Raw genomic sequence first — 115343 nt, 5'->3', positions numbered from 1 at the left:
GCCAGTTCCTGACCCTGATCAACGCTCAGGGCCGCCTGCGCAGCGAGCAGGAGTTCGGCGACATCGTGCTCAAGGCCGGTGTCGACGGTGAAGTGGTGCGCCTGTCCGACGTGGCCCGCGTGGAACTGGGTGCGGGCGACTACACCCTGCGTTCGCAGCTGGATGGCAAGAACGCGGTGGGTATCGGCATCTTCCAGGCCCCGGGTGCCAACGCGCTGGAGATCCGCGATGCGGTGATCGGCACGATGGACGAAATGCAGAAGACCTTCCCGGACGACGTCAAGTACGAAGCGGTGTACGACACCACCATCTTCGTGCGCGATTCGATCAAGGCCGTGGTCTCCACGCTGCTGGAAGCCATCGCGCTGGTGGTGCTGGTGGTGATCCTGTTCCTGCAGACCTGGCGCGCCTCGATCATTCCGCTGATCGCCGTGCCGGTGTCCATCGTGGGTACCTTCGCCGCCCTGTACGTGTTGGGCTTCTCGATCAACACGCTGAGCCTGTTCGGGCTGGTGCTGGCGATCGGCATCGTGGTCGATGATGCGATCGTGGTGGTGGAAAACGTCGAGCGCAACATCGAAGAAGGCTTGACCCCGCTCGCAGCAGCGCACCAGGCCATGAAGGAAGTCTCCGGGCCGATCATCGCGATCGCGCTGGTGCTGTGCGCGGTGTTCGTGCCGATGGCGTTCCTGTCCGGTGTCACCGGCCAGTTCTACAAGCAGTTCGCCGTCACCATCGCCATCTCCACGGTGATCTCGGCGATCAACTCGCTGACCCTGTCGCCGGCCCTGGCCGCGCGCCTGCTCAAGCCGCACGATGCGCCCAAGGATGCGCCGACCCGGATCATCGACCGCCTGTTCGGCTGGGTGTTCCGTCCGTTCAACCGCTTTTTCAAGTCCAGCTCGGAGAAGTACGAGCGCAGCGTGTCGAAGATCCTCGGCCGTCGCGGCGCGGTGTTCATCGTATATGCGGTGCTGCTGGTCGCCACCGGTTTCATTTTCAAGGTGGTGCCGCCGGGCTTCATCCCGACCCAGGACAAGCTGTACCTGATCGCCGGTGTGAAGCTGCCGGAAGGCTCCTCGATTGCCCGTACCGATGAAATGCTGCGCAAGGTGGCCAAGATCGCCCAGGAAACCGAGGGCGTGGCACACACCATTTCGTTCCCGGGCCTGAACGCGCTGCAGTTCACCAACACGCCCAACACCGGCGTGGCGTTCGTTCCGCTCAAGCCGTTCAACGAGCGCCATGGCCGTACCGCGGCGCAGATCAATGCCGAGATCAACGAGAAGATCGCCGGGCTGCAGGAAGGTTTCGCCTTCGCGTTGATGCCGCCGCCGATCCTGGGCCTGGGCAACGGCAACGGCTACCAGATGTTCATCGAAGACCGCGGCAACCTGGGTTACGGCGCATTGCAGGCGGCGGTGAGCCAGATGCAGGGCGCAGTGGCGCAGACCCCGGGCATGGCCTTCCCGATCACCAGCTACCAGGCCAACGTGCCGCAGCTGGATGCCGAAGTGGACCGGGTCAAGGCCAAGGCGCAGGGCGTGCAGCTGACCGAGCTGTTCGACACCCTGCAGACCTACCTGGGTTCGTCCTACGTCAACGACTTCAACGAGTTCGGGCGTACCTGGCAGGTGATCGCCCAGGCCGATGGCCAGTTCCGCAACAGCGTCGAAGACATCGGCAAGCTGCGTACCCGCAACGACCGTGGCGAGATGGTGCCGATCGGTTCGATGGTGACCGTCAAGGAAACCTACGGCCCGGACCCGGTGCTGCGTTTCAACGGCTACCCGGCCGCGGACCTGGCCGGCGAAGCCGACCCGCGCCTGCTGTCGTCGGCCGAAGCGATGAACAATCTGACCGAAATCGCCGCCAAGGTGCTGCCGGTGGGCATGACCACCGAATGGACCGACCTGAGCTACCAGCAGGCCACCCAGGGCAAGGCTGCCTTCATCGTGTTCCCGGTGGCGATCCTGCTGGCGTTCCTGGTGCTGGCCGCGCTGTATGAAAGCTGGTCGCTGCCGCTGGCGGTGATCCTGATCGTGCCGATGACGCTGCTGTCGGCCCTGTTCGGCGTATGGTTGACCGGCGGTGACAACAACGTGTTCGTGCAGGTCGGCCTGGTGGTGCTGATGGGCCTGGCGTGCAAGAACGCGATCCTGATCGTCGAATTCGCCCGCGAGCTGGAAATGGGCGGCAAGGGGATCGTGGAAGCCGCACTGGAAGCCTGCCGCCTGCGTCTGCGCCCGATCGTGATGACCTCCATCGCGTTCATCGCCGGCACCATCCCGCTGGTGCTCTCGCACGGCGCCGGTGCGGAGGTGCGCTCGGTGACCGGTATCACCGTCTTCGCCGGCATGCTGGGTGTGACCCTGTTCGGCCTGTTCCTGACCCCGGTGTTCTACGTGGCCCTGCGCAAGTTCGTCAGCCGCAATGGCGGCGGCAAGCTGGTCGCCCACGGCGAATCCACCCTGCATCACTGATCCTGACCCCTACGAGGAATCACGCATGAATACCGCTACTTCCAAGATCGCCCTGGTTACCGGTGCCACCCGTGGCATCGGCCTGGAAACCGTCCGCCAGCTGGCCCAGGCCGGCGTGCACACGCTGCTGGCCGGCCGCAAGCGCGACACCGCCGTGGCCGAAGCGCTGAAGCTGCAGGCCGAAGGCCTGCCGGTGGAGGCGATCCAGCTCGATGTGGTCGACGCTGCCAGCATCGCCGCAGCGGTGCAGGAAATCAGCGACCGCCACGGTCGCCTCGACATCCTGGTCAACAATGCCGGCATCCTGCTCGACAATCCCGCGCTGGCCCCGTCGGCGCAGACCCTGGACACCTGGCGCAACACGTTCGACACCAACCTGTTCGCGGTGATCGCCGTGACCCAGGCGTTCCTGCCGCTGCTCAACCAGTCGCCGGCCGGTCGCATCGTCAATGTGTCCAGCATCCTGGGCTCGCTGACCCTGCACAGCCAGCCGGGTTCGCCGATCTACGGCTTCGCGGTGCCGGCCTACAACGCCTCCAAGAGCGCGGTGAATGCCTGGACCGTGCAGCTGGCGTACGAGCTGCGCGAGAGCACCACCAAGGTCAACACCGTGCACCCCGGTTACGTGAAGACCGACATGAACAGTGGCGAAGGCGAGCTGGAAATCGCCGACGGCGCGCGCTCCAGCGTGGGCATGGCACTGATCGGTGCCGACGGCCCCAACGGCAGCTTCACCTACCTCGGTGAGGTGCTGCCATGGTGATCCGTGTGTTGACCGCCGCCGTCGCCAGCGCGCTGCTGGCCGGCTGCGTCAGCGTCGGCCCCAACTACCAGGCACCGCCGGCACAGCCGGTGGTCCTGCAGGGCGCGGCCGCGCCGGTGTTCAGCACCACCTCGCCGGTGGCCAGCTGGTGGGCGCAGTTCGATGACCCCGTGCTGGAACAGCTGGTGCACGACGCGCTGGGCGACAACCTGGACCTGCGCATCGCCATGGCCCGTGTGCGTGAAGCGCGTGCGGTGTTCGTCGAACAGCGGCTGGACCAGTTGCCGCACGTGACCAGCGGCGGCAGTTACGACCGCCGCAAGCAGCCGGACCTCACCGCCGGTGGCGAACGCGTCTTCAGCGAAACCTACCAGCTTGGCTTCGATGCCGGTTGGGAGCTGGATCTGTTCGGTCGCCAGCGCCGTGCCGCCGAAGCGGCACGGGCCGACCTGGGCGCCGAGCAGGACAGCCTCGCCGATGCGCAGGTGACGGTGGCCGCCGAAGTGGCGCGCAACTACTTCGAACTGCGTGGCACGCAGAAGCGTATCGAGGTCGCCAAGCGCACGCTGGTGAACCTGCGCGATACCCAGAAGCTGACTGAAACCCGCTGGGACCTGGGTGCGGGCAGCGAGCTGGACGTGCAGAGCAGCCGCGCGCGCTTGAAGGCGATCGAGGCCGACATTCCGCTGCTGGAAGTGGCCGAAGTGCAGTCGCGGCACCGCCTGGCGGTGCTGCTGGGCCAGCGCCCGGACGCGCTGGATGCACTGCTGGTACCGCGTGATGCCGCGCCGTATGCCAAGGCGTTGCCGCTGGGCGACACCACCGACCTGCTGCGCCAGCGGGCCGACGTGCGCGTGGCCGAACGTCGCCTGGCGGCCGCCACGGCGCGGGTCGGCGTGGCCACGGCTGACCTGTTCCCGCGGATCAGCCTGAGCGGTTTCGTCGGCTTCCTGTCCGGCGATGCCAGCGGGCTGGTCAACGGCAACAACAAGGCGTGGTCGGTGACCCCGTCGATCAGCTGGGCCGCATTCGATTTCGGCACCGTGAAGGCGCGCCTGCGCGCGAGCAAGGCCCAGGCCGATGGGGCAGCCGCCGAGTATGAAAAGGCGGTGCTGCTGGCGCTGGAAGACACCGAAAACGCGTTGACCCGCTATGCCAAGCAACAGGCCCGCCTGGCGATCGTCGCCGATCAGGCCCTGGCCGCGCGGCGTGCCGAACAGCTGGCGCAGATACGCTATCGCGAAGGGTCGGAAGATTTCCTGACCCTGCTCGATGCACAGCGTACCCAGTTGGCGGCCGACGATGCATTGGCCGCGGCCGAATCCACGGTCAACGTCAGCGTGGTTGGTGTTTACAAGGCACTGGGCGGTTGGGGCCAGCAGCAGGATGCAACCCCGCCTGCAGTGGCCGGCACGATGCGGTGAAGGAACGCAGAGGGCGACAAGGGTCGCCCTCTGCACACTTTGTAATGGTTCGCCGCGATGGCGTACCGGAGAACCCCGCGCTGACGGCTTTGCCTCTGCCGGCTCGGACAGGCACGGTGCTAAAAACACCGCCTGCCCGGGAGATGCGTGATGCAACGGAATTGCTGGAGACCGCTACGTGCGGGAAAGGATGAGCACGCGGTGACGCCCTGCGGCCTGTCAGCCGGGGTGATCGTGCTGCTGGTGGTGGCTGCACTCACCGTGAGCCTGGGGTTCGCGCGGTTGCCCGACAGCCTGCTCGGGATTGGCGTGGTTGGGGTCGGGGTGTTCCTGGCCATCAGTGCGCGGATCTGCCAGGCGCGCGAACAGCACCAGGCCTTGTGCAAGGCACTGGAAGACCTGCGGGGGGTGCCGCGGCATTGAATCGCGACCATGGGCGGGCCACCTCCGCCCGCGTAGGCGAGCCCATCCCATTACCGTCGCGTGTCCGCGACGGAATGTCGATTGCCCATCCCGCAGGTCAGTGCGATGGCCTGGTCGGGAACACCAGCTCCGCCAGTACCGGGTAGTGGTCCGAGGGCACCACGCCGCCGGGCGTCTGGTCCAGCGTGCTGAAGCGGTTCACGTCGAAACCGCGTACCAGGATCCAGTCGATCTCGGCCGTGGGCGTATCGCTGAAGTTCTGGAACGTCAGGCGCGGGCCTTCGACCTTGCGTGCCAGCTTGCGCGCATCGGCCAGGCCGGTGGTGAACGCCGCATACGTGGCGCTGCCCGGTTCGCTGTTGAAATCGCCGGTGACCACCACGGGAATGTCCTTCGGCAGCGCGGCCAGCCGCTGGCTGATCAGCTTGGCGCCCAGCACGCGGCGCGGCTCGTCTTCGTCGCGATAGGGCAGGTGGGTGTTGTACAGGTAGAAGCGCTTGCCGTCCGCAGTACGCTGGAACAGCGCCCACGTCACCATGCGCGGCATCAGGTTGCCCCAGGTGATGCTGCCGGCCACCTCTGGCGTGTCAGACAGCCAGAAATTGCCCGACTCGACCACCTTCAGCGCGGCGCTGTCGTAGAACACGCCCATATGCTCTTCGTTGTCGCCAGGGCCACGCGGCTCACCGAACCAGCGGTAGCCGGGCAGGTGCTGCACCAGGTAATCGGCCTGGTTGGTCTTGAGCTCCTGGGTACCGAACACCACCGGGCGCTGCTCGCGCAGCAGTGCCACCATCGCATCGCGACGGTCTTCCCAGCGCTTGTTGGGTTCGGTGTCCACCGGAGTGCGGACGTTGAACGACATGACCCGCAACGGCTCGGGGGCCTTGGCCAGGGCGGAGCCGAGCGGCAACGCCAGCGCGATCAGGGCCAGCAGGGCCGGACGACGAAAACAAGACAACATGGGAATCCCTCCATTCCGTGAAATCGTTTGCAGAGGGTCGCATGGATTCGCCGGGCGTGGATATGCAGACGTTGGCGGCACGCGGTTGGCCGGTCAGCTGCCCAGCAGCACGACCCCGATCGTCATGTTGATCGCCGCGCCCAGCGCGAACACCCACAGCGTGGACAGGATCGTGCTGAGCCACGAGCGCTGCAGCGCTATCTTCAGCCAGCCGGCCTGCACCACCACGAACCAGGCACCTGAAAGCAGGGCGGTGGCGATGCCGATGTGGGTGGACAGCTCGCCGGGCAGGCGCACGAACACCATGCTGGTGGACAATGCCACCGCGAAGGGTGCGGTCAGGTAGCACTGCATGAAGAACGGCCGACGCAGCGATTCGCGGGTCATCGGGATCCGCTTGCGGCGCAGCAGGTGCACGGTGGCCACCAGCGGCCAGATCGCAAAGGTGATGGAGCGGTACAGCAGCAGGCTTTCCTCGTTGCCCATCACCGTGCGTGACAGCTCGCTGGTACCCACCACCGTCTGGTGCATCAGCAGCTCCACCCCGTGCGCGACCAGCACGGCCAGCATCAGGAACATCGGCGGGCTGATCGCATCGTCGAACTGGCGCTCCAGCTTTTCCTTGAGCTCGTTGTTGACGTACTGTGCCATCCGCCGCGGATGCACCACCACCCGGTACAGCGTGCGTGGGAAGAACAGGAACCAGGTGCAGAGCTCGTACAGGAACTCTTCCAGCGAACGCAGCAGCTTGAGGAAATCCATCCAGACCTCCGGCGCGGGGCAGGGCGCGGTGCCGCAGGACGCGGCACCGCCGCTACCAGCATGGCCCAGCGGCGCCGTGGCGTACAGCGCCGCACGGAGCCTTACCTCATGCCACCGTCCCGCCGCCACTGGTCGAAGTAGGTGACCAGTCCAGGATCTGGTTGCATATCTGCGGCCACGGGCGGAGGGGGCTCCACCGCAGAGGCATCTGCACCGTAGTTCTGCAGGTAACGCACGGAGAACGGCGCGGCATCCGGGAACCGCGCGCGCAGCTGCGGCAACACCACCCCGCCGCAGGAGTCGCAGGTGTCCAGCAGCGAGAACAGGCGGAAGCAGGAGACACCGTTGTGTTGGCCCATGCTGCTGGCGATCAGACGCTCGGAATCGAGGTATCGGAGGTGATCGGCCGGATGCAGGTAGCGGCCCGACTCCGCCACACGGGTGCCATCACTGCCGAGTACCACGGGCAGGCTGGTGATGGTGGGCAGCGGTGCAACCCCCTGCATCGCCATGCGCGCGTCAACGAAACGAGTGCCGTCGCCAAGCGTGGGATCCGGCCGCAGGCGGACGTTGCGGGCCCGCTTGCCGCCGGACAGGGCGTAATAGATCGTGCGCTGCCCGCTGTCGTCGATCACCTCGACGAAGGCCAGGTTCGCGCCCTTGAGATGGTCCAGGATCGGCCTCCCGGCATCGGGTTCGGCCAAGGCCGCCGCACTGGTACCGCTCCAGCTGCCCTTGCCGCCGGTGGCCGGCAGCAGGGCGTTGAGGATGTCGGCAACCGCTGCGCGTTCGTCCATGCCCGACTGTCCAAGCGCCTGCCAGTCCGGAATGCGCTTGCGGGCCAACCCGACGAAAGTGCGTTGTTCGCGTTGCCCGGTCAGCACCTTGTCTGCGTAACCTGTCAGCACGTCCGGACGGCCTCGCGCGGCGAACGCGTCCACGTAGGCCTCGTAGGTGGGGAAGCGCTGTGCCAGATCCTGGCCCAGGCCGGGCTGTATGTAGCCGAATGCCAGCCGCGCGATGTTTTCCCGGTCCTGCTCAAGATAAGGGCGCAGCAGGGTGACCCGGTATTTTTCCGCAGCACGCAGGTAGGCGGTGATGGCGGCAGTGTCGCGCCCGGGCTGCAGGCGGGTGAAGTGCAGTTCGCCGATGGGCGCGTCCGCGCTGGGCAGGGCTGTCTGGTAGAACACCCCATCATCGGGCTCGATGCACAACGCACGCAGGAATGGCGATTCGACCCGGATCGCACGCAGGCGGCGTGCATCCTCGATGCCGGGCGCCAGCGCGCCGATGTCCACCACCGGCAGCGTGTGCCGCAGGCGGGCCAGATGCGCTTCCTGCGCCGACGTTCCCAGGCCGAAGTCGGGCGCATCCACCAGCGTGCCGCGCAGCGTGTCGGGATAGGTCACGCTGGCGGGGAGACCCAGCGCGTCGCGCTGCGCCGCCGGCAGCGGCGGCAACTGCGGCGGTGCACCGTTTGGCGATGGGCTCCAGGCACAGATCTCGCCCTTGTGCACCAGCAGGCGCAGCGTTTCACCGTTGTCGGGGGAGACGTGGCCCAGGTCCAGGGTGAAGTCGCGGGTGGCGGCAGCAATGGCGTCCAGGCGCTCGGGGGGCAGGGCGTCGGTGTCCAGGTCGCTGGCCGCATCGGGAACGAAGCGCAGTCGCGACTGCTGTGCGCATGGCAGCACGACCAGCGACCGACGCGGGCGGCAGCTCGCCGGTACCGGCTGCCAGTGACCGGGCTCGGCGGGCCAGCCGGGGTCTGGTTGCGCTTCCAGCGCGTTGCCATCGGCGTTGAGCCGGTAGCGTTGGCCGTGGAGCAGCACGTCCCACGCATCGTCGCCGTGTGCGAGGAACTGCACCGGTGTATCCCCCACCGATACCTGCAGGCCTTGTTCCGTGCGCCGTGCTGGAATCGTGGACGGCAGATCGTGTTCGAACGTGAACCCCTCCAGTGGCGGACCATAGGCACGCCCGGTGAACAGATCGAACCGGTGCCAGGCCGTGCCCTGGGCGACGATCAGCACCGCGCGGCCATCTTCCAGCCGCGCTTCGGCCAGCGAAGGTGTAGCGGCCTGCAGTCCGCGCAGGGCACCTGCGGGTGCCGCGCCGTGGGCCACGGCGCGTTCCAGCGCTTGCGCTGATCCATCCAGCGCGGTTCCGGTACGCAGCGCACGGCGCAGCCATCCTGCGCCCTGCAGGGCACTGTTCCAGGCGTGGCTGCCCACCCACAGCGCGCCCTTGCCGACGGTCTCAAGCGTGCCAATGCCACCCTGACGGACCAGATCGGTGCCCAGCTTGAGCACCGCACTGCCGGCCTCGGCCGCGATGGATCGGACACTGCGTTCGCCGGCGGTGCGCAGGATGAGTGCCGTGTCACGGACGAACGTTCCAACCGGCAAGACAATGGTCGCATCCATGGCGCATCCGACCAGGCTGCCTGCCGAGAAATCGCCGTCACGAAGGTGTTCGGCGCAGGTATAGCCGGGCACCGCGAATTCGGCCAGCTGGTTGAGCATGTGGCGCTCGCGTTGCCACAGCTGCTCCAACCCGGTCAGGTGGGCCAGTTCCTCGTCGCGGACGCGTTCCAGTACGGGCTGCCATAGATGCGTGGCAGCCATTTTGGCGATGCCCGGCAGCTTCTGCGCATCGCTGCCGCGGATTGCCACGCCGGAAGACGCCAGGGTAAGGCCCGGCAGCGGATTGAGGTCGTTGCCATCGCGGGTGCGGCGCACCGCGCCGCTGATCAGTCCTTCGAAATCGATCAGCGGGCCCAGCACCGGGTCCTGCCACGCGCGGCGTGCCATGCCGGCCTGCGGTACCACTTCGAAGTACACCGTGGCGTCGTCGCTGCCCGGTGGGTCGCAGCTCACCAGCAGGCCCTGGTCGGCCTGGCGGCCATCGCAGCTGACCCGCAGCGTGGTGCAGGTGCCCTCCTGCAGCAGTCGCCGGTCGTCCGCCGGCAGGCCATCCAACGCCGTGGCGATCAGGCCGGCCAGCCCGGCTTCCACGCGTCGCTGGTAGGCGTCGAATTCGGTGGCGTAGCGGTCCGCAGTGGTAGGTCCGGAGGTGGAGACATAGGCATCGGCCACCAGCAGCGCCTGCAGCGAATCATCATTGGTTACCAGGGCCTGCGCCCGGTCGTCATCGGCCGGATCGCCGCCCACGGCCGACGGCTTGCCCAGCGCAAGCGCGCCGGACTCGAAGGCGATGAGCCGCGACGGTACGATGCCGTGCCGTGCGAGGTAATCCTCACCGATGTCGGCCGGCCGCTTCGACCACAGCGAAGGCTCCAGCCCGGCTTCGTGCAGGGTTTGAGCGGCGACGTCCATGCGCCGCGGCGGCGGACTTCCCAGCTGTTCCACATGCAGGGCATGCTGGCCCTGCTGGCTGTGCACGAAGGCGAGTGCGTCACTGATCTGCTGCGCGCTTACTTCGTCCAGGCGGGTGGTGTTGCTGATCGCACCATGCGCGCTCGCATAGGCCACGGCCGCCGGCACCAGGGTACGCGCCCACGCATCGTGCAGTTCGTCGTGCTCGCCTGGTGCGTGCGCTGGCAACGCCAGCTGCGCGGGCAGGGCCGTGACGGTATCGAAGTCGACCCGGCCGCAGGCACCGGGCTGCATGGCGTCCAGGAAGGTCGTGGCATGCCGGAGCGCCATGCTCAGCGGCGAGCGTCCGTAGCTGAGGTACTCGGGAATGCCGCTGACCAGCAGGGCAGGCTGGTCCAGCTCACTGGCCAGCATCCAGTACACCATCTCCAGCGCAGCCGGTGATGCATCGAGGTTGGTCTGCAGCACCGCATCGCGCAGTTCGCTGGCGAGCACGGTAAAGGGCACATCGACCACGGCGGGCGAGGCGAACCGATCACGCAGCGCGGCGATCTGTTCACGGCCCACGTAGCGTTCCAGCATCAGCCGTGCCAGCAGCGACTGTGTGCCGCGTGCCGATGCCGCCTCCCCGCCACTACCGCCGTACCAGCCGGCTTCGGCCAGCAGCGGTCGGCAGAAGTCGGCGAACTGGCGGGTGCGGCTCATCAGGTCCCATGCGTCCGCGGCGGCCAGCGGCGCCGCATCGCTGTCGCGTTCGCTGCGTGGGTGCAGCAGCGAAAGACCGATGCGGTCGAGCAGGGCATCCAGCGCCGGCAGGCGGGCCGGGTCGGGGCCCGCTGCATCGGATTCCATCGTTGGCGTTGCGCGCAGCGCGTATTCCGGCAGCGCTGCGTCGTCGGCGCTGCGTGGTGCAGGGGTATCGCGGCGCGGCGCCAGCAGCGGAAACTGCAATGGCGCGCGCTGCCCGGTCGCTGCGCGCGCCATCGGCGGCAGCAGCGCGGTGCTGAAGGCGATGGCCTCGTCGGTCGTCAATGCCGGGTAACGTGCCTGCAGCGCGATTGCCAGCGACAGCACCGGTGCGCCATCGTCTGCAAGGGAGCGGTCGCTCCATCCGGCCAGTTCCCCGGGCAATGCGAGCTGGGCCTGCGCCGAGGCCGCCAGCAGGGCGGCGCAGGTGGCGGCCGTCAGCGGTGCTGCATGGTCCAGTCGCGACGGCGCGCTGCCGCCCGGCAGCGGGCGCAGCAGGTGGCGCCAGGCCGTGTGGCGTGCGTCGTCGCTGGCACACCACGCATCGAGCGCTGACGGCCCTTCCAGGATCCGTGTCCACAAGGCCGGCACGCCCTGCGTCTGGCGCGTATCCACGAGCGAGGCGCTGGCGCGGTTCACCACGTCCACCAGGCCTTGCCGGCTGTCGTATGCGTCCGGCGCGCGCCATAGCGCAGCCACGGCGCTGGCCGGTTGCAGCGTCAGCCATTCGGCCGGTGACAGATGCCAGGTCGAACCGCGCTCGAACGCCGCGCGCCATGCACCGAGCGCGTCGCCACCGGGCAACGCAGCCAGTGTGCGGAAGAAGCCGTGCGCAAGCTCCGGCGCGACCGCTTCGCTGGCAATGCCCACTGTCGCGGCGATCAGCTGGCGGCTGTCATCGCCGCGCATCAGCCGGAGCAGGGCGCGCTCCTGCTCCGGTGCCGTGGCCGGGTAGCGCTCGCTGCCCAGCAGATGGCGGATGACCGCGCCAGGCAGCGGCTGGGCGATGCTTACCGGTGGCAGCAGCCGGCGCAGCGGCATCGGGTTGCTCCCCAGGTCCATGCGTTCCAGCAGGTCCAGTGCCGGGGAGGATCGGGTTTCGCCCACCCAGGCGAAGAATGCCGCGCAGGTGGAATACGCCACCCCGTACCAGGGGTCGGCCCGATCCATCGGCATGTCCAGTCCGGCATAAAGCTGCACGACCGGTGCGATCAGATCGCGGGTCAGCACGCGCAGATCGCTGCGGCGCGGGTCGATGACCGACTGCAGCGCCGGTTCCAGGTCGTCGTAGCGCGCCAGCGACGCGGCAATGTGATGGAACAGCGCGCCCAACTCGGTTGCCCAGTGCGTGCCTGCCATCGCCGCGCGGCGTTCAAGATGATCGCGCCAGTCGGCCGCGGTCGGTGCGCTGCCGCGCCACTCCCAGCCTTCGCCGAACCGCAGCGGATCGACCGTGCCGCGCAGAGTGACCAGCAGGTCGGCCAGCAGCGCGTCGGCTGCATCCAGCACCTCGAATCCGGTCGCATCGAGCAGCGCCGGGGCGGTCTCGACCAGCCAGCGCCGGGTCTGCGTCGGGTCGTCGGCATGCGGGACCGGCCAGCCGTAAGCCTGGCGCATGCGTGCCCGGTGCGCGTCCAGCTGGGGGTCGGTCATCGGCACTGGCAGACGTCCGGCGACGGTATCGGTCTGCCAGGCCAGCGCATCGAAGTGCGCGTGTGCCCCTGCCAGGGGTACATCGGTCTGTCCCTGCAGATACTCGACGGCAGCGCTTCCGATGCGGGCCAGCCCATGCAGCGCGGCCGCGTCGGCGTCGGCGTGCGTGCCGTGAGTCAGCACATCCAGCATGCGGGTGAAGGCATAGGCGCGAGCGGCGTAGCTGTTGCCGTCTGCAAGCGTGCGCTTGGCGCCTTCGGGCAGCAGGGCGAACTCCTGCAGCGCTGCGTACCACGCGCGCGCGGGTGCGGCGTCGAAGAAGGCAGCCAGTGTCGCTGGCGTCGGCGTGCGCTGCTGCAGATCGAGCCCGGCCTGCGCGAAGGCATCGGTCACTGCGGCATGCAGGCCTGCCGGCGTGCGCGGTACCTGCCAGTCCAATGCGTTCCACCAGTCACGCGGCGGAATGCGGTCCATCAACGGGACCAGCACCGCCAGCGGCAGCGCCCCCTGCACCGGCACCATCGCCTGTGCCACTGCGCCGCCGATCAGCGGCGCAGTGGCGGGCGGGGCGAAAACCGGCACGCCCATGTCGGTCAGCGCACCGGCCAGTGCCTGTGGCGCCACGTCGGGGTGATGCCCCCGGCGGGACACGCGCAGCCCGTCCGCCATGGCACCTTCAGTGCCAGCTGCCGCGACGGGCATCGACGGTCGCTGCGAGGTCGCCGCAGGGTCTCCCTGGCGGGCCAGCAGGGCACCGATCGCCGCTGCCTGCGCGCGCAGCAACCCCGGCACGGTGCGCCGTTCTTCCCAGCACTGGCCCGGCTGCGCCAGCGCGGTCCCGGGGCGCTGCCGACCGAGCAGCGCATCGCTGCCCTGCACGGGTGCAGCGGCTCCGGCAGCCGGTGTACAGGCCACGGTCGTCAGCGGACCCATCCACGCCGCATCCAAGGCGTGCGGCTGCGCGATGTCGGCTACCGTCTCCGGTGCAGGCAGTGCGGTGTGGCCCAGCAGGCGCGCCCCCACTGCGCCGGCATAGACCAGATCGAAACCGGCCCCCACCATCTGCGGCAACTGCCACGGCGCGCTCAGCACGCTGACCAGTGCACGCGTGGCGCTGTCGTAGCGGCCCAGTGGTCGAATCGGTACCGGAACCTCCACGTTGGCCTGATGGGCGACCGCCAGCAGCTGCGCGGCCAATATGGGGAACGGAGCGCGCTCGGGCGTTGCGCGTCGGTCGTCGGGCGCACCGCCATGCAGGGCGGCCAGGCGTGCATGAATCGCGGCAATCGACGAGGGTTCAAGAGAATCGAATACCGCTGGCAGACCGGCACGCGGGTCGAGCAGGCCGGCATCGCGCTGCTCATGCTGGCGCACGCACCGCAGCGCCTGCTGCAGTGCGCGCTGCGACGCGTCGGGCGCCAGCTGCTGCAGCTGCGCGTGCACGGTGGCGTGGCGGGCGTCGGTGGTCAGGCCGGCATATTGCGCGCGCTGGTGCGCGAGCGCGAGGTGCCGCGCGTCGGTGTGTGCGTGGTGCCCGCGATGCGTGGCCAGCATCGCCTGCCATGCGGCCGGTGCAACGTCCGCCGGGCGGTACAGCGCATCGCGCAGCTGCTGCAGCAATGGTTCGGCATCGGCAATGACCGCGCTCAGTTGCGCTCGTTCGGTGATGCATTCGACCTGCCACTGCGCCGCAGGCAGGCGCAGCGCGTGCAGCAGCACGCACCGCCACGTCGCCGCTTCGGCTTCACTGCAGGCGGGCAGGATGCAGTTTGCGGCCAGCCAATCCGCCATCACCTGTCCCAGCGGCGTGCCGGGCAGCCCGCCATCCAGCAGTGCGTGCAGCAACGTGGTATCGATCGGGGCCTTGGCCAGCGCGTCGCCAAGCGCGCCCAGTTGCGCGCGGGGCACGCCGATCAGCGACAAGCTGGTCGGCGACGCTGCCTGCGGCCGGTTCTGCACGCGGTCCGGGCCGGGCAGGCGGTGCGCGCGCGGAGGCGGGGCCAATTGCGCGCGCGACAAGGTGCCGGAGGTGGTCTGGAGGGCGGGGCAGCGGGACATCGTCGGCACAGGCATCAGGTCGTGTCAGGCGCAGGGAGCGCGGAAGGGCGCCGATCCTACGCAAGGGGCCTGCAGCTGCAATCGACTACGTCAATGGAACCTGACTGAACGATTAGAGATGTGCTTGAAAGTCGTTGCGGCGCGAGGGATCCAGGCATGCGACCGTCTGCCGCCTGCCTTCGCCCGGCATTGTCGGGATCGGAATTGTTGTAGCTACGCAGTGGCGGCAAACATCGCATTCAACTGCGCATAGCCCGGTGCGTCGGCCGGCAGCGAGATCGTGTCACCCAGCAGCGCCTGCATGCCATCGGTCATCGCCTTCCAGGCGAGAGTGGAAAGCGCCGGTCCCGCGCTCAGGCGGCACACGCCGGCTTGCGCCAGCGCGTCATGCCCAGCCATGCCGGGCAGCCACATCACGTTGAGGGGCAGCAGCTGCCCACGTGCGATGCGCGCCATCTCGCCAAGGTCGACGATCCCGGGAACGAAGCCGCCGTCTGCACCCGCGCGGGCATATCCCTGCAGCCGCTCGATGCTCATGCCGACAGCGGCGTCGCCTTTCGCCAGACCGCGAAGGTAGACATCGGTACGGGCGTTGATGAACAGCGGTCGCGCGCCCAACTGGTGGCGGATCGCCTCCAGTTTCGATTCGAGCAGAGCAGGGCTGTCTGCGCCATCCTCGATGTTGATGCCGACCACGCCGAGCTCGACGAGTCTGGCCACGCGCGTTGCTACCTCCTGCGGATCGTCGCTGTAGCCATCTTCAATATCCACGGTCACCGGCAGGGAGGTGACGCGCACGATTTCCGCAACGCGCTGCAGCAGGGCCACCTCGGGCAGCGCACCGCCATCGGGATAGCCGCACGACCAGGCCATGGCCGCACTGGTGGTGCCCACCGCGCTGGCGCCCAGCTGTTGGGCAAGTGCGGCGCCACCGGCGTCCCAGACGTTGGGAAGCACGAACAGGGCAGGGGAGCGATGCAGTTGCTCGAAGCGCTGGTGAAGGGGGCTCATGGCGGTGGCTCCTTGGCTGAAACCCGGAGTCTGCGCCGGTTGCACGGCCCGCGCTCGCTGTTTTCGGACAGTAATACCCGGGAGCCGGAACAGGGGTACTCTGGGCAGTCCCCCATCGCCAACCCCGGGCCCGCCGCATGGATTACCAGCTTGTCATCAAGTTATGGAGAAAGTCGCTGGACGACGAAGCGTTCCTGGCCACGCTGGAGGCCGAGCTGGGCGCCGCCCTGGGCAGCGCGGCGAAGCTGGACGGCTACGACGTCAGCGCCAAGGAGATCAACCTCTTCATGTTCACCGCCGACCCGCGCCCGGCGTTCCGTCGTGCCAAGGACGTGCTGGAACGGCTGGGCGTGCTGCACAGCGTGTCGGCCGCCTATCGCCTGGTCGGCGGCGCGCAGTTCACCTCGGTGTGGCCGATGCGGATGGCGAGGAAGTTCACCTTGCCCTGAGGCGGCGGGCGCTTACCGAGCGTGCAGGCGCCCTTGCCCTTGAAGCATGGCAATGCATTTGCATTGACAAGGCAATGCAAATGCATTACCATACGGGAAATTCCGTTTCCTGCCCGGAGATGCGCCGTGTCCGCCACCCTCGAAGTCGAATCCACCTTGACCGACCGTTATCAGACCACGGTGCCGGAAACCGTGCGGCGCGCCCTCAAGCTCGGCAAGCGCGACAAGATCCACTACACGATCCGCCCCGGCGGCGAAGTTGTGCTGACGCGTGCCGATGAGGAAGTTGACGACCCGCTGCTCGGGCAATTCCTGGGCTTCCTGGCGCGCGACATCGCCCGCCATCCGGAGCGCCTGCAGGCCATCGACGCTGCCTTCGTTCAGCGCCTCCAATCCCTGACGGGCGGTATCGAAGTTGATCTCGACGCTCCCCTGTCGGCGGATGAGGAATGAGCAGCAGCAATCCTGCGCCCTTGCTCATCCACGGTTGGTCGGTTTTCGCGCACCCGCTGTTCCTTGCTCAGATTGAAGTGCTGACGCAGCAGGTCGAGGCCTTCAGACAGAAAGACCCGGTGGGGTATGTGAAGAAGAACGCCAGCAAGCGGCTGGCCGCGATCACCAAACTGGCGTTCGACGTCATCCCGCAAGACCCGACGCGGCCGGAATACCGCCAAGGCAGCACGCTCGGTGACGACTACAAGCACTGGTTCCGCGCCAAATTCTTTCAGCAGTACCGCTTGTTCTTTCGCTACCACGCGCCCAGCAAGGTGATCGTGTTGGCGTGGGTGAACGATGACGATACAAAGCGTGCCTATGAAAGCGGTGACGATGCATACAGGGTATTTCGGAAGATGCTGGAAAGTGGCCGTCCACCGGACGACTGGAGCGAGTTGCTGGCCGAGGCTTGCGCCGTGGGGTAATGCTTGCAGTGGTTCGCCGCTGGCGTAGCACAGTAAGGTTTGGCTTCGATGACAAACAGCGTTGTCATGGGGTATCAGCTTTGGAGAAGCCGATATCAAACGGCTTCACGACAACACCGTCAGGGACCTGTCCAAGCAGTACATGGCCGAGCAAGTGAGACGAGGTCGCCATCCACCAGGGCCATGACTACCGGGTGGCGGTCAGCGACCTGGACCGGGGCCGGCCGATCTGGTTCTGCGGCAGCGGATGTACTGAGGCGGGCATCGACCAGATCTTTGCCGAATTGGGGCCGAAGAAGAGTGCCCAGATCGAACTGGCGGTGATGGACATGTGGCGTTCGTTCCGCAACCGGAACCCCTGAGAGCCCACGACCCCCACCAATCAAGGAACCTGTCGGGCGCAGGCCCAATGTGCTTCATGTGCGCGGATTAGGTCGGCGGCGACATCAACAATTTGATTGATCGATGTCGGCGCGTTCCTCGCGCCATCTTTGAACGACGCGCCGGACTGAAATACGTCGCGGGTGTCGATGACCAGATGGCGGTCATGCAACGAACGATCGGGCATCGCGCGCAGCTCGACAGCGGTGCCGTGCTGTGCCTGAAATAGGTTCAGCGATTGATGAAGGGCGGCGGCCTGCCGCTCGGCTGTCAGAAGACGGGCCGTAACACCTTGCGGAATCTGCGGAAGGTAGCGCGTAACGAAAGTGGCATCGATGTAGGGATCGATGAACAGCACGTCACGCGTTGCACCGGCTAAGAGCTGCCGGATTTCCTCGAAGTAGTCGTGAACCGCTCCTACGCCAAGCTGGCGTGTGATGAACGTGTTGGTCGCTAGCTGAAGCTGCGTCAGAAGGCTTCGGGTCTGGGTGACGAATTGCCGTTGAGCATTCAGCGTGAGCATGCTGGAGGTCGGACTCATTATTCCCGACGCTGAAGCAGTCGCCTGACCGAGCAGGGCACCGAACCTTACCCCTTCGATTTTGCTGTAAGCGTTCACAATTCCGGCAACATCGGCGAACCAGCTTAAAGACTCATCGGACCAAGGATCGGTCGGCCGATTGCTAAGGGCGTCGCGCAGAAGGGCGGCGCATTGGTCGGCCGGAATTGTCATTAAAGTCCCCTGGATGATCCTTTGGACGATAGCCGATCCGGGCGCAACTTTGAGCATGGGGTGGGGCCGCTGACACCTCGCAACGTGCCTTGTGCGTGGGTTCGCGAATCGAACTCAAGATCAAGGTTCGCCGGGTCCCCCTCTCGCCCTGCAGGTCGCCGACACCGTAGGAATAACGGTGTGCGTGCCCTTCGAAATTGACTTTGTTGTTTTCTATCCCAGCCGGTATGGCAATCAGTTCTCAGCGCGTCATGGATGTTCTGAACAACTCTGCACGAAATATGATGGTAGTGCCGACCGCTGGCCGGTAAGTAGGAGGTCCATCAGGGAGACGTCGAAGGGACCCATGTACCTGCCTTATGCGGCCTTGCCCCAATGAGCACGCCGCGAAATCCTTACGCCGCCGCCTCCGGATCGTTCAATCGAAATGATCCCTTGCGGACGAACTACCGGAAGCATCATCAGATTCTTCATGTTTGCATCGGAAAAGAACCTTTTGACGGCGACCAGGGAGGTGTTCAAGCGATTGCATAGTGGCGCAAGGTCGCGTGTCGCTCGCTGCATGGATCGGGTAGCGTGCTGGTCGTCGTCCTTCGGCTGCCAAGTTAGGAGCGTGGCCACGAGTTGCTGAAGCTGATTGCGCAGCGCTTCGGGCCCGCCGCCTAAACGGAAACATTCCAAGCCTGACAACGTCGCAATCACCCGCGTTTCTGCATGCGGAACGTACGGAGCGGGCTCGCCTGGTGCCCTGCCGGCTTGAAGCGCCGCAAGCCGCATCGCTCGTTCATCGGCTGACAGCATGAAGTCGCATTCGATTGCCGGCTTGCCCTTTTCGGCCATCCTTTCGATGGCGGTCAGGAGCGGGCCTTTGGCCTCATCGCAGAATGACTTGTGGACCGCAATCGCTTGCGCAATCTCAGGCGTATTGTCCAGCCAGTACTGTTTCGCCTGTGCCTCAAGCCTGACCTGCACAAATGCTTCCTTGCGAATGCGTTCGGCCTCACGCACGCGATAGGCGCTCACTTTGGCACCCCATATGTCTGGCCCGCCGTTTGTGTATCTGGCAGCGCAGTCCTGGCCGATATTGATGTAGCGCCCGCCAACTAGCCCCACTATCCATCCGTGTGCATGTAGACGTTCACACTTCTTGCGTCCACAAGGCCGCATGTCCTTGCTGTCGAATTCGTATTCGTGAATCGGATGGCCTTGGACAATCTCTTCGATTGGAATATCCCGAAGACCTTCCGTGATCGCGTACAGCTCGTTCCAGTTCTTTGGTCTAGGAGGACGACGGCCGAACTCATCACCAATTGACATTACTGCACACTCCTTGCGTGAGGGGAGGACGCGCTTGCTTGCCACTATTAGTAGTAATACTACTAACCAAGGCGCGCGTCAAGTCACACTCGCGGACCGTAAGCCCTTGATGTCGCACGGGGTGAGGCGGCTCAACCGACGACGTGGCACGCCTGTGCATAAGTGGCGGGTCCTCCCTGACCCCATACCCCTGCAGGTCTTCGGACACCGCGCCATTCAGGTTGTGTGCGCCCCTTAGAAATCGGATTTGCTGTTGTCCTTCCGGCGAGGAAACCCTTTCGAAATCAGGGCTTCGGGCGCATCGTCGACATCAGCACCACTTAGCGGCATTGCCCTTCACGGGAGCGTTTCTGTTTCCCTATCATCCGATGTGGGGGGATGATTGATAGCTCGGGCTCCACGTCAAGGCCGGAGGTAATGCCCCGGCGTGAGACGGCGACCTCACTGTCTGTTGGATTCCAGGACAAGCCGAAGATGGACGTGCTGAATCCTCTCAGTCGTGCAGCAATCTCGCGGAACTTCATCGCCCCCTTGCCGAACTTTGTTGTGCACATCGGACTAGCCTTGGTGGCCTATCCGTACTGCTGTCCGTACTGCAGTTTTACCTTGAGCTAATAAATAAAAAACCCCGGATAAATCATGGGTTTGAATGGTGGAGGTGGGCTCTACCTTATTCGCTTAACCGAGCCTTACGCGGCAAGGGATGGGGCGCGGGTTCCATCCGCCGAACCGAGCTCCCCAAGGTGACGGGTTTGGGGAAGGGTCCGACCGAAATGCGCGAATAGAGGGTCGCTTTGGACAGGCTGACCCGGTTCTGCACTTCGCTTCTTCGGAGCAGGCGGCGAGGGGGGCGGTTGCAGGTTGCTGGTCATCTTGTCTCCTTCGCCGCAGTGGGCGGCTGATTCGTTGTAGGGGTACAGGAACGGCGGCCGGCCGGTCGGACAGCCTTCATGACCTTCAGCGCTTCTTCCATGTCGCCGGCGGCGAGGTGGTGCAGGTGGCCGGTCCTGCCTTGGCCATATCCACGCCCGACATGCCGGCTAGGTCGTGGGCCGTACGATGGATCGCGTCGCTGAAGGTCAGTAGAGAATCGTCAGCCACGGCCAGCCTCCGCGGCAGAATGCGGGTTAATCCAACGGGGGATGTGGCTATGACTGTCTCGGCGCAAGTCGGAAATGTAGCAACCGCAGGACTCGACTGGACCGCTGCGTCGACAGTTGTCGCGGCCATAGCAGCAGTCATCGCGCTGTTCGTTGGTGTTTGGCCGATTGTCACTGCGCGACGTACGGGGGAAGGTCAGGCGAGGTTCTGGGCGAAGGTGGCGGTGGATGATCTGGCAGTCCAAGAGCTCAATTTGCTTGCTGCGACCAAGTTGGTAACTCAACCCGAAGGATACGCAGACTCTTGGCAGTACGATCAAGTAGCCAAATGCACTGCGACCGTCAGCAGTGCAATCCTGGTTACCTTGGCTCAGTACAGAGAGCATCTTCCGAAGCCTGCTGAGGGCGCTTTGGTGGTCGCCATTTCTATACTGGCTGTTGCACAGCATCGTAGAACATTCCTTGCTCAGCTCGCGCCAAGTGAGGTTGTGAATCTGACGGGCGACATGGTTTGGTATGACGAGGTCCGCGAAGCGATTCACCCAGCGCGCGTGGAACTGGCGAAATGGGTGAAGGTAGAGCTGCAGCAACTTGACGAAGGCGCTGCGCAGCTTGCTAAAAACCTTCGACACGCTGCTTTGGTCGAACGACAACTCTGGCAGCAAGCGAATATCGCAGAGGCGAGGACTGCAGATGCCGGGCAGAGGGCGCCTAATCAATAGCTTTCAGCCCCGCGCCACGATGGGCGTCGATTAGTTCTTGGGCTTGCCCCTGCAGCCAGGCAGCCATGTCGTAGAAGTTCGGCAGCACGGTGGTGGCCATGACGTGCAGCTGGTTGCGGATGTCCAGCAGGTCCACCAGCGGGAACGGGGCCTGGCCGGCACGGATGGCGTCGACCACCTGCGCGCGACGTTGCGGCTCATCGTTCTGGGTGAAGCGGCGCGCCACGTGGAGGGCGATCTGGTCGATGTAGTCACGAAGCACCCCCGTGCCTCGCAGCGCGGTGCGCGTTTCTTCCCAGTTGCCCTCGTGCTTGATGGCCGCCCCGCCGGCGTCGGTCCAGGCAGCGCAGTTCTTGCCCCAATCGTCGATCAGGATGTCGCCGGGCTGGTGCATGAAGAATGGCTTGTTCCTGCCGCCCATCACTGGCAGGACCAGACACGTCTGCGAGAGGTGCTGCCGGACCCATGCACGCTTCTGCGAAGCCACATGCGCGTAGTTCGACTTCGGACAGGCGGTGACGCGGTCGCCGCCTTGCGGTGTTCGCTGGGGTCTACGCCGCTGGCGAGCAGGTGGCGCGCGTCCTCTTGTGCCTCTCTGGCTTTGGCCAGGCTGACCTCAGGATAGATGCCCATTCCCAGCAGTTTCTCCTTGCCGTTGACGCGGTACTTCCAGCGCCAGTAGCGGGGGCCATTCGGGTGGACCAACAGGAACAGGCCCCGCCACCGTCAGACAGCTTCTGCTGCTTCTCGGTGGCCGTTACGCGACGGATCGCGGCATCGACAGGGGTTGGGGGTACAAAGTTTTCAGGGCGGGCTTGTGCCCTTGGATATACCCCCAGCGTCTCATGGGTTGCAACGGAACAGGCTGGACAACCCCGGACAACAAAAAAGCCGGAACCCCTTGTTTGACGGGAGGTTCCGGCTTTCTGTGGTCCTTGTGGGACCGTCTAATGGTGGAGGTGGGCGGAATTGAACCGCCGTCCGAAGGCACTCCATCCCCGGTACTACATGCTTAGCTCACCGTTGAATCTCGCCCTGTGGCAGCACGGTGTGCAAAGCGCACCCCAGGACCAGCCTGCTTTAGTTAAGCCGTGACTGACAGGCAGCCATCACAGCCGGTTCCGTGATAATGACCCTACATCTACGAGCACGGGCACAAGTAGGTTCGGGGGTTCGCCTTAGGCGGCTGTAGAACTAAACGCTAAAGCTGTTTTTAGGCAGCGATTGCGAAGTCGTTCGAACCGTAGTTGTCGTCGTTGGCAACTAGAAGTTTGCTGCTGGATTAACGAGGAAAGCTGCCCCCTCGGCATGCACCAAGTAACTTCACAACCCCCGTCGAAACCAATGCACCCCCGGTTTCTTCAAGAACTGCAAGCCGTCTGCGACCAGACGCTACTTGACGGGGCCGATGCTACTCCAATTCAGCTGAACAGTCACCTGAAAGGCGCCCCCACGCCGGTTGGGCTACCTGCCTTCGCGCTGGCGCTTGCTGTCGGCCTGGTGCTTGGCCCGGACCTTGCGGTCGTGGTTCTGGGCGTTGCGCTGGGTCATGGCCTGCTTTCGGGCTTCGGGTTCGGCCCGGGCCATCAGGGCTTCGATCCGGGCAACCAGGCGACGGTGCTCGAGCGTGTCGTAGCTCTGGTTTTCCGAGGCTTCGCGCTTGGTGTTGCGCAGCACGTAGGTCAGCACCTTGAGCAGGGCGGCCGGGTCCATCGCCCGGGTCAGCTCGCCGAAGATGGCTTCATAGGCGGCGATGTCGGCCTGGAGCACGGCGATGGGGTCCGCGCTCGGGGCGGTCTCCTGGGGGATTTCTTCGGTCACGCAATGCTCCGGATGAGGTGGGCGGGTAGGGCAGCCGGGCAGCGCCCGGCTCTACGGATGGGTGTCATGATGCGGCAGATCATGGGCGCATGGCGATGCGTCAAGCGGAATGGCGCCCATGCGGTGCATCGGCACGGCAGGGCCTGGCTCTACGGATGGGTGTCATGATGCGGAAAGTCACGGGCGCATGGCGATGCGCCAGGCGGAACGGCGCCCGCCTGGGGCCTTGGCGCGGCGCTACGCGTCGCGGTTGTGGCGGCGCATGGTGCGCTGCTTTTCGCGGGCCCAGTCGCGGTCCTTTTCGGCGTCGCGCTTGTCGTGGGTCTGCTTGCCCTTGGCCAGCGCGACTTCCAGCTTGATCTTGTTCTTGCTCCAGTACATCGCGGTGGGCACGATGGTGTAGCCGTCGCGCTCGACCTTGCCGACCAGCTTGTCGATCTCGCTGCGGTGGAGCAGCAGCTTGCGCTCGCGGCGGTCGTTGGCCACCACATGGGTGGAGGCCTGGATCAACGGGGTGATCTGGGCGCCGATCAGGAAGATCTCGCCGCTTTTGACGTAGGCGTAGGCGTCGATGATGTTGCCGCGCCCGGCGCGGATCGACTTCACTTCCCAGCCCTGCAGGGCCAGGCCGGCCTCGAAACGGTCCTCGAGGGTGTATTCGTGGCGGGCACGCTTGTTGAGCGCGATGGTTTTGTTGGCCGTCGCGTTCTTTGCTTTATCCTTGCCGCTGTTCTTGCTCATTTCCGTATTGTCTCCGATTCGGGCCTCCGTGGTCGATTCGCCAGCCAAGCCTTCGCATGCCAACTATCCGACGTAGTGCCCTGGTTGAACATTCGGCTGCCCGCATGTTCGACCTGGTCAATGATATTGATGCCTACCCGCGCCGCTTCCGGTGGTGCTCGGCTGCGCAGATCCTGGAATCCGGTCCAGACCGGCTGGTGGCACGGCTGGACCTGGGGTTGGGGTCGTTTTCGACATGGTTCATGACCGAAAACACCCTGCAGCGCCCGCACCATATCGACATGCAGCTGCGCGATGGTCCGTTCAAGCGCCTGCACGGCCGCTGGGAATTCCATGTGCTGGCCGAGGACGCCTGCAAGGTCAGCCTCACCCTGGAGTTCGAACCGAACTCACGCCTGCTCGGGCCCGCCCTGGCGCTGGGCTTCCAGGGCCTGGCCGACCGCATGGTCAATGATTTCGTCCGCGTCGCCGACGAGCAGGACTGAGCCGTGATCCGGGTGGAGGTGGTGTTGGCCTGGCCCGACCGGGTCGAGTCGCGCCAACTGGAACTGGCCGAGGGGGCCACCGTGGCTGACGCCATTGCGGCTGCGGCGATCGACGGTGGCGGGAACTGCCCGGCGGTGGCCGTGCACGGCTTGCTGGCCAAGGGCAGCCAGGCGCTCAACGACGGGGACCGCGTGGAACTGCTGCGGCCCCTGCTGGCGGATCCTAAAGACAACCGACGCCGACGGGCTGGCGCGCGGTAGGGCGGCTGGGCAGGGCGGCTGGGCGGGCAGCCGGGCAGGGCCCGGCTCTACCCCCCCGTTTCCGGGTCAGCGGCCGCGCTGCTTCTTCCTGTCCTTGGCCAGGTTGCGGCCGAACTGGCGCACCTGGTCCTTGGCCAGCTGGGCATCGTTGTTCGGGAAGAAGTCGCCTTCCCAGCGGGTCACCTGGTCGCCCTCGAAGAACACCACGAAGTTCTTCACCTCGGTACGGCCCAAGCGGTCCGTACGCTCGCTGGCGGTGTAGTCCCAGCGCTGGGCGTGGAAGGGGTCGTCGATGGAGGGGGTGCCGAGCAGCGCGTTGACCTGCTGCTTGCTCTGGCCCACCTGCAGCTGACCGACGGCCTGCTCCCGGATCAGGTTGCCCTGATAGATGGGTTGCTTATAGATGATGCCGCAGCCCGTGGTGGACAGGGCAACGGCGGCGACCAGCAGGAGATTGCGCATCGGGGAATGGCGTTTTGGGAAATCCAGTCGATGATACACTCCGAACGTGTCGCCGCGACCCAATCCGAGGCAGCTGGCGCTAAATCGCCAATGAACGGAGACCTATGGAAACCCACGACCTGCGCAAAGTTGGCCTGAAGGTGACCCATCCGCGTATGCGGATCCTTGCCCTGCTCGAGCAGCGCGACGCCCAGAAGCACCAGCACCACATGACGGCCGAAGACATCTACCGCCAGCTCCTGGAGCACGGTGACGAGATCGGCCTGGCCACGGTGTACCGGGTGCTGACCCAGTTCGAGGCCGCCGGCCTGGTGCTGAAGCACAACTTCGAAGGCGGCCAGGCCGTTTACGAACTGGACCGGGGCGGCCACCACGACCACATGGTGGATGTGGACTCGGGCAAGATCATCGAGTTCGAAAGCCACGAGATCGAGGAGCTGCAGCGCAAGATCGCGTCCGACCACGGCTACGAGCTGGAAGAGCACTCGCTGGTGCTCTACGTGCGCAAGAAACGCAAGTAACGGCTTCGCCGTTACTTGCACGACAAAACCCCGGGCCGGCCCCGGGGTTTTTCATTTCCCCAGCACCGCCAGGTCCACCGCCTCGGCCATTGCACGGTTGCCGGCATCGCCGGGGTGCAGGTGGTCGCCGGAGTCGAAGGCGGCCGCCAGTCGCGCCGGCGATGCCGGGTCGCGCAGGGTCCGGTCAAGGTCGATCACTGCATCGAACGGGCTGCCCTCACGCAGCCAGGCATTGAGCTGGCTGCGCAGCACGTCCTTCTCCGGCTGGTAGTAGTCGTCCAGCGGGGTGCCGGGGAGGGCGCCTGCAAACGGGGTCAGGGTGGCGCCGACGATCCGCACCCCCCGGGCATGCGCACGCCTGGCCAGTTGGCGGTAGCCGGCCTGCAGCTCCGCCAGCGACGGCCGCGGCTCGGCGCGCGCGAACGCGGTACCGGGCCAGCTGATGTCGTTGATGCCGATCAGCACCACCACGCCGGTCACCCCGGGCTGGTCCAGTACGTCGCGCTGGAACCGCGCCAGCGCCGCCTCCCCCATGCCATCGCGCAGCAGGCGGCCGCCGGAGATGCCGGCGTTGACCACCGCTACCCCCTGCGGCGCGAGTCGAGCGGCCAGGTGGTCGGTCCAGCGCTGGTCGCGGTCGAGGCTGGCGGTGGCGCCATCGGTGATCGAATCGCCGATCACCACCACGCTGCGCGCATCGGCCGGGGCTTCCACGTCGATACCGGTCAGGAACAGTCGCGCGGTGATGGCGGTGCCGTCGCGCAAGGCCGTCAAGGCGGTCTGGTTGCCCGGGGCGATGGTGCTGGTCTGGCGCCCGTCCCAGTGGAAGGTCTGCAGCGGGGTCGGGCCGGGCACATGCAGGGAGATCTGCACCGCCTGAAGGTCAACCGTGGGCAGCGCCAGCGGATCGCTCAGGCGCTGCTGTCCGGGCGCGATCACGGTGCCTGGCTGGCCGTCGAAGGTCAGCGCCCGCGGGGTGGCCCCGGTGCTGCCGGCCACGCTGGCCGCGCCGATCCGCAACGGCGTGGTGCCGTAGGCATTGCTCAGGCGCACGCGCAGGCGCGGGCCGCCCAGGCTGATGCGGGCGGTCTGGCGGAACGTCTGGTCATCCAGCACCTGCGGGACGCCGGTCGGGAACAGGAACCCGGTGGACCAGACCGGTTGCGGGCTGGCCTGCCAGCTGGCAACCCAGTGCGTGGGTGCGGCGGCTGCCGGAAGGGCGGCGGAAAGCGCGAACAGCGCGCCGGTGGCAAGGCGGATCAGGGGATTCATGCGGGCCATTCCGGGGAAGAGGTGGCCATGGTGCGCGACGCCTGATCTGTGAACTAGACTGCCTGCGGACAATCATCTGTGAACTGGATTCATTCATGACCACGCCCGACGTCAACCGATCCGGCCAGCTGGAAATCTTCGTGCGGGTGATCGAGGCCGGCAGCTTCTCGGCGGCGGCGCGCGCGCTGGACATGAGCCCGTCGGCGGTCAGCAAGCTGGTGGCGCGGCTGGAACAGCGGCTGGGCACGCGCCTGCTGCAGCGCTCCACCCGCCAGCTGCAGCTGACCCCGGAAGGTTGCGCCTTCTACGAGCGCGGCCTGCGCGTGCTGGCCGACCTGGACGAGGCCGAACGCTGCGCCAGCGCCCATGCCGAACCGCGCGGGCGGCTGCGGGTGAACAGCAACGTGCCGTTCGGGCACCACTTCCTGCTGCCGTTGCTGCCAGCGTTCCTGGAGCGGTATCCACAGGTGGGGGTGGACCTGGTGTTGACCGATGAGGTGATCGACCTGCTCGAACAGCGCACCGATGTGGCGGTGCGCGCCGGGCCGTTGAAAAGCTCCAGCCTGGTGGCGCGGCGGCTGGGCGCGACCCGGATGATGATCGTGGCCGCGCCGGCGTATGCGGCCCAACACGGCCTGCCGGCAGACGCCGCCGCGCTGCTGGCGCATAACCGGTTGGATATTGGCCACGCGCGCGCACAAACCGGCTGGCCGGTGCTGGAACGGGGCCAGGTGCAGCGGGTGCCAACCGGCGGCAATGCGCGCGCCAGTGATGGCGAGGCGTTGCGGCGGCTGGTGCTGGGCGGAATCGGCATCGCCCGGCTGGCGGCATTCCAGGTGCAGGCCGATGTCGCCGCCGGGCGGCTGCTGCCGGTGCTGGAGTCGGCCAATCCCGGCGACCTGGAAGAGGTGCATGCGGTGTTCGTGGGGCAGGGCGGCTACCTGCCGTTGCGGGTGCGGGCGTTGCTGGATTTCCTGGTGGAGCAGGTGGACCTGGGCAGACCGTTGGCGTGATCCCTGCCGCCGTGGGGACGCTGTCAGGTGCAGCCACGCAGGGCGTGGCTCTACGTAGCCTGCAACAATCTGCGCGCGGCCGCGCGGGCTTCCTTGCTGACCTCGACGCCGCCGAGCATGCGCGCCAGTTCTTCCTCGCGGGCCTTGGCATCCAGCTTTTCCACCGCGCTCTGGGTCATGCCTTCCACCGGTGCCTTGCTGACCCGGTAGTGCGCGTGGCCCTTGGACGCAACCTGGGGCAGGTGGGTGACGCACAGCACCTGGCGCTTCTCGCCCAGCGCGCGGAGCTTTTGCCCGACGATATCGGCCACCGCGCCGCCGATGCCCGAATCGACTTCGTCGAACACCATGGTCGGCACCGCATCCAGGCCCAGCGCAGCGACTTCGATGGCCAGCGAAATGCGCGACAGTTCGCCGCCGGAGGCGACCTTGCGCAGGGCGCGTGGCGGCTGCCCGGCGTTGGCGGCGACCAGGAACTCGGCGCGCTCGGCACCGTTCGGGTCCGGCTTGGCCACCCCATGCGGCTCGAGTTCGATCAGGAACTGGCCACCGCCCATGCCCAGCTCGCCGATCAGCGTGGTGGTGGTCTCAGACAGGGTCTTGGCAGCAGTGGCGCGGCTGGCACTGAGCGTGGCGGCCACGGCCTGCCACTGTGCCGCCGCGCGGTCGATCTCACCGGCCAGCGCCTGCAGGCGGGTGTCGGCGCCGCGCAGCTGTTCCACTTCGGCTTCCATTGCATCGCGATGTTCGGCCAGGCCTTCCATCGGCACGCGGTGCTTGCGCGCCAGGTCGTGCAGGCGGCCCAGCCGGCGTTCGATGTCCTCGAACTGCTCCGGGTCGGCGTCGAGGTCGTCGTGGACCCGGTCGAGCAGGGCCAGTGCTTCGTGCAGCTGGATGACCGCGCTGTCCAGCAGCGCGTCCACCTCGCCCAGGCGGGCGTCGTGTTCGGCCACGCGGGCCAGGTCATGCCGGGTCTGCTGCAGCAGCTGCAGCACCGACACCTCATCGTCGCCATTGAGCCGGGCGGCGGCCACGTCGCAGGCGCTGACCAGCGCCCCGGCGTGGGCCTGGCGGCGGTGGCTGCTGCCCAGCGCGGCGATCGAGGCCGGCTCCAGGTCTTCGCGCTGCAGTTCGCCCAGCTGGTGTTCCAGGAAGCCGATGCGGTCGCTGACATCGCCCTGTCGCGACAGCGACTCGGCTTCGTCGACCAGGGCCTGCCAACGGCCAGCGGCCTGGCGCACCTGGACGCGCTCGGCCTCGTTGCGGGCGTAGGCGTCCAGCAGCGCCAGCTGCGAGGGCCGTGCCAGCAGCGCCTGCTGTTCGTGCTGGCCGTGGATTTCCACCAGCATGCCGGCCAGCTCGGTGAGCTGGGACAGGGTCACCGGGCGGCCGTTGATCCAGGCGCGCGAGCCGCCGTCGGCACGGATGATCCGGCGCAACTGGCACTGCTCCTCGTCATCCAGCTCGTTGTCGCGCAGCCATTGCCGGGCCGGGGCGTGTTCGCCCGGCGCGAACTCGGCCGACAGCTCGGCGCGCGCGGCGCCGTGGCGGACCACGCCGCTGTCGGCGCGCAGCCCGGACAGGAAGCCCAGCGCGTCGACCATCAGCGACTTGCCTGCGCCGGTCTCGCCCGAAACAACGGTCATGCCTGCGCCGAATTCCAGTTCGGTGGCGCGGACAACGGCAAAATCCTTGATCGATAGATGTCTGAGCATGGTATTGGGTTCTTGAGCCGCGCAACGCTAGCATGGGTGGGGCAGGCAGTGTTCCTGCCATTATCCAACGTCGCGTCTCACAGGTTGATTCCATGCACCCTTCCGCGCCCCATCTAGCGCCGCGCGCCCGCCATCTGCTGCGGACGCTGATCGCGCGCCACATCAAGGACGGTGAACCGGTTGGTTCGCAGACGCTGGCGCGGCTGGCCGGGCTGGACGTGAGCCCGGCCACCATCCGCAACATCCTGGGCGACCTGGAAGACCTGGGCCTGCTCAGTTCGGCGCATGTCTCGGCCGGACGGGTGCCCACCGCGCACGGCTACCGGGTGTTCGTCGACAGCCTGGTCAAGATGCAACCGCCCGGCGAAAACGAGCTGAACCGCCTGCGCAGCGAGCTGTCCAGCGGTGCCGGTACCCAGGCCCTGCTGGGCAGCGCGTCCGAGCTGCTGTCGGCGATGAGCCACTTCGTGGGCGTGGTGGGCGCGCCGCGGCGCGAACCGTTCGCCTTCCGCCACATCGATTTCGTGGCGCTGGATGCGCGCCGGGTGCTGGCCATCCTGGTGTTTGCCGACAACGAGGTGCAGAACCGGGTGATCGAGCCACGGCGCAGCTGGGAGCCGGCCGAGCTGGAGCAGGTCGCCAATTACCTCAATGCCCACTGCGCCGGCCGGCCGCTGGCCGAGATCCGCTCAACGCTGCTGGTCGAGCTGCGCCAGGCGCGTTCGGAAATGGAGCAGCTGCTGGCCCACAGCGTGGAGCTGGCCGAGCAGGCGATGGCGCCGCCGGCCGACGACATGGTGCTGGCCGGGCAGACCCGGCTGATGGGCGTGCAGGACCTGTCCGACCTGGACCGGCTGCGCGAGCTGTTCGACCTGTTCGCCAGCAAGCGCGAGATCCTGCAGCTGCTCGAGCGCACCATCCAGGCCCCCGGCGTGCGCATCTTCATCGGCGAGGAAACCGGGGTGATGCCACTGGAAAATGTGTCGCTGGTCACCGCGCCGTACTCGGCCGGCGGCCAGGTGCTGGGCGTGCTGGGGGTGATCGGGCCCAAGCGGATGGCCTACGACCGCATGATTCCACTGGTGGAAGCCACCGCCCAGGTGCTCGGGGCGGCACTGGATACGCCGCCGGGGGCGGATTGTCCCGGGATGGCGCCTAAACGGACGTCAAGGTCTTGAATCGGGTCCGGCCGCCCACATAGGGGTGGGTGGAGGCGGAGAGTCACCGCCAAGGATCCGGAAATGAACCAAGATCAGCCTGATATCGCATCCCAGACCCCGGCCGGCGACGCCGCCGCGGGTGAAACCCTGCAGCAGCAGTTGGACAGCCTGCACAACGAGCTGGCCCTGCTCCGGTCCGAGTCGCTGCGTGAGCGCGCCGACCTGGACAACCAGCGCAAGCGCGTGGCCCGTGACGTCGAACAGGCGCGCCGCTTCGCCAATGAAAAGCTGCTGGGCGAACTGCTGCCGGTGTTCGACAGCCTGGACGCCGGGCTCAACGCCGCCGGCGCCGAACCCAGCCCGCTGCGCGAAGGCCTGGAGCTGACCTACAAGCAGCTGCTCAAGGTCGCCGCCGACAACGGCCTGACCCTGCTGGATCCGACCGGCCAGACCTTCAACCCCGAACACCACCAGGCCATCAGCCAGGTCGACGCGCCCGGCGCGGCGCCGGGCAGCGTGGTCCAGGTGTTCCAGAAGGGCTACCTGCTCAACGACCGCCTGCTGCGGCCGGCGCTGGTCGTGGTCGCCCGCGACTGACCTGAACGCGTTTGGCCGCCATCGGACACAGCGTTCGATGGGTGGGTTGAAAGTGTCAGCAGCGTCCCACACATCCCATTCATAACCCGGCGGCTGCCGGATGTTCCCCAAATTTTCAGGAGTCTCCCTCATGGGCAAGATCATTGGTATCGACCTCGGCACCACCAACTCGTGTGTGGCGATCATGGACGGCGGCAAGGCCCGCGTCATCGAAAACTCGGAAGGCGACCGCACCACGCCGTCCATCGTCGCCTACACCAAGGATGGCGAAGTGCTGGTGGGCGCCTCGGCCAAGCGCCAGGCCGTCACCAACCCGAAGAACACCTTCTACGCCGTCAAGCGCCTGATCGGCCGCAAGTTCACCGACGCTGAAGTCCAGAAGGACATCGCGCACGTGCCTTACGGCATCCTGGCCCACGACAACGGCGACGCCTGGGTGCAGACCAGCGATGCCAGGAAGATGGCGCCGCAGGAAATCTCCGCGCGCGTGCTGGAAAAGATGAAGAAGACGGCCGAAGCCTTCCTGGGCGAGACCGTCACCGAAGCGGTCATCACCGTGCCGGCCTACTTCAACGACAGCCAGCGCCAGGCGACCAAGGACGCCGGCCGCATCGCGGGCCTGGAAGTCAAGCGCATCATCAACGAGCCGACCGCCGCGGCCCTGGCCTATGGCCTGGACAAGGGCGACGGCAAGGACCGCAAGATCGTGGTCTACGACCTGGGCGGCGGCACCTTCGACGTGTCGATCATCGAAATCGCCAACGTCGACGGTGAAAAGCAGTTCGAAGTGCTGGCCACCAACGGCGACACCTTCCTGGGCGGCGAAGACTTCGACAACCGCGTCATCGAATACCTGGTGGACGAGTTCAACAAGGACCAGGGCATCGACCTGCGCAAGGATCCGCTGGCCCTGCAGCGCCTGAAGGACGCCGCCGAACGCGCCAAGATCGAGCTGTCGACCAGCCAGCAGACCGAAGTGAACCTGCCGTACGTCACTGCCGATGCCTCCGGTCCGAAGCACCTGAACATCAAGCTGACCCGCGCCAAGCTGGAAGCGCTGGTGGAAGACCTGATCAAGAAGTCGATCGAGCCGTGCCGCATCGCGCTGAACGACGCCGGCCTGCGTTCGAGCGACATCAGCGAAGTGATCCTGGTCGGCGGCCAGACCCGCATGCCGAAGGTGCAGCAGGCCGTGACCGAGTTCTTCGGCAAGGAACCGCGCAAGGACGTCAACCCGGACGAAGCCGTGGCACTGGGTGCGGCGATCCAGGGCGGCGTGCTCGGCGGCGACGTCAAGGACGTGCTGCTGCTGGACGTGACCCCGCTGTCGCTGGGCATCGAAACCATGGGCGGTGTGTTCACCAAGATCATTGAAAAGAACACCACCATTCCGACCAAGGCCTCGCAGGTGTTCTCCACCGCCGAGGACAACCAGTCGGCCGTGACCGTGCACGTGCTGCAGGGCGAGCGCGAACAGGCCCGCTACAACAAGTCGCTGGCCAAGTTCGACCTCTCCGGCATCGAGCCGGCCCCGCGCGGCCTGCCGCAGGTGGAAGTGTCCTTCGACATCGACGCCAACGGCATCCTGCATGTGTCGGCCAAGGACAAGAAGACCAACAAGGAACAGAAGGTCGAGATCAAGGCCGGTTCGGGTCTGTCCGAGGACGAGATCGCGCGCATGGTCGCCGACGCGGAAGCCAACCGCGAAGAAGACAAGAAGTTCCACGAGCTGGTCCAGGCCCGCAACCAGGCTGACGCGCTGATCCACGGTACCCGTACCGCGATCAACGAACACGGCAGCAAGGTCGGTGGCGAAGTGATCGGCAAGGTCGAGTCGGCCCTGGCCGACCTGGAAACGGCGATGAAGGGCGACGACAAGGCGCAGATCGAAGCCAAGTCGAAGGTGCTGGAAGAGGCGGGCCAGTCGCTGTTCGCAGCGTCGGCCGCGGCCGAGCAGGGCGGCGGTGGCCCGGGTGCCGATGCTGGCGCCGGCACCAACGGCGGCGCGCACGACGATGTGGTCGACGCCGAGTTCACCGAAGTGAAGGACGACAAGAAGTCCTGATCCGGACACGACGCGGGACGTTGCGCAGGCAACGTCCCGTTGTCATTCCACTGGGTCCTGACCGCCGTACCCCGGTGTGCCGGGGCGCCCGACGAAAGAGCGGACCTGGTTCCGCTCTTCCGCTTTGACGAATCCCGACTTCCGGATACTGATTCACACCATGAGCAAGCGCGATTACTACGAAGTGCTGGGCGTGTCCCACACGGCCAGCGACGAAGAACTGAAGAAGGCCTATCGCCGTTGCGCGATGAAGCACCACCCTGACCGCAACCCCGGCGACAGCGCCGCCGAAGCGGCCTTCAAGGAGTGCAAGGAAGCCTACGAAACCCTGTCCGACGCCAACAAGCGCCGCATGTACGATGCGCATGGCCACGCGGCCTTCGAGCACGGCATGGGCGGTGGCGGTGGCCCCGGCGGCCCGGACATGGGCGACATCTTCGGCGACATCTTCGGCAACATCTTCGGTGGCGCCGGCGGTGGTCCGCGTCAGGCGCGTCGTGGCGCCGACATCGGTTATGTGATGGAGCTGGACCTGGAAGAAGCGGTGCGTGGCATCGAGCGCCGCATCGAGATTCCGACCCTGGCCGAGTGCGATGACTGCCACGGCAGCGGTTCGGACGACGGCAAAGTGGAAACCTGCAGCGTCTGCCGGGGGCAGGGCCAGGTGCGCATCCAACGCGGCATCTTCGCGATGCAGCAGGCCTGCCACAACTGCAACGGTCGCGGCAAGATCATCCAGAGCCCCTGCAAGACCTGCCACGGCAATGGCCGGGTGGAGGAAGACAAGGTGTTGTCGGTCAAGGTGCCTGCCGGCGTCGACACCGGCGACCGCATCCGCTTGGCCGGTGAAGGCGAGGCCGGTCCGGCCGGCACGCCGCCGGGCGACCTGTACGTGGAAGTGCGGGTGCGCGAGCACGCCATCTTCCAGCGCGATGGCGACGACCTGCACTGCGAAGTGCCGATCCGCATCTCGCAGGCCGCGCTGGGCGATACCGTGCGCGTGGCTACCCTGGGCGGTTATGCGGAAATCCGCATTCCGGCCGAAACCCAGACCGGCAAGCTGTTCCGCCTGCGCGGCAAGGGTGTGCGTTCGGTGCGCAGCCGCAGCGAAGGCGACCTGTACTGCCGCGTGGTGGTGGAAACCCCGGTCAACCTGACCACCGAACAGCGCAAGCTGCTGGAACAGTTCGAAACCACCTTCACCGGCGAAGAAGCGCGCAAGCATTCGCCGAAGTCGGCGACCTTCATCGATGGCGTCAAGGGTTTCTGGGACCGCATGACCTCGTAAGCATGGTGTTGCGGATGACGAAAATGCCGGGCCGACGCCCGGCGTTTTTTTGCGTGTCATCCGGGTAGGCGGGCGCGATCGGCATCGCGTGGGCCGGCCAACGGCCGGCGCTACCGGTGGCCGTGGAACCCCGGGTAGCGCCGGCCGCTGGCTGGACCTCGGGGTGCCCCCCGCGCCCGGCACCGCGTAAAATCGCGGCATGAACGATTCCCTCGAAAGCCACCTGGTCCATGGGCGCCGCCAGCGCCCGGACGGTCCGTCGCCGGTCGACGTCATTTCGGTTCAATCGCAGCTGGTGTACGGCCATGCCGGCAACAGCGCGGCGGTGCCGCCGCTGCGCGCGCTGGGCGTGCGCGTGGCCGAAGTGCCGACCACGCTGCTGAGCAACGCGCCGTTCTATGCCACCACGCGCGGCCGCGTGCTGCCGGCCGACTGGTTCGCCGACCTGCTGCAGGGCGCCAACGAACGTGGCCTGCCGGCGCGCGCGAAGATGCTGGTGTCCGGTTACTTCGGCAGCGTCGGCAATGGTGCCGCCTTCGCCGACTGGCTCGACACGGTGCTGCCGGCCTCGCCGCAGCTGCGCTACTGCCTGGACCCGGTGATCGGCGACACCCACACCGGCCCCTATGTGGAGCCCGGCCTGGAAACCATCTTCGCCGAGCGCCTGCTGCCGCATGCCTGGCTGGTCACGCCCAATGCGTTCGAACTGGGCCGGCTGACCGGCTTGCCCAGCCTGGCCGAAGCCGATGCCATCGCCGCCTCCCAGGCGCTGCTGGCACGCGGGCCGGAATGGGTGCTGGCGCACAGCGTGGGCGGCGACCCGGGCGAGCTGGTCACCCTGGCGGTCAGCCGCGATGCACTCTGGCGCTGGTCGTCGCCGCACCTGCCGGTGGACGTGGCCGGTACCGGTGATGTGTTGATGTCGCTGCTGGTGGCGTTCCTGCTGCGCGGTGAGCGCTTCGAGCAGGCGCTGTCGCGGTCGATCTCCGGCGTGCACGCCGCGCTGGAGGCCACCCTGGCCAACGATCACGAAGAGTTCGACGTGCTGGCCGCCGCACCGGCCGCGCTGGCGCAGCCGCATCGCTTCCGCGCCGAGCGCCTGGCGTGAGCCTGCGTCCGGTTGTCGGCATCGTCGGCAGTGCCGGCGCATACGGGCGCTGGTTGCGCACGTTCCTGGAGCAGCAGCTGGGGCTGGAGGTGATCGGGCATGATCCGGCCGATCCGCAGTCGGATGATCCGGAAACGCTGTTGTCGCGCGCCGAGGTGCTGGTGTTCTCCGCGCCGATCCGGCACACGCCTGCGTTGATTGCCGATTACGTGACCCGCTCGGCTGGCCGCGAAGCGGGTCGGCTGTGGCTGGATGTGACCTCGGTGAAGAGCGAGCCGGTGGCCGCGATGCTGCGCTCGCAGGCCGACGTGGTCGGCCTGCACCCGATGACCGCACCGCCCAAGGCGCCCACGCTGAAGGGCAGGGTGATGGTGGTGTGCGAAGCGCGCCTGTCGCAGTGGCAGCCATGGGTTACGCAGTTGTGCGCGGCGCTGGAAGCCGAATGCGTTCGTGCCACGCCCGAGCACCACGACCAGGTGATGGCGCTGGTGCAGGCGATGGTGCATGCCACCCATCTGGCCCAGGCCGGGGTGCTGCGCGAGTATGCGCCGCTGCTGGGCCCGCTGGCGGGCCTGATGCCGTACCGCTCCGCTTCGTTCGAGCTGGACACGGCGATCATCGCCCGCATCCTGTCGCTCAATCCAGCCATCTACGAGGACATCCAGTTCGGCAACCCGCACGTGGCGCCGATGCTGGACCGCCTGCTGGGGCAGCTGCAGGTCCTGCGCCACCAGGTGGCGCAGGGCGATGACGCCGCGCGGGCCGCGTTCCGCGAGCAGCTGCTGCTGGACAACCGGGAGCACCAGGGCAAGGCGCTGCTGGAGGCGGGCAACTACACCTTCGAACGCGTGGGTTACCTGCTGGCCGACCTGACCGAGCGCAACGCGATCAGCGTGCACCTGCCGGAGGATCGCCCGGGTTCACTGCGTGAGCTGTTGCATGTATTCGAGCGACACCGTGTCAGCCTGGCCTCGATCCACTCTTCGCGTACGCCCGGCGGTGACGTGCATTTCAGGATGGGCTTCGTGGCCGGTAGCGATCTGGATGCGCTGCAGCGGGCGGCGGTGGAAATCGACGCCACCGGCATCGGCCGGGTACTGCCACGCTGACATGCTGCCGCATTCATCCACAGAGGGTGTGGATGGAATGCGGACAAGCATGTGGATAACCGTGCGCAGCCCGCGTGGTAAAAGGCTGTCAAGATGCATGGCGATTAATTGACCATCCCGGTAGCGCCGGCCGTTGGCCGGCCCTCCGGGTGTCGATCGGCATCGCATGGGCCGGCCAACGGCCGGCGCTACACGGTCAGGGTGAGCTCGCCACCAACGGTGCGGAATTCACGACCGTCACGCACCAGATGGCGGCCATCGGCAAGCTCATAGCGCGGTTTTCCATCTGACGACGCGGATGCATCACCCTTCGCTTCAGGCTTGAACTCAATGACCACGTACGGTTCGCCATTGGGGTCGGTAGCGGGAAACTGACGGAACGACATACAACACCTCCTGCAACAGGTTCATTGTGCGCTGTCACCATGCAACCTGCCGCGTTAGCGGTGCGTCATCAATCGATGAACTGCAGCTTCGCCAGTTCAGCGTACAGCCCACCTTCTGCCAGCAGCTGCGCGTGGGTGCCCTGCGCGACGATCCGCCCGTGGTCCATCACCACGATGCGGTCGGCCTTGAGCACGGTCGCCAGGCGGTGCGCGATCACCAGCGTGGTGCGGCCGGCCATCAGCCGTTCCAGTGCCTGCTGCACCGCACGTTCGCTCTGCGCGTCCAGCGCGCTGGTGGCTTCATCCAGCAGCAGGATCGGCGCATCCTTGAGCAGGGCACGTGCGATCGCGATGCGCTGCTGTTGGCCGCCGGACAGGCGCGCGCCGCGTTCGCCCAGCTCACTCAGGTAGCCGTCTGGCAGGGCCTGCAGGAACTCGTCGGCCTCAGCGGCTTCGGCCGCGCGCTGCACCTCTTCGTTGCTGGCTTCCAGCCGCCCGTAGCGGATGTTGTCCAGCGCGCTGCTGGCAAACAGCGTGGGTTGCTGCGGCACCAGTGCCATCTGCGCGCGCAGCTGTGCCGGATCGACCCGGCGCACGTCGACGCCATCCACCTGTACGCTGCCGGCGGCGGGGTCATGAAAGCGCAGCAGCATCGACAGCACGGTGCTCTTGCCTGCGCCCGACGGCCCGACCAGGGCCACGGTCTCGCCGGGGCGTACATGCAGGTCGAAATGGTCCAGCGCCGCCGTGTCGGGGCGCTGCGGGTAGTGGAAGACCACGTCCTGGAAGCGGATCTCGCCGCGCAGCGGCTGCGGTAATGGCAGCGGATCGCTTGGCGCGGTGATTTCGATGTCTTCGTGCAGCAGCTCGGCGATCCGGCCCATGCCGCCGGATGCACGCTGCAGTTCATTCCACACTTCGGCCAGCGCGCCCACCGAGCCGCCGCCAATCAGCGCGTACAGCACGAACTGGCCCAACGTGCCGGCCGTCATGCGGCCGTCATTGACGTCATGCGCGCCCAGCCACAGCACGCCCACGATGGCGCCGAACACCAGCACGATGGCGGTGGCGGTGACCAGCGACTGCGCGCCGATGCGGCGCCGCGCGGCGCGGATCGATTCGGCCAGTGCCGCGTTGAAACGGCCGCGTTCGTACGGTTCGCGCGCATGGGCCTGGACCGTGCGCACCGCGCCCAGCGTTTCCGCGGCCAGGCTGTTGGCATCGGCGATGCGGTCCTGGCTGGCGCGCGAAATGCCGCGCACGCGCCGCGCACCGATGATGATCGGCAACACCGCCAGCGGAATGCCGACCAGCGACCACGCCGCCAGGCGCGGGCTGGTCACGAACAGCATCACCAGGCTGCCCACTACCGTGACGCTGCTGCGCAGGGCCACGGACATGGTCGAACCGATCACGCTGCGCAGCAGTTCGCTGTCGGCGGTCAGCCGCGAGACCAGCTCGCCGCTGCGGTTGCGGTCGTGGAAGCCGGCGCCCAGCGCGATCAGGTGTGCATACAGGCGGCTGCGCAGGTCGGCCACCACCTTCTCGCCCAGCAGCGAGACAAAGAAGAAGCGCGCCGCCGTGGCCAGCCCCAGCACCACCGCCACCAGGAACAGCAGGGCGAACGCGCGGTTGATCTGCCCGTTGCCGCTGAAGCCGTGGTCGATCATCTGCTTCACCGCCGGGGGCAGGCTCAGCGTGGCTGCCGAGGACACCGCCAGCGCCGCCAGCCAGGCCGAGAACAGGCCGGCATGCCGGCGCACGAACGGCCACAGCGTGCCCAGGCTGCCAAGGCGGCGCAGCGCGGGAGCTGGTGCGGAAGAGGGATCAGTCATGGGCAGGGCCTGGTTCGGTGCGCGAATGCACGCGGATACGATCACGGGTGGCGTCGCGCAGGCGGATTTTCAACGGGTCGGCCTGATCGGCGGGAAGGCGGACGTGCAGTTCCACGCCCGAGGCGGTGAACGATTCGCCCAGTTTTTCGGCCAGGTGCACCGTCAGGGCAGCATGCAGGGTGCCCAGGTCCTCGAAGGCGGCCTGTACGGTGAGTTCGGTCAGCGTCACCAGCGGCAGCCGTGGTGCGGTACGCAGGCACTCTGCCGCAGTGCCGCCATAGGCACGTACCAGCCCGCCCGCGCCCAGCTTGATGCCGCCATACCAGCGGATCACCACCACCATGACCCGATCGAAGCCCTGGCCATCGATGGCGGCCAGGATCGGGCGGCCGGCGGTGCCGGCCGGTTCGCCATCGTCGCTGGAGCGGTACTCGTTGCCATGCCGATAGGCCCAGCAGTTGTGCGTGGCATCGGGTACGGCAACCTGCTGCAGGAAGGCCAGCGCATCGCCGGCTGACTCGATCGGCGCGGCGTGAGCGACGAAACGGCTGTGTTTGATGTCCAGGCTGTGGCTGACGGCAGTGGCGAGCGTATCGGGCATCCGCGCCATTCTAGTGGGGGTCGAGCAGCTCGCGAAGATCCCTGGGAATACGCGCTTCCGGATACTGCTGCAGGTAGCGCTCCAGGCTGGCGCGCGCGGTATCCACATCGCCCTCGGCGCGTCGCTCGCGGATACGCTTGAGCCACTGCCGGCGGGGCAACGCTGCGTCGGCATCGACCGCCACGGTGATGGCATCCGCCGACAGCGCGCCGTAAGCCGTTGCCGGCGCCGGAGCGGCACGACGCATCACGCCTGGCGCACCCTTTGCCTGCGTGCGCTCGCGCGATTCGCTGATACGGCTGCCGGTTACCACCTTGTCGAGTGCGGCGGCCCCGTCGGCGTCCTCCATGGCATCGGACGGGCTGGGAGCTGCCATCGGCGCTGCCATGGGGGCTGGCGACGCGGGCGCCTCGGCCCGAAGGGCAACGGGCGGTGCAGGCGGCGGCAAGGGTACCGGCGCGGTCTTCGGCGCTGACACGGTGCGGGCTGCCTGCGGTTTCTCCGCAGCAGTCGGCGTTGCAGGCTCCGCGCTCGCCGGCGCGGCCACTTCGGCCGTGGCTGCAGCGGCATTGGCGTCGGCGCTGGGGGCGGGCGGGGCATCGGCGGCCGCCTCCGCAGCCGCTGGTACCGGCGCCGCCGGCGGGGGCGCCTCCGGCTTCAGTTGCCACGCGATGCCCACCGCGAACACCAGCGACGCCGCCAGGCCGAACACCGCTGGCAGGCGCGAGCGCGGGCGGGCCGTGCCGCGCACCGGGGGTGCGGCTGCCGCGTGGTCATCGGCGGCGCTGGGTTGTACGGCCGCACGTGCTGCCGCAAGCACCGCCTCGTCCACGGCCGCAGGCGGCGCGGCTGGCGCGGGGCGACCGAGCAGGCGGGCCAGCTCGCGTTCTTCCGGCGTCAGTGGATCAGGGCGGTTCATGGGCTCAACTCCGCGCGCAGCTTGTCCATCGCGTAGCGCAACCGCGATTTGACTGTTTCACGGCCCACGCCGGTGATCTGCGCGATCTCCTCCAGGCTCAGTTCCTGCTCCAGCCGCAACTGCAACACCGTACGCTGGTCATCGGGCAGCTGCTCCATGGCCAGCTGCAGGCGGCGGCGCTGTTCAAAGTCGGACAGCTGGCTCTCCGGGGTGCGGTGGTCGCTCATCCGCGCCACCCGCTCGTCGGCATCGCCCGGCGCCGCCGGTCGATGCCGTGACGCCCGCCAATGGTCGTTGAGCCGATTATGGGCAATGCGGAACAACCAGGTGGTGAAGGCCGCTTCGGGCTGCCAGCCGGCGCGCGCGGCGATCACCCGCTGCCACACGTCCTGGAACATCTCATCGGCCAGCGCCGCATCGCGCAGCTGGCGCAGCAGAAAACTGTACAGCCGGTTGCGGTGGCGCGCATACAAGGCCTCGAAGGCGCGCAGGTCGCCATCGGCCCAGGCCAGCATCAGCGACTCGTCGGTTGGCAGGGCAGCGGCATCCACGGCGCACAGAGTAAGCGCTGAATGGGCCTGCGCATAGTCAAGCGGGACCGGGGCGGCGGCGGTCATGCGGGGAGGGGCCGGCAGTGGAAGACACACCGAACAACGCTCCAGAGCGGTCAACGGGGTCGAGGGCTTCCATTGCCCCCCGGGGGGCGCGTTATGCTCGGGGCACAGGGGAGGTGCCGGTTCTCCGGCGCCAGAAGAGATGAACATGTTGTCCAGCCAGGCAGTGACGACCTCGGGGCATCCGGACCGTGGTGCGGTGACATCCACCGCGCTTGCGCGCACGCTGTGCGCGTTGCTGCCCGAGGGTGCGCAGGTGGCGCTGGGCTGGTCCGATGCCGCGTTGGGTGAAGGCTGCCTCAGCCATCCGCCTGCCACCGAGCCTGATGCGGTGCTGCTGGAGGCCCTGCTGGGCCCGCCGGTAACGCCTGATGCCGGCGCGCTGTACCGCTGGCAGCATCAGGGCGGCGACCTGGTCATCCGGGTGGCATTGGCCGACGGAGCAATGCCGGGTGACGCCTGGTGGGCCACGGCACGGACCGGCCTGCAGGACGCGCTCGCGTTGGCCCGGCAGCGTGAACAGATCCGTTCACTGGAAAACTCCAAACGGTTGCAGCAGGCGCTTTACGAGATCGCCGACCTGGCCGGTGCCGATCTGGAAATGACCGAGATGCTGCGGCACTTCCATCGCGTGCTCAATTCGCTGATGTACGCGCAGAACTGCTACATCGTCGAGTACGACGACGTGCGCCGGCGGATCCGGTTCCTGTATTTCGCCGACCAGCGCGACAGCTTCGTGGCCGATCCCGATCGCAGCTACGAGGAACACGAGATGCCGCGCAGCCTGACCTTCGCGTTGCTGCGCCACGGACAGCCGCTGAGTGGGCCGTCCAACGAGCTGCTGGCGGCGATGAACGACGAGTACGACCCGAGCCGTGGGCCGGAAAGCCTGGACTGGCTGGGCGTGCCGATGCTGCGCGAGGGCCGGGTGTGCGGTGCGATCGTGGTGCAGAGCTACGAGCACCGGGTGCGTTACAACGAGGCCGACCGCACGCTGCTGGGCTACGTGGCCCAGCACATCCTTACCGCGATGGACCGGCGCCAGGCGCAGGTGCAGCTCGAGCGCCAGGTGGAGCGGCGCACGCTCGAGCTGCAGCGGGCCAACCACAGCCTGCAGGACGAGGTGGTCGAACGCCGCCGCGCCGAGAAGCTGCAACTGGCGCTGTTCAATATCGCCGAAATGGCGATGAGCGCCGAAAGCCTGGCCCAGTTCTACGTGCAGGTGCATGGCGTGGTGGGCACGCTGCTGGATGCGCGCAATTTCTACATCGCCCTGGTCGATGAATCCGGCGAGGGACTGGAATTCGTCTACTCGGTGGACGAGTACAACCCGGCGCGCGCCGCGCGACCGTTCAGCAAGGGCCTTACCGAATACATCGTGCGCAACCGGCAGCCCTTGCTGGCCTCGCGCGAACACATCGATGCACTGCACGCCTCGGGCAGCGTGAACGAATTCGGCGCGCGTTCGCACTGCTGGCTTGGGGTGCCGTTGCTGAGTGATGACGACGTGGTCGGCGTGATCGTGGTGCAGAGCTATTCGCCGGATATCAGTTTCACCGCGCACGACCAGCGCCTGCTCACGTTCGTGGCCCAGAACATCGGCAACGGCCTGGCCCGCCAGCGCGACCAGGAGCGGCTGCGCAATGCGCATGCCGAGCTGGAAAAGCGCGTGGAGGAACGCACCCGCGAACTGGCCGAGGTCAACGGCAAACTGCTGGGTCAGATCGGTGAACGCCTGCGCGCCGAACAACGCCTGACCCACCAGGCACTGCATGACGCCCTGACCGGACTGCCCAACCGCGCCCACCTGCTGGACCGCCTGGAAGATGCCATCGCGCGGGCCCGCTCGCGCGATGGGCTGCGCTTTGCCGTGCTGTTCCTGGACCTGGACCGCTTCAAGCTGGTCAACGACAGCATCGGCCACGCCGCGGGCGACCAGATGCTGGTCGAAGTAGCCAAACGCATCGTCTCGATGGTGGGTGGCGACGACGTGGTGGCGCGGCTGGGGGGCGATGAATTCGCGATCCTGCTCGAGTGCGAGCAGGGCCTGGCCTCGGCGCGCGAGTTCTCCCAGCGCATGCTGGTGGCGCTGGAAGAATCGATGTGGGTGCAGGGCCGCGAGCTGTTCCCGTCGGGCAGCCTGGGCATCGCGATGTGGAGCCCGCGCTACCGCAATGGCGAGGAAATGGTGCGCGACGCCGACGCGGCGATGTACCGCGCCAAGGCCCAGGGCAAGGACCGTTGCGCGGTGTTCGACGAAGCCATGCGCGAGGAAGCGCTGCGCAGCCTGGACCTGGAAGCGGACCTGCGCCGGGCGATCAACAACCGCGATTTCCTGCCTTACTACCAGCCGATCGTGCGCCTGACCGACGGCCAGGTGGTGGGCTACGAGGCGCTGTTGCGTTGGCGCCACGAGCGCCGGGGGGTGCTGCTGCCCAGCGCGTTCCTGGACCTGGGCGAAGAAAGCGGCCTGATCGAGCAGGTGGACTGGCTGCTGTACGAGGACGTGATCGGCCAGCTGGCCCGCGGCGGTGAGGGGTACCTGTCGGTGAACGTGTCGCCGCGGCATTTCCGTTCGGCCGACTTCAGCACGCGTCTGTTCGGCCTGATCGAGGCCGCCGGTGCCGACCCGCGCCGGCTGCGGCTGGAAATCACCGAGGTGGCGCTGCTCGATGACGGCCCCCGCACGCTGCGGATCCTGCAGACGCTGCGCGAGCGCGGGGTGCTGGTGCAGCTGGATGACTTCGGCACGGGCTTCTCGGCGCTGTCCTACCTGCACCGCTTCCCGATCTCCACGCTCAAGATCGACCAGAGCTTCATCGCCGGGCTGCATGGCCAGGACCTGCAGAGCACCTACGCATTGGTGCAGGGCGTACTGTCGCTGGCACGCACGCTGGGCATCGAAACGGTGGGCGAGGGCATCGAAAGCATGGCCCAGCGGCAGACCCTGCTGCAGCTGGGCTGTGACTACGGCCAGGGCTACCTGCTTGGTCGCCCCGCACCGATGGATACCTTCGCGGCCGGGTGATACCGCGCAGCGGGGCAGAGCCCCGCTCTACACCGCCGCGTAGAGCCGGGCTCTGCCCGGCTGCGTTTCAGCGCAGCGCGGTGCGGCGCTTCTCGTCGATCCACTTGGATGCCTGCGCCGGCTCATAGGCGCGCATCCAGTCCAGCATGGCGTCGATGTCCGAGCCGTACCACAGGTCCGCGCGCTGGTCCGGGTGCAGGAAGCGCTCTTCGACCATGCGGTCGATCATGCCGATCAGAGGGGCATAGAAGCCGTCCACGTCGAGGAACGCGCACGGCTTGTTGCCGATGCCGAGCTGGCGCCAGGTGAGCATCTCGAAGATCTCTTCCATGGTGCCGAAGCCGCCGGGCAGGGCCACGAATGCATCGGAGAGGTCGAACATGCGCGACTTGCGCTCGTGCATGGAACCGACGATTTCCAGTTCTGTCAGGCCACGGTGGGCCACTTCCCAGTCCGCCAGCTGCTGCGGGATCACGCCGGTCACTTCGCCGCCGCCGGCCAGCACGGCATTGGCCACGGTGCCCATCAGGCCCACGTTGCCGCCGCCGTAGACCAGGCGCAGGCCGTCGCGGGCGATGCGGTCGCCCAGGGCGATGGCACGTTCGGTGTAGATGGGCTTGCTGCCGGCGTTGGAGCCGCAGTAAACGCAGATCGACTTCATGGGAGGTTCCCGCTGGAAACCTCCCATTCTCGCACGCCGGTCAGGCGGCCTGCGATTGTTCCCGGCGCGGACCTTCCTTCAGGGCGCGGCCGACCAGGCCCACCAGCAGGTCCAGTTCGTCGCTGTCCATCCCGAAATGCGGGGTGAAGCGCAGCGAATTTTCGCCGCCATGGATGACGTTGATGCCATGGCTGCGCAGCCATTCCTCGGTGGAGTTGGCGCCGTAGCACTTGAACTGCGGGGCCAGCTCGCAGGAGAACAGCAGGCCGGTGCCCTGCACCCTGGTGATCAGCCCGCCCAGCTCGCTCTTGAGCTGTTCCAGCTTGCGCACCGCTTCCTCGCCACGCACGCGGATGTTCTCGCGCACCTGCGGGGTCAACAACGACAGCGTCGCGCAGGCCACGTCCAGCGCCCGCGGGTTGCTGGTCATGGTGTTGCCGTAGATACCCTTGCGGTACAGCTGCGCGGCATGCTCGGTCACGGCCAGCACCGACAGCGGGTACTGCGCAGCGTTCAGGGCCTTGGAATAGGTCTCCATGTCCGGCACGTCCAGGCCCTCGAAGCCCGGGTAATCCACGATCGACAGCACGCCGTGCGCACGCAGCCCGGCCTGGATCGAATCGAGCAGCAGCAGGCTGCCGTGCTGGCGGGTCAGCTCACGGGCCAGCGCGTAGAACGACGGCGGCACGGCACGACCGGGGTCGCCTTCGCCCATCACCGGTTCCAGGAAGATCGCTTCGATGAACCAGTGGTTCTGCTCGGCCTCGGCGAAGACCCGCTTCAGCGCGTCCTCGTCGTAGGGCGCGATGGCGATGACCGTGTCCTCACCGCGATAGCTGGCCAGGTGCTGCAGGTAGGTCTTGCGGCTGGAATCGGAGTACAGGCCCGGGCGGTCGGTGCGGCCGTGGAAGCTGCCCTTGACCACCACCCGCTTGATCTTCGCACCGGCATGGCGTGCGCCCGGGTCGGTCTGCAGCTTGGCGTTGACGTCGGCGATGCGCGCGGCCAGGCCGACCGCTTCCGAGCCGGAATTCAGGCACATGAACCGCGCATACGGGCAGCCACCGCGGCGGTGGCCGATCTCGCGACGCAGCGCCTGGATGAAGCGCTGCTGCGACAGGCTGGGGGTCATCACATTGGCCATCACCTGCGGGGCCGACATCGCCTCCAGCACGGCGTCAGGGGTATGCCCGAAGCCGAGCATGCCGTAGCCGCCTGCGTCGTACAGCACCGCACCCTTCAGGGTCACCACCCAGGCGCCGCGGGCGGCCAGGGCAACGTACGGGGTCACCGCGTCATCGGCGTAGAAATTGACGAAGCCGTCCTGCATTGCGTCGATCTGGGCGCGTTCGTCCAGTGCCAGCACATCGGCCAGATCGGCGCGGACGCGCTCGAATTCGACGGCGGCGGCGTCCACGGCGGCCACCAGCTGCGGGTGGCTGGCAGCCAGGCGTTCAAGGGTCGCGTCATCCAGGCCGGCGGTGAGGCGGGTGCCCGGCTGGGCGCGAAGGGGGGCGAGGCGTTCGATGAAGCTCATTGCAGATCTCCTGAAACGATTGGCGGCACGGCGCAAATGCAAAACGCGCGACCGGGGGCGCGCGCCTGGGGCAATGCGGCTCGTGCATCAGACTTCCGGTTCGATGCTATCACGCGGTTTTTCGCGCGATAACCCCGCAAAAAACTGTTGCAAAGCAACATTTTGCGCGACGTTCAACGCATCCCGCGTTGCCACCGGAGGGCAGTCGTACAATGCGCGACATTGCCTACACGTTGCCGTGCGCTCCCTTGAAGAAGTCCGACTTCCATTACGACCTCCCCGCTGAACTGATTGCCCAGGTCCCGCTCGCCGAGCGCTCGGCCAGCCGCCTGATGGTGGTGCCGCAGGCCCCGGCCGCGTTCGAACACCGCCACGTGCGCGATCTGCCGGCGCTGCTGCAGGCTGGCGACCTGCTGGTGTTCAACGATACCCGGGTGATCCCGGCCCGCCTGTTCGGCCAGAAAGCCAGCGGCGGCCGCGTGGAGATCCTGATCGAGCGCCTGCTCGGCGGGCAGCAGGCGCGGGCCCAGGTGGGCGCCAGCAAGTCGCCCAAGCCGGGCAGCCGGATCGCGCTCGATACGGGCGGCGAGGCCGAGGTGCTGGGCCGTGACGGCGAGTTCTACGTGCTGCAGTTCCACGTGCCTGAGCCGCTGGAGCAGTGGCTGCTGCACGCCGGACGGTTGCCGCTGCCACCGTACATCCAGCGCGAGCCTGGGCTGGACGACCGCGAGCGCTACCAGACCGTGTTCGCCCGCGAAGTGGGCGCGGTGGCCGCGCCGACCGCCGGCCTGCATTTCGATGAGGCGCTGCTGGCCGCGCTGGCCGCGCAGGGCGTGGGCTTCGGCCACGTCACCCTGCACGTGGGCGCGGGCACCTTCCAGCCGGTGCGCGCCGACGACCTGAAGGACCACGTGATGCACCGCGAGTGGCTCAACGTGGGGCCGGAACTGGTCCAGCAGGTACGCCGTACCCGCGCCGCCGGGGGCCGGGTGATCGGCGTAGGCACCACGGTGGTGCGCGCGCTGGAAAGCGCCATGCGTGACGGCGAATTGTTGCCGTATGCCGGCGAGACCCAGATCTTCATCACGCCCGGCTACCGGATCCGCAGCGTGGATGCCATGGTGACCAATTTCCACCTGCCCGAAAGCACGCTGCTGATGATGATTTCAGCCTTCGCCGGGCGGGCGCGGGTGTTTGAGGCCTACCGTGCCGCGATCGAGGAAAAGTACCGCTTCTTCAGCTATGGCGATGCCATGTTGCTGTTCCCGCAGAAATAAAGCCGGATTGGCCGGCGTAGAGCCACGCCCTGCGTGGCTGGCACCTGGCGGGCGCTCCGCAGCCACGCAGGGCGTGGCTCTACGGCAGCCCGTTGTTTCGGCACGTTCAGCCGCGCCGGGGTCGGATTTAGGCGATAATCGAGGATTATTTGCCCCGATTCTGCCCCGATGTCCCGACTTCAGTTCCAGCTCCAGACCACCGATGGGCGCGCCCGCCGTGGCCGCCTGACGTTCCCGCGCGGGACGGTGGAAACCCCGGCCTTCATGCCGGTGGGCACCTATGGGTCGGTCAAGGGCATCCTGCCGGAGCAGATCCGCGCGCTCGGCGCGGAAATCATCCTGGGCAACACCTTCCACCTGTACCTGCGCCCGGGCCTGGACGTGATCGCCGACCATGGCGGCCTGCACGGCTTCGCGCGCTGGAGCGGGCCGATCCTGACCGATTCGGGCGGCTTCCAGGTGTTCTCGCTGGCCCACCGCCGCAAGATCACCGAGCAGGGCGTCACCTTCGCCTCGCCGACCGACGGCGCCCGGGTGTTCCTGGGCCCGGAAGAGAGCATGAAGATCCAGAAGGTGCTCGATTCGGACATCGTGATGATCTTCGACGAATGCACCCCGTACCCGGCCACCGAGCCGGTGGCGCGCACCTCGATGGAGCTGAGCCTGCGCTGGGCCCAGCGCAGCCGCAACGCACACGACGAACTGGGCAACGACGCGGCGCTGTTCGGCATCGTCCAGGGCGGGGTCCACCACGACCTGCGCAGCCGCTCGGCCGAGGGCCTGCAGCAGATCGGTTTCGACGGCTATGCGATCGGCGGCCTGGCCGTGGGCGAGCCCGAACACGAGCGCAATGCCATGCTCGACCACATGCATCCGATCCTGCCGGCCGACCGCCCGCGCTACCTGATGGGTGTGGGCCGGCCAGAAGACCTGGTCGAAGGCGTCGCCCGTGGCGTGGACATGTTCGACTGCGTCATGCCGACCCGCAATGCGCGCAACGGGCACTATTTCACCTCGTTCGGCACCGTGCGCATCCGCAACGCCCGTTATGAACGCGACATGGACACCATCGAGCCGGGCTGCGGCTGCCACGCCTGCACCAGCGGCTACACCCGCTCGTACCTGCGCCACCTGGACCGCTGCAACGAAATGCTGGCACCCATGCTGGGCACCATCCACAATCTGTACTACTACGAGAAGCTGATGGCCGACATGCGCGCGGCGATCGCGGCGGGAACCTTCGGGGCCTTCCGCGAGTCCTTCCATGCGGCCCGGGGCATGGCCACGCCACCGCTGTAGGCGGCCGGCCCGCTCCCGATCCGGCGCGCGGACCCTGCCAAACGGCCCAAAGACGAACTCCCGGGGCCATGGCATACTTCGCGGCTGACCCCTGTTTCGCGGCGACTCCCGACCCCATGAGGGGCAGGGCGCCTCCCAACCCAAGGACACACCATGAACCTGATCGCCTTCCTGATTCCCGCCGCCCACGCCCAAGCCGCCGGTGGCCAGCCGCAGGGCATGGGCCTGACCACGCTGCTGTTCCCGATCATCCTGATCGCGATCATGTACTTCCTGATGATCCGCCCGCAGATGAAGCGCCAGAAGGAACACAAGGCGATGCTGGAGAAGATCAAGATCGGCGACGAAGTGCTGACCAACGGCGGCATCGCCGGCACCGTCAAGGCCATTGGCGACAACTTCGTCACCCTCGAAGTGGCCGACAACGTGAACATCCGCGTGCAGAAGGGTGCCGTGGGCAACGTGCTGCCGACCGGCACCCTGAAGTCGGCCAACTAAGCCACTCCCTTTCCGAAGCACAACCGCGGCGCCGGGACTGGCGCCGCGCAGGAACCTGGCAATGCTTGAATTTCCACGCTGGAAGTACGTCGTCATCCTGATCGTACTGGCGCTCAGCGCGCTGTATGCGCTGCCCAACATCTACCAGAAGGACCCTGCCGTCCAGATCACCGCCAACCGTGGCGGGCAGGTCGATGACGCCCTTCGCGAACGCGTGCTGGCCGACCTGAAGCAGGCCGGGATCAACACCATCGGCGCGGAGAAGGAAGGCGACAGCCTGATCGTGCGCCTGCCGGACCTGCAGACCCAGGCCGCGGCGAGCGCCAGGCTGCGCGACAGCGTGGGTGAGAACTACACGGTGGCCCTGAACCTGGCCTCGACCGTGCCGGACTGGCTGCAGCGCCTGGGCGGTCGCCCGATGGTGCTGGGCCTGGATCTGCAAGGTGGCGTGCACTTCGTGCTGCAGGTGGACCAGAAGGCCGCCGTCGACAAGCGCATGGATGCCTACGCCGAAGACGTGCGCGGCACGCTGCGCGAATCGCGCGTGCCGTTCCAGTCGGTCGAACGCCGTCCGGACAATTCGATTGTCGCAACGCTGAGCCCGTCGGCCGACGAGGCCGTCGTGGAGCGTGCCCGCCTGGCGCTGGCCAAGGCGCAGCCCACCCTGGGCTATGACGTCGCAGGCAAGCGCATCACCGTGACCGTGCCCGAGGCCGAGCTGAGCCAGATCACCAACGGCGCGATCGAGCAGAACATCAACACGCTGCGCAACCGCGTCAACCAGCTGGGCGTGGCCGAGCCGATCATCCAGCGCCAGGGTGCCGACCGCGTGGTCGTGCAGCTGCCGGGCGTGCAGGACACCGCCGAAGCCAAGCGCATGATCGGTGCGACCGCGACGCTGGAATACCGCGCCGTGGTGGACGGAAACGCGCAGGACGCGATCAACAGCGGCCGCATCCCGCCGGAAGCCAAGGTCTACCAGCAGCGTGACGGCCGTGGTCCGATCCTGCTGAACAAGCGCGTGATCGTCACCGGCGACCAGATGGTGGCCGCCCAGGCCGTCACCGATGCCACCACCGGTACCCCGTCGGTCAGCGTCACGCTCAACAGCGTCGGTGGCCAGCGCATGTTCGACTTCACCAGCGCCAACGTGAACAAGCCGATGGCGGTGGTGTACACCGAACGCGTGCCGACCGTGACCATGGTCGATGGCAAGGAAGTACGCAGCTTCCGGGTCAACGAGGAAGTGATCTCGGTGGCCAACATCAACGGTGTGTTCGGCAAGAACTTCCAGACCACCGGCCTGGAGAAGAGGGAAGCGGACGACCTCGCCAAGCTGCTCAAGTCCGGCTCGCTGGCCGCGCCGATGGACTTCGTGGAAGAGCGCGTGGTCGGCCCGAGCCTGGGTGCGGAGAACGTGGAGCGCGGCATCACCGCGGTGATCTACGCCTTCATGTTCACGCTGGTCTTCTTCACCGTGTACTACCGCATGTTCGGCCTGATCACCTCGGCGGCGATGCTGTTCAACCTGCTGATCGTGGTGGCGGTGATGTCGCTGTTCGGCGCCACCATGACCCTGCCGGGATTTGCCGGCCTGGCGTTGTCGGTGGGCCTGTCGGTCGACGCCAACGTGCTGATCAACGAGCGCATCCGTGAAGAGCTGCGTGCCGGCGTGCCGGGCAAGAGCGCGATCGTGGCGGGTTATGAACGCGCCAGCGGCACCATCCTCGACGCCAACCTGACCGGCCTGATCGTCGGCGTGGCCCTGTTTGCCTTCGGCACGGGTCCGCTGAAGGGCTTTGCCCTGACGATGATCATCGGCATCTTCGCCTCGATGTTCACCGCGATCACCGTATCGCGCGCGCTGGCGACGCTGATCTACGGCCGCCGCAAGAAGCTCCAGAACGTGGCCATCTGACGGGACGACACGCACAATGAAACTGTTTCCGCTGCATATCCTCCCGAACGACACCAAGATCGACTTCATGCGTTGGCGCCATGTTGCAATGGCCGTCACCATCGCGTTGTTCCTGGCCTCCGTCGGCATCGTCGCCTTCAAGGGCTTCACCTTCGCCCTGGACTTCACCGGCGGCACCCTGATCGAAGCCCGCTTCGAACGCCAGGTTGACGTGGAAGAAGTCCGCGCCCGCCTGGAAGCCACCGGCTTCGAAGGCACCCAGGTGCAGAGCTTCGGTGGCAACACCGATGTGCTGATCCGCCTGGCTCCGCACGGCGAGCATGCCCCCGGCACCGGCGCAGCCAGTGCCGAGGACAAGGCGACCGGTGCGGCGGTGCTCAAGGCGATCACCACCAGCGACAACCCGGCCACGATCCTGCGCAACGAGTTCGTGGGCCCGCAGATCGGCAAGGACCTGGCGTTGAACGGCCTGTACGCCACGATCTTCATGCTGGCCGGCTTCCTGATCTACATCGGCTTCCGCTTCGAGTGGAAGTTCGCGGTAACCGCCAGCATCGTGGCGCTGTTCGACCTGCTGGTGACGCTGGCCTACATGTCGCTGATGGGCCGCGAGTTCGACCTGAACCTGCTGGCCGGCCTGCTGTCGGTGATGGGCTTTGCGATCAACGACATCATCGTGGTGTTCGACCGCGTCCGCGAAAACTTCCGCAGCCTGCGTGCCGACCCGCTGGAAGTGCTGAACCGCTCGATCAACCAGACGCTGTCGCGTACGGTGATCACTGCGGTGATGTTCTTCCTGTCGGCGCTGGCGTTGTACATGTATGGCGGTGCTTCGCTGGAAGGCCTGGCCGAGACCCACATGGTGGGTGCGGTGATCGTGGTGCTGTCCTCGATCCTGGTGGCCGTACCGATGCTGACGATCGGCTTCCTGCGCGTGAGCAAGCAGGACCTGCTGCCGAAGGCCAAGGACATCGAAGCCCTGGCTCGCCGGCCGTGACAGGTTGCCGGCCTGGCCGGCAACCCACCTGAAAAAACCGCGCAATGCGCGGTTTTTTCATGCCCACCGTACCGGGGCGTCGGTTGTGCTGTCTGGCCGTGCGCACTACGATTCCCAGGTTGCGTGCGGCCGTTCCCGAGGCCCACCATTCCCATCGAGGTGTTCATGGTCATCAAACCGCGTGTGCGCGGCTTCATCTGCGTCACCACCCACCCGGTCGGCTGCGACGCGGCCGTCAAGCAGCAGATCGATTACATCCAGGCCCAGCCCAAGGTGCCGAACGGTCCCAAGCGGGTGCTGGTGCTGGGCGCCTCCACCGGTTACGGCCTGGCCGCGCGCATCACCGCCGCCTTTGGCAGTGGCGCGGCCACGCTCGGCGTGTTCTTCGAGCGCCCCGGTACTGAAACCAAGCCGGGCACGGCCGGTTGGTACAACTCGGCCGCGTTCCAGAAGTACGCCGAGCAGGCAGGCCTGTACGCGCGCAGCGTGAACGGCGATGCATTCTCCGACGAGGTCAAGGCCAAGGTCATCGAGCTGATCAGGCAGGACCTGGGCCAGGTCGACCAGGTGGTGTACAGCCTGGCCGCGCCGCGCCGCAAGCACCCGAAGACGGGCGAGGTCATCAGCTCCACGCTCAAGCCGATCGGCGCGCCGATCACGCTGCGCGGGCTGGATACGGACAAGGAAGTGATCACCGAAACCACGATCGAGCCGGCCACGCCGGAAGAGATCGCCGGCACGGTGGCGGTGATGGGCGGCGAAGACTGGCAGATGTGGATCGACGCGCTGCTGGAAGCCGGTGTGCTGGCCGACGGTGCCACCACCACGGCCTTTACCTACGTGGGCGAAGAGATCACCCAGGCGATCTACTGGAACGGCTCGATTGGTGCGGCCAAGAAGGATCTGGACGAAAAGGTGGTGGGCATCCGCCAGAAGCTGGAGAAGATCGGCGGCGACGCCCGCGTTTCCGTGCTCAAGGCGGTGGTGACCCAGGCCAGTTCAGCCATCCCGACCATGCCGCTGTACCTGTCGCTGCTGTTCAAGGTAATGAAGGAGCGCGGCACGCACGAGGGCTGCATCGAGCAGCTCGACACGCTGTACGACATCATCTACGGCGGCAAGGAAAGCGGCGCGGCGGTCGAGCGCCTGCGCCACCAGCTGCTGGCCGATGGCCGCACCGTGGAGCTGGTCGACGAAGCCGGACGCCTGCGTGCGGACTACAAGGAAATGGCGCCGGACGTGCAGGCCGAAGTGGTGGCGCTGTGGCCGCAGGTCACCAACGAGAACCTGTACGAGATCAGCGACCTGGCCGGCTACAAGGCCGACTTCCTGCGCCTGTTCGGGTTTGGCGTGGACGGTGTGGATTACGAAGCGGACGTGCCCACCGATGTGGCCATTCCGAACCTGGTTGATATGACCTGAGTCTGGTCTGCTGAAAAGCTGAAAAGCTGAAAAGCGAAATGCCGCCCGGTCTGGGCGGCATTTTTGTTTGTGGCTTCCGCGTAGAGCAGCGTCTCGATCCCTGCGGGTGGGTCGGCTGGCGGGCAGCCCTCTACGGGACACGCCGTAAACCGCCCTCCGGGCGCCGGCCCAGCCGCCAGCGGCCGTGCGTTCAGTCGCACGCGAGGCAGTGCCTCGCAAGCAGTGCGCCTTCACCCATGGGGGCTTGGCAAAAACATCCATGTTTTTGACAGTCCCTACGAGGGTTGCCCGCCAACCGACCCCGACAGATGGCCACGTGCGGATGGAAGATCAAGATCAAGATCAGCAGCAGCGACGCAGGGCGTCGCTCTACATCATTGGCCACCAGCCAACCGTCAATGGGTCGGCGGGGGTGGGTTTGCGGGACTGTAGAAAACATGGATGTTTTCTACAAGCCCCCATGGATGGGTTCACGGCGTGTCCCGCAAACCCACACCCGCCGGCCCAACACAGTGAAACCGCAGGCCGCCGGTTTTTATTTACGGCACTACCTCACCCGAAATCAAAATTCATCGCAGGCGCAGCCGGCCCCACGAACTCACCCTGCACGTAGTCCACGCCTGCGCTGAACAGCAGGCTCATCGAGCCGTTGTCAGCCACGAACTCGGCAATCGTGCGGATGTTGGCTTCCTGCGCGCGGGCGGTGATCTCGCTGATCTTCTCGCTGTTCTCGCGGGTGCGGGCGAAATCGCTGGTGAAATCGCGGTCCAGCTTGAGGAACTGCGGCTGGAAGTGCGCCAGCAGCTGGAACGAATCCAGGCCCGAGCCGAACTGCTCCAGCCCGATCCGGCAGCCCAGCGGCGCCACCTCGGCCAGGAACTGCTGCGCGTTGCGCAGGTGGGTGAATACCTTCGCTTCCGGCGCGTGCAGCCACAGGCGCTCGCCCGGCACCCCGTGCGCCTGCAGTTCGCGGCGGATGGTGGCTATCATCAGTGGGTCGTTGAACGATTCCGGCGTGATCTTCACCATCATGTGCGTCGCATGGCCGGCGCGTTCGCGCTGGCCCAGCACGCTGATCGCGTGCGCCACCACCCAGCGGTTGATGTCGGCCAGCAGCCCGTGTTCCTCGGCAATGCCCAGGAACGCGGTCGGGCTGAGCAGCTCGCCGTTGTTGTCCAGGCGCAGGTACGCCTCATACAACTCCAGCGCTTCGCCACCCAGGTTGAGCACCGGCTGGTAGTGCAGCTGGAAACCTTCGCCGGCCAGCGCCTCGTTGATCCGGGCCACCCAGCGCTGGATGCGTTCCTCTTCCACGCGGTCGACCGCGGCTGGATCGAAGATCCGGCTGGTGTTGCCCAGCTCCGATGCGGCCTGCTGGCATTCGGTGGCACGCGCCAGCACCTGGCCGACGCTTGCGATCTTCTCGCCCACCTGCACGCCGCCGATGCTGACGGTGACCGTGGCCGAGCGCTCGCCGATGCTGAACACCTGCGCGGCAAACGCCTCGCGGATCCGGTCGGCCAGCGCTTCGGTCTGGGCGAACGCGCCTTCGGTCAGCACCGCCAGGCTGTGCTCGCCGAAGCGGGCCACGTGCGCCCCATCGCCCACCGTGTCAGCCAGCACCCGGGCCAGCGCAGCGATCAGCGCATCGGCCGAGTCCAGTCCGATATCCGGCAACAACCTTGCGTAGTGGTCCGGCTCGACCAGCAGCAGGCCGAACCGGCCTTCGCTGCGGCCGGCCTGGGCTACTGCGTTTTCCACGTGCAGCATGAACGTCTGGCGGTTGAGCAGGCCGGTGACCTGGTCACGCTGGCGCAGGTCCTCGACTTCGCGGGCAAGCTCCGGATCGAATTCCATGCGGCGGCGGAACACCACCTGCAGGCAGCTTTCGCCTTCGTAGGTGGCCGGGGTGAATTCCATCGTGGCGGCGAACACCGCCCCGTCCTGGTTGCGTGCGTCCACCTGATACTGCGGCGGCGGTGCTTCGCCCTTGCTGAGCGACTTGAGCAGCTGCTTGAAGCCGTCCACGTGCTGTGGCGCAACCATGTCCAGCAGCGAAATGCCTTCCACGTCGTCGAAGGATTCGTACCCGAACATCTCCAGGTAGGCCTCGTTGGCGCGGATGTGCATGCCTTCGTGGACGTAGGCGATGGGGTCGCGCGAGGACGAGATCAGCGCGTCGCAGCGGCGCTCGGTTTCGCGCATCTGCGCCTCGATGCGGCGCAGGCCACGGCGCGCGTGCAGGTCGGTCCACTCATTGCGCACCACCGCCAACAGGTGTTCGGGGCGGCTGCGCAGGGCCACCGCACGGATGCCATTGGCACTGGCTTCGACCCATTCGGTTTCGTTGATGGCCTCGGCCAGCAGGATCATCGGAATGTCCTTGCCGCTGGCGGCGATCTGCTGGGTCACCTGCAGCAGCGGGATGCTCTGCGCGGGCGCGGCCAGCACCAGGTCGATCGGCTGGCCGCCGACGATCTGGGCCAGCTCCTCGGCGTTCTGCGGGCGCGCCGGGCGCACGGCGATGCCGCTGTTGCGCAGCATGCTGACGATGGTTTCGGCGTTCTCACCGCTGTCATCCACGATCAGCAGGCGGACGGTGATGTCATTCGCGTTCTGCATTCACTACTCCCCGGACTGCAAACTTGATACACGATGCAGGTGACTTCGTCCATGCCGGCAGCGGGCGCCGATCACGGAATGAGAGGGCCGCTACACGACCTGACCGGCCGCATGGCCGCTGGCCCAGGCCCACTGGAAGTTGTATCCCCCCAGCCAGCCGGTGACGTCCAGCACCTCACCGACGAAATGCAGGCCCGGCACCAGTTGCGACTCGAACGTGCTGGACGATACCTTGCCGGTGTCCACGCCCCCCAGCGTGACCTCGGCGGTACGGTACCCTTCGGTGCCGCTGGCGACCAGTGGGAAATCCTGCAGCAGGGCTGCCGCCTGGCGCAGCTCGCGCTCGTCGATCTGGCGCACCGGACGGTCCGGCAGCCAGTGCTCGCATAGGCGCAGCGCCAACCGGCGCGGCAGGACGTCGGACAGTACCGTACGCAGCTCGGCCGCGCCCCGGTCGCGCTTCATCGCGCGCAGCCAGTCTTCTGCATCCTGGCCGGGCAGCAGGTCCAGGCGCAGGTCGTCGCCGGGCTGCCAGAACGAGGAGATCTGCAGGATCGCCGGGCCGCTGATGCCGCGGTGGGTGATCAGCAGCGAGTTGCGGAATTCCATGTCGTTGCAGCGCGCCGCCACCGGCAGCGCGACGCCGCTGAGGTCATGGAAGCGTTCCTGGTGCTTGCCGCTCAGCGTCAGCGGCACCAGGCCGGCACGGGTCGGCAGCACGTCATGGCCGAACTGGCGGGCCAGCTCGTAGCCGAAGCCGGTGGCGCCGAGGCTGGGAATGGACAGTCCGCCGGTTGCCACCACCAGTGAGGCGGCGTGGAAGCGGCCCTGCGCGGTCTGCACGTGGAAGCCATCGGCACCGCGCTCGACCTTTTCCACTGCGCAGTCGGTGCGGATCTGGGCGCCGGCCGCCGTGCATTCGTCGACCAGCATGCGCACGATCTGCTTGGACGAGATGTCGCAGAACAGCTGGCCCAGTTCCTTCTCGTGGTAAGCGATGCCATGGCGCTCGACCATGCCGATGAAATCCCACGGCGTATAACGGGCCAGCGCCGACTTGCAGAAGTGCGGATTGGCCGAGAGGAAGTTGGCGGGCGTGGTGCCGGTGTTGGTGAAGTTGCAGCGGCCACCACCGGACATCAGGATCTTCTTGCCGACCTTGTTGGCATGGTCGATCACCTGCACCATGCGCCCGCGCCGACCGGCCGTGAGCGCACACATCAGCCCGGCAGCGCCGGCACCGATCACCAGGACATCGCAGCGGATCGTACTCATTGGCGCGGGATCAGGCCTGCGGTTTCCGCTTGCGCCAGGTCGGGGTGACGGTCAGGTGCTCCTTCTCGGACATCAGCTGGACCTCGCCGTCCTGGATGATCACGTTCCAGTGCATGGTGCGCTCGATCTGCTTGCCCCATTCGGTGACGAAGTCGCCCGGCAGGTCCATGACCTCCAGCGACGACAGCTTGTTCAATGCGGCCCCGTTACGCTTCCACCAGGTGTCGGTGAGGTTGCTGCTGCCGTACATGACCAGCTGCACCGCGCGGGCACGGCCACTGGCCTTGCGCAGGCGCGACTCGTCGGGTTGGCCCAGCTCGATCCACAGTTCGATGTCGCCGGTGTAGTCGCGGCGCCACAGATCCGGCTCGTCGTCCACGCTCAGTCCGCGGCCGAATTCCAGGCGGTCGTCGGCGTTCAGGGCGAAGGCCAGCAGGCGCACCATCAGGCGCTCGTCGGTTTCCGACGGGTGCTGGGCAAGGGTCAGCGTGTGGGTGGCGTAGTAGCCGCGATCCATGTCGCTGATCTGCAGTTCGGCCTTGCGGATGGTGGCGGTGAGGGCCATGGGGGTACCGTAAACAAAGAGCACCATGATAATGCGTGGGGTATGCACCCGTCCGATCCGATTACCGGCCACGTTGCCGCCAGCCACCTGCAGCTGCCCCCGGGCCGCTGGGCCTGCCTGCTGGATGGGCTGTGCGCGCGTTTCCCGCGTATCGACCGCGCCCAGTGGTTGGACCGGTTTTCGCGTGGCCGGGTGCGCGATGCGCAGGGCAGGGCCCTCTCGGCCGATCACCCCTGGCAGGTCGGGCTGGAGATCCAGTACTTCCGTGAAGTGGCCGATGAGCCGGTGATCCCGTTCCAGGAGGCGATCCTGCACGCCGACGCGCACCTGCTGGTGGCCGACAAGCCGCACTTCCTGCCGGTGATCCCGGCCGGCGGGTACGTGCGGCAGACCCTGTTGGCCCGACTGGTGGCGCGCACCGGCAATCCTGATCTGGTGCCCCTGCATCGGCTGGACCGGTTGACCGCCGGCCTGGTGCTGTTCTCTGTGTGCCCTGAGACGCGGGATGCCTATCAGCGGCTGTTTCGTGAGGGACGCATTGCCAAAACCTATGAGGCGGTCGCGCCAGCGCTGCCCGGGCTGTCGTTTCCGCTGGAGCGGCGCAGCCGGGTGGTGCCGGGCGAGCCGTTCTTCCGCATGACCGAAGCGGTGGGCGAGCCGAACACCCGGACCCGGATCGAGGTGACCAACGCCGACGGTCCGTTCTGGCGCTATCGCCTTCACCCGGAGACGGGGCGCAAACACCAGCTGCGCGTTCATATGGCCGCGCTGGGGGCGCCCATCCGGGGTGATGACCTGTATCCGGAACTGAACATGGCACAGGGTAAAGCGGCGCCAGCGCTTCAGCTGCTGGCCAAGGCCCCTTATCTTCGAGGATCCGTTGACCGGCGAGGCGAGACGGTTCACCAGCCAATTGAAGCTGGGGCCGTAGAGCCACGCCTTGCGTGGCTGGCGCCATCCTGCACCGCGCGCAGCCACGCAGGGCGTGGCTCTACCACCGTACGCGGCAGGTAGTCCCACAACCTGAGCGCCGCCGCCGACCCCATTTGGCTGCAATTAAGGCAGGAAATACATGAATAGGGCGTAGGTATTCGTGTAGGATTCGCCAATCCCTTGTCCTGTCAGGCGGGACGGGGGAGGTGGCTGAACAACCCGGCTATCGCTTTTTGGGGAAAAGACGCGTATCGTCCTCCACACTGTGTTTGCTAGGGTCACCGTGAATCGTGGCCTGATGCGGTTGATCTCACGATCCGCTCATCGATCCGCTTTACCAACGCCTGCAACTCAGTCTCGGCTCCGGAAATCCGGTGGCCGCGATTATTTCAACTTATGTTTCAGGAGTTAGTACATGTCTGATCGTCAGAGCGGCACCGTCAAGTGGTTCAACGATGCCAAGGGCTTCGGCTTCATCACCCCGGAAAGCGGCCCGGACCTCTTCGTCCACTTCCGCGCCATCCAGGGCAACGGCTTCAAGTCGCTGCAGGAAGGCCAGAAGGTGACCTTCGTCGCCGTGCAGGGCCAGAAGGGCATGCAGGCTGACCAGGTGCAGGCGGTCTAATCGACCCCCGCTACCGCAAGGTGCCAAAGACGCCGGAAGCGCAAGCTTCCGGCGTTTTTTATTGCGCGTAGGATGGGCGTTTGGCTTTCGCGGACCTGTCGATGATCAAGGTGCACCATCTGGACCACTCGCGCTCGCAGCGCGTGCTGTGGATGCTTGAAGAGCTGAACCTGCCGTACCAGCTGGTCAACTACCAGCGCGACCCGAAGACCTGGTTGGCGCCGCAGGCCTTGCTCGACATCCACCCGTTGGGCAAATCGCCGGTGCTGCAGGACGACGCACTGGTCCTGGCTGAATCCGGCGCGATCCTGGAGTACCTGGCCGACCGCTATGACAGTGGCCGCCAGCTGTCGCCCGAACCAATGCCCGCGCAGGCCGCCGAGCGCGTGCGTTACCGCTATTGGATGCATTATGCAGAAGGCTCGGCGATGTCGCCGTTGCTGATGCGCCTGGTGTTCGCGCGCGTGCGCAGGGCGCCGATGCCGTTTTTCGCCAAACCCATTGCGCGTGGGATCGCCGACAAGGTGATGAAGGGTTTCGTTGGTCCGCAGCTGACGCTGCACCTGGACTGGATGGAACGCGAATTGTCGGCCTCGCCCTGGTTCGCCGGTGAGCGCTTCACCGCGGCCGACATCCAGATGAGCTTCCCGATCCAGGCGGCCGCGTCGCGCGCCGGCAGCATGGAGCGCTACCCGAAACTGCAGGCGTTCCTGGCCCGGATCGCGCAGCGACCGGCCTTCCAGCGCGCCGTGGAGCGCGGTGGCCCGCTTGATCTGGGCGCAGGCGCCGCCTGAGCTTGCGGGCGCGCCGCTGCGCCCCCACGTTGTCGTGATGAGCACTGAACCGCTGCGCTTCGACAACCGTTTCATCCGCGACCTGCCCGGCGACGACGAAACCGGCCCCCGCGTGCGCGAGGTGCGCGGGGCGGCCTGGTCGGCGGTCATGCCCACGCCGGTTGCCGCGCCGACCCTGCTGGCGTACTCGCCCGAGTTGGCCGTGCAGCTGGGACTGGATCAGGACCTGCTGGAGAGCGCGGACTTCCCTCGCGTGTTCGGCGGCAACGCCCTGTATGAAGGCATGCAGCCCTGGGCCGCCAACTATGGAGGACACCAGTTCGGACATTGGGCGGGCCAGCTCGGCGACGGTCGCGCGATTTCACTCGGCGAACTGCTGGCGCCCGACGGCACGCGCTGGGAGCTGCAGTTGAAGGGGGCAGGGCGCACGCCATACTCGCGCGGGGCCGATGGCCGTGCGGTGCTGCGTTCGTCGATCCGTGAATTCCTGTGCAGCGAGGCGATGCATCACCTGGGGGTGCCGACCACGCGCGCGCTCAGCCTGGTGGCCACCGGCGAGAGCGTGGTGCGCGACATGTTCTACGACGGCCACCCCGAAGCCGAACCGGGCGCGGTGGTGTGCCGCGCGGCGCCATCGTTCCTGCGCTTTGGCAGCTTCGAACTGCCGGCTTCGCGCGGCGACGTCGTGCTGCTGCGTCAGCTGGTTGATCTCTGCATCGCGCGCGATTTTCCCGAACTGGCCCAGGCCGGCAACGAACGGTATGCGGAATGGTTTGCGCAGGTGTGCGAGCGCACCGCAGTATTGGTTGCGCACTGGATGCGGGTGGGCTTCGTGCATGGCGTGATGAATACCGACAACCTGTCCATTCTTGGCCTGACGATTGATTACGGGCCGTATGGCTGGGTGGATGACTACGACCCGGACTGGACCCCCAACACCACCGATGCGCAGGGCCGGCGTTATCGTTTCGGCACGCAGCCGCAGGTGGCGTACTGGAACCTGACCCGGCTGGCGCAGGCGTTGTCGCCGCTGTTCGACGACGCGGCGCCGCTGCACGCCGGCCTGGCTCGTTTCCAGGCGGTACACGCACAGCGCGAGCGCGAGGACATCGCCGCCAAGCTCGGTCTGGCGCAGTGCCGCGACGAGGATGTGGAGCTGATGGCGGCGTGGCTGCAGATACTGCACGATGGCGAGATGGACATGACCCTGGCGTTCCGTGGGCTGATGCAGTTCGTTCCACAGGCACCCGATGTGGCGGTGCTGGACGAGGCGTTCTACAGCGAGGCGCGGCGCAACGCGGTGCTGCCGGCGTTGCATGCATGGCTGCAGCAGTACGCGGCCCGGTTGCGTGACGATCCGCTGGATGGGGCTGAACGCCGGCAACGGATGGCAGCCGCCAACCCGCTTTACGTGCTGCGCAACTGGTTGGCCCAGGAAGCGATCGAGCAGGCCGAACGGGGTGACCTGAGTGGCGTGCGGACACTGCTGGAGGTTCTGCGCCGGCCGTACGACATGCAGCCCGGTCGCGGGCACTACGCCGGAAAGCGGCCGGAATGGGCCCGCGACAAGGCCGGCTGTTCGATGCTGTCCTGCAGTTCCTGAGTCCCTCCGACGCGACGTGTAAAACAGGCCGGTGCCGACACCGCCGGAGTGACTGCATCCCATTGGACGTGCCTGACAGGGCCGCGCGGCAGTGCCGTGCGGCCCTCGTCGTTACTGGGCCTACGACCATGGTAGTAACAGAGTTGTCCGATAATCGCACGTGCAGTCGATAACCGCACTTGAATGGTGCAGTGCGATAAACCTACTTTCGTTCCTGTTCCACGCGATCCACCCCATTCCCTTCCCCCCTGCGCGGAGTGCCGGCATGCGCTGTCGTCTGTACGTTGTTTCCCTGTCCCTGCTTGCCGTGTTCCCATCGCTGGCGCTGGCCTATCAGGCCGAGCCGCCGCGCGAGGCGCTGCAGCTGCTGCGCGTGGACCGTTACGCCGACGATGCCAACCCCGGCTCGCTGCGATGGGCGATCACCACCGCCAACCAGGTGCCGGGCCGTTACCGCATCGAGATCGGCGCGGTAGGCGATGCGCCTTACGTGATCCGCCTCGCCTCGCCCTTGCCGGAGATCATCGGGCCCGTGCAGCTCGTTGGTACCCCTTGGGCCAGCGAAGGCCGTTTCGTGGCCATCGATGGCGCCGGTTACGTGCCCGGCACCGGCACCGATGCCTGCCCGGGCGCCGAACCGGGCCAGTCCGGAACCAATGTCCGTACCACCACGCTGCCGGGGCTGGTCCTGCGCGATACGCATGGCGTGGAGCTGGCCGGGCTTGAGATCCGCAACTTCTGCATCGGCGTGCTGCTCAATCGTACCCGCGACAGCGAGATCCGCGACAACCGCATCGTTGCCAACAAGGGGGGGGCCGGCATCATGCTCACCGGCGACGACGGCAAGGGCCAGTCCACCACCACCACCGTCCACAACCGCATCGTGCGCAATGTGTTCCTGGACAATGGCGATGGCCTGGAGCTGACGCGTGGCGCGGCATGGAACCTGGTGGCCGACAACGTGTTCCAGTCGACCCCGGCCAATCCCGAGCCATCGCAGGGGATCGAGATCCTGTGGGGCAACGACAACACGGTGGTGCGCAACCACTTCCTCGACTACTCCGATGGCCTTCAGATCAACTGGGGCAACCGCAACTACATCGGGGCCAACACCTTCAGCGGCAATTCGATCGGCGTGAGCGTCACCGGCAGCGACAATGTCGTCGATGGCAACACGATCCAGGGAAATGGTATCGGTATCGCGGTCCGGCCGCAGCCGCTCAGCGCGCCGAACCGATTCAGCGCGAACCAGATCAGCGGCAACGGCCTGCCGATCGAGCGTTGTGAAGCGGGTGGTGCCTGTGCCAGCGGCCAGCCGCGCGGTGCGATCGTGTTCGGTGTTCCCGGCCTTGAGCATGCGAGCTTCGTCGGCTCCCGCGGTCGCGGGGTGGATGCCGATCCGGGCAGGCGCGCGCGCATCTGCGTCGGTGCGGACACGACGGACTGCCAACCGCCGCCGAACCTCGGCCAGCCCGCACCGACCCTGCACGCCGTGCAGGGGCGCGGCGCGGCGCGGACCCTCAGCGGGACCTTCAGCGGCATGCCCGGACAGCGCTACCTGCTGGAAGTATTCGGCAACCGCGCCGCGCGCGGCAGCGAAGCCGAGCGCCTGCTCGGCACGGTGGACGCGGTCACCGATGCGCACGGGCAGGGCAGGTTCACCCTGGCACTTCCCGATGCCGCCGATATCGCCACGGTGACGGCCACGGCGACGTCTGCGCAGGGCGCCACCTCACCGCTGAGCGCGCCGCTGTCGCTGCGCTGACCTTCCGATCACGAGAGATTCCGATGGCTATTCCACACCGCACTTCCCTGGCTGCGATGATCGCCGGCTGCCTGCTGCTACCGGCCCTGGCGTCCGCGCAGGAGGCCAACCGTTACACCGGCAAGACCCTGACCGGCGACTGGGGTGGCACCCGCACCGATCTTGCCAACCGCGGCGTGGCTTTTCGTGGCGACTACGTCGGTGAGGCGATGGGCGTGCTCGACGGCGGCTACGGCGAGACCGGCGCGCGCTATGCGCAGCAGGTGCGCGTGGGCATGGACCTGGACATGGGCCGGTTGGCCGGCTGGGATGGTGGTGCGTTCCACTTCACCCTCAACGACCGTCGCGGCAACAGCACCTCGGTCGATCTGGTCGGTAACCGCTTCCCGATCCAGGAAGCCTACGGTGGCCAGTACACGCGGCTCACCGAGCTGAGCTATGACCAGACGTTCAACGCCGGGCGGTCGTACTTCAAGCTGGGCTACTACGCGATGGGCAACCAGTTCGGCGTGCATGCCCTGCTGACCCACTTCGTCAACGCGGCGTTCTGCGCGCACCCGCTGGCCATGTCCGGCAACAGCGGCTGGTACAACTATCCGACCGCGCGCTGGGGCGGGGAAGTTGCCCAGCAGGTCAGCCCTGCGCTGAACGTCCACACCGGCTGGTTCCAGGTCAATCCGAACCTGGGCGGCAACATCGAACGCAACGCGTTCCGTCCGTTCGTCTCCGGCACCACCGGCTCGCTGATTCCACTGGAAGTGACCTGGACGCCCGACAAGGGGGGCGCCCACCCCGGCGTGTACAAGTTCGGCGGCTACTACGACACCTCGCGGGTGAACCAGCGCGGGCTCGACACCTCGCCCACCACGGGCCGCCACGGCGTCTACGTGCTTGCCGAGCAGCGCCTCACCCGCGAGACAGGCGACCCGCAGCGCGGCCTCACCGGCTTCGCGCAGTACATGGTTTCCGACACCGACACCGCGCAGATCCGGCGCTGGTATGCGCTGGGCGGCGTTTACCAGGGGATCGGTCCGCGCGCGCAGGACAGCATTGCGCTTGGCTATGTCGGCGCGGACATCAACCGTCGACTGATCGATGCGCGTCGCGCCGATCTTGCCGGCATGGGCGTGCCTGCCGATTCGCCGCTGTACCGTCTCAGTCAGGCCGAAGAACTGTTCGAACTCTCTTATAGCGTCCAGGTCAATCCGTGGCTGATGATCCGGCCGGACCTGCAGTACATCGTCAATCCCGGCACGTTCGCCTACACCCGCACCGACAACGCGTGGGCGCTGGGCGTGCAGGCCAAGGTGATCTTCTGATGCACCGCCTTCTTCTCTCAATCCTGGTGAACCGCATGCGCATGCTGACTTCCTTCATGATCGCCGCCGTGCTGGGCGGTGCTGCCGCCGTGGCGTACGCTGCGCCGGCCGTTCCGGTTACCCCGCTGCAGGTAGGCGCGCTGCGCATCGGCGAGGGCGCCCCGCGTACCATCGTGCCGATCACCGGTGCCACCGCCGAACAGGCCCTGCAGCAGGCCGCCGCCATCGCCGCCAGCCAGGCCACCGACCTGGCCGAGTGGCGCATCGACTACCTGGATATCGCTACCGATGCCAAGGCACTGGTCGCGCTGGGCCAGCGCATCGAGCGCACGCTGGACGGCAAGCCGATGATCGTCACCTTCCGCACCAAGGCGGAGGGCGGCAGCAAGGCGATCAGCGACGCCGACTACGGTGCATTGAATGCGGCGCTGCTGCGCGGCGGGTTCGCGCAGCTGATGGACGTGGAAATGTTCCGCGACCCTGCCGTGGTGGTCGCGCTCGTTGCGCAGGCGCACCAGGCCGGGGTCAAGGTGGTGATGTCCAACCATGATTTCCACGCCACCCCGGCGCGCGAGGAAATCGTTGCGCGGCTGATGCGCCAGGAGGCGCTGGGTGCCGACGTGCTGAAGATCGCGGTGATGCCGCACGATGCCGGCGACGTTCTGGCGCTGCTCGATGCCACCTGGCAGGTGCGCCAGCGCAGCAGCAGACCGCTGCTGACCATGTCGATGGGGGGAACCGGCGTGGTCTCGCGCCTGGCCGGCGAAACCTTTGGCCAGGCACTGACCTTCGGAATGATCGGCACGCCCTCCGCGCCAGGTCAGGTCGAGGTCGAGCAGCTGCAGTCGGTGCTTGGGGTCATCCATGCCTCCAGCCAGGCCGGTCGGTGAGACTTTCCCGCCGCTTTTTCGCATCACGTCGTCGCAGGACCCCGTCATGAGCCACGCCTCCGCCGCTGCCTCGCCCCTCGTGCTTGAACGCATGAGTCCCTTCCAGTGGACGGCGATTGCTGTCTGCGTGCTGCTGAACATGCTCGATGGCTTCGATGTGATGGTGATGGCGTTTACCGCCCCGCATGTTTCATCCGCATGGGCGCTGTCGGGCAAGGTGCTGGGTGCCATGCTGAGCGCCGGGCTCGTTGGCATGGCGCTGGGGTCCTTCCTGCTGGCGCCGCTGGCCGATCGCTGGGGCCGGCGGCCCATGATCATGTGCTGTCTTGTGATCCTCACGCTGGGCATGTCGCTGTCCGCACTGGCCGCCAATGCCTGGCAGCTGGGTGCGCTGCGGGTGTTCACCGGTATCGGCATCGGTGGCATGCTGGCCGGGATAGGGGTGATCTCCGCCGAGTACGCCAACCCGAAATGGCGCAGCACCGCCGTGGCACTGCAGGCCACCGGCTACCCGATCGGCGCCACGCTGGGCGGCTTGCTGGCGGCGTGGATGCTGGAACACTTCAGCTGGCACAGCGTGTTCCTGGTCGGTGCCGGCGCATCGCTGCTGTGCATTCCGCTGGTGCTCACGTGCCTGCCCGAGTCGCTCGATTTCCTGGTGGCCCGGCGGCCGCGCAATGCGTTGCCGCGGCTGAACGCGCTGCTGCAACGCATGCACATGCCCACGCTGCAAGCGCTGCCCGTTGCGCCATCGCGCGATCGCCGGCACAGCGGCTATGCGGCGCTGTTCGTCGGCGACCTGCGCCGCGTCTCGATCCTGATCGCAGTGGCCTTCTTCCTGCACATGTTCGCGTTCTACTTCGTGCTGAGCTGGACACCCAAGCTGCTGGTGTCGGCCGGCGTATCGGCCCAGCAGGGCATCACCGGTGGCGTGCTCCTCAACCTGGGCGGCATCGTCGGCGGCAGCCTGTTCGGCTGGTTCGCCTCGCGCTGGGCGCTCTCGCGGTTGACCAGCGCCAGCCTGCTGCTGGCGATGCTGGCCATGCTCGCATTCGCCGGCTTCAACACCGACCTGGGCATTGCCTTCCCCGTGGCGTTCGTGATCGGGGCGGCGCTGTTCGGTGGGATGGCAGGACTGTACGCGGCGGCACCGGTGATCTTCGCCGCCGACGTGCGCACGACGGGGCTGGGCTGGGCGATCGGCATCGGTCGGGTCGGCGCCATCCTGTCGCCGCTCAGCGTGGGGCTGCTGGTGGACGCCGGCTGGTCCCCTGCGGCGCTGTACGTGTTGTGTGCGTTGCCGCTGGCACTGGCGGCGTGGGCGTGCATGGGCCTCCGCGTCGGCGTTGGTCAAGCGCGGACGTAGGGGTGATTCTGTGCGATTATCGAAACATATATCCGATAATCGGATTGACCGCGACACGACGGCTGCCCACCATGACCCGGTCCGGTTTTCCAACGTACGTCGCCGGGTCCGCCAGGACCCGGCAAGGAGCAACGCAGTGATCGACAAGATCGTGGCCAGCGCTGAAGCAGCGGTGGCCGATATCCACGACGGAGCGACGGTGATGATCGGCGGGTTCGGCACCGCCGGCATGCCCGACGCCCTGATCGAAGCCCTCATCGCGCAGGGCGCGGGCGGGCTGACCGTCATCAACAACAATGCCGGCAACGGCGACGCCGGGCTGGCCGCGCTGATCCGGCACGGTCGGGTACGCCGCATCGTCTGTTCGTTCCCGCGTCAGGCCGATTCGCAGCATTTCGACGCGGCCTACCGCGCCGGTGAGATCGAGCTGGAACTGGTGCCGCAGGGCAACCTGGCCGCGCGCATCCATGCGGCTGGCGCGGGGCTCGGGGCGATCTTCACCCCCACCGGTTATGGCACCGAGCTGGCACACGGCAAGGAAACGCGCGAAATCGACGGCCGCCACTATGTGCTGGAGTATCCGTTGCATGCCGACTTCGCGTTGATCAAGGCCGACCGGGGCGACCGCTGGGGCAACCTGGTGTATCGCAAGACCGCCCGCAACTTCGGCCCGTTGATGGCGATGGCCGCGCGCTGCGCGATCGTGCAGGTACGCGAGGTGGTAGCGCTGGGCGAGCTCGATCCCGAAGCGGTGGTGACCCCGGGAATCTTCGTGCAGCGCGTGGTCGCGCTCGCCGATGGCACCCCTGCGGGAGCGCACGCATGAACCGCCTGAGCCGTGAACAGCTGGCTGCGCGCGTGGCGCGCGATATTCCCGAGGGCGCCTACGTCAACCTGGGCATCGGCCTGCCGACGACAGTGGCCAACTTCCTGCCTGCCGACAAGGAGATTTTCCTGCAGTCGGAGAATGGTCTGCTCGGCATGGGGCCGGCGCCGTCAGCCGACGCCGAGGACCCGGACCTGATCAATGCCGGCAAGCAGCCGGTGACGCTGCTCACCGGCGGTTGCTATTTCCACCACGCCGATTCGTTCGCCATGATGCGTGGCGGCCACCTGGACATCTGCGTGCTAGGGGCCTTCCAGGTCTCGGCGCACGGCGACCTGGCCAACTGGAGCACCGGCGCTGCCGGCGCGATTCCGGCCGTGGGCGGTGCGATGGACCTGGCCATCGGTGCCAAGCAGGTGTTCGTGATGATGGACCTGCTGACCCGACAGGGTGAGAGCAAGCTGGTCGCCGCATGCACCTATCCGTTGACCGGTCTGCGCTGCGTATCGCGCGTCTACACCGACGTGGGTGTATTCGACCTTGGCAAGGACGGTGCGCGCGTACGTGAGATGGTCGAGGGGGTGAGCCTGGAACAGCTGCGCGAACTGACCGGCCTGCCGCTGCAGGTGGTGGAAGGAGCCTGACATGCACCTGCACGACACCTACCTCATCGATGGCATCCGCACCCCGATAGGCCGCTACGGCGGCGCGCTGTCCGGCATCCGTGCCGACGACCTTGGCGCGCTCCCGCTCAAGGCGCTGCTCGCGCGCCATCCGCATCTGGATCCGACGCTGATCGAGGACGTTTACCTGGGCTGCGCCAACCAGGCCGGCGAAGACAACCGCAACGTCGCCCGCATGAGCCTGCTGCTGGCCGGCCTGCCAGTGACCGTGCCGGGCAGCACGATCAACCGCCTGTGCGGCTCGGGCCTGGATGCGATCGGCACCGTGGCCCGTGGCATTGCCGCAGGCGAACTCGGCCTGGCCATTGCCGGCGGCGTCGAATCAATGTCGCGCGCGCCCATGGTGATGGGCAAGGCGTCCACGCCGTTCGCCCGAGACCAGGTCCTGGAAGACACCACGATGGGCTGGCGCTTCATCAATCCGCGGCTGTGCGACATGCACGGGGTGGAAACGATGGGCCAGACCGCAGAGAACGTGGCCATGCGTTACGCCGTTTCCCGCGAGGACCAGGACGCTTTCGCGCTGCGCAGTCAGCAGCGTGCTGCAGCGGCCCAGGCGCGCGGCTTCTTCGATGGCGAGGTCATCCCGGTTGACGCCCCCGGTCGTAAACGCGGTGAGCAGGTTCGGGTGGAGCGCGACGAGCACCCGCGTGCGGACACCACGCTGGAGGCATTGGCCAGACTCAAGCCGCTGTTCCGTGCCCCGGGCACGGTGACCGCTGGCAATGCCTCGGGCATCAACGACGGCGCGGCCGCACTCCTGCTGGCCTCCGGCGCGCAGGTAAAAGCGTTGGGGCTGACCCCGCGCGCGCGCATCCTCGGCTTCGCCAGCGCGGGCGTGGAGCCGGCGGTGATGGGGATGGGCCCGGTTCCTGCCAGCCGTAAACTGATGGCGCGCCTGGGGCTGACGATCGGCGATTTCGACGCGATCGAGCTCAACGAGGCGTTCGCGTCGCAGGGGCTGGCGTGCCTTCGCGAGCTCGGCCTCGCCGACGACGCTCCGCACGTCAACGCCAATGGCGGCGCCATCGCGCTCGGCCATCCGCTGGGGATGAGCGGCGCGCGCATCGCGCTCACCCTGCTGCGCCAGCTGGAAGCCAGCGGCGGCCGCCGCGGCCTGGCCACCATGTGCATCGGCGTCGGCCAGGGCGTGGCCCTGGCCATCGAGCGTCTGTGAGCCATTCCTGCATGGCCCTGTTTCACGGCCGCTGCCGCCCTCGCGTGGCAGCGTGCCGGTGCCTGTCCGCTGCGGCCGCAATGCCGCCCGCTACCTGGAGTACGCCATGAGCGATCCCACCGACCTGCGCGGATACCGCAGGCCCTATCCCGGCTCCCAGCCGGCGCGCATCCACCTGCCGTATGCGTCCACCCGCCTGCGCGGTCCCAGCCGTGACCCGATCAGCATCCCGGCCACGTTGTCCGAAGTGACCGGTCCGACCCTGGATCGGGTCACCTTGGGAGCGCGCGCCGCCGATCTCACCGCCGGCTTCCCCGGCCAGCCGCTGGGCGAGCGGATCGTGGTCAGCGGGCGCGTACTCGATGAGAACGGACGCCCGGTACGCAACCGCATCGTCGAGGTGTGGCAGTGCAATGCCGCAGGCCGTTACCTGCACAAGGGCGACCAGCACGACGCGCCGCTGGATCCGAACTTCAAGGGGACCGGCCAGGTGCTCACCGACCAGGACGGACGCTACCGGTTCACCACCATCAAGCCCGGTGCCTATCCGTGGCGGAACCACTACAACGCGTGGCGCCCGGCGCATATCCACTTTTCGCTGCACGGCGAGGGTATCGGCCAGCGCTTGGTCACGCAGATGTATTTCCCCGGCGACCCGCTGCTCGAGTACGACCCGATCTATAACTGCGTGGACGATCCCAAGGCCCGGGCGCGCATGGTGTCCTCGTTCGACTGGGAAAACACCGCCAACGAATTCGCCCTCGGCTACCGCTTCGACATCGTGTTGCGCGGTCGCAAGATGACCGTGTGGGAGTAAGCAGATGAGTTTCCAATCCACTCCGTGGCAGACCGTGGGCCCGTATTACCGGCTGGGCCTGGAACCCTTGTACCGCGTCGAGATCGCGCCCGCCGCCGCACTGGGCGAGCGCATCGAAGTGCAGGGCCAGGTGTTCGATGGCGTTGGCGTGCCGGTGTCCGACGCCGTGCTGGAGATCTGGCAGGCCGACGCGCAGGGCATCTACGCGCACCCTGAAGATCCGCGCCATGCAACGCACGACCCGGCGTTCGCCGGTTGGGGCAGGGTGCCGACCGACGACCAGGGTCGTTTCAGCTTCACCACGATCAAGCCGGGCAGCGTGGCCGGTCCGCGGGGTGAGCCGCAGGCGCCGCACCTGATGGTGCTGGTGTTCATGCGTGGCCTGCTGCGTGCGGCCAGTGCGCGGCTGTATTTCAGCGATGCGTCCAGCAACGCTTCCGACCCGATCCTGGCGCTGGTACCTGCCGAGCGCCGCGACACCCTGGTCGCACAGGCCAGCGGCACCGGCCAGTATCGCTGGGATGTGCATATGCAGGGCGAGCGGGAAACGGTGTTCTTCGACTACTGATGCCGCCTCCACGCCCGGCACCGCCGGGCGCGGGTAAGCTGTTCCCACTCTGGATGGAAGCTGGTTGATGCGCGATTCCCACTCCCTGCTCGGTGCCCTGTTCGGTGATCCCGTGGTGGATGCCGTGTTCACCGATACCGCGCGCCTGCAGGCGATGCTGGATGTCGAAGCCGCGCTGGCGCGCGCGCAGGTGCGTTGCGCGGTGATCCCCGCCGCCGCGCTTGCGCCGATCCAGGCCGCCTGCGCGGCATCGTTGTACCCGCTGGAGGCGCTTGGCCAGGCCACCGCGCTGGCCGGCAATCCCGCCATTCCGCTGGTCAAGGCACTGACGGCGGAAGTCAGGCGGCGTGATGCCGACGCCGCGCGCTGGGTGCATTGGGGCGCGACCAGCCAGGACATCATCGATAGCGGTGCGGTCGTGCAGCTGCGTGCCGCGGTGGACCACATCGAATCGCGCCTGCAGGTGCTGTGCACTGCATTGGCCAAGCTGGCCATGGCCGAGCGTGGCACAGGGTTGCCCGGGCGCACACTGCTGCAGCAGGCCGTGCCGGTGACGTTCGGGCTGAAGGCGGCGGGCTGGCTGGATGCCCTGCAGCGCAGCCAACGCCGTCTGCACGCGCTGCGCAGCGACACGCTGGTGCTGCAGTTCGGCGGCGCCGCCGGCACACTGGCCTCGCTGCAGTCGCGCGGGCTGGACGTGGCCGAGCTGCTCGGCGAAGAACTGCAGCTGCCGGTGCCGGCATTGCCCTGGCATGCCGCGCGCGACCGCATTGCCGAACTGGGCAGCACCTTCGCGCTGCTGGCCGGCACGCTGGGCAAGATCGCCACCGACATCGTGCTGTTGATGCAGTCCGAAGTGGCAGAAGCGTTCGAGCCGACGGGTGAAGGCAAGGGAGGGTCCTCGGCGATGCCACACAAACGCAACCCCGTGGGCTGCGTGGCGGCGATCGCCGCGGCCACGCGCGTGCCAGGGCTGGTGTCCACCTTGTTCGCGGCCATGCCGCAACCGCATGAGCGTGCCGCCGGGCAATGGCATGCAGAATGGGAAACGGTGCCGGAGATCGTACGCCTGTGCGCCGGCAGCCTGGCCCAGGTGAGCGTCGTGGTGCAGGGCCTGCAGCTGGACCGTGCGCGCATGCAGGCGCACCTGGACAGCCACGGTGGGCTGCTCTACGCCGAGGCGGTGGCGGTGACCCTGGCCGGGGCGCTGGGCAAGTCCGCCGCGCATGCGCTGGTCGAACTGGCCGCCCACCGGGCGCTGGGCGAATCGCGCCACCTGCGCGAGGTCCTGCAGGAGATGCCGGAGGTGGCTGCGCACCTTTCTGCCGACCAACTGGAGGCGCTGTTCGCGCCGGACAGCTGGCGTGGCATGACCGATACCTGGATCGACCGCGTGCTCGCGCGCGGCTGACCGCTCTCCCTGGAGTACCGCATGGCTTTCCTTGCGCTTGACCGCCACCGTCTGCATTACCGCATCGACGGTCCCGACGACGCGCCCTGGCTCACCTTCTGCAATTCGCTGGGCACCGACCTGTCGATGTGGCAACCGCAGGTGGACGCGCTGTCGGCACGTTTCCGCATCCTGCGTTACGACCGGCGTGGGCATGGACAGTCGAGCGCGCCGCCGGGGCCGTACGACATCGACGCGCTCGGCGCGGATGTGCTCGCGCTGTGGGACCATCTTGGCGTTGAACGAAGCCATTTCTGCGGATTGTCGATCGGTGGGCTCACCGGCCAATGGCTGGGCGTGAATGCCAGTGGGCGCCTGCACTCGCTGACTGTCGCCGCCACCGCCGCGAAGATCGGGACCGCCGACACCTGGCAGGCACGGATTGCCCAGGTCGGGCAGGGCGGGCTGGCGCCGCTGCGCGCCGGTACCGCCGAACGCTGGTTCACGCCGGCATTCGCCGCGACGCATGCTGCGCAGGTCGACGACATCCTGCAGCGCTTCGAGGCCACCCCCGTGGCCGGTTATGTCGGTTGCTGCCATGCGGTGGCCACGGCGGACTTTCGCGACCAGCTCGGCCGCATCGCGGTGCGCACGCTGGCCATCGCCGGCGATGACGATCCGGTCTGTCCAGTGGCCGACCTCCAGCAGATTGCCGAGGGTGTCCAGCACGGCCGCGCGCTGACGGTGCCGGGCCGGCACATCTGCAACCTTGAATCCCCTGCGGCGTTCACCGCCGCGCTTGTCGCGCATCTGCGCTGATCACCGGAGTCCCCGACCATGGACGAAAAAGAACGTTACGAAGCCGGCCTGTCGGTCCGTCGCGCCGTGTTGGGCGATGCCCACGTGGATCGCTCGCTGCAGGCCCGCACCGATTTCACCACCGAGTTCCAGGAATTCATCACCCGCACCGCATGGGGCACCGTGTGGACCCGCGATGGCCTCCCGCGGCATACGCGCTCGTTGTTGACCATCGTGATGATGGTAGCGTTGGGCCACGACGAAGAATTCACGTTGCACATCCGTGCGGCCCGCAACAACGGGGTCACCCCGGACGAAATCAAGGAAGCGCTGCTGCAGGCGGCCATCTACTGTGGCGTACCGGCGGCCAACCACGCCTTCGCGCTGGCCCGACCTGTCCTGGAAGAACAACAGGGCGTGTGAGGCCGGGCGCTGCCCGGCGCCAATCCTCAATGCAGCAGCGTGCCCAGCCGTTGTGCCGCCTCACGCAGACGCGGCAGCAACTGCGACTGCATCGTGCTCAGGTTGATGCGCCCGGCCTGGGTGCCGATGTTCAACGCCCCGACCACCTCGCCACTGCGCGCGCGCACCGGCACCGCGATCGAACGCAGGCCGATTTCCAGCTCCTGGTCGACCAGTGACACGCCTTCGCGGCGCACGCGTTCGAGTGTTTCAAGGAATTCGTCCATGCGCGTTATGGTGCGTTGGGTACGCGGCCGCAGCGGGTTGCGCTCCAGGTAGTTTTCCAGCGTGTCGCGCGGCAGTGCCGCCAGCAGGATGCGCCCCATCGAGGTGCAGTAGGCTGGCAGACGGCTGCCGGCGCGCAGGCCGATCGACATGATCCGCACGGTTTCGGCGCGTGCCACGTACAGCACGTCGTCGCCATCCAGCACGCCCAGCGAGCAGGATTCGTGCACATCGTCGCGTAGCGCATCGAGCACCGGTTGTGCGGCAGCGGTCATGGACGACGATGCCACGTACGCCCCACCCATGCCGAGCACCCGCGGCAGCAGCACGAAGCCGCGTCCCTGTTCGCCCACGTAGCCCAGCTTCTCCAGTGTGTAAAGCACGCGGCGCACGGCCGCGCGCGAAATCCCGGTCTCGGTGCTGATCTGCGACATGGTGACTTCGCGCGGATGCTGCGAGAACACGCTCAGCACCACCAGGCCACGGCCGAGCGACGTCATGAAATCCGGATCGCCCTGGTTGTCCTGGATCAGCTGCATCAGCTCATGGCTGAGGCCGCGATCCTGCGGTGGGGCAGGAGCGCGCTTGGTTCGACGGCTGGGAGGTGGGGCGGACATGGTGATGTTTCGTGCTCGGTGATCGTGCATGGTAAGGGCTGCACGCGGCGAAACGAAGCCGGGCGCACCACGGCCATGTGGCCGTGGCGCAGGCGGGCCTCAATGCACGGAGGGCAGCGCGTAGGCGATCACGTAGTCGCCGCGATCCGGCGACTGGCGCGCGCCGCCGGCGGAGATCACCACATACTGGCGACCGGTCCTGGGCGAGACGTAGGTGATCGGGGTGCCCTGGCTGCCTACGGGCATGCGTGCCTTCCACACTTCTTCGCCGCTGCGGCTGTCGAAGGCGCGCAGGTAGTAATCCTGGGTGCCGGCGAAGAACAGCAGGCCGGACTGGGTGGCCAGCGAGCCGCCCAGGGTCGGCATGCCGATCGGGATCGGCAGGCCCATCTTGATGCCCAGCGGTCCGGTGTCCTTCACCGTGCCCACCGGCACCTGCCAGACCAGCTGATGGGTCGCCAGGTTGATCGCCGACAGGGTGCCGAACGGTGGTTTCTGGCAGGGGATGCCGAGTTCGGACAGGAAGCGGTCACGCAGAGAGCCATACGGCGTGCCGGTCTGCGACGCGGCGCCCATTTCAACGCCACCGGCACCGCTGGCCATCTGTGCACGTGGAATCAGCTTGGTCCACAGGCCCAGGCGCATGTCGTTGACGAACAGATAGCCGGTGGTGGGATCGAGCGACGCGCTGCCCCAGTTCATGCCGCCCAGCGAACCGGGCCACTGCAGCGCCAGATCCTCGCCTGGCGGAGTGAAGATGCCGTCATAGCGGAATTTCTTGAACTGGATGCGGCACAGCATCTGGTCGATCGGCGTGGCGCCCCACATGTCCGATTCGGTCAGGGTCTGCGCGCCGAACTGCGGCAGCCCCACCGACAGGCGCTGGGTCGGCGAGTAGCGCTCGCCGTCCGCGCTGCCCTGCGGTGCCTTGATGTCGCGTACCTCGGTAATCGGCTCGCCAGTGATGCGGTTGAGCATGAACACCTGGCCGGCCTTGGTGACCTGCAGCAGCGCCGGGAGGGTACCGCCCTTGCCATCAGGAACATCGGTGAGGGTCGGCTGCGCCGGCAGGTCGTAATCCCACAGGTCGTGGTGCACCGTCTGGTAGACCCAGCGCTCCTTGCCGGTGGCCACGTCCAGCGCAACCACGGCCGAGCTGTATTTGTCATCCTGGGGGGTGCGCTGACCCGCCCACGCGTCCGGCGTGGTGTTGCCCGTGGGCAGGTAGACCAGGCCCAGCTCGGGGTCGTAACCCAGCGAGGTCCAGACGTTGGGCGTGGCACGTGTGTACTGGACCGACGCATCCAGTGGTACGTCCGGCGTTTCCTTCGCCAGATCCCACACCCAGGCCAATGCGCCGGTGCGCACGTTGTAGGCACGCACCACCCCCGAGGGTTCGTCCACTTCGATGTTGTCGGCTACGCGGCCGCCCACGATCACCAGTTCGCCGGCCACCAGCGGGGCGGCGGTCAGGGTGAAGAAGCCGGGCTTGATCTCGCCCATGCCGACCTTCAGGTCGACCACGCCGTTGTCGCCGAAGTCGGGGCAGGGGGCACCGGTGGCGGCATCGAGCGCAAACAGGCGCGCATCGATGGAGGTCATCAGCAGGCGCCTGGCGCACACCGCCGGTGGGGCAGCGGCAACGGCTGCAGCCGGTTCAGTGGGGGGCGCTGCCGTCAGGGTCGGCACGCCGACCAGCGGCAGGCTGACGTCGAAGTAGCCCAGGCCGCGGCAGCGCTGCCAGTTCGGCGCGGTGGCCTTGGGATCGAACGACCAGCGCTGCTTGCCGCTGTCCACATCCAGGGCGATCACCCGGTTGTGCGGGGTGCACAGGTACAGCGTGTCGCCTATCTGCAACGGGGTGTTCTGGTCCTCGGCACCGAAGCCGTTGCTCTGCGGCACATCGCCGGTATGCGCGGTCCAGGCCACCTGGAGCTGCTCGACATTGGCCGGGGTGATCTGGTCCAGCGCGGCAAAACGGGTGCCGGCGGTGGTGTTGCCCCAATGCATCCAGTCGCGCTGTTCCAAGCCCTTGGCGACCGGCACCACGGCCGGACGCGCGCCGCTGGCGGCCACCACCGGCCGCGGCTGGAATGCCGCGAACGCGGTGCCCAGCAGCCCTGCCAGCAGCATGGCCGCCACCCCGTAGGCGCCCCGGCCGGCGGGGTGGCCGCGGCCGCGACGCAGTGCCGGCCAGGCCAGCGCGACCAGCAGTGCCAGCACGGCCGGCATGACCAGTCGCGACACCAGCGGCCAGAATTCCAGCCCGGCATCGACCAGCGCCCATGCCACCGTGGCGAGGAAGGCCACCCCATACAGCACCGCGCCAAGCGCGCGCCGCGCCACCAGCAGGGCGCCGGCGACGACGGTCGCCGCGCCCATCAACAGGAAGTACCAACTGCCGCCCAGCTGCACCAGGCGGAACCCGCCGACCAACAGAGCAAGGCCGACCAGCATGACCACGATGCCGAGCAGGACCACCAGGAAGCGGCACAGGGCCGGGTGTTTCGCGTTCTTGTCCACGTTGCATGAACCTCTACAGGAAAACCCTGCTGAAAATGCAGGGCAGGCCCGCGCGCGCCAGGCGTGGCGGGGACCGTCGGCCTGCACATCCCGACCCCGCGCTGCTGCTGCGGGGCACCCCGAACCCTGCATGGAGGTGGGTGAGTGGCCTGTTGGGGCGATTATCGCACTTATGTGCGATGTACGGCAGGGCTGAAAGCGTCATACCCTATGCCACCCCTTTGGTTTGTACTTTCTCCATGACCGATTCCTCCGCCACCCCCGCCTGGGCTGGCCGCCTGCGCGACGTCGCCGATTTCCCCAAGCCGGGCATCCTGTTCAAGGACATCATGCCGCTGCTGGCCGATGGCGATGATTTCGCCGCTGCGATCGACGCGATGGTCGCCCCGTGGCGCGATGCCCGCCTGGATGCGGTGCTGGGCATTGAATCGCGCGGCTTCATCCTGGGCGCGGCGATGGCGCGGGTGCTGGGCGTGGGCTTCGTCCCCGTGCGCAAGCCGGGCAAACTGCCCGGTCGCACGCTGAAGCAGGACTACACGCTGGAATACCGCACCGACAGCATCGAAGTGCATGCCGATGCATTGCCGCCCGGTGCACGCGTGCTGGTGGTGGACGACGTGCTGGCAACCGGCGGCACGCTGCTGGCAGCGCTGTCGCTGGCCATGCAGCTGCAGGTCGAGGTGCTCGGTGCCGCAGTGCTGGTGGAGCTGGCTGGACTCGGTGGCCGCGAACGCTGGGCCAGCGACGTGCCGCTGGTGGCGAACCTGGTGTATTGAGATTCCGCAGCCACGCAGGGCGTGGCTCTACGGCTGCCTTTTACATCTTCCGCACGCGGAAACGCCGGCCCTTGATCTTGCCCGCTTCCAGCCGCGCGATGGCCTTGCCCACGTGTTCGCGGGCGATGGCCACGTAGGAACGGGTGGCGTAGATGTCGATCTTGCCGATCACCTTGGCCGACAGCCCGGCATCGCCGGTCAGCGCGCCCAGGATGTCGCCCGGACGCAGCTTGTCGGTCTTGCCGCCGTCGATGCGCAGGGTTTCCATCGCTGCCTGCGGCAATACGGCCGGCCGTGCGGTGGCCAGCGGGGTCTTCTGCCAGTCCAGCGGCTTGCCCTGCGCTGCTTCCAGCGCATCGGCCCGGCTGCGCTCGCGCCCGGTCACCAGGCTGATCGCCAGGCCAGTGGCGCCGGCACGGCCGGTGCGGCCCACGCGGTGTTCGTAGGTTTCGATATCGGTGGGCAGCTCGTAATTGATCACCGCTGCCAGGTCCTGCACGTCCAGCCCGCGCGCGGCCACGTCGCTGGCCACCAGCACGTTGCAGCTGCGGTTGGCAAAGCGCACCAGCACTTCATCCCGGTCGCGCTGTTCCATTTCGCCATGCAGCGGCAGCGCCGAGAAGCCGAACTGCTGCAGCGAAACGGCTACGTCATCCACGTCGCGGCGGGTGTTGCAGAACACCACCGTCGATTCCGGCGTGTACTTCAGCAGCAGGCCGGCCAGCGCCTTCTGCTTGCTGGCCAGGTCGACTTCGCAGAACAGGTGGCGAATCGCCGGCGCGTGGTCGGCGCCATCGACGGTGACTTCGACCGGGTCGCGCAACAGCACGCGCGCGATCTCGCGGATCTCGTCGGGATAGGTGGCCGAGAACAGCAGCGTCTGCCGGTCCTTGCTGGTGCGTCCGGCGATTTCGCGGATCGGCTCTTCAAAGCCCATGTCGAGCATGCGGTCGGCTTCGTCCAGCACCAGCGTGGTCACCCCGCCCAGTTTCAGGGCGCGCTTGCGGCCCAGTTCCTGGATGCGGCCGGGCGTGCCCACCACCACATGCGGATCGTGCGCTTCCAGCGAGGCCAGCTGAGGGGCCAGCGGCATGCCGCCGGTCAGCACCACCAGTTTCAGGTTGGGGATGCCGGTGGCCAGCTTGCGGATCTGCTTGCCGACCTGGTCGGCCAGTTCACGGGTGGGGCACAGCACCAGCGCCTGGGCGCGGATCACCGCCGGGTCCAGTGCCTGCAGCAGCCCCAGTCCGAAGGCGGCGGTCTTGCCGCTGCCGGTGGGGGCCTGGGCGATCAGGTCGCGGCGCGCCAGGATGGCCGGCAGCGCCTGCGCCTGCACGGGGGTCATCTGGGTGTAGCCCAGCGCGTCGATGCCCGCCGCCAGCGAGGCCGACAGGGGCAGTTCGGAGAATTCGTTCATGCCACATTCTACCCGCTCAGCCGAGCAACCGATGCACGACCAGGTTGATCGCCAGCCCGCCGCCCAGCAGCCAACCGAACAGCAGCAGGGCCAGCAGCAGCGGTCCGGGTCCCGCCCGGCGCAGGGCAGAGGCATGGGTGGTCAGGCCCAGCGCGGCCATCGCCATCGCCAGCAGCAGCGTATCCAGATCGATCACTGCTGCGACCAGGGAGGGCGGCAGCACGTGCAGCGAATGGATGCCGGCGACTGCCACGAAGCCAAACGCGAACCACGGCACCACGATCTTCGCCCTGGCCGCGCCCGGCTGCCCTACCCGGCCGCGCGCCAGCAGCAGCGACAACGCGACGAGGAACGGTGCCAGCATCATCACCCGCACCATCTTGGCGATCACGGCCGTATCTGCCGCGCCCTCGCTGACCGCACGCCCGGCCGCCACCACCTGGGCCACTTCATGCACCGTCGAACCGGTGAACACCCCGTAGGCCTGTTCGCCCAGCGGGAGCCAGGCATGCGCCACATTGAACTGATAGAGCGCCGGATAGAGGAACATGGCCAGCGTGCCGAACACCACCACCGTGGACACCGCCACGGTTGCCTGTTCGGCACGGCCGCGTACCACCGGTTCCGCAGCCATCACCGCCGCCGCCCCGCAGATCGCGCTGCCGGCACCGATCAGCATCGCGGTGTCGCGGTCGATCCCGAACCAGCGCGTACCCGCCCACCACGCCAGCCCGAAGGTGCTGCCGAGCACCAGCGCGTCGATCAACACCCCGCCGATGCCGACCTGCCCGATGTCCTGGAAGGTCAGGCGCATGCCATACAGCACGATGCCGGCACGCAGCAGCCAGTGTTTGGCGAAGCCGACCCCATCTGCGGCAGGCGACGCCAGGCGCGGGTATACCGTGTTGCCCAGCCCGATGCCCAGCACGATCGCCAGGGTCAGCGCGCTGATCCCGTGTGCCTGCAGCCACGGCAACGTGGACAGGACAATCGCCGCCGCGGCCAGGACGAGGGTCAGCAGCAGGCCCGGCGCGCGGGCGCGCCAGCGTGGGAGGGAGGCAGGGAAGGGCGATGCGTTGGTGACCACGGGGCGCTCTCGAAGGGGACAGGTACAGGCTGCGCTTGACCAATCAACCTGTAAAACGCATTGTTTTAGTCATTACAAGCGACAAAACGGGTTGATTGCCGATGCGCCTCACCCTCCGCCAATGGCAGGTCTTCGTCAGCGTGGCCGATGCCGGTTCGACGGCCGCCGCCGGGGTCCGGCTTCAGTTGTCTCAGTCGGCGACCAGTGCCGCGCTCAACGAGCTGGAAGGACAGCTGCCCGAGCCACTGTTCGACCGGATCGGGCGCCGGCTGGTGCTGAACCCCGCGGGCCGGGCGCTGCTCGATCCGGCCCGCGCGCTGCTGGTGGCGGCAACGGAGTTGGAAGGGCAGGCCGGGGTGGGGCAGGCGGGGACTGCCGGAGTACTGCCCCTGAACCTGCGGATCGGTGCCAGCACCACCATCGGCAACTACCTGCTGCCTGGCCGGGTGGCCGCATTGCTGGCGGCCAACCCGCAGGCCCAGGTGGACCTGCGGATCGGCAACAGCGCCGACGTGGTGGCCGCCGTGCAGCGGCTGGAGGTGGACCTGGGCCTCATTGAAGGGCCCTGCCATGAGAGCGGCCTGGAGGTGCTGCCCTGGCAGCGCGATGCGCTGGTGATCGTGGCCGCTGCCGCCGCACCGTTGCCTGATGTGGTGGATGTCGCTGCACTGGCCGGCGCGCGTTGGCTGCTGCGCGAGCCCGGCTCGGGGACCCGCGAAGCGGTCGAGCAGGCCCTGCTGCCCCACCTGCATCATTTCGCGCGCGCCATGCAGCTGGGCAGCACCGAGGCGATCAAGCAGGCTGCTGCTGCGGGGCTGGGGCTGGCCTGCCTGTCCCGGCATGCAGTGGCCGATCTGGTGGCACTGGGGACGCTACGGATCCTCCACACCCCGCTGCCGCCCCTGTCGCGCCAGCTGTGGGTGGTGCGCCATCCCGGCAAACGGGTGCCGCCGCCATTGGCGGCGTTGCTGGACCTGCCGCCAGCGGTTTTCGCCTCCGGCTGAGCGACGCCAGGGACCGCCAGCCCGTACAATGGCCGGATGCCTCTGATTACTCTGCAAAACGTCGACTTCAGCGTCGGCGGCCCGCTGTTGCTGGAAAAAGCCGAACTGTCGATCGAGCCGGGCGAACGCATCGCCCTGATCGGCCGCAACGGCGCCGGCAAATCCACCCTGCTCAAGCTGTTGTCCGGCGACCACAAGCCCGACGACGGAGAAGTGCGCGTGCAGCAGGGGGTGCGCATCACCCGGCTGGAGCAGGAAGTGCCGCATGGCGCGGCCGGTAGCGTGTTCGACGTGGTCGCCGATGGCCTGGGCGAGCTGGGCCAGTGGCTGGCCGAATTCCATCACCTGAGCGTGGCCGAAGAATTCGACGGCGATGCCCTGTCGGCCGTTCAGGCCAAGATCGACGCCGCCAACGGGTGGGGCCTGGACCAGCGCGTGAGCGAAACGCTGACCAAGCTCGACCTCGATGGCGAAGCCGAATTCGCGCGCCTGTCCGGCGGCATGAAGCGCCGCGTGCTGCTGGGGCGCGCACTGGTGTCCGCGCCGGACCTGCTGCTGCTCGACGAACCGACCAACCACCTGGACATCGAGGCCATCGACTGGCTGGAAATGTTCCTGAAGAACTGGAATGGCAGCGTGGTGTTCGTCACCCATGACCGTCGCTTCCTGCGCGCGCTGGCCACCCGCATCGTCGAGATCGATCGCGGCCAGGTCACCAGCTGGCCGGGCGACTGGGCCAACTACGAACGCCGCCGCGAAGAACGGTTGAATGCGCAGGCGCAGGAGAATGCACGCTTTGACAAGATGTTGGCCCAGGAAGAAGTCTGGATCCGACAGGGCATCAAGGCCCGCCGCACCCGCGACGAAGGCCGCGTGCGCCGCCTCAAGGCGATGCGCAGCGAGCGTTCGCAGCGCCGTGAACTCGGCGGCAACGTGCGCATGGAAGCCTCGCAGGCGGAGAACTCCGGCAAGAAGGTCATCGACGTCAAGGACATTTCCTTCGCGTTCGGCGAGCGGGTGATGGTCAAGGACTTCAGCACCACCATCCTGCGCGGCGACCGGATCGGCCTGATCGGCCCCAACGGCAGCGGCAAGACCACGCTGCTCAAGTTGTTGCTGGGCGACCTGGCGCCGGACAGTGGCGAAGTGCGCGCCGGCACCAACCTGCAGGTGGCCTATTTCGACCAGTACCGTTCGGTGCTGCGCGAGGACTGGACCGCCATCGAGAACGTGGCCGAGGGCCGCGATTTCCTCGAGGTCAACGGCAAGCGCAAGCACGTGCATGCATACCTGCAGGATTTCCTGTTCACCCCCGAGCGTGCGCGCGCACCGATCACCCGCCTGTCCGGTGGCGAGCGCAACCGGCTGCTGCTGGCCAAGCTGTTCGCGCAGCCGTCGAACCTGCTGGTGATGGACGAACCGACCAACGACCTGGACGTGGAAACCCTGGAACTGCTCGAAGAGCTGCTTGGCGACTACACCGGCACCTTGCTGCTGGTCAGCCATGACCGCGACTTCCTGGACAACGTGGTGACCTCCACGATGGTGATGGAAGGCGACGGCGTGGTGGGCGAGTACGTCGGTGGGTACACCGACTGGCAGCGGCATGCGGCACGGGTGGAAGCGGCGGCTGCCGCAGCGCCGGTGGTTGCGGCCAGGCCGGCGGCTGCGCCGGCAGCTGCAGCGGCGGCACCCGCCGCCCCCAAGCGCAAGCTCAGCTTCAAGGATCAGCGCGAGCTGGAGCAACTGCCGTTGAAGATCGAAACGCTGGAGAAGGACGTCGAAGGCCTGACCGCCGCGATGAACGACCCGGCGTTCTACCAGCGCAGCGCACCTGACATGGCGGCGCATACGCAGAAGCTGGGTGGTGTGCAGGCGGAACTGGATGCGGCGTACAAGCGTTGGGAAGAGCTGGATTCGTAACGCGCGTTCCCGGGTAAAGGCAGCCGACTAACAGTCGGCGCTACCAGCGGTTGGCGCATCCGGATCGTCATGCGTTCTTTCCCGGCGTATCCGGATCGCCATGCGTTCGTTTCCGACGTATCCGGATCGTCCTGCGTTCGTTCCCGCCGTATCCGGATCGTCCTGCGTTCGCCAGCAATTCGTAGCGCCGACTGTTAGTCGGCAACCGCGCGCAGCGCGGCACAAGCGTCCGGGCACATAAACCGCACGCGCCGGCAATGTCGCCGGCGTTTAGCCCCGACCGAAACCACGCATCAGACGTTCATGACCGCGAACCGAAAAACAGCCACGCAACAGAACCATGCCCCGTACCGATGCGGCGGGGCATGGGCGCGTGGCGACGCGTTCATCTGCAAGGCGCATGAAGGCTGGCGAGGCGCGGCGTGGCTCTACGCGCGTCGGCAATCATTTCAACCCGTGCAGATCCCGCAGCTGGCTCGGCCGCGAACCGAAATACGCGGCCAGGTCGGCAATGTCCTGGTCGCTCAGGTCGGTGGCCTGCGCGGTCATCAGCGGATGCTGACGATCTCCGGCCCGGTAGGCCTGCAGGGCATGGGCCAGGTAATCGCCGTACTGCCCGCCCAGTTTCGGGTAGGTCGGGTCGATCGGATTGTTGCCGTCGACGCCGTGGCAGTCGATGCAGCTCTGGTTGGTCGCTTTGCTCCTGACCTGGGCACGCCCTTGACCCTGGGCGATGCGGCCAGCCGGCAGGCCGGCGGAGGAGCCTGAACCGTGCTCGCCACTGGCGTGGCCCGGGTCGGCGGCGGAATCTGTGCTGTTTTCCACCTGCGACTGCGAACAGGCAGCCAGCAGCAGGGCAACGGACAGGGCGATGGCGTGACGCTTGAACGGCGTGGCTTTCGTCATGAGCGCGCTTATTGGACGGTGGACAGGTAAACAGCGAGATCGGCGATCTCCTGTTCGCTGAAACTCATGGACTGCGCCTGCATCGTGGGATGCCGGCGCTTGCCCTGGCGGTATTCGCTCAGCGCCTGGCTGAGGTACTGCTGGGTCTGCCCACCGATCTTTGGTACCCGATAGCTGGGGTAGGCGTTCTTGTAGCCGGTGATGCCGTGGCACCCCTGGCAGGTATAGGCCAGCACGCGGCCATTGTCGAAGCTGCCGGTCAGGGCAGGCGGGGCGGCTGGCGCGGCTGCCGGGGCAGCGGCGGGTACGGCAGGAGCAGGTGCGGCCTGGGCGGCAACCCCGAAGGGCAGGAAGACGGCCAGAGCAAGACAAGCGGCGAGCGGCTGCGGGCGCATGATGTCGTTTCCGGTATACGGGTTCTGGTCGTTCCGGCGTGGGGTACGGAACTGTCCCGAGTATAGCCTGCGTTTTCATCTAGCTGAAACCGGGCATTGCCGACGAGCGGCCGCAGGTCACCATGACCTTTGGGATATGGTGTAGTCGTGACGTGGTGCAATACTTTGCTACCACACCTGCTCACGCATCCTTCAGGGACACGACGATGTTGCGAATCTCTCTTCTGCCCGGCCGCACCGGAACCTGCGCCGCGGCGCTGCTCATTACCACTACGCTGCTGCTGGGCGGGTGCGGCGCCGCTGGCCCGGCCGGCGATGCCGCCGCGGCCGAGAAGGACCCCAAGGCCGAAAAGGGACCCGACGCCGTACCGGTGGAGGCCGTGGCGGCCACCCGGCGTGCGGTCGCGGCCAGCTACACCGGCACCGCCGCGCTGGAAGCGCGCGCCGAATCGCAGGTGGTGGCGAAAACCTCGGGCGTGGCCCTGGCCGTGCTGGTCGAAGAAGGCCAGCAGGTGCGTGCCGGGCAGCCGCTGGTGCGACTGGACCCGGACCGTGCGCGCCTGGCCGTGGCCCAGAGCGAAGCGCAGATGCGCAAGCTGGAGAACAGCTTCCAGCGCGCCCAGAAACTGGTGGGCCAGCAGATGGTCAGTGCCGCCGACGTCGACCAGCTGCGCTACGACCTGGAAAATGCCCGCGCCCAGTACCGCCTGGCCACGCTGGAGCTGTCCTACACCACCGTGGTGGCGCCGATCTCGGGCGTGATCGCCTCGCGTTCGATCAAGACCGGCAACTTCGTGCAGATCAACACGCCGATCTTCCGCATCGTCGACAACTCGCGGCTGGAAGCTACGCTCAACGTGCCCGAACGCGAACTGGCCACGCTGCGTCCCGGCCAGCCGGTGACGCTGGTGGCCGATGCGCTGCCGGGCAAATCCTTCCCCGGCACGGTGGACCGCATCGCGCCGGTGGTGGATGCCGGCAGCGGTACGTTCCGGGTGGTCAGTGGCTTTGGTGAAGATGCCATCGGCCTGCAGCCGGGCATGTTCGGGCGCATCCGCATCGATTACGACCAGCGCGCCGATGCGCTGGTGGTGCCGCGCCTGGCCCTGCTCGATGATGGCGACCCGGCGGTGTTCCGCGTGCGTGACGGCAAGGTCGCACGGGTGCCGGTCAAGCTCGGCTACGCCGAAGGCCCGTGGGTGGAAATCCGTGATGGCCTGGCGGTGGGCGACAAGGTAGTCACTGCCGGCAAGGTCGCCCTGCGCGACGGCACCGCCGTGCAGGTGATCGGCGACAAGCCGCCCACCGCCGTGGCCAGCAAGGCCGCACCGGCCAAGGCGGAGACCCGCCAATGAGTTCGGCCGGCCACGACCACGGCAGCGAACCGCATCCGGGCGAGGGCCCGGCTGCTCCCGGCGGCGGCCTGGTGGAATTCGCCACCCGCCGCCGCGTCACCATTTTCATGTTCATGATCACGCTGGTGCTGTTCGGCCTGATCGCGCTGGGCAACCTCAAGGTCAACCTGCTGCCGGACCTGAGCTACCCCACGCTGACCGTGCGTACCGAGTACACCGGCGCAGCACCGACCGAGATCGAAACATTGATCACCGAGCCGGTTGAAGAAGCCGTGGGCGTGGTCAAGAACCTGCGCAAGCTCAAGTCGATCTCGCGGACCGGCCAGAGCGACGTGGTGCTGGAGTTCGCCTGGGGTACCAACATGGACCAGGCCAGCCTGGAGGTACGCGACAAGATGGAAGCGCTGAACCTGCCGCTGGAGGCCAAGGCCCCGGTGCTGCTGCGCTTCAATCCCTCCACCGCGCCGATCATGCGGCTGGTGATCGCGGCCAAGGGCGACCCGGCCAGCGATGCCGACGCCGTGCGCCAGCTCACCGCGCTGCGCCGCTATGCCGATGAAGACCTGAAGAAGAAGCTCGAACCGGTGGCCGGGGTGGCGGCGGTGAAGGTGGGCGGTGGCCTGGAAGACGAGATCCAGGTGGATATCGACCAGCAGAAGCTGGCCCAGCTCAACCTGCCGATCGACACCGTCATCAAGCGGCTCAAGGAAGAGAACATCAACATTTCCGGCGGCCGCCTGGAAGAAGGCTCGCAGCGTTTCCTGGTGCGTACCGTTAACCAGTTCGCCGATCTGGAAGACATCCGCAACCTGCTGGTGACCACCCAGGGCAGCAACGGCAGCGCCGCCGACGCGGCCATGCAGCAGATGTTCGCCATTGCCGCCTCGACCGGCTCGGACGCCGCAGTTGCCGCTGCCTCGGCCGCGCAGAGCGCCTCCAGCAGCAGTTCCACCACCGTGGCCAACGGGGTGCCGATGCGGCTGAAGGACGTGGCAACCGTTCGCCAGGGCTTCAAGGAACGCGAAGCGATCATCCGCCTTGGCGGCCGCGAAGCGGTCGAACTGGCGATCTACAAGGAAGGCGACGCCAACACCGTGGCCACCGCCGAAGCGCTGCGCGCGAAGCTTGAACAGATCAAGGCGCAGATTCCCGGTGATGCCGAACTGACCACCATCGAGGACCAGTCGCGCTTCATCGAACACGCCATCAGCGACGTCAAGAAGGACGCGGTGATCGGCGGCCTGCTGGCCATCCTGATCATCTTCCTGTTCCTGCGCGATGGCTGGAGTACGTTCGTGATCAGCCTGTCGCTGCCGGTCTCGATCATCACCACGTTCTTCTTCATGGGCCAGCTGGGCCTGAGCTTGAACGTGATGTCGCTGGGCGGGCTGGCGCTGGCCACCGGCCTGGTGGTGGACGATTCGATCGTGGTGCTGGAAAGCATTGCCAAGGCGCGTGAGCGCGGCCTGGGCATCCTGCAGGCCGCCATTACCGGTACCCGCGAAGTGAGCATGGCCGTGGTGGCCTCCACGCTGACCACCATCGCGGTGTTCCTGCCGCTGGTGTTCGTCGACGGCATTGCCGGCCAGCTGTTCCGCGACCAGGCGTTGACCGTGGCCATCGCCATCGCGATCTCGCTGCTGGTGGCCATGACCCTGATCCCGATGTTGAGCTCGCTCAAGGGTCGCCCGCCGCTGGCGTTCCCGGAAGAGCCGGCGCACGCGGCATGGCAGCCGCAGCGGCGCTGGCTGAAGCCGGTCGCCGGTGGCCGCCGTGGCCTGGGTGCACTGGTGCGCTGGACGGTGTTCGGCATCGCCTGGGCAATCGTGCGTGCGTGGCGCCTGCTGGTGGCGGTGATCGGGCCGGTGATGCGCAAGGCCAGCGATCTGGCCATGAAGCCGTATGCCGGTGCCGAACGCGGCTACCTGCGGCTGCTGCCGAACGCTCTGGCCCACCCGGGCAAGGTGCTGGGCCTGGCCGCGCTGGCCTTCGTGGCAACGCTGGCACTGGTGCCGATGCTGGGAGCGGACCTGATTCCGCAGCTGGCCCAGGACCGCTTCGAAATGACCGCCAAGCTGCCCGCCGGCACGCCGCTGAAGCAGACCGATGCGCTGGTCCGTGAGCTGCAGTTGGCGCATGCCAAGGACGGCAGCATCACCTCGCTGTATGGCGTCAGTGGCAGCGGCACGCGGTTGGATGCCAGCCCGACCGAGAGCGGCGAGAACATCGGCAAGCTCACCGTGGTGATGGCCGATGGCGGCAGCGCCCGTGCCGAGGCCGAGATCACCGAACGCCTGCGCGATTCGATGCGCAGCCATCCGGGCGTGCAGGTAGATTTCGCGCGGCCGGCGCTGTTCAGCTTCTCCACGCCGCTGGAAGTGGAGCTGCGCGGCCAGGACATGGCCACGCTGGAACGTGCCGGCCAGGCGCTGGCGGCACGCCTGCGCAGCAACCCGCACTACGCCGACGTGAAGTCGACCGTGGAAGAGGGCTTCCCGGAAATCCAGATCCGCTTCGACCAGGAGCGCGCCGGTGCGCTGGGCCTGACCACGCGGCAGATTGCCGACGTGGTGGTCAAGAAGGTGCGCGGTGACGTGGCCACGCGCTACAGCTTCCGCGACCGCAAGATCGACGTGCTGGTGCGTGCCCAGGAAGGCGACCGCGCCAGCGTGGACAGCATCCGCCGGCTGATCGTCAACCCGGGCAGCACGCGCCCGGTGACGCTGGATGCAGTGGCCGAAGTGGTGGCCACCAACGGCCCCAGCGAGATCCACCGTGCCGACCAGACCCGCGTGGCGGTGGTGTCGGCCAACCTGCGCGACATCGACCTGGGCGGCGCCGTGCGCGAAGTGCAGGACATGGTCGCCAAGGAGCCATTGGGTGCGGGCGTAGGCATGCACATCGGCGGGCAGGGCGAGGAGCTGGCCGAATCGGCGCGCTCGCTGATCTTCGCCTTCGGGCTGGCGATCTTCCTGGTCTACCTGGTGATGGCCTCGCAGTTCGAATCGCTGCTGCACCCGTTCGTCATCCTGTTCACCATCCCGCTGGCACTGGTGGGTGCGATCCTGGCGCTGATGCTGACCGGCAAGCCGATCTCGGTGGTGGTGTTCATCGGCCTGATCCTGCTGGTCGGGCTGGTGACCAAGAACGCGATCATCCTGATCGACAAGGTCAACCAGCTGCGCGAGGCCGGCGTGACCAAGCATGAGGCGCTGGTGGAAGGAGCACGCTCGCGCCTTCGCCCGATCATCATGACCACCCTGTGCACGCTGTTCGGCTTCCTGCCGCTGGCGGTGGCGATGGGCGAGGGCGCGGAAGTGCGTGCACCGATGGCAATTACCGTGATCGGCGGCCTGCTCGTCTCCACGCTGTTGACCCTGCTGGTGATCCCGGTGGTGTATGACCTGCTCGATCGCCGTGGCGATGCCTACTACCGCGAGCGCGGTCGCCATCACCATCGGGGTGCTGCCGATGCCAATGCCGCCGGCGGTGCGGCACAGGAGCCGGCATGAGCATCGCCGAGTTCTCCATCCGCCGCCCCATCACCACCATCATGTGTTTCGTCTCGCTGGTGGTGGTGGGCCTGATCGCCTCGTTCCGGTTGCCGCTGGAGGCGCTGCCGGACATTTCCGCACCGTTCCTGTTCGTGCAGGTGCCCTATACCGGCTCGACCCCGGAGGAAGTGGAACGCACCATCATCCGGCCGACCGAGGAAGCACTGGCCACGATGACCGGGATCAAGCGCATGCGCTCCCAGGCCACCGCCGAAGGTGCCAGCATCTTCATCGAGTTCACCGACTGGGACCGCGACATCGCCATCGCCGCGTCCGACGCGCGCGAACGCATCGATGCGATCCGCAGCGACCTTCCCGACGACCTGCAGCGCTACAACGTGTTCAAGTGGTCCAGCAGCGATGAGCCGGTGCTGAAGGTGCGCCTGGCCAGTACCACCGACCTTACCGGCGCGTACGACATGCTTGACCGCGAGTTCAAGCGGCGGATCGAACGCATCCCCGGGGTGGCGCGGGTGGAGATCTCCGGCGCCCCACCGAACGAAGTCGAGATCGCGATCGATGCCGATCGCCTCACGGCACACAACCTGAGCATCAACGAGCTCAGCGATCGGCTGCGCACGCTCAACTTCTCGATCTCGGCCGGGCAGATCGACGACAACGGCCAACGTGTACGGATCCAGCCGGTGGGCGAAATCACCGACCTGCAGGAACTGCGCGATCTGGTCATCGATACCAAGGGCCTGCGCCTGGGCGACATCGCCGAGGTCCGGCTCAAGGCCTCGCGCATGAGCTACGGCCGACGCCTGGATGGCAACCCGGCGGTGGGCCTGGACATCTACAAGGAGCGCAGCGCCAACCTGGTGGAAGTCTCGCGCGGCGCGCTGGCCGAGGTGGAATCGATCCGCAGGCAGCCCTCGATGCGCGATGTGAACATCAAGGTGATCGACAACCAGGGCAAGACAGTCACCTCGTCGCTGCTGGAACTGGCCGAGGCCGGCGCGGTCGGCCTGCTGCTGTCGGTGACGGTGCTGTTCTTCTTCCTGCGCCATTGGCCGTCGACGCTGATGGTGACCCTGGCGATCCCGATCTGTTTCGTGATCACCCTGGGCTTCATGTACTTTGTTGGGGTCACGCTCAACATCCTGACCATGATGGGCCTGCTGCTGGCGGTTGGCATGCTGGTGGACAACGCGGTGGTGGTGGTGGAGAGCATCTACCAGGAGCGCGAGCGCATGCCCGACCAGCCGGTGCAGGCATCGATCGTCGGCACCCGCAACGTGGCCATCGCGCTCAGCGCCGGCACCCTGTGCCACTGCATCGTGTTCGTGCCGAACCTGTTCGGCGAGACCAACAACATCAGTATTTTCATGGCGCAGATCGCGATCACCATCTCGGTCTCGCTGATGGCCTCATGGCTGGTGGCGGTCAGCCTGATCCCAATGCTGTCCGCGCGCATGCAGACGCCCAAGCTGGTCCACTCGCAGACCGGCGTGATCGCGCGGCTGCAGCGCCGTTACGCGAAGCTGCTGCAATGGACGCTGGAGCACCGTGGCTGGAGCGTGTTCGGCATCGTCATGGTGGTGCTGATCAGCCTGGTGCCGATGAAGCTGACCAAGATCGACATGTTCGGTGGTGAAGGGGGTACCGATGTCTTCATCGGCTACAACTGGAAGGGGGCCTACACCCGCGCGCAGATGTCCGACGAGGTGGCGCGGGTCGAGCGGTACCTGGACCAGAACCGCGAGAAGCTGCACATCACCCAGGTGTATTCCTGGTACAGCGAACAGGAAGGAAGCAGCACCATCGTGACCCTGGACGCAAAGCACGCGGGCAACATGGCCGCCGTGCAGGAGTCGCTGCGCAAGGGCCTGCCGCGCTCGGCGCGTGCCGACTACATCGTCGGCAACCAGGGCGGCGACGGTGGCGGCGGTGGCGGCAAGGGCGTGGAAGTACAGCTGATCGGCGACTCGACCCAGATGCTGCAGGAAATCGGCGAAGACGTAGTGCCGCTGCTGGCCCAGCGCAAGGAACTGCGCGATGTGCGCATCGACAATGGCGAGAAGGGCAGCGAGCTGTCCATCCATGTCGACCGCGAACGTGCTGCCGCGTTCGGCTTCAATGCCGAGCAGGTCGCCAGCTTCGTCGGCCTGGCGCTGCGCGGTGCACCGTTGCGCGAGTTCCGTCGCGGTGACAGCGAAGTACCGGTGTGGGTGCGTTTTGCCGGCGCCGAACAGAGCAGCCCGGAAGACCTGGCCAGCTTCACCGTGCGCACCGGCGATGGTCGCTCGGTACCGCTGCTGAGCCTGGTCGACGTCAGCATCAAGCCGTCCGCCACCCGCGTCGGCCGGACCAATCGCCAGACCACGTTGACCATCAAGGCCAACCTGGCCGAGAAGGTGACCGCGCCGGAAGGACGCAAGGCGATGGAGGAAACGCTCAAGCCGATGAACTTCCCGGCTGGGTATTCCTTCACCTTCGACGGCGGCGACTTCGGCGACGACAACGAGGCCATGCAGCAGATGATGTTCAACCTGCTGATCGCGCTGGTGATGATCTACGTGGTGATGGCGGCGGTGTTCGAATCGCTGCTGTTCCCGGCCGCGATCATGAGCGGGGTGCTGTTCTCGATCTTCGGCGTGTTCTGGCTGTTCTGGCTCACCGGTACCTCGTTCGGCATCATGTCCTTCATCGGCATCCTGGTGCTGATGGGGGTGGTGGTGAACAACGGCATCGTGATGATCGAGCACATCAACAACCTGCGCAGGCGCGGCATGGCCCGCACCCAGGCACTGGTGGAAGGCTCGCGTGAGCGGTTGCGCCCGATCATGATGACGATGGGCACGGCCATCCTGGCGATGGTGCCGATCTCGTTGACCGACACCCAGCTGCTCGGCGATGGCCCGCCGTACTACCCGATGGCCCGCGCCATTGCCGGCGGCCTGGCCTTCTCCACGGTGGTCAGCCTGCTGTTCCTGCCAACCATCTACGCCATGCTCGACGACATGAGCATCAACGTAGCCCGCATCGTGCGGCGGGCGAGGGGATTGCCGCCCAAGGGCAGCGAAGCGGTGATCGAACCGGCCTGATGACGGGTTCCCACGGCCGGCCAACGGCCGGCGCTACCGGGGAATGGTGTTGCATCGCGTGGGCCGGCCAACAGCCGGCGCTACCGGGGAATGGTGTTGCATCGCGTGGGCCGGCCAGCGGCCGGCGCTACCGGGGAATGGTGATGCATCGCGTGGGCCGGCCAACGGCCGGCGCTACCGGGGACTTGGGCATCGCGGTAGCGCCGGCCGTTGGCCGGCCCAAGGGGTGAATCACCATTCGCAGCGGCGAACGGTCGGTATCAACCGCCGACCTTGTTCCATACCTGGAACCCGGTCAGCCACAACCCCAGCATGCTGCCCAGGTTGGTCAGCATGAAGGTCAGCACGACCCGGGTGACGCGGTTGCGGTACCAGCCGCGCACGCTCTGCGCGTCATCGCGCAGCTTGAGGAAATCCTCGTACGCCGGCTTGCGCAGGCGTGCTTCGACCAGCGCGGCAAATGCACCGGTGGGGATGCTCAGGCGGAACGGTTTGAACGGCGCCACCACGATCGCGGTGAGGATGCTCAGCGGATGGCTGCCGGCCAACAGGCAGCCCAACCCGGCCAGGCCGCCGGTGTACATCGCCCACACCGCCAGCAGTTCGGTGCCGACGCCCAGTCCGCCACGATAGAAGCCGACCGCGATGCCGGCCAGCACCACCGCCAGGATGGTCAGCGTGATCCACGGGATGTTGCGCTTCTTCGGCACGTCCTCCAGCGAGGCGCGCAGCGGGCCAGGTGCTTCGGTATCGGTTTCCAGGTACTTCGCCAGCCCGGCCAGGTGGCCGGCACCGACCACGGCGAGAACTTCGCGCTGCCGCGGGCCTTGGGCCTCGTGCTGCGACGGGTCGTGCACCTCGCGCAGGCGGGTGGCCATGTAGCGGTCACGCTCGCCGATGATGGTCTCGTACAGGGCCGGGTTCTCGCTGGCGAACTCGCCGAAGCTGGCTTCCAGCATGTCGCCCTGCTTGAGCTTCTCGATTTCGTCTTCGCCGACGTCTTCGGAGGCGAACAGGCCGGCACCCAGGCCCATGACCAGCTTGATCTTGCCGGAGAAGCCCAGCCGCTGCGACGCGCGCTTGAAGGTCAGGCCCACTTCGCGGTCGATCAGGTGCACCGGCAGGTTGTGCGCGTTGGCCAGGCTTACGGCCCGCTTGAGTTCCGCGCCCGGCTCGATGCCCAGCTGCTCGGCCAGGCGGCGCTGGTAGGCGGCCAGGGCGAGGTTGGCGGCGAACAGCGCCACGCGACCCTTGCGGATCACCTCGACCAGGTCGAGCTTGGCCAGTGCATCGGGATTGGTCAGCGCCTGCAGGCGCTGCGGATCCAGCTCCACCGCGACCGCATCGAAGCGGCCGCTGTTGATGGCGCGTTCCACCACCTCCACGCTGGCCTGCGAAACGTGTGCGGTGCCCAGCAGGGTATAGCGCACGCCATCGCGCTCGACCACGCGTACGGGTTGGCCGGCGAACAGGGTGTCGCCGTTGTCGTCCATCAGGATTTCAGTCATTTCATCATTCATTCGAAGGGGCGCTGTCGGTACCATCGCCGAGCGCGCGCTGCATCTGCACCGTATCCAGCCAGCGTCCATGCTTGCGGCCCAGGCCACGGAAAATGCCGACCAGGTGGAAGCCGAAGCGTTCGTGCAGCTTGATCGACGCGGTATTGGACGGTTCGCCGATCACTGCCACCATCTGCCGGTAGCCACGGGCGACGCAGGCATCGATCAGGCCCTGCATCAACGCAGTGCCGACGCCCTTGCCCTGGAACGCGGCATCGACGTAGACGGAGTTTTCCACCGTCCACTGGTAGGCGACGCGGCCACGGTAAGTATTGGCATAGGCGTAGCCGGCAACCTGGCCATCGAGCTCGGCGACGATGTACGGGAAACCGCGCGCGACGATGTCGTGCATGCGCCGCTGCATCTCGGCCGCATCCGGAACGTCGTACTCGTAGGTGTTGACGAAGTCGGTTACTTCCACCGCATAGATGGCGGTGATGGCCGGAATGTCGGCATCGGTGGCGTCGCGCAGCAGCACGGTCACGGGTCAGGATTCCTGTGGGGTCAGTCGATGTAGCGCTTGAGCAGGTCGCCGTAGGCGTCGATGCGGCGGTCGCGCAGGAACGGCCAGATGCGGCGGACATGTTCGCTGCGTTGCAGGTCGACATCGCAGACCAGCACGGTCGGCTCGCCGCCGGCTTCGGCGATGAACTCACCCTGCGGGCCCAGCACATGGCTGTTGCCCCAGAACTGGATGCCCGATGCGCCCAGCGGCGACGGCTCATGGCCGACGCGGTTGCAGCTCAGCACCGGCACGCCGTTGGCCACGGCATGGCCGCGGTGGCTCAACACCCACGCATCGCGCTGGCGGCCCTGTTCGTCCTTCTGGTCGTCCGGGTCCCAGCCGATGGCGGTGGGGTAGAGCAGCAGCTCGGCACCGGCCAGCGCCATCAGGCGCGCGGCTTCGGGGTACCACTGGTCCCAGCACACAAGCACGCCGAGGCGGCCCACCGAGGTGTCGATCGGCTTGAAGCCGATGTCGCCGGGGGTGAAGTAGAACTTCTCATAGAAGCCGGGATCGTCCGGGATGTGCATCTTGCGATACTTGCCAAGCAGGGTACCGTCCTTCTCGAACACCACGGCGGTGTTGTGGTACAGGCCGGCGGCGCGTCGCTCGAACAGCGAGCCGACGATCACCACGCCATGCTTCTTCGCAAGCGCGCCAAGGCGCTCGGTGCTCGGCCCGGGAATCGGTTCGGCCAGGTCGAACTCATCGACCGATTCGTGCTGGCAGAAGTACGCGCCGTTGTGCAGTTCCTGCAGCAGGACCAGCTTGGCACCCTGGGCAGCCGCTTCAGCCACGCGCGCTTCGATCACGGCCAGGTTGGCGGCCGCGTCACCGTGGTTGCGCTCCTGGATCAGGGCGACGGAAAGGGTGTGGCGTGAGCTCATCCGGGGCGGGTCCTGCAGGGGGAAAAACGCAGTTTATCGCGGATGGGTGTGTGCGGCGTGCTGGGCGATAAATGGGGTGCGTGTCTGGTCGCGAGGAGCAGCTGTTCACCTTTACGGGCTGGGCCGGCCGACGGGCAGCCCACTACGGGACACGCCGTAAACCCATCCATGGGGGCTTGGCAAAAACATCCATGTTTTTGACAGTCCCTACGTGGGCTGCCCGCCGGCCGGCCCCGACGCTGGGTCGCCTGCGGATGGAAGAGCAGCCACGCATGGCGTGGCTCTACGGCTCGGCGATACGCCCGGTAACGCATGAACATGATCGGTGCCGCCGTTGATCTCCCGTGGCCACCAACACACCGTCGAGGGCCGGCGGGGGCGGGGGTACGGGGGCTTTGCGAAACATGGATGTTTCGCAAGAGCCCCCAAGGATGGGTTCACGGCGCCCCCCGTACCCCCGCACCCGCCGGCCCAGCTCAGACCAGGCGATGGCCGCCGGCTGTTCGCCCAAAACCAAAAGCGCCGGGCAAAAGCCCGGCGCCAGGGAAATCATCGAATGCCGACGTGCTTCAAGAAGCAAGCAACCCAGCCGGCAACTGCATGGTGATGCAATGCAGGCTGCCGTTCTGCCAGATCAGCGAGCGGCAGGGGACCTGCACGATCTCGTGGTCCGGGTAGGCCTGGGCCAGCACGTCGCGTGCCGCGTCGTCGGCCACGTCGCCGTAGGCCGGCATCAGCACCGCGCCGTTGAGGATCAGGTAATTGGCGTACGACGCCGCCAGGCGACGGCCTTCGTCGATCACCGGGCGTGCCCACGGCAGCGGGAACAGCCGGTACGGCTGGCCGTCGGCGGTGCGCAGCGCGGCCAGTTCGTTGCCCATCGCCTGCAGTTCGGCATGGTGCGAATCAGTGGCGTCGTCGCAGGCCTGGTACACGATGCTGTCCACCGACGCGAAGCGCGCCAGCGTGTCGATGTGCGCGTCGGTGTCGTCGCCTTCCAGGTAACCGTGGTCCAGCCACAGCACCCGGTCCTGCGCCAGCCAGCTCGCCATGTCCGCGCTGAGCGAAGCACGGTCGCGGTCCGGGTGGCGCTCGTGCAGGCACTGCCAGGTGGTCAGCAGCGTGCCCACGCCATCGGTCTCGATCGCCCCGCCTTCCAGTGCGAACGGAATGCTCTGCAGCTCGGCATCGGCGAACAGCCCAGCCGCGTGCAGCACGCCCACCAGCTGGTCGTCCAGGCTCGCCTCGAACTTGCCGCCCCAACCGGTGAAGCGGAAGTCCAGCAGGCGGAAGCCGCCGTCGGCGCGGCGCAGCGTGATCGGGCCCGAATCGCGCAGCCAGGTGTCGTCGTACGGCGCGGTGACGAAACGCACGCGGTCCGTGTCGATCCGGTTGGAGCGCAGGCGCGCGTCCGCGTACGCCTCCAGATCGTCGTCGGCCACGATGATCACCACCGGCTGGAAGCGGGTGATGGCCGCGACCAGCGCGATGTAGGTGTCCTCGACGTCACCCAGGCGGTCGGCCCAGTCGGTGTCGGCGTGGGGCCAGGCGATCAGGATGGCGGACTGGGATTCCCATTCGGCCGGAAAGCGGAGCGTGTCGTTCATGGTCTCGGTGCGATGGCCCGCCGGGTGGCGGGCGTTCTGGTGGGTCAGCGGATCGGCGGCTTCGGGCCGACTTCGTTGGCGGCGGCCTTGTTGGCCACCACGTCGATCACCTTCTGCTTTTCGAAGTAGACGGTGAACATCGGGTAGACCCAGCGGTTGATGGTCGGCCACTGGCGCTTCTGGCCGCCGCGCGGCTCCAGCTTCTCGCTGGGTTCGCCGAAGGTGCTCAACACCTGGCTCGCGGTCTGGCCACGGACCGGCACCACCGGCGCGGCCTGTTCCTTGGTGCGGTCGATCAGCAGGGTGTCGGCGTGGGCGCCGGCGCAGGCCAGCAGGGCCAGCAACGGCAGGGTGGTCAGGTAACGCTTCATCTCGATCTACTCCCCAGTCATCAAGAAAGGAGCCACGACCGGCGGTCGTGACCAACGACGGCATCGCGACCCATGGACGCGACCTACCGGCGATTACAACAAAATTGGCAATAAAAAACCGCCCGGAGGCGGCTTTTTATTCAGGCAGGTCGCGACCCTTGGATCGTGACGCCGCCAGGCTCAGCGCTGGCGAGCCTTGAAACGCGGGTTCGACTTGCAGATCACGAAGATCTTGCCGCGGCGACGGACGACCTTGCAGTCACGGTGACGGGACTTGGCCGACTTCAGGGAAGACAGGACTTTCATTGCATACCTCGGCGTAAACGTGGATTCGGTTGGAGCGCGGCCGCGATATGCAGATGACAATCGGCAGGTGACGCTCGTTCAAGCCCGCCATTCTACCGGGCTTTTCTCCATCCTTTCAAGTGGTTGCACCAAAAAGGTCTCGGGAGCGGTCGGGCAGGGGCTAGAATGGGGGGTCAAATCCACTGGGAAACCCATGAACCAGCCAACTCCCGTGCTCACCATCGACGGCCCGTCCGGGGCCGGCAAGGGGACCGTCAGCCGCATTGTCGCACGCCGGCTGGGCTGGCATTACCTGGATTCGGGCGCCCTGTACCGGGCCGTGGGCGTGGCCGCCAGCTGGGCCGATATCGATACTTCCGACGCCTCGGCGCTGGTCCGCTGCACCTTCGATACCCACGTCCGCTTCGTCGAAGCCGATGACGGCGGGCTGCGTGTCATCGTCAATGAGACCGACGCCACCGACGAGCTGCGGCTGGAGACCACCGGCGCCCTGGCCTCGGCCATTGCCGCCATTCCCGAGGTCCGCGCCGCCCTGAAGGAGCGTCAACGCGCATTCAGGATTCTCCCCGGCCTGGTGGCCGATGGCCGCGACATGGGGACGGTGATCTTCCCTGATGCCCCGTTCAAGGTCTTCTTGACGGCCAGTGCCGAGGAGCGCGCCGAGCGCCGGCATAACCAGTTGAAAGACAAGGGGGTTTCTGTTAACTTTGATGACCTCCTGCGCGAGATCATGGCCCGCGACGCCCGTGATGCACAGCGCACAGTGGCGCCCCTGAAGCCGGCAGACGATGCCGTCGTCATCGACACCAGTGGTATCGGCATCGACGAAGTCGTTGCCAGGGTTCTGGAACTGCTTCCGGTTTCAGGTGCCTGATCCGTTGTATGGAGGCGGCCAGTCCATCGGCAGCAGTCGCACCAATGCAAGGCAGTAAAAGCTCCGTCCCGCAATGATGCGTGGCGGTTTTCCTACTTCACACACGACCTGCGTTTCCGGGGTCGACCAACAGGCGGGCAGTAAACGGAACCCCTCGCGGGAACCAATGCCCATGTGTCCAACAGAGTAAATCTAATGACCGAATCATTTGCCGAACTGTTTGAAGCCAGCCAGGCCAATCTGGCCAAGCTGAAGCCGGGCGCCATCGTCAGCGGTGTTGTCGTTGAAGTCCGCGGCGACGTCGTGGTGATCAACGCCGGCCTGAAGTCCGAAGGCATCGTGCCGATCGAACAGTTCCGTAACGACGCCGGCGAAATCGACGTCGCCGAAGGCGATGTCGTCAAGGTCGCCCTCGACTCGATCGAGAACGGCTTCGGTGAAACCGTCCTGTCGCGCGAGAAAGCCAAGCGCGCCATGGTGTGGGACGAGCTGGAAGAAGCCCTGGAAAAGAACGAAACCATCACCGGCCGCATCAGCGGCAAGGTCAAGGGTGGTTTCACCGTGGACATCAAGGATGTCCGCGCGTTCCTGCCCGGTTCGCTGGTGGATGTGCGCCCGGTGCGCGACCCGGCCTACCTGGAAGGCAAGGAGCTGGAATTCAAGCTCATCAAGCTGGACCGCAAGCGTAACAACGTCGTGGTCTCGCGCCGCGCTGTCGTCGAAAGCGAGCACTCGGAAGAGCGCGAGCAGCTGATGGACAAGCTGCAGGAAGGCGCGATCCTGAAGGGTGTCGTCAAGAACCTGACCGATTACGGCGCGTTCGTGGACCTGGGCGGCATCGACGGCCTGCTGCACATCACCGACATGGCCTGGAAGCGCGTGCGCCATCCGTCCGAAGTCGTGAACGTCGGCGACGAGCTGGACGTGCGCGTGCTGAAGTTCGACCGCGAGCGCAACCGCGTTTCGCTGGGTCTGAAGCAGCTGGGCGAGGATCCGTGGGACAACATCGCCCGTCGTTACCCGGCCAACAGCCGCGTGTTCGGCAAGGTCTCCAACGTCACCGATTACGGCGCGTTCGTCGAGATCGAGCCGGGCGTCGAAGGCCTGGTGCACGTCTCCGAGATGGATTGGACCAACAAGAACGTCAACCCGTCCAAGGTTGTGCAGGTCGGTGACGAAGTTGAAGTCATGGTCCTGGACGTCGACGAGGAGCGTCGCCGCATCTCGCTGGGCATGAAGCAGGTTGCCGCCAATCCGTGGGAAACCTTCGCTGCCATCCACAAGAAGGGCGACAAGGTGTCGGGCCAGATCAAGTCGATCACCGACTTCGGCATCTTCATCGGCCTGGACGGTGGTATCGACGGCCTGGTGCACCTGTCCGACATCAGCTGGAACACCACCGGCGAAGACGTGGTCCGCAACTTCAAGAAGGGCGACAACCTGGACGCCGTCGTCCTGGCCGTCGATCCGGAGCGCGAGCGCATCAGCCTGGGCGTCAAGCAGCTGGAGCAGGATCCGTTCGGTCAGTACATGGCTGCCAACCCGAAGGGTTCGAAGGTCGAAGGCGTGGTCAAGGAAGTGGACGCCAAGGGCGCTACCATCGAACTGGCTGACGGCATCGAAGGTTACGTCTCGGCTCGTGACGTTGCCAACGAGCGTGTCGACGACGCGACCCAGTTCCTGAAGGTCGGCGACAAGGTTGAAGCGAAGTTCGTGGGCATGGATCGCAAGGGTCGTACCCTGCAGCTGTCGATCAAGGCCAAGGACGACGCCGAAATGCGCGAAGTGCTGGAGGAATACCAGTCCTCTTCGGCGTCCAGCGGCACCACCCAGCTCGGCGCGCTGCTGCGCGCCCAGCTGAACGGCAACAAGTCCGAGTAATCGGCCTTACCCGTAGCAGTAGTTTCCTGGACGGCCCGGACACATGTCCGGGCCGTTTCAGGGTTTGAGACCCTCGACGCGAGTCCGCAATGACCAAATCCGAGTTGATCGAAATCCTGGCGCGCCGGCAGGCGCATCTGAAGTCGGACGATGTCGATCTGGCGGTGAAGTCGTTGCTGGAAATGATGGGCGGGGCGCTGGCCGGCGGGGATCGCATCGAGATCCGTGGGTTCGGCAGTTTTTCGTTGCACTACCGCCCCCCCAGGCTGGGGCGCAACCCCAAGACCGGGGAATCGGTTGCATTGCCGGGCAAGCATGTCCCGCACTTCAAGCCAGGCAAGGAACTGCGCGAGCGCGTCAGCGCCGTGGTACCGCTGGAAGGCGATCCGGCCTGAGCTGGTGGAGTGGACCGCTGGTCCGCTACTCTTAACCCCCAAGGGAACGGAGCTACCGCATGAACGTCGCACGCCTGCTGATCCTGCTTGCGGTCCTGGTCGCCGGACTTGTCATCGGTGCCCTCAATTCGCAGGCCATGACCCTGAACCTGGGGTTCACTGCCATTCATTCCAGTACCGGCCTGGCCATCATCGTGGCCTTGTTGTCCGGTGCGCTCGTCGGCGCCGGCCTTGTGCTGGTGGGCCTGGTGATTCCGTTGTATTCCCGGCTGCGCAAGGCGCAGAAGACGGTTCCGGCCGTCGCCCCCGTAGTACCCCCTTCTTCTACTTTCGACGGACGCTGAGCGCCGATGGAATTTGTCTCCGAGTGGTTCTGGTTCTTCCTGTTCCTGCCGCTGGCAGCAGTGTCCGGCTGGGTGATCGGCCGGCGTGGTGGCCAGCGCCACGGCGACAACCAGGTCAGCCACCTCTCCAGCACCTACTTCCGTGGCTTGAACTACCTGCTCAACGAGCAGCCCGACAAGGCCATCGAGCTGTTCCTGCACATCGCCGAACTGGACAAGGAAACCTTCGAGACACAGGTCGCGCTGGGTCACCTGTTCCGCCGTCGTGGCGAAGTCGACCGCGCCATCCGCCTGCACCAGGGCCTGGTCAACCGCACCGACCTGAGTGATGCGCAGCGCGTCCAGGCCCTGCTCGCGCTGGGCGAGGACTACATGAAATCCGGCCTGCTTGATCGTGCCGAAACCGTCTTCAGCGAGCTGGCCCGGATCGATCAGCGCGCACCGCAGGCGCTCAAGCACCTGATCGGGATCTACCAAGCCGAGCGCGACTGGGAAAAGGCGATCGACAACGCCACCCGTTACGAGGAAGTCACCGGCGAGCCGATGGGCAAGCTGGTGGGACAGTTCGAATGCGAACTGGCAGAGCGCTTCCGTGGCGCCGGCAAGATCGATGAAGCCCGTGCGGCCATCGCCCGTGCCTACCAGGCCGACGCGATGTCCGTGCGTGCCGGCATCATCGAAGGTCGCCTGGAAACCGACGCCGGCAATGCCGAGGCGGCCGTGCGCGCCTTCGAACGTGCAGCCCGCAACGACCCCGAATATCTGCCCGAGGTGCTGCAGCCCCTCATGCAGAACTACCGCAAGGTGGGTGACCTGGGCGGCGCGCGCGCGTTTCTGTCGGAAATGACCGAGCACTACCGCGGCATCGCCCCGGTGCTGGCGCTGACCCAGCTGATGGAAGAGCAGGAGGGCGTCGCCCCGGCGCGCGCCTACCTGGGGCGGCAGTTGAAGGATCGACCGTCGGTGCGCGGAGAGTCTGCCCTGATCGACCTGACCCTGGCCGAGGGTGCCGATTCCACCGCCACGCTGCATGACCTCAAGCACATCACCGACCAGCTGCTGGTCCGCAATCCGGCCTACCGCTGCACGCGCTGCGGTTTCGGCGCGCGCACCCACCATTGGCAGTGCCCCAGCTGCAAGGAGTGGGGAACGGTCAAGCCGCTGCTGAACTACGCGGTGCTCTGAGCCATGCCGGCGGCGTGGTGGATTGGACTGCCGGCGGTGCTGGCCGTCGCGGCGGCGCTCACGTGGTGCGCGCGGCGTTACGCGCTGCGGCGCAAGCTGTTTGACCAGCCTGGGGAGCGTCGCAGCCATGTGGTGGCGACCCCCCGCGGGGGTGGCATTGCCATCGTCATTACGTTGTTGCTGGCCATTGGCGTGGCCGCCCATGTCTGGCCGAACGCCCGGTTCCCGTTGCTGGTAGCCGGCCTGGGGCTGGCGCTGGTGGCCGGAATCGGCTGGTGGGACGACCATCGTCCGCTGCCGGCGATGCGCCGGCTGCTGATTCATCTGCTGGCGGCCGGGCTGCTGGCCGGGCTGGTGTGGCAGGCCTCCGGTAACCCCTGGCAGGCACTGTTGGCACTCCTGTTTACAACATCCCTGATCAACATCTGGAATTTCATGGATGGAATCAATGGGATTGCCACGAGCCAGGCGATTCTGGCAGGTGCCGCTTTTGCCCTTGTCCTGCCGGGCCCCCTGGCCTTGGCCGGAATTGTCCTGGCGTTGGCCTGCCTGGGCTTCCTGCCGTTCAACTTCCCGCGGGCCCGGATATTCATGGGCGATGTCGGAAGTGGCGCGCTGGGCTATGCCGTTGCCGCCTTGGTGTGCTTGGCCAGCGTGGCCACCGAGGTGTCCTGGCTGCTGCTGCTGGTCCCGCTGACCGCCTTCCTCGTGGACGCTGGCTTCACGCTGCTTTCGCGCATGCTGTCGGGGCAAAGATGGATGGAGCCCCACACCCGGCATCTTTATCAGCGTGTCGTCAAAAGTGGTGCAACGCACACTTCAGTTACAGGGATGTACTTTGTTTTTGGTTTGTTCAGTATTACAGTGTTTAATGCTTGCACGTATTTGCAGCCGAGGTGGGAGGCTGCCGTGGCCGTAGCGTGGATGCTCCTCGCGACTGGCCTTTGGCTACTCCTGGGCAAGGGAATGCGCTACTAGAAGGATTGCTTGGTTTATGACGCCTTGGCAGGACCGCTTTACAAGTCTGCTCCCCCGTGCCGCCATCGTGGCCCACGACCTTTTCATGGTCTGGGCATGCTGGCAGCTGTTGCATGCCGGCCGCTATTCGATGCTGGCCGATGCCCCTTCGTTGCCACTCTGGAACATCGACACTTCGCTGGTGCTGGTCATCCAGGCCATCGTCTTCTGGCGGGTGGGCCTGTATCGGGGCCTGTGGCGGTTCGCCAGCGTGGCCGACCTGCTGCACATCTTCAAATCCAGCTTCATCGGGCTGCTCGCCATTGTGGTCGTACTGGCCTACAAGCGCTTCAATGGCGTGCCGATGTCGGTGCTGGTGATCTACCCGTTCGCGCTGTCGGCCCTGCTGGGCGCGCCGCGCCTGCTGTACCGGGCCTGGAAGGACTATCAGGCGCTGCAGTCGGACGCCACCGCGCGTCGGGTGCTGATCCTGGGCGCCGGCCAGGCGGCCGAAGCGCTGGTCCGCGACCTGCGCCGGTCGGGCGACTTCGAGCCGGTCGGTCTGCTCGACGACGCCCCGCACCTGCAGGGCGCCAAGCTGCAGGGCCTTCCCATCCTCGGCACGCTGGACGATGCGGCCTCGGTGGTGCGCGAAACCGCGGCCAAGCTGTTGGTGATCGCCATTCCGTCGCTGGATGCCGCTGGCATGCAGCGGGTGGTGGCCATCTGCGAAAGCACCGGCGTGCCGTTCCGGATGGTGCCCAAGCTCAACGACGTGCTGCTGGGCCACTCGTTGCCCGGTGAGCTGAAGGAAGTGGCGATCGAAGACCTGCTGGGTCGTAAGCCGATCCTGCCGGACTGGTCGCTGATCCGAGGCTGGTTGGGCGGGCGCACCGTGCTGGTCACCGGTGCCGGTGGCTCGATCGGTTCGGAGCTGTGCCGCCAGTGCGCGCGCCACGGGGCAGGGCGGGTCGTGCTGTTGGAAATGAGCGAACTGCTGCTGCTGACCATCGAAGCCGAGCTCAAGCGCAGCTTCCCCGATCTGCTCGTGGAAGCGGTACTGGGCGATTGCGGCGACCCGGCGGTGATCCGCCACGCGCTGTCGCTGTCCCAGGTCGACGCGGTGTTCCATGCGGCTGCCTACAAGCAGGTGCCCGTACTCGAACGGCAGTTGCGCGAAGCGGTCCGCAACAACATCCTTTCCACCGAAACGGTGGCGCGTGCCTGCGTCGAAGCGAGGATCGAACATTTCGTGTTCATCTCCACCGACAAGGCGGTCGACCCGGTCAACGCGCTGGGCGCCAGCAAGCGCTACGCCGAGATGATCTGCCAGAGCCTGGACCACAAGACCACCCACACCCGGTTCGTCACCGTGCGCTTCGGCAACGTGCTGGCATCGGCAGGGAGCGTGGTGCCCGTGTTCCGCGAGCAGATCCTCAAGGGTGGGCCGGTGACGGTTACCGACCCGGAAGTAACCCGCTATTTCATGACGATCCCCGAAGCCTGCCAGTTGATCCTGCAGGCGGCGGCGTCGGCCTCGCACGGGGCGATCTATACGCTCGACATGGGCGAACCGGTGCCGATCCGGGTATTGGCAGAGCAGATGATCCGCCTGGCCGGCAAGCAGCCGTACAAGGACATCGCGATCATCTACACCGGTCTTCGTCCCGGCGAAAAGCTGCATGAGACCCTGTTCTATTCGGACGAAGACTACCGCCCCACCGCGCATCCCAAGATCCTGGAGGCCGGTGTGCGCAGCTTTGCCCGCGACCAGGTGCTGGGCAACGTGCCGCGTCTGCGCGAGGCCATCGCCAACTACGATACCGACGCCATCAACAGCATTCTGTTCGCGACCATGCCGGAATTTGCCCCGTTGCAACAGGAATCTCACGTCGAGTCGGCTAAGGTGCTTCCCTTTCCGGCACGAGAGGCCAACAGGCTGTGACGAGCAAGCGCATTCGCAAGGCGGTTTTCCCGGTGGCGGGTCTGGGGACCCGGTTCCTTCCCGCGACCAAGACGGTTCCCAAGGAGATGTTGCCGATCATCGATCGGCCGTTGATCCAGTACGCCGTCGATGAAGCGATCGAAGCGGGGTGCGACACCCTGATCTTCATCACCAACCGCTACAAGCACGCTGTTGCCGACTACTTTGACAAGGCCTACGAACTCGAGCAGAAGCTGGAGCGCGCCGGCAAGACCGAATTGCTGGAGCTGGTGCGCAACGTGCTGCCGGAAGGCGTACGCGCGGTGTTCGTAACCCAGACCGAAGCGCTGGGCCTGGGCCATGCGGTGCTGTGCGCCAAATCCGTGGTGGGCGATGAGCCGTTCGCCGTGCTGCTGCCCGATGACCTGATCTGGAATCGCGGCGACGGCGCGCTCAAACAGATGGCCGATCTCAACGAAGCCACCGGCGCCAGCGTCATCGCGGTCGAAGACGTGCCGCATGAAAACACGGCCAGCTACGGCATTGTCGCTACCGAAGCGTTCGACGGCAGCAGGGGCAGGATTTCGCAGATCGTGGAAAAGCCCAAGCCGGAAGACGCCCCGAGCGACCTGGCCGTGGTGGGGCGTTACGTACTCAGCCCGAAGATCTTTGAGCTGCTCGAAGCCACCGGCACCGGTGCGGGCGGCGAGATCCAGCTGACCGACGCGATCGCCGAGCTGCTGAAGACCGAGGAAGTGGACGCGTTCCGTTTCGAAGGCACCCGCTTCGACTGCGGCACCCATCTGGGCCTGGTCGAAGCGACCATCCGCTTCGCACTGGAAAGCCACAAGCTGGGCAAGCCGGCACGCGAGAAGCTGGCGCAGATGCTGGCTGAGGATTGATCGGGGACGCGATCAATCCGGCGATGAAAAGGGGCGGCCCGAAGGGCCGCCCTTTTTGGTAGCGCCGGCCGTTGGCCGGCCCTCATGGTAAAGGCAAAAAAAGGCGGCAGTGCCGCCTTTTTCTCCAATGTTGCCGGCCAACGGCCGGGGCTACCAGGGGAATCGGTCAAGGCCGATTCCCCATCGCCGCGTCACAGCGATTCGAAAATACCCGCTGCGCCCATGCCGGTACCGATGCACATGGTGACCATGCCGTACTTCTGCTGGCGACGGCGCAGACCGTGCAGCAGGGTGGCGGTACGGATGGCGCCGGTGGCGCCCAGCGGGTGGCCCAGGGCGATGGCGCCGCCCAGCGGGTTGACCTTGGACGGGTCCAGGCCGCAATCGCGGATCACCGCCAGCGACTGCGCGGCGAAGGCTTCATTGAGCTCGATCCAGTCCAGCTGGTCCTGGGTCAGGCCGGCCTGCTTGAGTGCCTTGGGAATGGCGGCGATCGGGCCGATGCCCATCACTTCCGGGCGCACGCCGGCCACCGAGAAGCTGACGAAGCGGGCCAGCGGCTTCAGGCCGTAGTCCTTCACCGCCTGTTCGGACGCCAGCAGCACCGCACCGGCGCCGTCGCTCATCTGCGAGGAGTTGCCGGCCGTGACCGTGCCGCCGAACTGGCCATTACGGAACACCGGGCGCAGCTTGGCCAGGCCTTCGGCAGAGGAGTCCAGGCGCGGGCCTTCGTCGGTGTCGACGATGCGGTCGCGGGTGATGATGCGGCGGCCGTCGGCCAGGTCCGGCTGGCGCGTGCGCACGTCGTAGGGGCTGATCTCATCCTTGAACTCGCCGTTCTGGATGGCGGCGATGGCCTTCTGGTGCGAGGCCAGGGCGAAGGCATCCTGCTCTTCGCGGGAGACCTTCCATTCCTCGGCGACCTTTTCGGCGGTGATGCCCATGCCGTAGGCAATGGCCACGTGGTCGTTGTCGAACACGCTCGGCGCCATGGCGATCTTGTTGCCCATCATCGGCACCATCGACATCGATTCGGTGCCGCCGGCCAGCATCAGGTCGGCGTTGCCGAGACGGATCTGGTCGGCCGCCATCGCCACGGCCTGCAGGCCGGAAGAGCAGAAGCGGTTGACCGTCTGGGCGGCGATGGTGTCCGGCAGGCCGGCCAGCAGCACGCCGATGCGCGCCACGTTCATGCCCTGCTCGGCTTCGGGCATGGCGCAGCCGATGATGGCGTCGTCGATGCGGTTGACGTCGATGCCCGGCGCCTGCGCGACCACGGAGCGGAGTACGTGGGCCAGCATGTCGTCGGGACGGGTATTGCGGAACACGCCCTTGGGCGCCTTGCCTACCGGGGTGCGGGTGGCGGCGACGATGTAGGCGTCCTGGATTTGCTTGGTCATTGTGGTGGTCTCTTGAATGCGTAACAGGGGTGCCGACCAACGGTCGGCACCCACCGAAGGCGGGGAGGAGGCATCAATTACGCAATGGCTTGCCGGTCTTGAGCATGTGCGCGATGCGCGCCTGGGTCTTTTCCTGCTGGGCCAGCTCGACGAAATGCTTGCGCTCCAGGGTCAGCAGCCACTCTTCGTCCACCAGCGTGCCGCGATCCACTTCGCCACCGCACAGCACGGTGGCGATGCGCACGGCGATCTCGTAGTCGTACGGGCTGATGAAGCGGCCCTCGAGCATGTTCACCAGCATCATCTTGAAGGTGGCGATGCCTACATCACCGGCGACCTGGATGCGGCGGGCCGGCATCGGCGGACGGTAGCCGCCTTCGGCCAGTGCCTGCACTTCGGCCTTGGCGATGTGCAGCGCCTCGAAGCTGTTGAACACCACCTTGTCGGTGGCACGCATCAGGCCCAGCTCCTTGGCGTTGACCGCCGAGTTGGAGACCTTGGCCATGGCCACGGTTTCGAAGGTCTTCTTCAGTTCGGCGAACACATCGCCGCCCGGGCCGGCGGCCTGCGAGGCACGTACCGCCAGTTCCTTCAGGCCACCACCGGCCGGCAGCAGGCCGACGCCGGCTTCGACCAGGCCGATGTAGCTTTCCAGCGCGGCCACGCTCTTGGCGCTGTGCATCTGGAATTCGCAGCCGCCACCCAGGGCCAGGCCGCGCACGGCGGTCACCACCGGCACCAGCGCGTACTTGATCGCCTGGCTGGTGCGCTGGAAGTTGTGCACCATCTCTTCGAACTGGTCGACCTTGCCGGCCTGCAGCAGGCCGAGCGCGCCGGCCAGGTCGGCACCGGCGGAGAAGGGTTCCTTCTGCTGCCAGATCACCAGGCCCTTGAAGCCCTGCTCGGCGCGCTTGATCGCTTCCTGCAGGCCGTTGAGCACGTGGTCGGAGACGGTGTTCATCTTGGTCTTGAAGCTGACCACCGCGATGCCGTCGCCGTCGTGCCACATGCGCACGCCGTCGTTCTCGAACACGGTTTCGCCGGGGCTGAAGGTTTCACCCAGCAGCGGATCGGGGAAACGCTGGCGCTGGTACACCGGCAGCGCCGAGCGCGGCAGCTTGGCGTTGCGGGTCGGGCTGTAGCTGCCTTCGGCGGCGTGCACGCCGTCGCGGCCATCGAACACCCAATCCGGCAGCGGGGCGTTGCTCATGCTCCTGCCGGCGACGATGTCATCGGCGATCCACTGCGCGACCTGCTTCCAGCCGGCCGCCTGCCAGGTTTCGAACGGGCCCAGCGACCAGCCGTAGCCCCAGCGGATGGCCAGGTCCACGTCGCGTGCGGTTTCGGCGATGTCGGCCAGGTGGTAGGCGCTGTAGTGGAACAGGTCGCGGAAGGTCGCCCACAGGAACTGCGCCTGCGGATGCTGGCTTTCGCGCAGCTTGGCGAACTTCTCGGCCGGGTTTTTGATCTTCAGGATCTCGACCACTTCCGGGGCCGCGGTGCGGTCAGCGGGACGGTAGTCCTGCTTCTCCAGGTCCAGCACCACGATATCCTTGCCGACCTTGCGGAAGATGCCCGCGCCGGTCTTCTGGCCCAGCGCGCCCTTGGCGATCAGTGCCTCCAGCCACTTCGGCGAGGCAAAGTACGGGTGCCACGGGTCGTTGGGCAGGGTATCGCCCATGGTCTTGATGACGTGGGCCATGGTGTCCAGGCCGACCACGTCGGAGGTGCGGTAGGTCGCCGACTTCGGGCGCCCGACCAGTGGGCCGGTCAGGCCGTCGACTTCATCGAAGCCCAGGCCGAACTGCTGGGTGTGGAAGATGGTGGACAGGATCGAGAACACGCCGATGCGGTTGCCGATGAAGTTCGGGGTGTCCTTGGCATACACCACGCCCTTGCCCAGGGTGGTGACCAGGAAACTTTCCAGGCCTTCCAGCACGGCCGCGTCGGTGGTGGTGGCCGGGATCAGCTCGGCCAGGTGCATGTAACGCGGCGGGTTGAAGAAGTGCACGCCGCAGAAACGGTGGCGCAGTTGTTCGGGCAGCACGTCGGCGAGCTTGTTGATGCCCAGGCCCGAGGTGTTGGAGGCCAGCACGGCGTGGTCGGCCACGAATGGCGCGATCTTCTTGTACAGGTCCTGCTTCCAGTCCATCCGTTCGGCGATGGCTTCGATGATCAGGTCGCAATCGCGCAGCTGTTCCAGGCCGCGGCTGTCATCCGGCGTGCCATAGTTGGCCGGGGTGATCGCTTCGGCATACGACCTGCTGGCGAGCGGGGCAGGGCTGAGCTTGCCGAGGTTGGCGATGGCCTTGAGCACGATGCCGTCGGCCGGGCCTTCCTTGGCGGGAAGATCAAACAGCACGGTGTCGACGCCGGCATTGGTCAGGTGGGCTGCGATCTGGGCACCCATGACGCCGGCACCCAGCACGGCGGCGCGGCGGACTGGCAGGGAATTGGACATGTCGATAAGCCTTTGGTTGTCTGGAAGCCGGGCAGGGCCCGGCTCTACGGGGTGGTGAGGAGCGTCGCCGCAGGGGCGGTGGCCGCGCTGGCGCGGAAACCGGCTTCGGCGAAATGGATGAGTTCGTGGGCCGCATGGGCACGATGCGCCGCTTCGGTGACACCGGCGGGTCGCTTGATCAGGCCGAAATCGGCCATGGCATAGGTGAGCGCGCCGGCCAGGAAATCCAGGCGCCAATACAGCTCTTCCTTGCTCAGGCCTGGCACGCTTGCGGCGATGGCCTTGCCGAATTCGCGCAGGACGTGGCCGTAGTGATCGGAGAGGAACTTGCGCAGGTTGTCGTTCTTTTCCGCATAGGCACGTGCAATCACCCGCACGAAGGCGCCGCCGGTCTGACGGTCCTGGGCCATGGCCAGGGCCGGTTCGACGAAGGCAGCCAGGACCGGGCGCAACAACCCCGGGTGCTCGCGTCGGGCGGTGTCAAGCTGCGACAGACGGGCGGCGGTCATTTCGTCCATGCGGCGGCGGAACACCTCGTTGACCAGGTTCTCCTTGGAACCGAAGTGATAGTTCACCGCGGCGATGTTCACATCGGCCTGGCTGGTCACCTGGCGCAGCGACGTCCCGGCGAACCCGTGCAGGGCGAACAGCTCCTCGGCAGCGCCGAGAATGCGGTCCTTGGTGGAAAAGTGGGCGGGTTTGGCCATGGGGTGGTCAGGGTTCAATCAAACGATTGTTTGATGTTAGACCTCTGGTGCGCGGCTGACATGCTGCGGCGCACCAGATTCTGATCATCATTCATGTCGTAGAGCCACGCCCTGCGTGGCTGCCCCGGAAAGCTGAACGACGGGCTTTGGCGAGCACCGCCTGGCTGCCACGCAGGGCGTGGCACTACGTACCGGGACGCTGTAGAATCACGCCACGTATATAGGCTAAGCCCGCGTTTTGACGCGGGTTTTTTTCATGTTACTCTCGGGCTGATCAGTGGCCCGCCCAACGGAGAATTTCCCATGGCGCTGGAGCGCACCCTTTCCATCATCAAGCCGGATGCCGTCGCCAAGAACGTCATTGGTGAAATCTACGCCCGCTTCGAGAAGGCTGGCCTGAAGGTCGTGGCTGCCAGGTACAAGCAGCTTTCGCGCCGCGAAGCCGAAGGCTTCTATGCCGTTCACCGCGAGCGTCCGTTCTTCAATGCGCTGGTCGAGTTCATGATCTCCGGCCCGGTGATGATCCAGGCGCTGGAAGGCGACAACGCCGTGCTGGCCCACCGCGATCTGCTGGGCGCCACCAATCCGAAGGAAGCCGCGGCGGGTACCATCCGCGCCGATTTCGCCGAATCCATCGATGCCAATGCCGCCCACGGCTCGGACTCGGTCGAGAATGCCGCGAATGAAATCGCGTACTTCTTCGCCGCCACCGACGTGGTCTCGCGCTGAGAGTAATGCCGTGAACGAGGTCGTACAGCCCACCGCCATTCCCGTCGTGCTCGATCAGGGCACGCCGGTGGCCAAGCAGAACCTGCTCGACCTCGATCGCGAGGGTCTGGAGCGCTTCTTCGCCGAGACCCTCGGCGAAGCGCGCTACCGTGCCCATCAGGTGATGAAGTGGATCCACCACCACTACGTCACCGATTTCGACCAGATGACCGACCTGGGCAAGGCGCTGCGCAGCAAGCTGCAGCAGCACGCCGAAGTCCGCGTCCCGAACATCGTGTTCGACAAGCCGTCGGCCGACGGAACCCACAAGTGGCTGCTGGCCATGGGTACCGATGGCAAGAACGCCATCGAGGCGGTCTACATCCCGGATAAAAACCGCGGCACGCTGTGCGTGTCGTCGCAGGTGGGCTGCGCGCTGAACTGCACGTTCTGCTCCACCGCCACCCAGGGCTTCAACCGCAACCTCTCCACCGCCGAGATCATCGGCCAGGTGTGGGTGGCGGCGCGCCATCTGGGCAACATCCCGCACAAGCAGCGTCGTCTCACCAACGTGGTGATGATGGGCATGGGCGAGCCGTTGATGAATTTCGACAACGTCGTGCGCGCCATGAGCGTGATGCGCGACGACCTGGGCTACGGCCTGGCCAACAAGCGGGTGACCCTGTCGACCTCCGGCCTGGTGCCGCAGATCGACCGCCTGTCCGCCGAAAGCGATGTGTCGCTGGCGGTGTCGCTGCATGCGCCCAACGATGCGCTGCGCGAGACCCTGGTGCCGCTCAACAGGAAGTACCCGATCGTTGAACTGATGGCCTCGTGCGCGCGTTACCTGCGTGCCAACAAGCGGCGCGAATCGGTGACGTTCGAATACACGCTGATGAAGGGCATCAACGACCAGCCCGAACACGCCCGCCAGTTGGCGCGACTGATGCGCCAGTTCGACAATGCCGTACAGGCGTCGCACTCGGGCAAGGTCAACCTGATTCCGTTCAATCCGTTCCCGGGTACGCGCTATGAGCGGTCCGGCGACACGGAGATCCGTGCCTTCCAGAAGATCCTGCTCGACTCGCAGGTGCTGACCATGGTGCGGCGCACCCGTGGCGACGATATCGATGCCGCGTGTGGCCAGCTCAAGGGCCAGGTGATGGATCGTACCCGCCGCCAGGCCGAGTTCAACAAAACGCTCCAGGACGGGAAAAACCGGGATGCCGCTGCCTGACCGCCGATTGCCAGCCGTTCTTTTCGTCGTGCTGGCATTGGCCGGATGCGGCAGCAAAGGCGTCAAACCCCTCAGTGCGCCACTGGGCGTGGCACCGGAATACGTGGCGCGCGACAACGCCGACACCCGGCGACGGGTCAGCTACCAGGACCAGATGACGCTGTCGGCTGAAGCCTTTCGCGCCGGGGCGCTGGATGTCTCCGAGACGCGCGCGAAGCGTGCGCTCAAGCTCGATGGGGGGCGGCCCGATGCCTATGTGATGCTGGCGGCGTTGGCCAACCAGCGAGGCGCCGACGCCGAGGCCGGGCCATTGTTCCAGAAGGCCGCCGAATTGGCCCCGCACAGCGGAGAAGTGCTCAATAATTATGGTGCGTGGTTATGTGGTCATGGTCGCGCCGCCGAGGCCCTGCCTCTCTTCGACCGCGCCCTGACAGCGCCTGGCTACCGCACGCCGGCGGCTGCCCTGGCCAATGCGGGCGGCTGTGCGCTCGACGCGGGCCAGCCGGAACGTGCCGTGCGGGACCTGCGTCGGGCCTTGGCCCTGGACCCGGTCAATTCCTATGCGCTGGAGATGATGGCCCGCAGCGAGTACGCCCAGGGGCGCAATTTCGAGGCGCGGGCCTTCGTGCAACGGCGTCTTGCGGCTGCACCGGCCACGCGTTCCGTGTTACAACTTGCCTCTCAAATCGAGGCGCAGCTTGGCGACGCAGTGGCATCCGGTCGTTATCTGCAGAGAATTCGCGACGAATTTCCGCAGGATGCGGCTCCTAATTCCCGGGGTTGAAGCATTGTGATTGATGACCAGACTGTGAACGCCTTTGAGACTGCGGCCGGCTGTGGAGCGCGTCTCCGGCAGGCGCGGGAAGCGGCGGGACTGACGCTCGAAGCGGTGGGACAGCAACTGCGCATGCCGGTGCTGGTAGTGAAATCGCTGGAAACCGAGCAGTGGGACCGCCTCGGCGCTCCGGTATTCGTCCGGGGCCAGCTGAAAAGTTATGCGCGCCTGCTCAAGATCGACCTGGGCGATGTGCTCGATCAGGCCAGCATCGGGCCGGTCGTGCCGCCGCAACTGGTCAGCCACACCCATACCCCCCGGGCCCGGCGTATCGCCGAAAGCCTGGGGCGTCGCGCCCTCTATGTGGGCATTACCGCTGTGCTGGCCGTCCCGGTGTGGTTTGCAACCCGTGGCCATTTCGACAGCGCGTCGACCAGCCCGAACACGGCCTCGCTCGACGTGATTCCTGCCGCGGTGCCGGTGGCCGGAGCCGTTGTACCGGCGGCCCAGCTCGCGCCTGTGGCCGTGCCCGTGCCGGCACCGGCCACCCCGTCGGCGCCCTACCTGGCGTCATTGACCCCGGTTCCGCGGCCCACTGCCGCCGCTCCTGCCCCTGCGGGTGCGCTCAGCCTGCAGTTCAAGGGCGACAGCTGGGTGGACATCGCGGCGCCCGATGGCACCACCGTCGAGAAAGCCCTGATCAAGTCGGGCGAAACCCGCACCTTCAGCCCGGGCCAGGTGGCCCGCATGGTGCTGGGCAATGCCTCGGCGGTCGAGGTTCAGCAGGGCGGCACTATCGTCGACCTTTCGCCTTACCAGCGAGCCAACGTGGCACGCTTTACGGTATCCTCTGACGGTTCCGTGGCCCCGGTTTCACACTGAGCTGCGTTTCCCGAATCATTTCGACAATCCAATTCAAACAGTCCCTCCTGACGGGCAGGGGCGAGAGTACGCATGGCGATCGACGACCTGCTCGACGAGCACGAACAAAGTGAACGCGTCCGCGGCTGGCTGCGGAAGAATGGTGTCAGCATCATCGCCGGCGTGGCGATTGCCATCGGCGGCATCGCCGGCTGGCAGTGGTGGCAGAAGGAACAGGGCAACCACCTGGCCGGTGCCAACGGCCAGTACCAGGCGGTGCTCAAGCAGCTGCAGGACAAGCAGCTGGATGAAGCGGCCAAGGGCGTGAAGGGCCT

The 115343-nt window shown here is 66.7% G+C and carries 100 protein-coding genes, 1 other RNA gene and 1 pseudogene (2 of these 102 only partly in view); 61 read left to right on the top strand and 41 right to left on the bottom strand.

Going from position 1 to position 115343, the window contains the following annotated elements; translation table 11 throughout:
• The 4 genes from WIX41_RS01725 to WIX41_RS01710 all read left to right on the top strand — a co-directional run.
• Positions 1 to 2483 carry the 3' portion of an efflux RND transporter permease subunit gene (locus tag WIX41_RS01725; protein WP_339445463.1) on the top strand. It extends 688 nt beyond the left edge of the window, so 2483 of the gene's 3171 nt are visible here — the last part of the coding sequence; the start codon falls outside the window, past its left edge; the stop codon is at positions 2481 to 2483.
• Positions 2484 to 2508: 25 nt separating this feature from the next.
• Positions 2509 to 3246: an SDR family oxidoreductase gene (locus WIX41_RS01720; protein WP_339445462.1), complete on the top strand. Its 738-nt coding sequence runs from the start codon at positions 2509 to 2511 to the stop codon at positions 3244 to 3246.
• Positions 3240 to 4670, top strand: a complete 1431-nt coding sequence (locus tag WIX41_RS01715; RefSeq protein WP_409187298.1) for an efflux transporter outer membrane subunit — start codon at positions 3240 to 3242, stop codon at positions 4668 to 4670. The genes WIX41_RS01720 and WIX41_RS01715 overlap by 7 nt, the downstream gene beginning before the upstream one ends.
• A 201-nt stretch (positions 4671 to 4871) precedes the next feature.
• Positions 4872 to 5093 (top strand): hypothetical protein, encoded by a 222-nt coding sequence (locus WIX41_RS01710; protein WP_339445460.1) that lies wholly within the window; start codon positions 4872 to 4874, stop codon positions 5091 to 5093.
• 97 nt (positions 5094 to 5190) lie between these two features.
• On the opposite strand, the gene WIX41_RS01705 is transcribed toward WIX41_RS01710, so the two are convergent.
• The 4 genes from WIX41_RS01705 to WIX41_RS01690 form a co-directional block, all read right to left on the bottom strand.
• Complete coding sequence (locus WIX41_RS01705) at positions 5191 to 6057, bottom strand: endonuclease/exonuclease/phosphatase family protein (protein ID WP_339445459.1); 867 nt, start codon at positions 6055 to 6057, stop codon at positions 5191 to 5193.
• A 93-nt stretch (positions 6058 to 6150) separates the two neighbouring features.
• On the bottom strand, positions 6151 to 6819 hold the full coding sequence (locus WIX41_RS01700; protein ID WP_339445458.1) for a hypothetical protein: 669 nt from the start codon (positions 6817 to 6819) through the stop codon (positions 6151 to 6153).
• 101 nt (positions 6820 to 6920) lie between these two features.
• The gene (locus WIX41_RS01695; protein WP_339445457.1) at positions 6921 to 14612 is read right to left on the bottom strand and encodes a deaminase domain-containing protein; all 7692 of its coding nucleotides are present in this window, start codon (positions 14610 to 14612) and stop codon (positions 6921 to 6923) included.
• A gap of 213 nt (positions 14613 to 14825) precedes the next feature.
• Entirely contained in the window at positions 14826 to 15623 is a 798-nt protein-coding gene (locus WIX41_RS01690; protein ID WP_339445456.1) for an isocitrate lyase/PEP mutase family protein, read from the bottom strand.
• A gap of 137 nt (positions 15624 to 15760) precedes the next feature.
• Here WIX41_RS01690 and WIX41_RS01685 point away from each other — a divergent pair, with 137 nt between their 5' ends.
• From WIX41_RS01685 to WIX41_RS01670, 4 genes are all read left to right on the top strand, one after another.
• Positions 15761 to 16072: a hypothetical protein gene (locus WIX41_RS01685; protein ID WP_339445455.1), complete on the top strand. Its 312-nt coding sequence runs from the start codon at positions 15761 to 15763 to the stop codon at positions 16070 to 16072.
• A gap of 126 nt (positions 16073 to 16198) precedes the next feature.
• Complete coding sequence (locus WIX41_RS01680) at positions 16199 to 16525, top strand: type II toxin-antitoxin system PrlF family antitoxin (protein ID WP_339445454.1); 327 nt, start codon at positions 16199 to 16201, stop codon at positions 16523 to 16525.
• Positions 16522 to 16992 (top strand): type II toxin-antitoxin system YhaV family toxin, encoded by a 471-nt coding sequence (locus tag WIX41_RS01675; RefSeq protein ID WP_339445453.1) that lies wholly within the window; start codon positions 16522 to 16524, stop codon positions 16990 to 16992. The genes WIX41_RS01680 and WIX41_RS01675 overlap by 4 nt, the downstream gene beginning before the upstream one ends.
• 170 nt (positions 16993 to 17162) lie before the next feature.
• The gene (locus WIX41_RS01670) at positions 17163 to 17354 is read left to right on the top strand and encodes a transposase (RefSeq protein ID WP_339449392.1); all 192 of its coding nucleotides are present in this window, start codon (positions 17163 to 17165) and stop codon (positions 17352 to 17354) included.
• Between the two features lie 20 nt (positions 17355 to 17374).
• Here the strand turns inward: WIX41_RS01670 and WIX41_RS01665 are convergent, their stop codons facing one another.
• The 4 genes from WIX41_RS01665 to WIX41_RS01650 form a co-directional block, all read right to left on the bottom strand.
• On the bottom strand, positions 17375 to 18106 hold the full coding sequence (locus WIX41_RS01665; protein ID WP_339445452.1) for a hypothetical protein: 732 nt from the start codon (positions 18104 to 18106) through the stop codon (positions 17375 to 17377).
• Between the two features lie 357 nt (positions 18107 to 18463).
• Entirely contained in the window at positions 18464 to 19423 is a 960-nt protein-coding gene (locus WIX41_RS01660) for a hypothetical protein (RefSeq protein ID WP_339445451.1), read from the bottom strand.
• A gap of 670 nt (positions 19424 to 20093) precedes the next feature.
• The gene (locus WIX41_RS01655; RefSeq protein WP_409187428.1) at positions 20094 to 20261 is read right to left on the bottom strand and encodes a helix-turn-helix transcriptional regulator; all 168 of its coding nucleotides are present in this window, start codon (positions 20259 to 20261) and stop codon (positions 20094 to 20096) included.
• Positions 20262 to 20380: 119 nt separating this feature from the next.
• Positions 20381 to 20524: a hypothetical protein gene (locus tag WIX41_RS01650; RefSeq protein WP_339445450.1), complete on the bottom strand. Its 144-nt coding sequence runs from the start codon at positions 20522 to 20524 to the stop codon at positions 20381 to 20383.
• Between the two features lie 49 nt (positions 20525 to 20573).
• On the opposite strand from WIX41_RS01650, the gene WIX41_RS01645 reads away from it, so the two are divergent.
• Entirely contained in the window at positions 20574 to 21245 is a 672-nt protein-coding gene (locus tag WIX41_RS01645; protein WP_339445449.1) for a hypothetical protein, read from the top strand.
• Here the strand turns inward: WIX41_RS01645 and WIX41_RS01640 are convergent.
• The 5 genes from WIX41_RS01640 to smpB form a co-directional block, all read right to left on the bottom strand.
• Positions 21235 to 21639 (bottom strand): hypothetical protein, encoded by a 405-nt coding sequence (locus tag WIX41_RS01640; protein WP_339445448.1) that lies wholly within the window; start codon positions 21637 to 21639, stop codon positions 21235 to 21237. The genes WIX41_RS01645 and WIX41_RS01640 overlap by 11 nt on opposite strands.
• A gap of 26 nt (positions 21640 to 21665) precedes the next feature.
• Complete coding sequence (locus WIX41_RS01635; RefSeq protein ID WP_339445447.1) at positions 21666 to 21950, bottom strand: Arm DNA-binding domain-containing protein; 285 nt, start codon at positions 21948 to 21950, stop codon at positions 21666 to 21668.
• A 246-nt stretch (positions 21951 to 22196) separates the two neighbouring features.
• Positions 22197 to 22599, bottom strand: a transfer-messenger RNA (tmRNA) gene (gene ssrA / locus WIX41_RS01630).
• Positions 22600 to 22709: 110 nt separating this feature from the next.
• A complete protein-coding gene (locus tag WIX41_RS01625) occupies positions 22710 to 23066 on the bottom strand; it encodes a hypothetical protein (RefSeq protein WP_339445446.1) in 357 nt (118 codons plus the stop codon).
• A gap of 237 nt (positions 23067 to 23303) precedes the next feature.
• A complete protein-coding gene (smpB, locus tag WIX41_RS01620) occupies positions 23304 to 23807 on the bottom strand; it encodes an SsrA-binding protein SmpB (protein WP_068851133.1) in 504 nt (167 codons plus the stop codon).
• 56 nt (positions 23808 to 23863) lie between these two features.
• Here smpB and WIX41_RS01615 point away from each other — a divergent pair, with 56 nt between their 5' ends.
• Positions 23864 to 24292: a type II toxin-antitoxin system RatA family toxin gene (locus tag WIX41_RS01615; RefSeq protein WP_339445445.1), complete on the top strand. Its 429-nt coding sequence runs from the start codon at positions 23864 to 23866 to the stop codon at positions 24290 to 24292.
• Positions 24293 to 24295: 3 nt separating this feature from the next.
• Positions 24296 to 24553: an RnfH family protein gene (locus WIX41_RS01610; RefSeq protein WP_339445444.1), complete on the top strand. Its 258-nt coding sequence runs from the start codon at positions 24296 to 24298 to the stop codon at positions 24551 to 24553.
• A 66-nt stretch (positions 24554 to 24619) separates the two neighbouring features.
• On the opposite strand, the gene WIX41_RS01605 is transcribed toward WIX41_RS01610, so the two are convergent.
• A complete protein-coding gene (locus WIX41_RS01605) occupies positions 24620 to 25015 on the bottom strand; it encodes an outer membrane protein assembly factor BamE (RefSeq protein WP_339445443.1) in 396 nt (131 codons plus the stop codon).
• Between the two features lie 104 nt (positions 25016 to 25119).
• On the opposite strand from WIX41_RS01605, the gene fur reads away from it, so the two are divergent.
• Positions 25120 to 25536 carry a ferric iron uptake transcriptional regulator gene (fur, locus tag WIX41_RS01600; RefSeq protein WP_339445442.1) on the top strand — a complete coding sequence of 139 codons (417 nt, stop codon included), beginning with the start codon at positions 25120 to 25122 and terminating at the stop codon, positions 25534 to 25536.
• Between the two features lie 51 nt (positions 25537 to 25587).
• Here the strand turns inward: fur and WIX41_RS01595 are convergent, their stop codons facing one another.
• Positions 25588 to 26808, bottom strand: coding sequence for an SGNH/GDSL hydrolase family protein (locus tag WIX41_RS01595; RefSeq protein ID WP_409187296.1), 1221 nt, complete (start codon positions 26806 to 26808; stop codon positions 25588 to 25590).
• 95 nt (positions 26809 to 26903) lie between these two features.
• On the opposite strand from WIX41_RS01595, the gene WIX41_RS01590 reads away from it, so the two are divergent.
• Positions 26904 to 27821 carry a LysR family transcriptional regulator gene (locus WIX41_RS01590; RefSeq protein WP_339445440.1) on the top strand — a complete coding sequence of 306 codons (918 nt, stop codon included), beginning with the start codon at positions 26904 to 26906 and terminating at the stop codon, positions 27819 to 27821.
• Between the two features lie 50 nt (positions 27822 to 27871).
• On the opposite strand, the gene recN is transcribed toward WIX41_RS01590, so the two are convergent.
• Positions 27872 to 29536: a DNA repair protein RecN gene (gene recN, locus WIX41_RS01585; protein ID WP_339445439.1), complete on the bottom strand. Its 1665-nt coding sequence runs from the start codon at positions 29534 to 29536 to the stop codon at positions 27872 to 27874.
• 92 nt (positions 29537 to 29628) lie between these two features.
• On the opposite strand from recN, the gene hrcA reads away from it, so the two are divergent.
• The 6 genes from hrcA (at position 29629) to WIX41_RS01555 (ending at position 36863) form a co-directional block, all read left to right on the top strand.
• Positions 29629 to 30714 (top strand): heat-inducible transcriptional repressor HrcA, encoded by a 1086-nt coding sequence (gene hrcA, locus WIX41_RS01580; protein ID WP_339445438.1) that lies wholly within the window; start codon positions 29629 to 29631, stop codon positions 30712 to 30714.
• 63 nt (positions 30715 to 30777) lie between these two features.
• Positions 30778 to 31293 (top strand): nucleotide exchange factor GrpE, encoded by a 516-nt coding sequence (grpE, locus tag WIX41_RS01575; RefSeq protein WP_339445437.1) that lies wholly within the window; start codon positions 30778 to 30780, stop codon positions 31291 to 31293.
• Between the two features lie 130 nt (positions 31294 to 31423).
• Complete coding sequence (gene dnaK / locus WIX41_RS01570; RefSeq protein WP_339445436.1) at positions 31424 to 33358, top strand: molecular chaperone DnaK; 1935 nt, start codon at positions 31424 to 31426, stop codon at positions 33356 to 33358.
• Positions 33359 to 33518: 160 nt separating this feature from the next.
• Positions 33519 to 34646, top strand: coding sequence for a molecular chaperone DnaJ (dnaJ, locus tag WIX41_RS01565; protein ID WP_339445435.1), 1128 nt, complete (start codon positions 33519 to 33521; stop codon positions 34644 to 34646).
• Between the two features lie 199 nt (positions 34647 to 34845).
• Positions 34846 to 35754, top strand: coding sequence for a pyridoxal kinase (gene pdxY, locus WIX41_RS01560; protein WP_339445434.1), 909 nt, complete (start codon positions 34846 to 34848; stop codon positions 35752 to 35754).
• Positions 35751 to 36863 (top strand): prephenate dehydrogenase, encoded by a 1113-nt coding sequence (locus WIX41_RS01555; protein WP_339445433.1) that lies wholly within the window; start codon positions 35751 to 35753, stop codon positions 36861 to 36863. The genes pdxY and WIX41_RS01555 overlap by 4 nt, the downstream gene beginning before the upstream one ends.
• A 188-nt stretch (positions 36864 to 37051) precedes the next feature.
• Here WIX41_RS01555 and WIX41_RS01550 read toward each other — a convergent pair whose 3' ends face one another.
• From WIX41_RS01550 to WIX41_RS01530, 5 genes are all read right to left on the bottom strand, one after another.
• Positions 37052 to 37249 (bottom strand): hypothetical protein, encoded by a 198-nt coding sequence (locus WIX41_RS01550; RefSeq protein WP_339445432.1) that lies wholly within the window; start codon positions 37247 to 37249, stop codon positions 37052 to 37054.
• A gap of 68 nt (positions 37250 to 37317) precedes the next feature.
• Complete coding sequence (locus WIX41_RS01545) at positions 37318 to 39084, bottom strand: ABC transporter transmembrane domain-containing protein (RefSeq protein ID WP_339445431.1); 1767 nt, start codon at positions 39082 to 39084, stop codon at positions 37318 to 37320.
• The gene (locus WIX41_RS01540; RefSeq protein WP_339445430.1) at positions 39077 to 39685 is read right to left on the bottom strand and encodes an IMPACT family protein; all 609 of its coding nucleotides are present in this window, start codon (positions 39683 to 39685) and stop codon (positions 39077 to 39079) included. Before WIX41_RS01540 ends, WIX41_RS01545 begins: the two co-directional genes overlap by 8 nt.
• A gap of 10 nt (positions 39686 to 39695) precedes the next feature.
• Positions 39696 to 40604 carry a hypothetical protein gene (locus tag WIX41_RS01535; RefSeq protein WP_339445429.1) on the bottom strand — a complete coding sequence of 303 codons (909 nt, stop codon included), beginning with the start codon at positions 40602 to 40604 and terminating at the stop codon, positions 39696 to 39698.
• Positions 40601 to 41155, bottom strand: coding sequence for an RNA polymerase sigma factor (locus WIX41_RS01530; protein WP_409187427.1), 555 nt, complete (start codon positions 41153 to 41155; stop codon positions 40601 to 40603). Before WIX41_RS01530 ends, WIX41_RS01535 begins: the two co-directional genes overlap by 4 nt.
• 205 nt (positions 41156 to 41360) lie before the next feature.
• Here WIX41_RS01530 and WIX41_RS01525 point away from each other — a divergent pair, with 205 nt between their 5' ends.
• A complete protein-coding gene (locus WIX41_RS01525) occupies positions 41361 to 44246 on the top strand; it encodes a bifunctional diguanylate cyclase/phosphodiesterase (RefSeq protein WP_339445427.1) in 2886 nt (961 codons plus the stop codon).
• A 67-nt stretch (positions 44247 to 44313) separates the two neighbouring features.
• Here the strand turns inward: WIX41_RS01525 and WIX41_RS01520 are convergent, their stop codons facing one another.
• Both WIX41_RS01520 and WIX41_RS01515 read right to left on the bottom strand, forming a co-directional pair.
• Positions 44314 to 44907 carry a TIGR00730 family Rossman fold protein gene (locus WIX41_RS01520; RefSeq protein WP_315389919.1) on the bottom strand — a complete coding sequence of 198 codons (594 nt, stop codon included), beginning with the start codon at positions 44905 to 44907 and terminating at the stop codon, positions 44314 to 44316.
• Between the two features lie 40 nt (positions 44908 to 44947).
• Positions 44948 to 46444 (bottom strand): aminotransferase class III-fold pyridoxal phosphate-dependent enzyme, encoded by a 1497-nt coding sequence (locus WIX41_RS01515; protein WP_339445426.1) that lies wholly within the window; start codon positions 46442 to 46444, stop codon positions 44948 to 44950.
• 212 nt (positions 46445 to 46656) lie between these two features.
• Here WIX41_RS01515 and queA point away from each other — a divergent pair, with 212 nt between their 5' ends.
• The 6 genes from queA to fabV all read left to right on the top strand — a co-directional run bounded on the left by queA (position 46657) and on the right by fabV (position 53855).
• The gene (gene queA, locus WIX41_RS01510; RefSeq protein WP_339445425.1) at positions 46657 to 47721 is read left to right on the top strand and encodes a tRNA preQ1(34) S-adenosylmethionine ribosyltransferase-isomerase QueA; all 1065 of its coding nucleotides are present in this window, start codon (positions 46657 to 46659) and stop codon (positions 47719 to 47721) included.
• A gap of 168 nt (positions 47722 to 47889) precedes the next feature.
• The gene (gene tgt, locus WIX41_RS01505; RefSeq protein ID WP_339445424.1) at positions 47890 to 49020 is read left to right on the top strand and encodes a tRNA guanosine(34) transglycosylase Tgt; all 1131 of its coding nucleotides are present in this window, start codon (positions 47890 to 47892) and stop codon (positions 49018 to 49020) included.
• Between the two features lie 153 nt (positions 49021 to 49173).
• Entirely contained in the window at positions 49174 to 49518 is a 345-nt protein-coding gene (yajC, locus tag WIX41_RS01500) for a preprotein translocase subunit YajC (RefSeq protein ID WP_339445423.1), read from the top strand.
• Positions 49519 to 49579: 61 nt separating this feature from the next.
• Positions 49580 to 51436: a protein translocase subunit SecD gene (secD, locus tag WIX41_RS01495; protein WP_339445422.1), complete on the top strand. Its 1857-nt coding sequence runs from the start codon at positions 49580 to 49582 to the stop codon at positions 51434 to 51436.
• Positions 51437 to 51452: 16 nt separating this feature from the next.
• Entirely contained in the window at positions 51453 to 52433 is a 981-nt protein-coding gene (gene secF / locus WIX41_RS01490; RefSeq protein WP_339445421.1) for a protein translocase subunit SecF, read from the top strand.
• 165 nt (positions 52434 to 52598) lie between these two features.
• Positions 52599 to 53855 (top strand): enoyl-ACP reductase FabV, encoded by a 1257-nt coding sequence (gene fabV / locus WIX41_RS01485; RefSeq protein WP_339445420.1) that lies wholly within the window; start codon positions 52599 to 52601, stop codon positions 53853 to 53855.
• Positions 53856 to 54407: 552 nt separating this feature from the next.
• Here the strand turns inward: fabV and WIX41_RS01480 are convergent.
• The 3 genes from WIX41_RS01480 to WIX41_RS01470 all read right to left on the bottom strand — a co-directional run bounded on the left by WIX41_RS01480 (position 54408) and on the right by WIX41_RS01470 (position 58317).
• Positions 54408 to 56477: a GGDEF/EAL domain-containing response regulator gene (locus tag WIX41_RS01480; RefSeq protein ID WP_339445419.1), complete on the bottom strand. Its 2070-nt coding sequence runs from the start codon at positions 56475 to 56477 to the stop codon at positions 54408 to 54410.
• 90 nt (positions 56478 to 56567) lie between these two features.
• Positions 56568 to 57752, bottom strand: coding sequence for an NAD(P)/FAD-dependent oxidoreductase (locus WIX41_RS01475; protein ID WP_339445418.1), 1185 nt, complete (start codon positions 57750 to 57752; stop codon positions 56568 to 56570).
• A gap of 10 nt (positions 57753 to 57762) precedes the next feature.
• On the bottom strand, positions 57763 to 58317 hold the full coding sequence (locus tag WIX41_RS01470) for a YaeQ family protein (protein ID WP_339445417.1): 555 nt from the start codon (positions 58315 to 58317) through the stop codon (positions 57763 to 57765).
• 42 nt (positions 58318 to 58359) lie between these two features.
• Here WIX41_RS01470 and WIX41_RS01465 point away from each other — a divergent pair.
• The 16 genes and pseudogenes from WIX41_RS01465 to pcaC all read left to right on the top strand — a co-directional run bounded on the left by WIX41_RS01465 (position 58360) and on the right by pcaC (position 74294).
• A pseudogene (locus WIX41_RS01465) lies at positions 58360 to 59248 on the top strand (pseudouridine synthase).
• A gap of 417 nt (positions 59249 to 59665) precedes the next feature.
• A complete protein-coding gene (locus WIX41_RS01460; protein ID WP_042615064.1) occupies positions 59666 to 59875 on the top strand; it encodes a cold-shock protein in 210 nt (69 codons plus the stop codon).
• A gap of 101 nt (positions 59876 to 59976) precedes the next feature.
• A complete protein-coding gene (locus WIX41_RS01455) occupies positions 59977 to 60669 on the top strand; it encodes a glutathione S-transferase family protein (RefSeq protein ID WP_339449390.1) in 693 nt (230 codons plus the stop codon).
• Between the two features lie 37 nt (positions 60670 to 60706).
• Positions 60707 to 62272, top strand: a complete 1566-nt coding sequence (locus WIX41_RS01450) for a protein adenylyltransferase SelO (protein ID WP_339445415.1) — start codon at positions 60707 to 60709, stop codon at positions 62270 to 62272.
• Positions 62273 to 62537: 265 nt separating this feature from the next.
• Positions 62538 to 64037 carry a right-handed parallel beta-helix repeat-containing protein gene (locus WIX41_RS01445; RefSeq protein WP_339445414.1) on the top strand — a complete coding sequence of 500 codons (1500 nt, stop codon included), beginning with the start codon at positions 62538 to 62540 and terminating at the stop codon, positions 64035 to 64037.
• Positions 64038 to 64060: 23 nt separating this feature from the next.
• Entirely contained in the window at positions 64061 to 65356 is a 1296-nt protein-coding gene (locus tag WIX41_RS01440; RefSeq protein ID WP_339445413.1) for a carbohydrate porin, read from the top strand.
• Positions 65356 to 66246 carry a type I 3-dehydroquinate dehydratase gene (gene aroD / locus WIX41_RS01435; RefSeq protein WP_339445412.1) on the top strand — a complete coding sequence of 297 codons (891 nt, stop codon included), beginning with the start codon at positions 65356 to 65358 and terminating at the stop codon, positions 66244 to 66246. The genes WIX41_RS01440 and aroD overlap by 1 nt, the downstream gene beginning before the upstream one ends.
• Positions 66247 to 66292: 46 nt before the next feature.
• Positions 66293 to 67612, top strand: coding sequence for an MFS transporter (locus WIX41_RS01430; protein WP_339445411.1), 1320 nt, complete (start codon positions 66293 to 66295; stop codon positions 67610 to 67612).
• A gap of 136 nt (positions 67613 to 67748) precedes the next feature.
• Positions 67749 to 68438, top strand: a complete 690-nt coding sequence (locus WIX41_RS01425; RefSeq protein ID WP_339445410.1) for a 3-oxoacid CoA-transferase subunit A — start codon at positions 67749 to 67751, stop codon at positions 68436 to 68438.
• Positions 68435 to 69082, top strand: a complete 648-nt coding sequence (locus WIX41_RS01420) for a 3-oxoacid CoA-transferase subunit B (protein ID WP_339445409.1) — start codon at positions 68435 to 68437, stop codon at positions 69080 to 69082. The genes WIX41_RS01425 and WIX41_RS01420 overlap by 4 nt, the downstream gene beginning before the upstream one ends.
• Positions 69083 to 69089: 7 nt before the next feature.
• Complete coding sequence (pcaF, locus tag WIX41_RS01415; RefSeq protein WP_339449388.1) at positions 69090 to 70298, top strand: 3-oxoadipyl-CoA thiolase; 1209 nt, start codon at positions 69090 to 69092, stop codon at positions 70296 to 70298.
• A gap of 106 nt (positions 70299 to 70404) precedes the next feature.
• The gene (gene pcaH / locus WIX41_RS01410) at positions 70405 to 71115 is read left to right on the top strand and encodes a protocatechuate 3,4-dioxygenase subunit beta (protein WP_339445408.1); all 711 of its coding nucleotides are present in this window, start codon (positions 70405 to 70407) and stop codon (positions 71113 to 71115) included.
• A gap of 4 nt (positions 71116 to 71119) precedes the next feature.
• Positions 71120 to 71683 carry a protocatechuate 3,4-dioxygenase subunit alpha gene (gene pcaG / locus WIX41_RS01405; RefSeq protein ID WP_339445407.1) on the top strand — a complete coding sequence of 188 codons (564 nt, stop codon included), beginning with the start codon at positions 71120 to 71122 and terminating at the stop codon, positions 71681 to 71683.
• Between the two features lie 67 nt (positions 71684 to 71750).
• Positions 71751 to 73094 carry a 3-carboxy-cis,cis-muconate cycloisomerase gene (locus WIX41_RS01400; protein ID WP_339445406.1) on the top strand — a complete coding sequence of 448 codons (1344 nt, stop codon included), beginning with the start codon at positions 71751 to 71753 and terminating at the stop codon, positions 73092 to 73094.
• Positions 73095 to 73115: 21 nt separating this feature from the next.
• A complete protein-coding gene (gene pcaD / locus WIX41_RS01395; protein WP_339445405.1) occupies positions 73116 to 73892 on the top strand; it encodes a 3-oxoadipate enol-lactonase in 777 nt (258 codons plus the stop codon).
• Between the two features lie 18 nt (positions 73893 to 73910).
• Positions 73911 to 74294 (top strand): 4-carboxymuconolactone decarboxylase, encoded by a 384-nt coding sequence (pcaC, locus tag WIX41_RS01390; RefSeq protein WP_339445404.1) that lies wholly within the window; start codon positions 73911 to 73913, stop codon positions 74292 to 74294.
• Positions 74295 to 74320: 26 nt separating this feature from the next.
• Here pcaC and WIX41_RS01385 read toward each other — a convergent pair whose 3' ends face one another.
• Together WIX41_RS01385 and WIX41_RS01380 are read right to left on the bottom strand one after the other, a co-directional pair.
• A complete protein-coding gene (locus WIX41_RS01385) occupies positions 74321 to 75175 on the bottom strand; it encodes an IclR family transcriptional regulator domain-containing protein (RefSeq protein ID WP_339445403.1) in 855 nt (284 codons plus the stop codon).
• 99 nt (positions 75176 to 75274) lie between these two features.
• A complete protein-coding gene (locus WIX41_RS01380) occupies positions 75275 to 77698 on the bottom strand; it encodes a membrane-bound PQQ-dependent dehydrogenase, glucose/quinate/shikimate family (RefSeq protein ID WP_339445402.1) in 2424 nt (807 codons plus the stop codon).
• Between the two features lie 239 nt (positions 77699 to 77937).
• On the opposite strand from WIX41_RS01380, the gene WIX41_RS01375 reads away from it, so the two are divergent.
• On the top strand, positions 77938 to 78474 hold the full coding sequence (locus tag WIX41_RS01375) for an adenine phosphoribosyltransferase (RefSeq protein WP_339445401.1): 537 nt from the start codon (positions 77938 to 77940) through the stop codon (positions 78472 to 78474).
• Positions 78475 to 78514: 40 nt separating this feature from the next.
• Here WIX41_RS01375 and dbpA read toward each other — a convergent pair whose 3' ends face one another.
• Together dbpA and WIX41_RS01365 are read right to left on the bottom strand one after the other, a co-directional pair.
• On the bottom strand, positions 78515 to 79891 hold the full coding sequence (dbpA, locus tag WIX41_RS01370) for an ATP-dependent RNA helicase DbpA (protein ID WP_339445400.1): 1377 nt from the start codon (positions 79889 to 79891) through the stop codon (positions 78515 to 78517).
• 16 nt (positions 79892 to 79907) lie between these two features.
• Positions 79908 to 80978 (bottom strand): YeiH family protein, encoded by a 1071-nt coding sequence (locus WIX41_RS01365; RefSeq protein WP_339445399.1) that lies wholly within the window; start codon positions 80976 to 80978, stop codon positions 79908 to 79910.
• A 101-nt stretch (positions 80979 to 81079) separates the two neighbouring features.
• On the opposite strand from WIX41_RS01365, the gene WIX41_RS01360 reads away from it, so the two are divergent.
• Positions 81080 to 81982: a LysR family transcriptional regulator gene (locus WIX41_RS01360; RefSeq protein ID WP_339445398.1), complete on the top strand. Its 903-nt coding sequence runs from the start codon at positions 81080 to 81082 to the stop codon at positions 81980 to 81982.
• A 36-nt stretch (positions 81983 to 82018) separates the two neighbouring features.
• Positions 82019 to 83905: an ATP-binding cassette domain-containing protein gene (locus WIX41_RS01355; RefSeq protein WP_339445397.1), complete on the top strand. Its 1887-nt coding sequence runs from the start codon at positions 82019 to 82021 to the stop codon at positions 83903 to 83905.
• Between the two features lie 444 nt (positions 83906 to 84349).
• Here the strand turns inward: WIX41_RS01355 and WIX41_RS01350 are convergent, their stop codons facing one another.
• Positions 84350 to 84811 (bottom strand): c-type cytochrome, encoded by a 462-nt coding sequence (locus WIX41_RS01350; RefSeq protein ID WP_409187295.1) that lies wholly within the window; start codon positions 84809 to 84811, stop codon positions 84350 to 84352.
• Between the two features lie 8 nt (positions 84812 to 84819).
• Positions 84820 to 85206, bottom strand: coding sequence for a c-type cytochrome (locus tag WIX41_RS01345; protein ID WP_339445396.1), 387 nt, complete (start codon positions 85204 to 85206; stop codon positions 84820 to 84822).
• A 206-nt stretch (positions 85207 to 85412) separates the two neighbouring features.
• On the opposite strand from WIX41_RS01345, the gene WIX41_RS01340 reads away from it, so the two are divergent.
• The 3 genes from WIX41_RS01340 to WIX41_RS01330 are packed head-to-tail and all read left to right on the top strand — an operon-like array spanning position 85413 to position 93162.
• Positions 85413 to 86561: an efflux RND transporter periplasmic adaptor subunit gene (locus tag WIX41_RS01340; protein WP_339445395.1), complete on the top strand. Its 1149-nt coding sequence runs from the start codon at positions 85413 to 85415 to the stop codon at positions 86559 to 86561.
• The gene (locus WIX41_RS01335) at positions 86558 to 90073 is read left to right on the top strand and encodes an efflux RND transporter permease subunit (RefSeq protein ID WP_339445394.1); all 3516 of its coding nucleotides are present in this window, start codon (positions 86558 to 86560) and stop codon (positions 90071 to 90073) included. The genes WIX41_RS01340 and WIX41_RS01335 overlap by 4 nt, the downstream gene beginning before the upstream one ends.
• Positions 90070 to 93162, top strand: a complete 3093-nt coding sequence (locus WIX41_RS01330) for an efflux RND transporter permease subunit (protein ID WP_339445393.1) — start codon at positions 90070 to 90072, stop codon at positions 93160 to 93162. Before WIX41_RS01335 ends, WIX41_RS01330 begins: the two co-directional genes overlap by 4 nt.
• Positions 93163 to 93422: 260 nt before the next feature.
• Here WIX41_RS01330 and WIX41_RS01325 read toward each other — a convergent pair whose 3' ends face one another.
• From WIX41_RS01325 to ykgO, 6 genes are all read right to left on the bottom strand, one after another.
• Complete coding sequence (locus tag WIX41_RS01325) at positions 93423 to 94682, bottom strand: TraB/GumN family protein (RefSeq protein ID WP_409187294.1); 1260 nt, start codon at positions 94680 to 94682, stop codon at positions 93423 to 93425.
• The gene (locus WIX41_RS01320; protein WP_339445391.1) at positions 94675 to 95205 is read right to left on the bottom strand and encodes a GNAT family N-acetyltransferase; all 531 of its coding nucleotides are present in this window, start codon (positions 95203 to 95205) and stop codon (positions 94675 to 94677) included. Before WIX41_RS01320 ends, WIX41_RS01325 begins: the two co-directional genes overlap by 8 nt.
• Positions 95206 to 95225: 20 nt before the next feature.
• A complete protein-coding gene (locus WIX41_RS01315; RefSeq protein ID WP_339445390.1) occupies positions 95226 to 96113 on the bottom strand; it encodes a carbon-nitrogen hydrolase in 888 nt (295 codons plus the stop codon).
• 569 nt (positions 96114 to 96682) lie between these two features.
• Entirely contained in the window at positions 96683 to 97720 is a 1038-nt protein-coding gene (locus WIX41_RS01310; protein WP_339445389.1) for an agmatine deiminase family protein, read from the bottom strand.
• Positions 97721 to 97764: 44 nt separating this feature from the next.
• Entirely contained in the window at positions 97765 to 98091 is a 327-nt protein-coding gene (locus tag WIX41_RS01305; RefSeq protein ID WP_339445388.1) for a hypothetical protein, read from the bottom strand.
• A 180-nt stretch (positions 98092 to 98271) separates the two neighbouring features.
• The gene (gene ykgO / locus WIX41_RS01300; RefSeq protein WP_017355593.1) at positions 98272 to 98397 is read right to left on the bottom strand and encodes a type B 50S ribosomal protein L36; all 126 of its coding nucleotides are present in this window, start codon (positions 98395 to 98397) and stop codon (positions 98272 to 98274) included.
• Between the two features lie 193 nt (positions 98398 to 98590).
• Between ykgO and cmk the strand changes: the two genes are divergently transcribed.
• The 8 genes from cmk (at position 98591) to galU (ending at position 106859) form a co-directional block, all read left to right on the top strand.
• Positions 98591 to 99271 (top strand): (d)CMP kinase, encoded by a 681-nt coding sequence (cmk, locus tag WIX41_RS01295; protein WP_339449385.1) that lies wholly within the window; start codon positions 98591 to 98593, stop codon positions 99269 to 99271.
• A 195-nt stretch (positions 99272 to 99466) separates the two neighbouring features.
• A complete protein-coding gene (rpsA, locus tag WIX41_RS01290; protein WP_070209366.1) occupies positions 99467 to 101152 on the top strand; it encodes a 30S ribosomal protein S1 in 1686 nt (561 codons plus the stop codon).
• An 89-nt stretch (positions 101153 to 101241) separates the two neighbouring features.
• Positions 101242 to 101547, top strand: a complete 306-nt coding sequence (locus WIX41_RS01285; RefSeq protein ID WP_339445387.1) for an integration host factor subunit beta — start codon at positions 101242 to 101244, stop codon at positions 101545 to 101547.
• Positions 101548 to 101606: 59 nt separating this feature from the next.
• Entirely contained in the window at positions 101607 to 101891 is a 285-nt protein-coding gene (locus tag WIX41_RS01280; protein ID WP_339445386.1) for a LapA family protein, read from the top strand.
• Between the two features lie 6 nt (positions 101892 to 101897).
• Positions 101898 to 103076, top strand: a complete 1179-nt coding sequence (lapB, locus tag WIX41_RS01275) for a lipopolysaccharide assembly protein LapB (protein ID WP_339445385.1) — start codon at positions 101898 to 101900, stop codon at positions 103074 to 103076.
• A 3-nt stretch (positions 103077 to 103079) separates the two neighbouring features.
• Positions 103080 to 104054 carry an MraY family glycosyltransferase gene (locus tag WIX41_RS01270; RefSeq protein ID WP_339445384.1) on the top strand — a complete coding sequence of 325 codons (975 nt, stop codon included), beginning with the start codon at positions 103080 to 103082 and terminating at the stop codon, positions 104052 to 104054.
• A gap of 16 nt (positions 104055 to 104070) precedes the next feature.
• A complete protein-coding gene (locus WIX41_RS01265; protein WP_339445383.1) occupies positions 104071 to 105978 on the top strand; it encodes a polysaccharide biosynthesis protein in 1908 nt (635 codons plus the stop codon).
• The gene (gene galU, locus WIX41_RS01260) at positions 105975 to 106859 is read left to right on the top strand and encodes a UTP--glucose-1-phosphate uridylyltransferase GalU (RefSeq protein WP_339445382.1); all 885 of its coding nucleotides are present in this window, start codon (positions 105975 to 105977) and stop codon (positions 106857 to 106859) included. Before WIX41_RS01265 ends, galU begins: the two co-directional genes overlap by 4 nt.
• 191 nt (positions 106860 to 107050) lie before the next feature.
• Here galU and WIX41_RS01255 read toward each other — a convergent pair whose 3' ends face one another.
• From WIX41_RS01255 to WIX41_RS01245, 3 genes are all read right to left on the bottom strand, one after another.
• On the bottom strand, positions 107051 to 108259 hold the full coding sequence (locus WIX41_RS01255) for an acetyl-CoA C-acyltransferase (protein WP_339445381.1): 1209 nt from the start codon (positions 108257 to 108259) through the stop codon (positions 107051 to 107053).
• 73 nt (positions 108260 to 108332) lie between these two features.
• Positions 108333 to 110720 carry a 3-hydroxyacyl-CoA dehydrogenase/enoyl-CoA hydratase family protein gene (locus tag WIX41_RS01250; protein WP_339445380.1) on the bottom strand — a complete coding sequence of 796 codons (2388 nt, stop codon included), beginning with the start codon at positions 110718 to 110720 and terminating at the stop codon, positions 108333 to 108335.
• A gap of 44 nt (positions 110721 to 110764) precedes the next feature.
• A complete protein-coding gene (locus WIX41_RS01245; RefSeq protein ID WP_339445379.1) occupies positions 110765 to 111427 on the bottom strand; it encodes a TetR/AcrR family transcriptional regulator in 663 nt (220 codons plus the stop codon).
• Between the two features lie 303 nt (positions 111428 to 111730).
• Between WIX41_RS01245 and ndk the strand changes: the two genes are divergently transcribed.
• From ndk to WIX41_RS01220, 5 genes are all read left to right on the top strand, one after another.
• Positions 111731 to 112156: a nucleoside-diphosphate kinase gene (gene ndk / locus WIX41_RS01240; RefSeq protein ID WP_339445378.1), complete on the top strand. Its 426-nt coding sequence runs from the start codon at positions 111731 to 111733 to the stop codon at positions 112154 to 112156.
• 10 nt (positions 112157 to 112166) lie between these two features.
• A complete protein-coding gene (rlmN, locus tag WIX41_RS01235; RefSeq protein WP_409187293.1) occupies positions 112167 to 113372 on the top strand; it encodes a 23S rRNA (adenine(2503)-C(2))-methyltransferase RlmN in 1206 nt (401 codons plus the stop codon).
• Complete coding sequence (gene pilW, locus WIX41_RS01230; protein ID WP_339445377.1) at positions 113359 to 114156, top strand: type IV pilus biogenesis/stability protein PilW; 798 nt, start codon at positions 113359 to 113361, stop codon at positions 114154 to 114156. The genes rlmN and pilW overlap by 14 nt, the downstream gene beginning before the upstream one ends.
• A gap of 6 nt (positions 114157 to 114162) precedes the next feature.
• The gene (locus WIX41_RS01225; RefSeq protein WP_339445376.1) at positions 114163 to 115029 is read left to right on the top strand and encodes a helix-turn-helix domain-containing protein; all 867 of its coding nucleotides are present in this window, start codon (positions 114163 to 114165) and stop codon (positions 115027 to 115029) included.
• 72 nt (positions 115030 to 115101) lie between these two features.
• Positions 115102 to 115343, top strand: partial view of a YfgM family protein gene (locus tag WIX41_RS01220; protein WP_339445375.1) — the start only. 397 nt of this gene lie beyond the right edge of the window; only the first 242 of its 639 coding nucleotides appear in the window; its start codon is at positions 115102 to 115104; its stop codon lies off the right edge, out of view.

The sequence above is a fragment of the Stenotrophomonas sp. AB1(2024) genome (genome assembly GCF_037482345.1).
GTDB lineage: Bacteria > Pseudomonadota > Gammaproteobacteria > Xanthomonadales > Xanthomonadaceae > Stenotrophomonas.
Note: the sequence above shows the minus strand (reverse complement) of the source record. Positions and strands in the feature narration are given on the sequence as shown.

Coding starts and splice junctions, on each gene's coding strand:
- WIX41_RS01720 (WP_339445462.1), top strand. CDS start 2,509: ATGAATACCGCTACTTCCAAGATCGCCCTGGTTACCGGTGCCACCCGT.
- WIX41_RS01715 (WP_409187298.1), top strand. CDS start 3,240: ATGGTGATCCGTGTGTTGACCGCCGCCGTCGCCAGCGCGCTGCTGGCC.
- WIX41_RS01705 (WP_339445459.1), bottom strand. CDS start 6,057: ATGTTGTCTTGTTTTCGTCGTCCGGCCCTGCTGGCCCTGATCGCGCTG.
- WIX41_RS01700 (WP_339445458.1), bottom strand. CDS start 6,819: ATGGATTTCCTCAAGCTGCTGCGTTCGCTGGAAGAGTTCCTGTACGAG.
- WIX41_RS01695 (WP_339445457.1), bottom strand. CDS start 14,612: ATGTCCCGCTGCCCCGCCCTCCAGACCACCTCCGGCACCTTGTCGCGC.
- WIX41_RS01690 (WP_339445456.1), bottom strand. CDS start 15,623: ATGAGCCCCCTTCACCAGCGCTTCGAGCAACTGCATCGCTCCCCTGCC.
- WIX41_RS01685 (WP_339445455.1), top strand. CDS start 15,761: ATGGATTACCAGCTTGTCATCAAGTTATGGAGAAAGTCGCTGGACGAC.
- WIX41_RS01675 (WP_339445453.1), top strand. CDS start 16,522: ATGAGCAGCAGCAATCCTGCGCCCTTGCTCATCCACGGTTGGTCGGTT.
- WIX41_RS01665 (WP_339445452.1), bottom strand. CDS start 18,106: ATGACAATTCCGGCCGACCAATGCGCCGCCCTTCTGCGCGACGCCCTT.
- WIX41_RS01660 (WP_339445451.1), bottom strand. CDS start 19,423: ATGTCAATTGGTGATGAGTTCGGCCGTCGTCCTCCTAGACCAAAGAAC.
- WIX41_RS01645 (WP_339445449.1), top strand. CDS start 20,574: ATGACTGTCTCGGCGCAAGTCGGAAATGTAGCAACCGCAGGACTCGAC.
- WIX41_RS01640 (WP_339445448.1), bottom strand. CDS start 21,639: ATGCACCAGCCCGGCGACATCCTGATCGACGATTGGGGCAAGAACTGC.
- smpB (WP_068851133.1), bottom strand. CDS start 23,807: ATGAGCAAGAACAGCGGCAAGGATAAAGCAAAGAACGCGACGGCCAAC.
- WIX41_RS01615 (WP_339445445.1), top strand. CDS start 23,864: ATGCCAACTATCCGACGTAGTGCCCTGGTTGAACATTCGGCTGCCCGC.
- WIX41_RS01605 (WP_339445443.1), bottom strand. CDS start 25,015: ATGCGCAATCTCCTGCTGGTCGCCGCCGTTGCCCTGTCCACCACGGGC.
- fur (WP_339445442.1), top strand. CDS start 25,120: ATGGAAACCCACGACCTGCGCAAAGTTGGCCTGAAGGTGACCCATCCG.
- WIX41_RS01595 (WP_409187296.1), bottom strand. CDS start 26,808: ATGAATCCCCTGATCCGCCTTGCCACCGGCGCGCTGTTCGCGCTTTCC.
- WIX41_RS01590 (WP_339445440.1), top strand. CDS start 26,904: ATGACCACGCCCGACGTCAACCGATCCGGCCAGCTGGAAATCTTCGTG.
- recN (WP_339445439.1), bottom strand. CDS start 29,536: ATGCTCAGACATCTATCGATCAAGGATTTTGCCGTTGTCCGCGCCACC.
- hrcA (WP_339445438.1), top strand. CDS start 29,629: ATGCACCCTTCCGCGCCCCATCTAGCGCCGCGCGCCCGCCATCTGCTG.
- grpE (WP_339445437.1), top strand. CDS start 30,778: ATGAACCAAGATCAGCCTGATATCGCATCCCAGACCCCGGCCGGCGAC.
- dnaK (WP_339445436.1), top strand. CDS start 31,424: ATGGGCAAGATCATTGGTATCGACCTCGGCACCACCAACTCGTGTGTG.
- dnaJ (WP_339445435.1), top strand. CDS start 33,519: ATGAGCAAGCGCGATTACTACGAAGTGCTGGGCGTGTCCCACACGGCC.
- pdxY (WP_339445434.1), top strand. CDS start 34,846: ATGAACGATTCCCTCGAAAGCCACCTGGTCCATGGGCGCCGCCAGCGC.
- WIX41_RS01550 (WP_339445432.1), bottom strand. CDS start 37,249: ATGTCGTTCCGTCAGTTTCCCGCTACCGACCCCAATGGCGAACCGTAC.
- WIX41_RS01545 (WP_339445431.1), bottom strand. CDS start 39,084: ATGACTGATCCCTCTTCCGCACCAGCTCCCGCGCTGCGCCGCCTTGGC.
- WIX41_RS01540 (WP_339445430.1), bottom strand. CDS start 39,685: ATGCCCGATACGCTCGCCACTGCCGTCAGCCACAGCCTGGACATCAAA.
- WIX41_RS01535 (WP_339445429.1), bottom strand. CDS start 40,604: ATGAACCGCCCTGATCCACTGACGCCGGAAGAACGCGAGCTGGCCCGC.
- WIX41_RS01525 (WP_339445427.1), top strand. CDS start 41,361: ATGAACATGTTGTCCAGCCAGGCAGTGACGACCTCGGGGCATCCGGAC.
- WIX41_RS01520 (WP_315389919.1), bottom strand. CDS start 44,907: ATGAAGTCGATCTGCGTTTACTGCGGCTCCAACGCCGGCAGCAAGCCC.
- WIX41_RS01515 (WP_339445426.1), bottom strand. CDS start 46,444: ATGAGCTTCATCGAACGCCTCGCCCCCCTTCGCGCCCAGCCGGGCACC.
- queA (WP_339445425.1), top strand. CDS start 46,657: ATGCGCGACATTGCCTACACGTTGCCGTGCGCTCCCTTGAAGAAGTCC.
- tgt (WP_339445424.1), top strand. CDS start 47,890: ATGTCCCGACTTCAGTTCCAGCTCCAGACCACCGATGGGCGCGCCCGC.
- yajC (WP_339445423.1), top strand. CDS start 49,174: ATGAACCTGATCGCCTTCCTGATTCCCGCCGCCCACGCCCAAGCCGCC.
- secD (WP_339445422.1), top strand. CDS start 49,580: ATGCTTGAATTTCCACGCTGGAAGTACGTCGTCATCCTGATCGTACTG.
- secF (WP_339445421.1), top strand. CDS start 51,453: ATGAAACTGTTTCCGCTGCATATCCTCCCGAACGACACCAAGATCGAC.
- fabV (WP_339445420.1), top strand. CDS start 52,599: ATGGTCATCAAACCGCGTGTGCGCGGCTTCATCTGCGTCACCACCCAC.
- WIX41_RS01480 (WP_339445419.1), bottom strand. CDS start 56,477: ATGCAGAACGCGAATGACATCACCGTCCGCCTGCTGATCGTGGATGAC.
- WIX41_RS01475 (WP_339445418.1), bottom strand. CDS start 57,752: ATGAGTACGATCCGCTGCGATGTCCTGGTGATCGGTGCCGGCGCTGCC.
- WIX41_RS01470 (WP_339445417.1), bottom strand. CDS start 58,317: ATGGCCCTCACCGCCACCATCCGCAAGGCCGAACTGCAGATCAGCGAC.
- WIX41_RS01460 (WP_042615064.1), top strand. CDS start 59,666: ATGTCTGATCGTCAGAGCGGCACCGTCAAGTGGTTCAACGATGCCAAG.
- WIX41_RS01455 (WP_339449390.1), top strand. CDS start 59,977: ATGATCAAGGTGCACCATCTGGACCACTCGCGCTCGCAGCGCGTGCTG.
- WIX41_RS01450 (WP_339445415.1), top strand. CDS start 60,707: ATGAGCACTGAACCGCTGCGCTTCGACAACCGTTTCATCCGCGACCTG.
- WIX41_RS01445 (WP_339445414.1), top strand. CDS start 62,538: ATGCGCTGTCGTCTGTACGTTGTTTCCCTGTCCCTGCTTGCCGTGTTC.
- WIX41_RS01440 (WP_339445413.1), top strand. CDS start 64,061: ATGGCTATTCCACACCGCACTTCCCTGGCTGCGATGATCGCCGGCTGC.
- aroD (WP_339445412.1), top strand. CDS start 65,356: ATGCACCGCCTTCTTCTCTCAATCCTGGTGAACCGCATGCGCATGCTG.
- WIX41_RS01430 (WP_339445411.1), top strand. CDS start 66,293: ATGAGCCACGCCTCCGCCGCTGCCTCGCCCCTCGTGCTTGAACGCATG.
- WIX41_RS01420 (WP_339445409.1), top strand. CDS start 68,435: ATGAACCGCCTGAGCCGTGAACAGCTGGCTGCGCGCGTGGCGCGCGAT.
- pcaH (WP_339445408.1), top strand. CDS start 70,405: ATGAGCGATCCCACCGACCTGCGCGGATACCGCAGGCCCTATCCCGGC.
- pcaG (WP_339445407.1), top strand. CDS start 71,120: ATGAGTTTCCAATCCACTCCGTGGCAGACCGTGGGCCCGTATTACCGG.
- WIX41_RS01400 (WP_339445406.1), top strand. CDS start 71,751: ATGCGCGATTCCCACTCCCTGCTCGGTGCCCTGTTCGGTGATCCCGTG.
- pcaD (WP_339445405.1), top strand. CDS start 73,116: ATGGCTTTCCTTGCGCTTGACCGCCACCGTCTGCATTACCGCATCGAC.
- pcaC (WP_339445404.1), top strand. CDS start 73,911: ATGGACGAAAAAGAACGTTACGAAGCCGGCCTGTCGGTCCGTCGCGCC.
- WIX41_RS01385 (WP_339445403.1), bottom strand. CDS start 75,175: ATGTCCGCCCCACCTCCCAGCCGTCGAACCAAGCGCGCTCCTGCCCCA.
- WIX41_RS01375 (WP_339445401.1), top strand. CDS start 77,938: ATGACCGATTCCTCCGCCACCCCCGCCTGGGCTGGCCGCCTGCGCGAC.
- dbpA (WP_339445400.1), bottom strand. CDS start 79,891: ATGAACGAATTCTCCGAACTGCCCCTGTCGGCCTCGCTGGCGGCGGGC.
- WIX41_RS01360 (WP_339445398.1), top strand. CDS start 81,080: ATGCGCCTCACCCTCCGCCAATGGCAGGTCTTCGTCAGCGTGGCCGAT.
- WIX41_RS01355 (WP_339445397.1), top strand. CDS start 82,019: ATGCCTCTGATTACTCTGCAAAACGTCGACTTCAGCGTCGGCGGCCCG.
- WIX41_RS01350 (WP_409187295.1), bottom strand. CDS start 84,811: ATGACGAAAGCCACGCCGTTCAAGCGTCACGCCATCGCCCTGTCCGTT.
- WIX41_RS01345 (WP_339445396.1), bottom strand. CDS start 85,206: ATGCGCCCGCAGCCGCTCGCCGCTTGTCTTGCTCTGGCCGTCTTCCTG.
- WIX41_RS01340 (WP_339445395.1), top strand. CDS start 85,413: ATGTTGCGAATCTCTCTTCTGCCCGGCCGCACCGGAACCTGCGCCGCG.
- WIX41_RS01335 (WP_339445394.1), top strand. CDS start 86,558: ATGAGTTCGGCCGGCCACGACCACGGCAGCGAACCGCATCCGGGCGAG.
- WIX41_RS01330 (WP_339445393.1), top strand. CDS start 90,070: ATGAGCATCGCCGAGTTCTCCATCCGCCGCCCCATCACCACCATCATG.
- WIX41_RS01325 (WP_409187294.1), bottom strand. CDS start 94,682: ATGAATGATGAAATGACTGAAATCCTGATGGACGACAACGGCGACACC.
- WIX41_RS01315 (WP_339445390.1), bottom strand. CDS start 96,113: ATGAGCTCACGCCACACCCTTTCCGTCGCCCTGATCCAGGAGCGCAAC.
- WIX41_RS01310 (WP_339445389.1), bottom strand. CDS start 97,720: ATGAACGACACGCTCCGCTTTCCGGCCGAATGGGAATCCCAGTCCGCC.
- WIX41_RS01305 (WP_339445388.1), bottom strand. CDS start 98,091: ATGAAGCGTTACCTGACCACCCTGCCGTTGCTGGCCCTGCTGGCCTGC.
- ykgO (WP_017355593.1), bottom strand. CDS start 98,397: ATGAAAGTCCTGTCTTCCCTGAAGTCGGCCAAGTCCCGTCACCGTGAC.
- cmk (WP_339449385.1), top strand. CDS start 98,591: ATGAACCAGCCAACTCCCGTGCTCACCATCGACGGCCCGTCCGGGGCC.
- rpsA (WP_070209366.1), top strand. CDS start 99,467: ATGACCGAATCATTTGCCGAACTGTTTGAAGCCAGCCAGGCCAATCTG.
- WIX41_RS01285 (WP_339445387.1), top strand. CDS start 101,242: ATGACCAAATCCGAGTTGATCGAAATCCTGGCGCGCCGGCAGGCGCAT.
- WIX41_RS01280 (WP_339445386.1), top strand. CDS start 101,607: ATGAACGTCGCACGCCTGCTGATCCTGCTTGCGGTCCTGGTCGCCGGA.
- lapB (WP_339445385.1), top strand. CDS start 101,898: ATGGAATTTGTCTCCGAGTGGTTCTGGTTCTTCCTGTTCCTGCCGCTG.
- WIX41_RS01270 (WP_339445384.1), top strand. CDS start 103,080: ATGCCGGCGGCGTGGTGGATTGGACTGCCGGCGGTGCTGGCCGTCGCG.
- WIX41_RS01265 (WP_339445383.1), top strand. CDS start 104,071: ATGACGCCTTGGCAGGACCGCTTTACAAGTCTGCTCCCCCGTGCCGCC.
- WIX41_RS01255 (WP_339445381.1), bottom strand. CDS start 108,259: ATGACCAAGCAAATCCAGGACGCCTACATCGTCGCCGCCACCCGCACC.
- WIX41_RS01250 (WP_339445380.1), bottom strand. CDS start 110,720: ATGTCCAATTCCCTGCCAGTCCGCCGCGCCGCCGTGCTGGGTGCCGGC.
- WIX41_RS01245 (WP_339445379.1), bottom strand. CDS start 111,427: ATGGCCAAACCCGCCCACTTTTCCACCAAGGACCGCATTCTCGGCGCT.
- ndk (WP_339445378.1), top strand. CDS start 111,731: ATGGCGCTGGAGCGCACCCTTTCCATCATCAAGCCGGATGCCGTCGCC.
- pilW (WP_339445377.1), top strand. CDS start 113,359: ATGCCGCTGCCTGACCGCCGATTGCCAGCCGTTCTTTTCGTCGTGCTG.